Origin of the sequence: Chryseobacterium sp. SC28, from assembly GCF_003932955.1 — a bacterium.
Classification (GTDB): Bacteria; Bacteroidota; Bacteroidia; order Flavobacteriales; family Weeksellaceae; genus Epilithonimonas.
Map to the genome: position 1 here is coordinate 1 of NZ_QOVY01000012.1, position 88,349 is coordinate 88,349.

Sequence of the window (88,349 nt, forward strand, 5' to 3'; positions counted from 1 at the left end):
TTTTGAGTAAGATTGTTCATTTATTTAATTATTTGATAATCAATTAAATATACGGATTTCTATCCAATTGAACAATCTCTTTTTTATTTAATTCCTAAATGCACAACAGGTAAAATAAATCTATTCTATTCTGAAATCTACCACAGCATCCAATTTTGGAAACTTCGTCGTCGAAATGAATTTTTTGTTGCTACAATCGATTTCCTTCCAACCTTTTTTATGGCTAAGATCACCAACTTCAGCCACATACGGCTGATAAGTCAGATTTTTGTTTTTATCTACTATTTCCTTGTATTGTACCGCAATATCCAAAATGGACTCGAACGCTGTATTGAGTTTTACATTTCTATAAATCAGATCAAAGTGAGTTTCCTTATTTTGTGGAATATCAAAATAAATTTCGTAGTTGCACGTGTCACCTTTTAGCAAAGCCATTGCTTTTAAAGCCAAATACAGCGCTTGTGTGTAATATTGCCTCGTTATTTTTCTGTCTAAGTCGTTCTCATAAAACCCGCCCTCAAATAATACGGATGGTATCCCGGCTTTCATAAAATTGTCGCCGCAGGATGTTGGATAGAATTCGTCGGTATAGGTTGCAATTCTATTGGGCAAGATTTGTCTCATTTGGGTATAAATTGCTGCAATTACGGCCATGCTTTTTTTTCGGTTCTCCGTAATATCTCGTTCCGCATTTTCTGAAGGAGCCAAAAAAGATAAAGTAGCCGGATGGACACCGTCTGTTGAAAAGATGCTTCTTTGATCGTGAAGATTCAGTAAATAAGAATAATTTCCATTAAGCACCACAGATTTCAGGACCCGCATCTCTATGCTCGAGTCTCTGATAAAATCTCTGTTGATGTCGATATCGTAAGCATTTCGTCTGGTCCAATTCTCCGAGCCATCCGGGTTCAGCATAAAAATAAAATCAAGCTGAATCAGTTCCCAAAGATCCTCACGCAGTCCCGGATGTTTTTCAAAAATCGTCAGCAAATCCAAAATCGCCAAGGTGGCCGTAGACTCGTTACCGTGCATCTGAGACCAGCCGGCTACTTTTGTCTCGCCATTTCCTAAGGTCATCATATAAATCGGTTTTCCCAAACTCGATTGTCCGACCTCTTTGACACAATCGCTGTAATCCTTTTGTAAATAAGAAAACAATTTTTCGGGCAAAATATAGCGTTCCGGAAAATTTTGATTTGCGCAATAAGGAAACGTATCGATCATTGTGGCTGCTTTTTAATCTTTCACAAAATTAAGATTTTAATATAATAATAGATGTTTACATTTGTAACATTATTAAACATATTAGAATGTCACTTTGTCGGTTGATTATTTTGTGAATTGCAAAGTTCTTAAAATAATTATTCAAATATTTATATATCAGTTAATTATAAATTTTATTTAAAGTTTAATTTTGATGTTACTTTAAGTGATGAATGAAGGCTCTATGAGCAATTGTTTGTTCGATGATTAAACATTTTCTTGATGTTTTAAAGACGGTATTTTACAATTGTATAATTCTTTTTATTCTAATAATTTGCTTATTTTTGTCGTAATAATTTACCGATGAGCAACGAGATTTTTTACCTTTCAGGATTCCTAATATTTATTTTTACACTCCTTCTACTCGATTTAGGCGTATTCAATAAAAAAGATGCAGCCGTATCTTTGCAGCAAGCGGGATTAATGAGCGTCCTGGTTATACTGATATCTCTTGGATTTTATATTTTAATAACTTATTTTGGTCATCACATCCATGGGATCGACAGTATGGAGCGCCTGCAGGAGATCGTAAAGAAGCATCAGCATCCTATTAAAATCATACCCGGTAATCTGGAGCACAGCATTATGCTCTACGATAAAAATCTGGGACTGGAGTACCTTACAGGATATGTTGTAGAATACGCCCTTTCCATCGATAATATTTTTGTAATTCTTTTGGTTTTCAGTGCGTTTGGCGTAGCACCGAGAAATTATCACCGTGTCTTGTTCTGGGGAATATTTGGAGCCATAGTGATGAGATTTTTGTTCATTTTTGTAGGCGCAGCTTTGATCCAGCGGTTTGAATGGATCATGTATATCTTCGGCGCATTCCTTGTCTATACAGGTATCAAAATGTATATCGACAGAAATAAACACGAAAAAATAGACCCACAAAACCATCCCGTGGTCAAATTTGCGCAGAAGCATTTCAACGTGCATAACCGCTTCGTGGGCAACAAATTTTTTGTAGTGAAAGATGGCGTAAGGAAAATGACGCCATTATTTTTGGTTCTTATCATCATAGAATTTACGGATTTGATCTTCGCAGTAGACAGTATTCCTGCCATATTCTCGATTACCAAAGACCCTTACATTGTTTTCTTTTCCAACATTTTTGCAATTATTGGCTTAAGATCGATGTTCTTCCTCTTGGCAGGAATTGTGGATAAATTTCGATTCCTCAAAGTTGGCTTGGCCGTACTCCTCACCTTTATAGGGCTCAAGATGATTTTCGAACATTATTTGGAAAATATCGGATTTGGAACCTCGCACTCGTTAATTGTTATTGTTTCAATTCTCTTGGTCAGTATGATTGCTTCACTTCTGTTCCCTGATAAGAAAGTGGCGCGAAAGCGTAAAAATCTTAACGATGGACTAAACTAACGATCCATTTTCGTAAGCTTTTCAAATAGTTCCTAGCACTAAAAGACTGTTGACAAAAGTAAACTTTAAAAGATTACAATTGTAGTTCATAATTTAGTTCTAATGTATTACATTTGTAAAATGGAATTTAGTGAGAGGATTAAAAAAATAATCGAACATTCGAAATTGTCGCCGGCAGAATTTGCCGAAGAGATTGGCGTGCAGCGTTCGAGCATCTCCCATATTATCTCCGGGCGCAACAAGCCTTCCTTAGATTTTATCACCAAAATAAAAACAGCGTTTCCGCAATTCCATTGGGATTGGCTCATTACAGGGGAAGGCGCCATGCTGAATACCGATGATCCACCCGAGGTGAATAATGATAAAACGCAAATTTCCGAAAAGAAGAAAGCTTCGTTGCCCAGTCTTTTCTCCTTGATAGATGATGAAAATTTCGGAAAAGAACCAGACACATCGGCATCGGCAAGAACTGATAATCCTCCAGAATCCAATAATGCTGACACTAATGGGGAAAATAAAATTTTATCCGATTCTCAGCCATCAGAAAACTACGCGGACAAATCCCATTCTAAAGTTATTAAAAGAATTGTGTTCTTTTATGGCGATGGCACTTTTGAGACTTACGAAAATTGACTAATTTTGCATCTTTGATATTTTGGTCTCATAGTTCAACGGATAGAATAGAAGTTTCCTAAACTTTTGATCCAAGTTCGATTCTTGGTGAGACCACCAACTACCGCAATCGTACGACTAAAAAATCCTGAAAATTTCTTTTCAGGATTTTGATATTGTAAGGATAAATTGTTTATTCGCAAAGGATAATTCCATTGTTTCTGCTAAATTCTAAAACCCCATTTTTGATCTCGTAGGAATAAGCGTTTTTGGTTTCTGTTTCCTTGGTAAGATATTTTTCGAAAGCCGCATTTACCTTGTCTGTATAGATTTTCACTTTTCCGCCCACCAAAGAAGAGACGATTGCCGCGTGGTTTTTAAATATCTGAAATTGCCCGCTTTTGCCAGGGACAAGAATCGAATCTACTTCGCCTTCGAAGATCACGAATTCCGGGGTTAAAATTTTTATATTCATTTTTATGAAATTATAAATTGTAGATTTTTAATTATAAATTATTGAAATTCAGTATAAAATCTAAATTTAAGATTTAAAATTTCTTAAGCGTTTTCAGCCAACAATTTTTCTCCTGCTTCTATCGCTTCTTCGATGGTTCCTTTTAAGTTGAAAGCCGATTCCGGATACTTATCCAGTTCGCCGTCGATAATCATGTTAAAGCCTTTGATGGTATCTTTGATATCCACCAAGGATCCTTTGATACCCGTAAACTGCTCTGCCACGTGGAAAGGCTGCGACAAGAATCTTTGAACTTTTCTGGCTCTGTAAACGACCAATTTATCTTCCTCAGAAAGTTCTTCCATACCGAGGATCGCGATGATATCCTGCAACGCTTTGTAGCGCTGGAGAATTTCTTTTACTCTTTGAGCACAATCGTAATGTTCGTTTCCAATGATTTCCGGCGCCAATATTCTGGAAGTAGATGCCAACGGATCTACCGCAGGATAAATACCCAATGAAGCAATCTTTCTGTCCAAAACAGTCGTCGCATCCAAGTGAGCAAAGGTTGTCGCCGGCGCGGGATCCGTTAAATCATCTGCTGGCACGTAAACGGCTTGCACTGAAGTGATGGAACCGTTTTTTGTAGAAGTGATCCGCTCCTGCATCGCACCCATCTCGGAGGCCAATGTCGGCTGATAACCTACCGCAGAAGGCATACGGCCGAGAAGTGCAGACACCTCGGAACCGGCCTGTGTAAAACGGAAGATGTTATCTACGAAGAAAAGTACATCTCTACCTTGTCCGCTTTCGCCACCATCTCTATAATATTCTGCCAAAGTAAGACCAGAAAGTGCGACCCTCGCTCTTGCGCCAGGCGGCTCATTCATCTGTCCGAAAACGAATGCAGCTTTCGAATCTTTCATTTCTTCCATATCTACTTTGGAAAGATCCCAGCCTCCATTTTCCATAGAGTGCATAAACTCGGCGCCGTATTTGATAATGCCAGATTCCAGCATCTCTCTCAAAAGGTCGTTTCCCTCTCTCGTTCTCTCGCCTACACCCGCAAATACCGATAGTCCGCCGTGGCCTTTAGCGATATTGTTGATTAATTCTTGGATCAAAACGGTTTTTCCAACACCTGCTCCTCCAAACAACCCGATTTTTCCGCCTTTTGCATAAGGCTCGATAAGGTCGATAACTTTGATGCCTGTAAAAAGTACTTCTGCCGAGGTCGTCAATTGGTCAAATTTTGGTGCATCTCTGTGAATGGGCAAACCGCCTTCTTTGGATAAGTTCTTAAGACCGTCTATCGCATCACCCACCACATTGAACAGACGCCCGTTGATGCCTTCTCCAATCGGCATTGTGATTTGCTCTCCTGTTCCAAGAACTTCCTGTCCTCTTTGGAGACCGTCGGTAGCATCCATTGCAATACATCTTACCACATCTTCGCCGATGTGCTGCTCCACCTCCAAAATCACTTTCTCTCCGTTGGATTTAGTGATTTCCAAAGCTTCATAGATGTTTGGTAATTGTTCAACTTCATCAAAGACTACATCGATAACCGGTCCAATAATTTGTGAAATTTTTCCTTTAATTTGGATTGCCATTACTAAATTTTTACTTGTGCGCAAAGATAATAAAAGTTTGTGTATCTGCATTGCCAGAAAAAAGATTTTTATCATATTTGCATTACCCTTAGCAACCTCAATTTCGGTATATTTTTGCCCGAAATATCAAAAAAATTCAGCCATTGAAAATCATCAGCGATTTTAATAATTATCACGCAAATACGCCTTTGGCATTATCCTTAGGAATGTTCGACGGCGTACATCTCGGGCATCGATCGATCATCAATACTTTAAACGAGATTGCAGAGAAAGAAAATCTGGAATCTGCGATACTCAGTTTCTGGCCGCATCCGAGAAAATTCCTCAATCCCGATGACGATGTCAAAATGCTGACGACCTTAGACGAAAAAATAGAGTTGCTGGCGAAAAGCGGGATCCGAAATCTCTTCCTCAAAACCTTTGATGAAGAGTTCAGAAACCTGACCGGGATTGAATTTTGCAAACAAATATTGGCGGACAAACTTCATGTGAAGCACCTCATTATTGGCTACGACCATACTTTTGGAAAGAATAAAAGTGGAAATTATGAGTTGCTGCAATCGTTATCTTCCGAGTTGGGTTTTAAAGTGAATCAATTAGAAGCTGTGGAATTCGACAATCTGAACATCAGTTCGACAAAAATTCGGCACGCACTTTGGGAAGGGCGGATCGCCGATGCAAATAAAATGTTGGGTTACCACTATCCCTTAACGGGAAAAGTCGTCCACGGCAGGAATCTTGGAAAAAAAATAGGCTATCCGACGGCCAATCTCGATGTGCCGGCGGATAAACTGCTTCCAAAAAGTGGCGCCTACATCGTAGAAGTTTGGATCGAAAACACATTCTACAAAGGAATGCTGAGCATCGGGACCAATCCCACGATTGATAATTCAAATAAAACGTTAAGCACCGAAGTTTATATTCTGGATTTCGATGAGGATATTTACGACCAAGCCATCACAGCGAAATTTCGAGAATTCCTTCACGACGAAATCAAATTTGAAAGCGTGGAAAAACTGATCCAAAGACTAGATCAAGATAAAAAATTGACTGGAGAATTTCAATTTTAAGCATTATTAATGTCTTCCCGCATCTTCTTGGTCAAAGATTTGAATACCAAATCATAAGAATGATCGATTAATTTAAAGATCAAATCCGGTTTCAGTCCTTCGCAAGTGACTGAATTCCAATGCATTTTATTCAAATGAAAAGCGCCTTCTATTTGCGGATATTTTTCCCGCAGTTCTTCGCTCCATTCAGGATTGGCCTTTGCAGAAAAGTTCACAGGCTGTTTTTCTAAAGAAATCAAAAGAAACATCTTTCCGCCCACTTTGAAAACCAAGGTTTCCAGATCAAAAGGAAAATCCTCCGTCACCGCTTTTTTTTCTAAGCAATATGTCCGGATCTCTTCGATTTCCATTACCAATTTAGAATTTAAAGGTGTTCTTCGGTAATTCTTTATTAATTTCTATCTTGCTGATAGTCATTACATAATCACTATCTTTCTTCGGCGAAGACGATTCGATTCTGAAAGACATTAGCAGATTTCCAACCTTTCTGTAATCGGAATAAGTCAATATCTCGTCTTTTTTGATTTCCCTAAACAGCATATAATTCTTGGTGTCAAAATAATAAATCGTTTTGTTCACATTCTTTGTGAGCTCCACTTTGAAATAATACTGCTCTCCTATTTTTTCGCGGCCTAAAAATTTGGCCTCAAAACCCTTATTTTCCCAATCGATAAAGTCGTTATCGAAACTTTCGGGAACATAATCGTTGTATTTCTGCAGTTTATTTTGAGCATAGTTCATTCCGTAGCCGTTTTTACCATCGTAGCCTTCCACCGGCATTTCTTTTCCACCGACGATCATTGCGGTTTTGCTGAGATTCGGCCGTTGCTGATAGATTCTTATCGCATATTCGTCGTTGATTCCCAGCGTTACCCTGCCTTGGATCTGAACGGTATTGAGAAGCTTCCAATTGGTAAGGCCACCAGAATTTTCGATGTTTTTGTCGATGATTTCTTTGGCGGTTTGGGCGCTTAGGAAATGAGAAAGTAAAACCGCAAAAAGGATGATAACATTTTTCATTCAAAAATATTGGGATTTCAAAGATAAGTTTTTTCTGCTCTTATCAAATTTTTGAAACTGATAAATTCCGAAAAATATTTACATATTAGATCAATCGTTTCGCCCGCTCCAGATCTTCGGGCGTATCGATCCCAACGCCAACGAAATCCGTTTCTACAAGCTTGATCTTCATCCCGTTTTCCAAATATCGGATGCATTCTATTCGCTCCGAAATTTCTAAAGGCGACATTTCCATGGAAGCGAATCTCAGCAAAGCCTCCTTGCGGAACGCATACACACCGACATGCTTGTAGTACTGCACATCATCGGCCAGATCCCGATGAAATGGGATGACCGAACGGCTAAAATACAAAGCAAAACCACTTTTGTCTGTAATAACTTTGACGTTATTCGGATTCTGAATTTCGGCCAAATCATTCAACTTGATTTTCAAAGACGCCAAAGAAATTTGCTGCGCATGATCCTCCGAAAAAACCTCAATAAGCTGCCTCAATGGTTCTTTTTTGAGGAAAGGCTCGTCACCCTGAACGTTGATGACGATATCACAATCGATATCTTTCACCGCTTCGGCAATTCGGTCGCTTCCGGTCTCGTGCTGACCTGTCATTACAGCTTTTCCGCCATTCTTCGAGATTTCATCAAAAATAATTTCGGAATCCGTGGCAACAAAAACTTCATCAAACAAACCTGTTTCCACCACGTTTTGATAAGTCGTAGAAATTACCGTTTTATTGCCCAAAACCTCCATCAGTTTTCCGGGAAATCTTGTAGAATTATAGCGTGCAGGGATTACCGCAATGACTTTCATAATTATTTATATTCCTTAATGATTTCCTCTAATCTTTGATCCGGGATAAAGTTCAGAACCTCAATTAATTTCACTTTTTTAAAATCCTTATGATAAGTGTTGATCACCATATTATAGTTCTCCGGAACCACTGCAGACGGCACTTTCAAACCAAGATGAATGCCCTCGTCAAACCAAATGTTTCCTATCGCTTGGCATTCCTTGTAGCTACGGAAATCCCTCCAGTCCGATGGCAATTGGAGGGTTTCTACTGTCGTATGAGAAAAATTGTTTGGTAGTTTGATGACCATAATTCTGAAATCAAAATTAAATCCAAAACCTTTGCGGTACGCCATCGTTTCCAGATAGGCCAGCGAAATACTTTCTGCGGCGTAGATTACTTTTTTGCCTTCCGAGTTCCATCGGCCTTCCAATCCGCTTGCAAACAGCGAATTCGAATATTTTTTGTGTACAATTCTATAAACCAGCATCAGACGGGATAGCCTTGTGCCAATTTTTCTAGCTCTGCAGAGACAAGATCGACACCTCCCGACGTTCTAATCAAATCAATCGGTTTTTCTTCGGAATTCCAAAAAGGACGATTCATCCATAAATTAAAATCTTCCAAAGACCCCAAAACTTCTTTGCCTAAACTGTAAAGATTGATTAGCTTCAAAAGATGCTCGCTGTAATTTGGATCTAGGTATTTTTCTTGATCGCGGTAATTGCTAATCGTCCTAGGGGAAAGATTAATGAGAGAAGCCAGCAATTTCTCGGGCATTTTGATGGCATCGGCTAAGGAGTAAAAAACCTCTGTCCTTACGCCTTCTCTCGCTTTTTTGATGAGAGAATATTCGTCTTTGATGGCAAGGTTTCCAAATATCTTTTGCGTTCCGTAAAGTGCTTGTGGTTCGGCAACTTTATTGCTTTCTTGGTTTTTTTTGTTTCTATATGGAGCCATTTTACTTTCTTTTCCCCAAAGGTAGTATTTTTTCCATTACAAAAACGAATTTTTTCAAATTTTTAAAACAATTTTTTCAACGAGGCCTCCAGATTGGGTAGGCAATCTTTGATATCGCCTAACGAACAGCCGCCAACAGAAGCCCGAAACCAAGGCACCGACTTGCCATTCCCGAATGCCGAAAAAGGAACCAGCGCCACTCCAGCATCATTAATAAGATAAAAAACAAGATCGGTAGAATTTTCTAAAACCTTCCCCTCCGGCGTTCTTTTACCCAGATAATCGATCTTGATTGTCAAATAAAGCGCGCCCATCGGCGAAATACTCTCCACAGCAAAACCTTTGGCTTTCAAATTCTGAATTCCCAAATGAAGTTCTTTTAAACTCGTATTCAATTTTCCTTTATAATCCTGCAGGAACGTATCCACCGCCGAATCGTTCGCCAAAAACTCGGCAACCGCTTCCTGTTCCGGCTTCGGAGCCCAAGCGCCCACGTGTGTCAGCAGCGCTTTCATTTTCTCCACGACCAGACTCGGCCCAAATCCCCAACCTACTCTCACGCCCGTTGCAGCAAAACATTTAGAGGTTCCGTCTACAAAGATTGTATAATCTTGCATTTTAGGGAATAGGCTTACAGGATTGTAATGTTCCGACCCGAAAGTTAGCATGGCGTAAATCTGATCGTACATCAAGTAAAGCGGTTTTTCATCCTCGCCTCTTCTGCTATTTTCTTCTAAAACCAATTCACAAATGTCCGACAATTGTTCTTTGGTGAACATCGTTCCGGTAGGATTTAGCGGAGAGCAAAGGCAAAGCAGAACTGCGCCATCCAAATGTGGTCGCAAATCATCTGCAGTGGGTAAGAAATTATTGGACTCTTGCGTCTGCACTTCCACAGCATTTGCGTTGGTCAAATAAGCATAATGATTGTTGTTCCACGAAGGAATTGGATAGATTACTTTATCGCCCGCGTCAACAATTGTTTTAAAAATCGCATAAATCAATGGTCTGGAACCGGCTGTTATCAGAATATCATCTGCAGAATAATTCAAATCCCAACGCTTCTTAAGATCGTGGCTCACCGAAGTTCTCAAAGATTGCAAACCGTTTGCCGGAGGGTAATTCGTAAGATTATTGTTGTAGGCTTTGCGGATTCCTTCTTTCAAATCTCCGGGAATTGGATAAATATTAGAATTAAGATCGCCGATGGTGAGATTCGAGATTTGTGCGCCCTTCGCCTTGAGATCATTCACTTCATTTCCTATTTTGATGATCTCCGAACCAATAAGGTTGGATGCGAGCTTTGATACTTTCACTATTTACTTTTTTTGATTTTTTTAAACCTGGATTTGTATTTCTTGTTTTGATATAATTTACAAAAGTCTTAAATGTAACCCATTAATTCAAAATTTATGACAAAAAAATTCTCAAAACTAAAAATGTTTAAAGGATTGAGAATTTTAAATTAAAAATATTTGGCTTTATCGGTCTATCAAATAAAATTTTCCATTACAAGTTCAGATCTTTCTCTACAACCTGAATCTTGTCTTTCAATTGAGGTAGTTTCGCAACAAAATCCTGCTCTGAAGAGATTGAATCTTTGACAGAAACATAAAATTTAATCTTCGGTTCAGTTCCCGAAGGCCGCACGCAAACCTTGGTTCCGTCTTGAGTGTAATAGATTAATACATTGGACTTTGGAATGTCATCCATTACTTTTTTCTCATTTTGGGAAACCACAAAACAAGTTTGCTCTTTGAAATCTTTTATTTCTTCAACTGGAGATCCCGCGATTTCTTTCGGAGGATTTTCACGGAAGTTTTTCATCATTTCCTCGATTTCTTCGGCGCCAGTTCTTCCCTTTTTCACCACATTGATCAAGCCTTCATAATACAGTCCCACTTCCTTATAAATGTCGATCAGATATTGATACATTGTTGTTCCGTTGGCTTTGCACCACGCGGCGATCTCGCAAGCCGTCAAGATAGAGCCGCAAGAATCCTTGTCGCGCACGAAGTCTCCGGTCATAAATCCGAAACTTTCTTCGCCGCCGCAAATGAATTTTTCGCGGCCTTCAAAATCGCGAATCATCTTCCCAATCCATTTGAAACCCGTCAGGCCAACTTTGCAATCCACACCGAATTTCTTCGCAATATCAAAGAAAATATCAGACGTCACGATCGTAGAACCGATGAATTCCTTTCCGGTGATTTTCCCCGCTTTTTTCCATTGGTCTAAAATATAATAAGTCAAAATCGTATTGCATTGATTTCCATTCAATAGCTGAATGTCACCATCAAGATTTCTCACTGCTATTCCCAGCCGGTCGCCGTCGGGATCTGTTCCGATTACGATGTCTGCATTCGTAATTCGAGCTAAATCAGTCGCCATTTCCAATGCTGCCGGCTCTTCCGGATTTGGCGATTTTACCGTTGGGAAATTCCCGCTCGGGATCATTTGCTCGCGAACCAAATCCAGCTTGGTGAAACCTGCTTTTTTCAAGGCTTTGGGAACAGTGGTATAAGTTGTTCCGTGGATGGAGGTGAAAACGATGTTGAGATTGTCTCTGCCAACATTCTGATAAAGAGAGTTTTCCATACAAGCATCGATGTAAACATCATCTTGTTCTTCGCCAATCCATTCTATCAGGTCATCATTGCCGTTGAATTTGACATCCTCAAATTTGGTTTGATAAACTTCTCTGATGATGTTTTCGTCATTGGGTGGCACTATTTGTGCGCCGTCGTCCCAATAAACCTTGTAACCATTATATTCTGGCGGATTGTGAGAAGCCGTCAAAACGATACCGGCATTGCATTTTTTGTTGCGAACAGTGAAGGACAATTCGGGCGTAGGCCGGTGGTCTTTGAACAGCAGAACTTTGATGCCGTTGGCCGTCAAAACATCGGCAACAATTTTTCCGAATTCCTTAGAATTATGCCTTACATCATAAGCAATAGCCACTTTGATTTCTTGATTGGGGAACTGCTGATGAAGATAATTGGCAAGTCCTTGCGTCGCTTGCCCCAAAGTATATTTATTAAGACGATTGGTCCCCACGCCCATTACACCGCGCATTCCGCCGGTTCCGAACTCTAATTCTCTATAAAAAGAATCTTCCAAGTCTGGCGAATTGGAGTCGATTAAAGTTTGAACAGCATTTCTTGTTTCTTCGTCAAATGTTTCGGAAAGCCAAAGTTTTGCTTTTTCTAAGGTTGATATTGTATCTGACATTGCGATTGATTTTTGTTTTATTAATTAAGGTCTTTCTTCACGATGCTTGCCTTTTCTGTGATTTTCAGTTTTTTCGAAGGATTTCCGTAATAAATCAGTTTTGCAGTATTTCCAATTTTACCTTTGATTTCTTCATCCACATTCAGTTCTGCATAATTGCCGTTCTCGGAATCGATTTCCAAATCTTTGATGTACCAATAAGGCGAGATAATGCTTGCGGTATCTCTGATGCTCAGCTTGGCCAAAGTCGTTTTCCCGCGCAGATTAGCGCGGCTTTTGTTCAGCATTTCAATCGTCGAATTTTCAGAAATCACCGATCCTATAAATTTAGCATTATCTTTCAAATGGAGTGAGAAATTTTGCATATTCATTTGGCTTGAGATATTAAGTTCCACAGAATCAGATAGTTTAATATCATCAAAAGCATTTTTTGCGTAGATGGTAATATTATAAAAATCGACTTTTTCTGTGGGGCTTTTTTCAGAGATTGAAAGGGTTTTATTGACGACTTGGATTATCAGATTGTCAAAAATATTTGGATATGTTTCCACATTTACAAAATTGTGAGGGCTTTGCACATAAAATACTCGGAATTTCCCTTTCAAATCAAGTTTTGAAAACTCGGCCAGCTCGACATCTTTCGATTGGATTTCGCCTTTCGGCGCCACTTTGCTGCAGGAAACAGCTGTGAGAATAAGAATTAAATAAAATAGATTTTTCATTAGATTATAATTTACCAAATTACCACATTTAAATCAATTCCTCGATATGATAATTCTTCTGTTCGCGATTGGTTCGGATGATGAGTTCGCCCAAAAAGCCGCCAACAAAGAGTAAGCTGCCAAGAATCATCATCGTCAAAGCTATAAAAAACCAAGGATTATTGGCAAGCAGATTTCCATAAATTTTGTATGCGTACACATCGATCAACTTCGAAATCCCCAACCAAAGTGCCGATAAAAATCCGATGACGAACATCAAAGTGCCTGCTGCACCAAAAAAATGCATCGGTCTGCCGCCAAACCGGCTGACAAACCAAAGCGTTATCAAATCCAAAAATCCGCGAATAAATCTTTCGGTTCCGAACTTCGACGTTCCGTAAGGTCTTGCCTGATGCTGAACCGGCTTTTCCGTGATATTCCTGAAACCAGCATTAGCCGCCAAAACCGGAATGTAGCGGTGCATATCGCCGTAAACATCGATGGATTTTACGACTTGCTTCTTGTAAGCTTTCAGCCCGCAATTAAAATCGTGGAGCGAAACGCCGGAAACTTTTCGGGCAGCCAAATTGAATAATTTGGAAGGTATATTCTTGGTCATCACGTTGTCGAACCGCTTCTTTTTCCAGCCCGAAACGATGTCGTAATTTCCTACTTTTACCATTTCGTAAAGCTCGGGAATTTCTTCCGGAAAATCCTGTAGATCTGCATCCATTGTGATGATCACATCGCCGTTTGCTTTCTCAAAAGCCGCATGAAGTGCCTGCGATTTGCCATAGTTTTTGGAAAATCTTATGCCGTGGATCTGCGGATTTTGAAGCTTAAGATTCTCGATGATGGACCAAGAAAGATCGGTACTTCCGTCATCCACAAACCAAACTTCGTACGACAGTTTGCTGGCTTTGCAGACCGCTGCAATCCTATTGAAGAGCTCTTCCAGAGAGTCCTGCTCGTTGAGTAATGGGATGATGATGGAGAGATTCATTGATTATGGTTTAAAATTTTGAATTAATGATTTCGAAGCTTTATTAAGCTATTCGTAGCGCTTTTTGTTTTTCAAAAATCCGGCGATGACAATCGATAAAAGTAAATAAAAAAGCAAAAAACCGCCAAAAATTCCGGACATATATCTAAAAGAAAAATAATTCCGATCTTCCTTCATTGCTGTTTCTCTTGCCAGTTTTGCACCTTTGTAGTTGTCTTCCAGTTCTCTGACCTTGCTTTGGTCTTTTTGATTCAATGCCTCACCTCTCAACTTCGCGTACGATTGATCCAGATTATCGAGTTCGGTCTGGATGTATTGGTGGTTTAGCAAATCTCTGGCATCTGTATCGGCATAATTCAGAAAAGCAAAAATCGAAAGCACGGATAATAATCCGCCTGTGAAAAGTGTTATAAAACATTGTTTAAATGCCTGAGGATAAGTAATATATTTTCCCCGTCTTAACCAATAAGTTGAAGCAAATCCAGCGACCGCGTACAAGAAGGTCATCCCAAATGCGTTGACTTGCATTGTGGTGCTCCAATAGTTGGCATTGGCAAAGAAATAATAGACGATGAAGAAAGCCAGCATCGTTGCTAAATACAAACCAAAGCCCCAAGCAAGCGGATTTTTTGTCATAAATAATATTTTACTAGTTCAGAGTTTAGAGTTTTTTACGAAGATTTTGAAACTTTTCATAATAGCACTCAGTGGTTTAAAGCCGTTTAATAAGCTGTAAATCTTTTTTCTTTTCTCTTTTCCCTTAATTTTTTTATCTTTGCACCGGCAAGTCCTAAACAACCAGCTCCTGAAAATCCTCCAGGGTGGGAACGCAGCAAAGGTAATCGGTTGTAGCGGTGTGATTTAGGTAGCTTGCCATTTTTTATTTTTTTAAGTTAAGAGATTAAGCGATATTCAAATTTTTGAAATTACTTAATCTCTTAATTTTTTTGTTTAAAATTCAAATTCCTGTCCCAATTCCGGTAACGTGAATTCGATATTCTTGTCAGCAAAATGCTTCTTGGCTTCGTCGTGATCGATTTTAATTGCCGGAAATGTATCGAAATGGCAACCAATCACTTTCGGCGTTTTCAATAATTCTGATGCAGCAAACGCGGCTTTGCGAGGGCACATCGTATAGTTTTTCCCAACGGGAAGGATCGACCAATCTAAATTCCCAAAAACCTGTGGAAACAAACTCATTTCGGCAGTCACGCCCGTATCTCCCGCCAAATAAAGGTTGCGCCCGTCTGCAAATCTGAAAATATAGCCGGATGCCAATCCGCCGTAAGAACCGTCCGGAAAGGAGCTGGTGTGCAATGCGGGAACGATAGAAATCTTTAAATTTTCAATCTTCACAGAACCGCCGAAATTGAGATCCATACTATTTGGATGTTTGAAATAGCCGCAGATCTCCGGCTGAGCAATGACGGCGGCATCAGGATGATTTTCCAGGACTTCTTTCACGTCGGCAGTATGATCGAAATGGGCGTGGGTAATGAGCACGTAATCGATTTTTTGCGCGCTAATGTCGAATCCTGATTTGTCTTTCTGAAAATTATAAAAAGGATCAGAAAGGATAGTTTTTCCGTTGTACGTGAACAAAAAACAGTTTTGTCCCAAAAATTTTATTTTCATTTTATGATTGATTTTTTGTTAAAAAAAATATTATACATTTGTTATATGAAATTTTTTGAAAAATATCCTTCTCTTAATCAGAAAGAAACGCTTATGAGCTTATTGGAAAAAAACCTGTACGCGACGATGATATTGGAAAACCAAAAAGTTTCAAGAGCAAAAATAAAAAAAATTGTTGCGGATATTTTAGATAAAAAATCAAAAAGCAACAAGGTTTTCTTCAATTAATTCATATAATTCGTGGAAATTTCCTTCGTCTGCATTTTGTAAAGCGCTAATGTAGATTTTTCTACTGTCACCTGCTCTGTGATAAAGCTCGATGGGTCTGAAACCGAATTTCATTGATACTATATTTAATATTAATCTCGCCATTCTGCCGTTTCCGTTATTAAATGGATGGATTTTCACAAATTCATAATGGGCAAATATTAAGCAATCAATAATATCTTTCTTATTTGCCGCTGAAGCAATTAAACCATCTAAATTATCAAAAAATTGATACATAATATTAGGAAATTTTTTGAAAGAGGGCGGTTGAAGCTTGCCTACAGCAACATCTATTTTTCTCCATTTGCCTGCCCAATCATAAAGTTCGCCAAACGCAATTTTGTGCAGTTTTAAAATTAATTCGGAATCAATTTTATCATCAATATCTAATTGATAAATTTCCAATTCTGCCAATCCCACACCTTTTGCTTCATATTCATTAAGCAAGTCTTTATCTGTGATTCCCAGTAAATTTTCATCCGGAAAAGGCGTCCAATTGGTATTACTATCCATACAAAAAACAGTTTTGTCCCAAAAATTTTAGTTTCATTTTTTTCTTTTTTTTTAAAATTTAAAATCGCAAAAAAAGTTTATTTTTAATTAAAATAGTTCAATCCAAAAGCCACCAAAATACTCATTACCAATGTAATGATTCCCACTTGTTTCAGAAAAGGATCGAGTTCTTTTGGTTCTTTTACTTCCATCATTTTTCTGCGCAAAGACATCAGCGGAAATACCATAACAAAAAATATAAATGCATAATAGTTTCCTTGTTTTTGCAAACCATTGATCATCATATAAATTAAAACCAAAATAGGCGGAAGCATCAAAATAATCATTTCATAGACCATTGCATTTTTGAAACCCAATCTTATTGCCAAAGTTTTTTTCCCAGATTTCGCATCACTTTCTATATCTCGCATATTGTTGAGATTAAGGACTGCTGCGCTCAAAAAACCTACTGCCGTTGCGGGCAAAAATATGTCCCAATCCAATGTTTTTGTAAACAGAAAATAACTGCCGCAAACCGAAACCAATCCGAAAAAGATGAACACAAAAATATCGCCCAAACCTAGATAACCGTAAGGTTTTTTCCCGACGGTGTATCCAATGGATGCCAAAATAGACGCAATTCCCAATCCGATGAAGATCCAAAATTCTTTGGCATAATCGGGATAAAATGCGAGATACAACAATGCCACTGTTGCCAAAAAAGATAGGATTGAAAATAAAATAACGGCGTTTCGCATTTGTTTTTCAGAAATTTTGCCAGACGCTACGGCTCTTTGCTCGGCTTCTCCTATTCTATTATGGTCGGTCCCCTTGATGCCATCGCCGTAATCATTGGCAAAGTTGGAAAGGATTTGATAGAGCAAAGTCACAAGAAGTGCCAAAGCAAAAATCCGCCAATCCCAAAAACCGCCATCTTGAGAAATCCGCCATCTGGCGATAAAAGAACCCATAATAATTCCGCTGATTGAGAGCGGTAAAGTTCGCAGTCGAGCTGCTTTTATCCAATCGATCATTTTAGTTGTTGGTTGCTGGTTGCGGGTGATTGGTCAATACTTTCAGAAAACTGACAACTATCAACCAAAAACCTTCAAAAAAATTAAGAAATCCACTGATTTTCCCCGAAATTTGGTTTTCGTTTTTCCAAAAAGGCATTTCTACCCTCTTTTGCTTCCTCCGTCATATATGCCAATCGTGTGGCTTCGCCGGCAAAAATCTGTTGCCCCACCATTCCGTCGTCTGTTAGATTCATAGCGAATTTCAGCATTCTGATGGAAGTTGGAGATTTTGCAAGGATTTCTTGCGCCCATTCGTAGGCAGTGTCTTCCAATTCTGCGTGCGGAACTACGGCGTTTACCATTCCCATTTCTGCGGCTTCTTTTGCAGAATAATTTTTACCCAATAAGAAAATTTCTCTTGCTTTTTTCTGCCCCACCATTTTGGCTAAATAAGCAGAACCGTAGCCCCCGTCGAAGCTCGTCACATCGGCATCGGTTTGTTTGAAAATGGCGTGTTCTGAGCTTGCCAAAGTCAAATCGCAAACCACGTGCAGCGAATGTCCTCCGCCTACTGCCCATCCGTTTACCACGGCAATTACCACTTTGGGCATAAATCTGATGAGACGCTGCACTTCTAAAATATTCAGCCGATGCCTGCCATCTTCGCCCACGTAACCTTGGTGTCCACGCGCTTTTTGGTCACCTCCACTGCAGAAAGCGTGTCCGCCATCTTTGGGACTTGGGCCTTCGCCGGTGAGTAGTACAACGCCGATGGAAGCATCTTCGTAAGCGTCATAAAAAGCATCGTAAAGTTCTGAGGTAGTTTTTGGTCGGAAAGCGTTGCGAACTTCCGGTCTGTTGATCGCGATTCTGGCGACGCCATTAGATTTTTTGTAGGTAATATCTTCGTATTCTTTCACGGTTTTCCAGTCTGCCATTTTTTGAAAATTTAGATTGTAAATATACACACAATTGATGGTGTTTCAAAGAAATTCTGCCGATGGAGTGAGGTTGAAATATGACCTCAATTATAGTCTTCTTTTTTTATAGAATCTACGAGCGGGTATTTTTTTTCAAACGCAATGATATTTTCGTAATTTCGAGAACGGATTTATGAAGACAAAATTTACAATAATATCCATCAAAATGTCTTTCTAAGGCATAAATCACAACTTCAAAAAATTATCATATGAAAATTAAACTTTTATCTCTAATTTTTGCAACTTCACTAATCCAGTTTTCTTGTATAAAATCAAAAGCAAGTAGCGCCGGGGGGATGTTTCCGAATCTGATTTCAGAAGGCGGAAAGGGCGAAGTAATCGAGAAATCTTATCTTATGAACTTTGATGAGCTGAAAATTTCGACTGCTTTGAAGGCAGAAGTTTTCAAAGCTGATGAGGAAAAAATTGTGGTTTATGCGCCTTCGGACTTGATGAAATATGTAGTGGTGAAACAAAATGGGCAAGCGGTACAAATCAAAATTGACAATACAAATTTTAAAAATATTTCTACAGACCGAATCAAAATTAAGGTTTATGCTAAAGATTTTGATCATTTGGCAGCAAATTCCGGCGCAAGTATTGATTTGAAAGATAATTTTTATTTTTCCAATCTGGACGTTCATATTTCCAGTTCAGGAACAATCAAAGGACATATCTATGGCGCAAATATTAATATGGAAGCATCCAGCAGCGGAGAATATGATGGGGAAGTCCTTGCCAAGAATCTTCATTTGATGTGTTCGTCTTCCGCCGGCATCGATATCAAAGGGAAATCCGACAGTATCGATGTAGAAGCGTCATCTTCCGGCGACGTGAATGCTGAAAATTTCACTGCAGAAAGTGCGGTTCTTGCAACGTCATCTTCGGCGGATATTACCATCGGCGTTAGCAAAAGCGTATCAGCAAGCGCCTCGTCAAGCGGCGATATCAAAATAATCAAACGTGGAAACCTTGCGGAAATCACAAAAAATGAAAGCAGTTCGGGGTCTGTATCGATTCTGTAAATTTTCCTAAAATCCGATGAATTGCTGCGGCGTGTTTTAGGAAATAACGGCTAATTTCTTTCCTATCTTTTCGAACGCGGCAATCGCTTGATCTAAGTTTTCCTTAGAATGGGCTGCAGAAAGTTGAACTCTGATTCTGGCCTTGTCCTTCGGAACCACAGGATAGAAGAATCCGATCACGTAGATGCCTTCGGACAGAAGCTCGTCTGCCATTTTCTGCGCCAACTTTGCATCATACAACATTACCGGAACGATGGCCGCATCGCCATCGGGAACGTCGAAGCCTTTGGCCTTCATTTCTTTCCGGAAATATTCTGCGTTCTCCATTACTTTGTCTCTCAACGAAGTATCTTCGGTAATCATATCCAAAACTTTGGAAGCGGCACCCACAATTCCCGGGGCTAAGGAATTTGAAAATAAATAAGGACGCGAACGCTGTCTCAGCATATCGATAATTTCTTTTTTTCCGGAAGTGAAGCCGCCTAAAGCGCCACCCAAAGCTTTGCCCAAAGTCGAAGTAATGATATCGACTCTGCCCATCACATCATTGGCCTCGTGCGTGCCACGTCCGGTTTTTCCGATGAAACCGGTGGCGTGAGAATCATCCACCATTACCAAAGCATCATATTTTTCTGCCAAATCACAAATACCTTGGAGGTTGGCCACGATGCCGTCCATAGAGAAAACGCCGTCTGTCACGATGATTTTGAAACGGTGATTTTTTTCGGAAGCTGCCATCAATTGTGCTTCCAAATCTTCCATATTATTATTTTTATAACGGTATCTTGCAGATTTGCACAATCTTACACCGTCGATAATCGAGGCGTGATTCAGTTCATCGGAAATGATGGCATCTTCTTCGGAAAATAAAGGTTCGAAAACGCCGCCATTCGCGTCGAAGCACGCAGCGTACAAAATCGTATCTTCCATTCCTAAAAAGTTGGAGATTTTGGCTTCCAATTCTTTGTGAATATCCTGAGTGCCACAAATAAAACGAACCGAGGACATCCCATAACCACGCGCATCGATGGCATCTTTGGAAGCTTTCATCACTTCCGGATTATTGGATAAGCCGAGGTAATTATTGGCGCAAAAGTTCAATAATCGCTTTCCGCCTACTTCTATTTCTGCACCCTGGGGAGAAGTTATGATTCTTTCTTTTTTGTAAAGACCGTCATTTTCTATATTGCTCAGTTCATTTTGGAGGTTTTCCAGGAATTTTTGTGATATCATTTTTACTTGATTTTCTGTTTTAACAAAAGTAAAAAAAGCACTTCAAATGAGTGCTTTTTTGTGATGTTTTAACGTTTTGTAGATTCTTTTGCTTTCCGCTATTCTTTTATAATCTTGAAGGACTGATTATTACATTTCAAAACATAAGTTCCTTTCACCAAAGTTGAAATATTGATTTCGGCATCTTTGTCGGCTGTTCCTCTTTTGATTAATTTTCCTTCAACAGAATAGATCGCATAATCTGCCGATCTCTCCAAACCTGCAATTTTGATAAACGATTTTGCCGGATTTGGATACACATTGACTTTCTCGGTGTCCAAATCACTGACGGCCAAGTTATTATCTTTGGTAACTGTAGATCCTTTTGTAATGATTTGGTTTTCGTAATTGAATGTCACATTTGTCACATCGAAATCCACATCCTGCGTAAAATATTGGTTGTTGGAAGTATGATTCAGTACCAAGTAGGCTGTCTGCCCGCTCGATCCTTTAACTCGTATTGGAAGCGGCATCTCGAAGAAACTCACCGCGGCGCTGCTTCTGCTTTGAGACACGCGAAAAGTCAGTTTTTTCGATGTGGGATTCTGCGTCCATCTGATTTGGTACGTTGGATAACCTTCTCCATAAATCCAGTCGTTGAAAAACTCTGTAAAATCCTTGCCGGTATAAGAATTCAGGAAATTTCGGAAATCAGTTGTTTTTACATAATTATATTCGAATGCGGGGTTGCTTTGGTACGCTTTCAGCGCAGCATAAAACTGCTCATCTCCCAGAATCCATTTTATCATCCTGAGAACGTAACCACCTTTGCTATAAGACAATCTGCCATCAAAAATCCTATAAAAATTAAGGTCACTGTCCGGAATATAGACGCTTCCGCCGGGAGCGCTGGTAATATAATTCATCTCGCTCACCAGATAGCTTTGGAACTGGGAAGCGCTCATCAATAATTTCTCATTGATGACATGTTCGCCCATTGTGGCAAAACCCTCATTGAGCCAAATATCGTTCCACGAACCACACGTCAGTTTGTCCCCGAACCATTGGTGCGCCAGCTCGTGAGCGATCAAATCCCGACTGAAATTAACGAGCGAAGTCATCGTGGCATGTTCCATGCCGCCTCCCCAATTGAATTGCATGTGACCATATTTTTCGTTTCGGTAAGGATACAAGCCAAAACTATCTTCAAAAGTTTGCATACAGCTGGTGGTCCAGTTTAGATTGGACTGCGTCGTCGAATTAGCGTAGGAAGGATAGACATAATTGATAAAAGGAAAAGAACTTCCTGCTGTTGTAATGGTAGAATTCAGTTTTGTATAATTTGAGATCCCCAATGCAAAGAGATAGGCTGGGATTGGATAATTGGTTTGCCAATAGGTCAGCTTTTTCCCGTTGCTAAGAATTGTCTCCGACATCAGCTTACCATTGGAACCCACGGTGTACTGCGCCGGCGTGGTCACTTTGATGTCCATTTTCTCGATTTTGTCGTTCAGACTCTGCTTGGTTGGCCACCATTCTTTGGCGCCAAAAGGTTCCGACAAAGTGGCCAAAACGGGATCGCCCGACGAAGTGTAACTGGCAGAAAAAGCATCTTCGGTCGCATCTGGAACGCCACTGTAAGTAATTGACAAAGAATCTGTTGCTTGAGCATTAAGGACTGCCGGAAAATTGATCTTGATCTCGTCTGTGCTGAGCTGTTGAAATGTAAGATTTTGCCCGTGATATTTCACAGAAGAAACGGAGAGATTATTGGCTAAATCAAAGTAAATATTGCTTGAATTTGCTAACATTTTGAAATGAGAAGTCATGGTTCCTGAGACGAATTGCTGCGTTGGATTGAGATCCAGGTCTAGCCGAACGTACTGTAAATCATAATTGAGCGTATTTGGATTGACATTCACATCCAATGCCGATCTGGCGGCAGCGCGCCTTTCGGAGTCTATCAATGCTTTTCTGTCAATGTTGTTAGATTGTCCGAAAAAAGAAGTGACGGATAGATAAAAAACCATTAAAGTGTAGAAACGTTTCATTTTTTGAAAAAATTTTAGGCCCAAATCTACAAAAAAACCCACAATATTTATAGTTTCGTTTATTTTAAAATAATCGTTTTTTTAAAGATCCAACGTCGGATCCAGAAGTTGCTCCATTCTCTGTTTCACTTGTGCGGTAGATCCAGCATAATTATTGATCAACAAAGAAAAAGCAAGTGTTTTGTTGCTTCTCGTTTTGATATATCCGGCGAGGCATTTTACCTGATTCAGGGTTCCCGTTTTTGCAAAAATCTGCCCGTTTGAATTGACCAGAAACATACGTTTCAATGTGCCGGTTTGCCCGGCGATTGGCAAAGAATTGAGGTATTCTTGATAGTATGGCAATTTTGTAATGGCGCCCAGAAACTTCACTTGCGAAATTGGTGTTACGGTATGCGCTTTAGAAAGTCCGCTTCCATCCATGTAATTAAGACCGGTCATATCGAAATTCGTGGCTTTCAAATGCTCGGTAACCACCTTTCTTCCAGATTCTGCCGTTTGATCGCCCAACTTCATAAAACCGTTAGCTTTTAGGAGTGCTTCCGCATAATTGTTATCGCTTCGCTGATTGGTGTAAGCCACGATCTCTGCCAAACTTGGCGATTTATAAGTACTAATAATTTCGCGTGGCTCGGGGTTGCCATCCACGATTTTGGGAACTACTTTTCCCACAGTGATTTTATTTTTAATCAAGCTTTCCCTCAACTTATTTGCTAAAAAAGCCGGCGGTTCCGCCACTTTAGTGGTTACCCACCCGCCTTCGTATTGGTCTGCATAAACCAATTTGTTGGCATAGGGCGATACGTAAAAATATCTTTTTTCCTGATTGAAGGGATTGTTGGATTGGCTGATGATCAGTTTCTCATTTCTCGGATTGATATCCTTCGTAGTTCCGGCGGGGAGAAAATAATTGGCTTGCTCCAGCCATACGATATTCTCGGGAAGTTCCGTTTTATTTTCTTTGAAAATGGCCGTTTGGATGATGATATCCCCTGTGATTTTTTTAATACCTTTCTCTTTGATGGATTCCAAATATTGCGTCACAATTTGTCCGTAACTGGCTGCTCCGCCACGGCTTCCGCCTAAAGTGGGATCGCCGCTTCCCACGATGTAAAGATTGCCCGTCAGCACGCCGTCAGGATCTATGCTTCCAGAGTATTCCAGTTGCGTGTTCCACCTGAATTGCGTTCCTAACAAAGAAAAAGCCGTCTCGGTGGTCAACAATTTGGTGGTTGAAGCCGGAATCAGTGGTGTAGTTTCGTTGTAAGAAGTGATGATCTTGTCTGCTTTTATGTCATAAACTACAAAACCCCAATTCGCATTTCTGAGAACGGGGTCCGTAAACATTTTATTGATATTGAATTCGATCTGATCTTTCGGAGAGAGCAACGCTTTCTCGGCCGTAATGTCTTTTACTAAGCTTTGTTGCTCGGCAATCTGAGGCAAAGCGGCGGCTGCGGTACCTTGTGAGAAGAGCAGTGAGGAAAAACAAAAAGCTAAAACCGAACAATAATTTTTAAACTGATTCATTCTCAAAAAAAATATATTTTTAGTGATTATTTTTACTGAAGATTTCTAATAGCATCCATCTCCTCTCAAAACAGCGTAAAATTAGAGAATATTGCGCTAAGAATTACGGCTTCCCGTAATAAAAGAATCAAAATTTTGTTAATTTCCGTTAAAAATCAACCAGAAAATCTCGCTTGATCGATTTGTATGCCGTGATCTCATCAAATTCTTCCAAAGATTTCATTAATAATTCTTTGTAAATGATGTAATTTCTGTTTTTGGGAAATTTAAGTAAAATCTGGTACTGATACAGATTGTTGATCCTTGCAATCGGAGATTTCTCCGGCCCGAGAATGCACTCTTCCGGGATATATTTTCGAAGAACCGATCCAAAAAATTGAGCAGCTCTGTTCAATTTGTCTTCTTTTCTGTGTTTTAGCTCAATCATTATTAATTTCACAAATGGCGGATAAAGAAATTTCTTTCGTTCCTCTAAAAAATAACGATAAATTTCCTTAACATTCTGATTTTTAATTAATTCGAAAACAGAGTGCGACGGATTGTAGGTCTGAATCAGTACTTTCCCATCGCCGGAAACCCGCCCGGCTCTTCCTGCGATTTGTGTTATTAATTGGTAAGCCCTTTCCTCTGCCCGAAAATCTTGCACATACAGCAACGAATCAGCTTTGGGAATCACCGCCAACTCGATATTATCGAAATCCAAACCTTTGGAAATCATCTGTGTTCCCACGAGAATATCAGTTTCGCCGTTTTCCAGCTTTTCGTAAAGTTTTTCGTAAGCAAATTTCTTTCGCATGGCATCCACATCCATCCGATCTACAACGGCTTCCGGAAACAAATTTTTTAGTTCCTCCTCGATCTGTTCTACGCCTATTCCTCTCGTATTCAGATTGTTACCGTGGCAGCTGGGGCAGAAAGCCGGCTTCGCAGCTCGGTGGCCGCAATAATGGCATTTCAGCTCGTTAGCCGCTTTGTGATAAGTCATCACGACATCGCAATTGCTGCAATAAGACACGTGGCCGCAAGTTTCACATTCGATCACATTGGCGTAGCCACGGCGGTTGTGAAGAACGATGGTTTGCTTTTTATTTTCCAGTTCAATCTTAATTTCGTCGATGATTCTTTGACTGAAATTCCCAATCATTTTCTTCTGATTTTGCGCCTCTTTGATGTCGATAATTTCAAACGTGGGAAGATCCACTTTTCCGAAACGTTCGATGAGCTGGACATAGCGGATCTTATCTTTCATCGCCAGATCGTAGCTTTCCAAAGAAGGCGTTGCCGAGCCGAGAATCAGTTTCGAATGATAAAATTCTGCCAGCATCATCGCCGCATCTTTCGCATTGAAAAAGAAGTTGGAATCTCGGGATTTGTAAGCCGAATCGTGCTCCTCGTCCACAATTATTAATCCCAAATTTTCGAATGGAAGGAACAAAGAATTCCTGGTTCCGATAAGGATTTGTAGTTCATTTTTCTTGATTTTTCGCCAGACTTCTACCCTTTCAAAATCCGTTAATTTTTGGTGATAAAAACCGAGTTTTTTGCCGTATTTTTTTTCTAATCGAATGGTGATTTGTTTTGTCAAGGCAATTTCCGGCAGAAGTAAAAGTACATTCTTTCCCGAATTCACGCAGTCTTCGATTTTTTCAAGATAAATGTGGGTTTTCCCGGAAGCCGTCGCGCCGTGAAGCAAAACGTTTTTGTTTTCTCCAAAAGCTTCATTGATTTCCGAAAACGCAACTTGCTGACTTGCAGATAATGGTTCAATATCTTCAATTTCGCCTTCGTAAGAATCTATTCTGTCTTTTTCGAGATAATATTCTGAAACCCAGCCCTTTTCTATTAACGATTTCAGTTGTTGATTTACAAAATTACCCTCATCAAAGACCAAAGATTTCCGGATTGGCGTTCTCGGTTCACCCATTTGTTTGGATAAAATATTCAGGAATAAATCTTTTTGCTTTTTGGCTTTATCCAATTTAAGAAGAATCGTGGCCAAGTTCTCCGAAACCAAAGCTTCGTCATTCACTTTCAGATAAGCGATCTCTTTGGCTTTGTATTTTTCGCTGATTTTTTCATCCACGGAAATGTATCGTTCATCAATCAGGGCATTGATGGTTTTGATGATTTCTTTTTTTGGAATGAAGGCTTCGATTTCTTGCAAATTCAACATTTGCCGCACTTCCAAAGCTTGCAAAAGATACGTTTCATTTGCATCCAGATTTTGCCAATCGATTGTTCTTTCTGATAATAAACGGACGTAAGTTTCGCTTTCCAATTTTAATGAAGATGGAAACGCAAATCGGTAGATTTCGCCGAGATTGCAGAGGTAATAGGAACTCATCCAATTCCAAAATTCCAATTGTTGTTTTGGAACAATTGGTTGATTGTCAAGCAAATTGATAATTTCTTTCGGAACAAAATTGTCTTCAAATTCATCGAATAATTCGGCAACAATTCCCGTGTAGATTTTCTTTCCGCGAAACGGAATCAGCACACGCATTCCGACCTCGATTTTATCCAAAAAGTCTTCCGGAACTTTGTACGTGAAAGTTCCTTTGAGATTGAGTGGAAGGATGATTTGGGCGAAGTTCAATTTTAGTTGATTGTTGTCGGTTGATTGTTGTTGGCAATTGGTTTCGAATTGATTCTATCAACTATCAACCAAAAACTGAAAACTTAAATAGTATAACTCCGGAACGCTTCTTCCAAACTTCCGAATTTCCCTTTAAACTCAGAAATTGGTGAATCCTGGATGATATTTCCTTGATGAATCAAAATCACGCGCGAGCAAAGCGCTTCCACTTCCTGCATAATGTGCGTGGAGAGAATCACGGTTTTTTCTTTCCCGATTTCTTTGATGACGTTTCGGATTTCGACAATTTGATTGGGGTCGAGGCCGTTAGTTGGTTCGTCGAGGATTAATAAATCTGGTTCGTGGAGAATCGCCTGAGCGAGTCCGACACGTTGTTTGTAACCTTTGGAAAGTTGTGAGATTTGCTTTGATTTTTCTGGCGTTATTCCGACCAATTCTATCACTTCCTCTACTCTTTCTTTTTTGATGTTGTGAAGGTTTGCGACGAATTGCAGATATTCTTTCACATACATCTCGTTGTAAAGCGGATTGTTCTCTGGCAGGAAACCGATTTTCTTTTTAGCTTCGATTTCGTTTTCTGTAATATTTTTACCATCAAACAAAATTTCGCCTTCGTCGATTTTCAGGACGCCGGTGATGGATTTCATCAAGGTGGATTTTCCGGCGCCGTTTGGGCCCAGAAGTCCGATGATTTCGTTATTTGAAATGCTTATATGGATATCGTTGAGCGCTATTTGCTCTCCGAATTTTTTGGTGAGTCCCGAAATTTTTAAAGACATCTATTATGTTTATAAATGATGAGTGGTAAATAATCATTGATTTACAAAATTATGAAAAATTACTTTGTTTATCTGAACGCAAAGCGCGTAAAGATTTTTTTAAATTTTTGAAAAAATTTTAGGTTCTCGAAGACGTTAAATAATGTCCAAACCCACATTTCCTTTTATAAAAAGCTTATGCATTTTCATAAGCTGAAAATTTTTGTAAATTTGCACATTTATGGGACAAATCCTGGCAATCGACTACGGAAAAGCAAGAACGGGAATTGCCGCGACAGACGATTTGCAAATCATCGCAAGCGGACTGCCGACGGTGGAAACGCCAAAGCTGATGGATTTTCTGAAAAAATATTTTTCCGAAAACCAAGTTGATGAGATTGTCATCGGACTTCCCACAGATTTAAAGGGAAATTTATCCGAAATAGAGACTGAAATTCAAAAATTCATTTCCAAATTCGAAAACGAATTTCCCGGCAAGAAAATAAGCCGATTCGATGAGCGTTTCACTTCCAAAATGGCTTCTTTTTTCATAAGCCAAAGCGGAAAAAGCAAGAAACAGAGACAGGAAAAAGGATTGATCGACAAAGTGAGTGCAACGATTATTTTGCAGAATTTTTTAGAACAAAAAATATGATTTTACCAATAAGAGCTTTTGGCGACCCTCTTTTGAGAAAAAAAGCCGTGGATATAGACCCCGATTATCCGGAACTAAAAACGCTGATAGACAATATGTTCGAGACTATGAACGCAGCCAACGGCATTGGATTGGCAGCACCGCAAGTTGGGTTGGGCATTCGGCTGTTTGTCATAGATATTTCGCCGCTTGCCGAGGATGAGGATTATAAGGATATTGCCGACGAAGTGAGGGTTTTCAAAAAAGTTTTCATTAATGCCAAAATTCTTGAGGAATCCGGAGAAGAATGGAAATTCAATGAAGGCTGCCTCAGCATCCCGGAAGTCCGAGAAGATGTGAAACGAAAATCGACCATCAAAATAGAATATTACGATGAAAACTTCGAGAAGCATACCGACACGTTTCAGGACATCCGAGCCAGAGTGATCCAGCACGAATATGACCACACCGAAGGGATTCTCTTTACAGACCGCCTAAGTCCATTGAAGAAAAAAATCGTCAAAGGAAAACTCCAAAAAATCGCGCACGGCGAGGTTGGCGTGACTTACAAAATGAGGTTTGCGAAGTAGAAAAAAAATGTAAAATTTATTTCATACAAAGGACTTTGTACATAGGATAGCCGACAATTATAAAAAATAGATTAAAGAAAACATACAAAAATGCAGTTAGAAAAAATTATTTCAATCTCCGGAAAACCGGGTCTTTTCAAATTGATTTCTCAGCTCAAGAATGGCTTTATCGTGGAAGATATCACGACCAAAAAGAAAACAAGCATCTCCAACTCCAGCCAAGTAAGCCTTCTGGACAATATTGCGATGTTCACTTTTGACAAAGAAGTTCCCTTGTTCGAGGTTTTTGAAAATATTGCAAAAAACTACGACTACCAACCTACCATCAGCCACAAATCTACCGCTCAGGAATTAAGAGATTTTATGTCAGAATCGCTTCCAAACTACGACGTAGAAAGGGTTTACGAATCCGATATCAAGAAGCTGGCGCAATGGTACAACCTTCTGCACAAAGCGGGCTACATCACGCCGGAAAGTTTCGCAAAAACTGAAGAACCTTCAGAAACTTTAGCTGAAGAAAAAACGGAGGAAACGGCCGAGAAAAAACCTGAAGCTAAAAAAACGCCTGCTAAGAAAACAGCCTCAAAATCCGAAGAAGCCACTGAAAAAAAACCGGCAGCGAAAAAAACTGCAGCGAAGAAAACAGTGGAGTAATTTGTTAAAGGTTAATTAGAAATTGGAAATTCTCTCTCAGAAATGTTTATTTTTGAGAGAGTTTTTTTATGAAAGTCATTTCACTTGTACCTTCGATCACGGAAACCTTGTTTGATCTTGGTTTGACTTCTGATGAAATCATCGGAAGGACAAAATTCTGCATTCATCCAACAGAATTAATAAATGATGTTGAGATTATTGGCGGAACGAAAAATCTAAATATTGAGAAAATTAGATCTTTAAAACCCGACCTCATCATTGCGAACAAAGAAGAAAACGTGAAAGAACAGGTTGAGGAATTGATGAAAGATTTCAAAGTTTTGGTAACGAATGTGGAGACTTTGGAAGACAATTACTATTTAATCAAAAAACTCGGACACCTTTTCGGGAAAGAAGAAAAGGCGCAGTTTTTCAATCTGAAAACTTATGAAGTTTTTGACATTCCAAAACCTGAAAATAAATTTAAAGTGGCGTATCTGATTTGGAAAGATCCTTATATGACGGTTGGCGGCGATACTTTTATTTCTAAAATTTTGGAAGAATTAGGATTTGAAAATCAATTTAAAAACAAGAAACGTTATCCTGAAATTCAGTTGGACGATTTGAAAGAAGCGGATTTCATTTTCCTATCGTCAGAGCCTTTTCCTTTCAAGGAAAAACATATTGCGGAAATCCAGAATATTTGTGTTGATCAAAAAATTATGATTGTGGATGGCGAGGCTTTTTCCTGGTATGGATCGCATTTGGCGAAGTGTGGAGAATATTATCGTCAACTTTTGGACGAAATCTTTACCGCAAAGTAAAATGATAAACAAAAATGATTTACCCTATTTTGATGTCGATTTAAAATCTACAAAACCTTTGCAACCTCCTCGCAAAGCCAGTTCAACATTTCCTCATCTTCTTTTGTGAAAGGATCTATGAAATGACTGTCAATATCGATTTGACCAATATTCTCTCCGTTCTTGAAAATAGGAACCACGATCTCCGCTTTTGTATCGATGGAACAAGAAAGATAATTATCCTGAGCGTGAACATCCGGAACTACGAAAGTCTCTCCAGAAACCGCTACCTGACCGCAAATCCCTTTGCCAAACGGAATAATCACGTGATCGGTCACCGCGCCAACATACGGTCCTAAGACCAACTCATCCTTGTCGCCATTTTTGAAGTAAAATCCCGTCCAATTGTAATAAGAGATTTCCTTATCCAAAAGTTGACAAACTTTCAGAAGTTTCGCATTCGTATCGTGATCCGGACTTTCCAAAATGAAAGAAAGTCGTTTTTTAAGTGCTACCATCGTTTCTAATTTAAACCCTCGAAGGTTAATTCTTTGTAGCCAAACATGCCGCGGTCTTTTATCATTTCTGCAACGCCATTAGGCAACTCGTCTTCCCATCCCAAATCGTGGGCCATAATTTTTTTCAGTATCTCTCTCGAGTAGATTTCGAGAAATTTTGGGTTGTAATTTTCGATATCTACGATTCTCTTGTTGAGTTTGAAATATTTGTACAATTCTTTCAGATTGTCGTGAACTTTCAGATTTTCCGAGGTCAGCAATTCGCCGGTCTCAGGATCTTTGTACGGATAGAGATAAACGCGCATATCTTTTTTGAAGAATTTACCGAAAGCCTCCAAAATGCCGCCCGAAAGATTTTTGTAATATTCCTCGTCGAAGACGTCCAGAAGATTGTTGACACCCATCGCCACTCCGATATGCTGATTGGTGAATGTCGAGAAATAATCTACCATTCGGTAATATTCGGAAAAATTGGAGATCATCACCGTGTAGCCCAAAGTTCCGAGAATATCGACCCGGTCGAGAAAATCCCTTTCATCAATATCACCAGCCGCTCTCAAGTTCGAAATCGTAATTTCAAAGAGAATCTGAGTATTTTCGCTGTCGCAAGCATTGTCTTGATTGAACATTTCCAGACCTTGCTCGAACATATCAATGTTGACACGCGTCACGGGGCGGAAACTTCCTCTTACGGCAAAAATGTTTTTCTTGTAAAGAATATCCGCCGGCAGCATATTATTGCCTTGCGAATTGAAGATCACGGCATCGGTCATTCCCAATTTTACCAGTTGGAGGCTCATCAAACGATTGTCCACATATTGGAAGGCCGGACCACTGAAATCTATCATGTCGATCTCCAAACGGTCCAAAGAAAGGTCATCATAAAGCGATTCTACAAGAACTCTGGGATTATCGATGTAGAAATAAGCACCATAAATCAGGTTGACACCCAAGCTTCCCAGCGTTTCCTGCTGCAAGGTGGGATTGGTTTCTTTGAATTTGACGTGAATGACGATTTCGTTATAGTCTTCGTTTTCAGCATTCTGATATCTGATGCCCACCCAGCCATGGCCTTTGGATGTCTTATCAAAATTGATGGTGGTTACCGTATTGGCATAAGTGAAGAACTTTTTTCCGGGATTTTTTTCCCTCGGGATTCTTTCTTCTATAAGAGCCATTTCGTAGCGCAACATTTTGCGGAGACGGTTCTGCGTCACGTATCGGTTTTTGGCTTCGGTTCCGTAGATGGCATCACTGAAGTCCTTATCGTAGGCCGACATCGCTTTTGCAATCGTCTGAGATGCGCCCCCGGCTCTAAAAAAGTGTCTTACAGTTTCTTGGCCCGCTCCTATCTCGGCAAACGTTCCGTAGATGGAGGTGTCTAGATTGACGGCTAATGCTTTTTGCTTGGGAGTAAGTTTGGTCGTTATCACGAAGAATTTAGATTTATTTTGTAAATTTACCAAAATAACAGCAAAAATAAAAATGCTTTTAAAATTTTTAGGAACCGGGACTTCGCAAGGCATTCCTGTTATCGGCAGCCATCATCCGGTCTGCCTTTCCAACAATCCTAAAGACAAACGTTTGCGCACTTCCGCCCTGGTAACTTCCGACTCCGGAAAAAAGATTTTGATAGATTGCGGGCCCGATTTTCGCCAACAAATGTTAGTGAATCGTGAGGAGCAGATTGATGCCGTTCTCGTGACACACGAACACAACGATCATATTATCGGGCTGGATGATCTTCGGCCGTTGATATTCAAAAATAAAAAGTCAATGCCCATCTACTGCAATTCTCGCGTTGCTAAAGAAATCACAGGTCGCTTCCCTTATGCTTTTATTGAACAGAAATATCCGGGAGCACCGAGTTTTGACCTTATAGAAATTGAACGCGATTTTACCTTATTCGATGAAGTGAAGGTACAGCCAATCGACGTAATACACGCTGAAATTAATATCTTTGGGTTTAAATTTAAGAATCTGGCGTACATTACCGATGCGAGTAACATCAGCGATGGTGAAAAAGAAAAACTCAAGAGTTTGGACTTCCTGATCGTCAACTGTCTCAGAAAAACCACGCCACATCATTCCCATTTCATCCTGCCGCAAGTCTTGGATTTGGTAGATGAGTTGAAGCCCAAAAAAACCTACCTCATCCACATCAGTCACGACCTGGGTTTCCACGACGAAGTAGAAATGGAGCTTCCGCAAAATATTCATCCGGCTTATGATGGCCTAGAAATAGAATTTTGAAAAAAATAGGCTTCTGATTTGCAATTCTTTCGCGAGTAAAATTCAAAAAAAATTAAAATCATTTTTATCTGCTCGAAAATAATATTATATTTGCAGACCAATTTGAAACGATGCCCAGTTGGCGGAATTGGTAGACGCGCTAGACTCAAACTCTAGTATCGAAAGATGTGCCGGTTCGATTCCGGCACTGGGTACAAAAAACCGGAAAAGCAGATTTCAAATCGCTAATCCGGTTTTTTTTATGTTAATTTTATGAAGAAAATTTAACGGCAAAAGCCGTTGTTTCATAATATCGCCGTTAAGCTTTCGCACCTCTTTCCACTCTTTTTCTTTCTTCTTCCGAAAGGATTTTCTTTCTCATACGGATGAAGTTTGGCGTCACCTCGATGGCTTCGTCGGCTTGGATATATTCCATACATTCTTCCAGAGAAAATAAGATTTTGGGCGCCACGCCGGTGTCTTTATCCTTTCCCGAGGCGCGCATATTGTTCAGCTGTTTTGCTTCCACAATATTCACCACCAGATCTCCCGGCTTATTTTGCTCGCCAACGATCATTCCCGCATAGATCTCCTCGCCCGGATCTACGAAAAACTTACCTCTATCTTGCAATTTAGAAATCGAATATTCTGTCGCCGGCCCTTGTGTTTTGCTGATCAATACGCCATTTCCTCTTCCGGGGATGGCACCTTTAAACGGTTTATATTCTGTAAAACGGTGCGCCATAATGGCCTCACCAGCCGTAGCCGTCAACATCTGAGAACGTAAGCCAATCAAACCTCTGGATGGGATTTCGAACTCCAGATGCTGCATCTCGCCTTTGGTTTCCATAATGTAAAGATCGCCTTTTCTCTGCGTCACCAAGTCGATCACGCGGGAAGCATATTCTTCCGGCACGTCCACAACCAAAGATTCGTATGGCTCACATTTTTCTCCGTCGATTTCTCTCAAGATTACTTGTGGCTGGCCGATGGTCATTTCGTAGCCTTCTCTTCTCATCGTTTCTATCAAAACGGACAAGTGCAGAATTCCTCTACCAAAAACCAAGAATGTGTTGGCATCGTCGGTTTGTTCCACCCGCAATGCCAGATTTTTCTCTAATTCTTTAGTCAATCTTTCTTTCAAGTGATTAGAGGTTACATATTTTCCATCTTTCCCGAAGAATGGCGAGTTGTTGATAGAGAAGGTCATATTGAGCGTCGGTTCATCGATAGATGTTCTCGGCAACGGTTCCGGATTTTCCAGATCTACGAAAGAATCTCCAATCTGAAACGCTTCGAAACCTACGACAGCGCAAATATCACCGGCTTTTACTTCGGACACTTTTTTCTTTCCGAGACCTTCAAAAACGTAAAGCTCTTTCACTTTGCCCTTCAAAATTTTTCCGTCGGACTGCGCCAAGCCAATCCATTGTGATTCTTTGATCTCTCCACGGATGACTTTTCCGATTGCAATTCTCCCTAAGAATGAAGAATAATCAAGCGAGACAATCTGCATTTGCAAATTTCCTTCCTCTACTTTCGGTTCGGGAACGTATTTCAAAATCCCGTCCAATAATGGGAAAATATTGTCTGTTGGTTCCAAAGAGGTGTTGAACCAGCCTTGCTTAGACGATCCATAGAAGGTTGGAAAATCTAATTGTTCTTCAGTGGCATCGAGGTTGAAGAAAAGATCAAAAACCTGATCGTGAACTTCTTCCGGGCGGCAGTTGGGCTTATCGACTTTGTTGATAACCACCAAGGGTCTCAATCCCAATTCCAAAGCTTTCTGAAGTACGAATCTGGTCTGTGGCATCGGGCCTTCGAAGGCATCTACCAGCAAAACCACACCGTCTGCCATTTTCAAAACACGTTCTACTTCTCCACCAAAATCCGCGTGACCCGGCGTATCGATGACGTTGATTTTAACATCTTTGTAGGTAACCGATATATTTTTTGACAAAATCGTAATACCTCGTTCTCTTTCGAGATCGTTGTTATCCATTATCAAATCGCCACTTTCCTGATTGTCTCGGAAGAGGTGTGTGGCGTGGATAATTTTGTCCACCAAAGTGGTTTTTCCGTGGTCAACGTGTGCGATAATCGCTATATTTCTAATATTTTGCATATCTATTTTTTACGCGTGCAAATGTAGTGAAATTTTGCGGTATGAGAAACGTCATTTAATTATTTTTAAAAATAAAGGGAAATAATTAACATCTTTTTAAAATTGTGTTAATCAACGACTTACTCAAGTGCTTCGCAGAATCTCTTTTCCATTGATGCTTTGCGTAAAAATCAAATATTGGTTTCCGCCGTCGTTCAGTTTGTATTTTTTCTTGATTTCGTCGGGTTTCAGCGGATAATTTTTGGAAATGATATTGTACTTCTCGCCTTTTTTCAAATCCTTTGCTTGTATTTTTTCGATTGATAAAACCCTTCCCGGAAAATCTTCAATTTTTTGCTCAGATGTATAAAAATGTGTGTTTCGATGCAATTTTTTCAATCCGAATTGTTGCGAAATGATATTAAAAGCGCCTGCTTTCAGGATGGAGTTATTGGGAATGTAAAGGAAATCCGAACTTCCCGAGTATTCTGATTTTGCATCTTTTTCGTCATTATGACTAAAAGAAAATTCGGCTTCATTGGATTCCAAATTCACACAAGTTATTTTGGTATGGTGCTTATTATTAATTTCTTGATTATCAACAACTAAGATTAATTCTTTCACCTCATTTCTGATCGCGATTATTTGGATTTCGGTAATGTTTTTCAAGGCGCCCAGCAGATAGGAAATATCAACCAATGGCGACAATTTGACCATAATCTTTGCTGCAATAGAACCGATTCTTTCCCAGATTTCAAAAAGATTGGGGGAAAGATCTTCGAGTAGAAATTTCTTTTTATTATTCACATCCCGCCGAGCCGGATCGAGATAAGCGACATCAAAACTAATTTTGCCTTCCAACTGAGACTGCAACTGACTTTCAAGAAATTCTTCGAGGTTTTGATTGATGAAGCTTGCTTTTCTGTTCAAAATTTTCCAGTTATGCGCTACGATTTGGATCAGTTCGGGATTTTGCTCCACGAGTGTTACATTTTCAAAATTCTGAGACAAAAAATAAGCGTCAATGCCGAAGCCACAAGTCAAATCGAGGAAAGATTGTCCTTTCACGCTTTTAGCTTTGTACGCCGCAGTCGATTGCGAAGAAGCTTGTTCCAGATTGAGATTTGGCGGAAAAACAATCTGATCTTTTAGCAGAAATGGGAACTTTCTCTGAGCCGTTTTTTTCCCTTTAATTTGCTGAACGATTTCCTGAATGGAAACGTCTGGAAATGGAGATTTTTTCAGTAATAATTGATGGAGATCGGTGCTTAAATTTTCATTAATAAATCTCTGGACTTCCGGTAAAAGCAAATTTGAAAATCCCATTTTAACCGTATATATTTTTGATTTTGGTAATGCTGGAATGGATCAATTTTCTTAGAATATCAAAATTAATATCTTCATTTTTTTTGATGTAGATGCAGGCTTTGGCCATTTTGAATTTTCCCAATTCTTGTAGTTTTTAAGCCGATTTCATATTTTCGCCGTCTCGGAAATCGAGTCTTCGGAAAACAAGTCCCGACAAAATAGTCAGAAAACCCATAATCAGAAATGTATAGCGGAAAGCATTGTGAACCTCATTTTTAATTAAAGCAGTGTCGCCTTCGAATAATTTCAGAACAATCAAGCCGAACGAAATCCCGAAGCCGACTGCAAACTGCTGATTGACGGCTACAAAGGAGTTTCCGCTGCTGTTTTGATATGGTCGCAAATCGGCGATGGAAATCGTATTCATAGACGTAAACTGAATCGAATTAAAAAACCCGAGAAGCAACAACACGGGAACAAACCAATAGATGGAAGTGTGGACGCCAGGAATTGCTAAACAACAGATTACCAAACCGATTACGAAAGTATTGAACATCAACGTTTTTCGGTAACCAAATCTTTTTAAAATAGAAATGACGGCAGATTTACCAAACATAGACGTAAGAGCCATCGGCGCCACAATCCAACCCGATGTGAGCGCAGATTGCCCGTAAGCAATCTGAATCATCAGCGGAACCAGAAGCGGAATGGAACTGATGCCCAGCCGGGTCACAAGATTTCCCAATATCCCAACCCGGAACGTGCGTACGTGAAAAAGGTTGAGCGGAAAAATAGGATTGTTGTCGGTTTTGGCGTGTTGGTAATAGAAATACAGCATCAAAAAACCCAATACGAAAACCAAGAGCACCGGCGTAATATTCTGTGCATTCCCCAGCAATTCCAAAGAAACCGACAGCAGCAAAGAGGCCATCGCAAAGATGAGAAATCCCTTCAAATCGAAATCGATAACGGGCGATTTGTAATTGGGCATATATTTTAAACTCAAAATAATCCCTAAAATCCCGATCGGAATATTGATGAGAAAAATCCAGTGCCACGTCAAATAATCGACAATATAACCCCCGACCACAGGCCCCAGCACCGGACCAATGAGAGCGGGAATCGTGGCAAAATTGAGCGCTTTCAACAATTCATTTTTATTAAATGTTTTGATGAGGGCCAATTTTCCCACCGGCGTCATCAGACTTCCGCCCACACCTTGCACCACTCTGGAAATCACCAACTGCGTCAAATCCTGCGACAATGCACAAAATAACGATCCCAGCGAGAATATCGCCAGTGCAATGATAAAAATTTTCTTCGTCCCGAATTTATCTGCCAAAAATCCGCTGACCGGCATAAAAAGAGCCAGCGTCAAGACGTAGCTGATGATCGCATTCTGCATATCCAGTGGCGACTCGTGCAAATCTCGGGCAATGGATGGCAACGATGTGTTTAGAATCGTAGAATCCAGCATCTGCATAAAGATTGCAGTGGCTAAGATGGATGGGAGATATTTTTTGAAAGACTCCGTATTTATGCCGTTTGTGGTTCTTGTTTCGCTCATTCTGTAGATTAATCTCTTATAAAAATCAGATTTTTTGGTAAATCGACTTCAAGCCAATGGCTCTTGCTGGCTGAGGCAATGGAAGCTGCCCAATCCCCAGATAATATCGGTAGAATCTATGCCCACCACTTCCCGATCTGGAAAACATTTCTGAATAATTTTGAGGGCAATCTCATCCTTTTTGCAATTGTAAATGGGGACAATCACAGATTTGTTGGCGATGTAGAAATTAGCATAAGATGCCGGCAATCTTTGTCCGTCGCAATAAACAGGATCTGGCATCGGAAGTTCAATAATATTTAGAGGTCTTCCGTCCAAAAGTTTCATTTCTTTTAGCTGGCGGAGATTATTTTGAAGAATTTCATAATTATCATCATCTTTATTATCTTCGATAACTGCCAGAACTGTGTCCACATTTACGAAACGAGCCGTATCGTCCACGTGTCCGTCGGTATCGTCGCCCGCGATGCCGTCATCTATCCAAAGGACTTGTTTTTGTCCGTAATATTTTTTTAGATATTCCTCAATTTCTTCTTGTGAAAGATACGGATTTCTGTTCTCGTTGAGCAGGCAAGATTTGGAAGTCAAGACCGTTCCGGCGCCGTTGAACTCTACGGAACCACCTTCCATAATGATTCCTGGATACAGAACAGGAAGTCCTTTTTCTTCAGCTATTTTGGTCGGAATCGCATCGTCTAATTCAAATGGCGGATATTTTCCTCCCCAAGCATTGAAACCCCAATCAATAATGATTTTCTTGGGTTCTTCTCCTTTTTTATTGATTAAGAAAGCTGGGCCGTGGTCTCTGCACCAGGCGTCGTTGGTTTCGTGGAAATAGAACTCGACCTTGGAAATATCTGCGCCGGCCTTGGCGATATGTTCCATTGCGAAGGCTTGCATTTCCTGATCTTTTACATTGATGCAGACAAATTCTCCTTTGGTCAACTCTGCGATAAATTTGGCGTAAGCAGGATAAATCCGATCGATTTTTCCCGGCCATGATTCTTCTTTATGAGGCCACGAGAGCCAGGTTGCCTCGTGTTCTTCCCATTCGGCTGGGAAAGTGTAGTCCGCGAGATTTATATTTTCAGGGATGTGATTATTGTTCATTTTGAATATTTCCAAAGTTTTTGAGTTCATTTTCTATATCTTCAATGCTTGGAAGAACACTTGGAGATGATCCGGAAGCTTTTCCACCAATTGGATTTCGCTGATGCCGATTGGTTTATGGATGTCCCTCAAAGCAAATTCGGCCTCGATATTATTTTTGTCTTTGCAAAGTGAAATTCCAATGCTTGGGTTTTCGGACTCTTCCTTTATCAAACTATCGACGGCTGACGAATAAAAATTCAGTTTTCCCGTGTATTCGGGTTTGAATTTTGTATTTTTCAGTTCTATTACGACATAGCATTTGAGTTTGATATGGTAAAAAAGCAAATCCAGATAATAACCCTGATTGGCAACCACGAGATGATATTGATTTCCCACAAAAGAAACGCCTTTTCCTAATTCTAGAAGAAATCTGGTAATGTGATGCGTTAGTTGTTTTTCGATGTCCTTTTCGTGGAATTCCTGATCTATGGTCAAAAAATCAAAGATATAAGGATCTTTCAATGTTTGATTAGCCAGATCCGAAAGTGGTTTGGGTAAAGTGTTTTCAAAGTTGTTGATGGATTTTCCTTGTCTTTCCTTCAGATTGCTTTTGATTTGCAAATCCAGAACGTCTCGGCTCCAGTTATTTTCGATGCATCTTTCTGCATACCAAAATCTTATTTTTTGGTCTTTTATTTTCTCAATTAGCAAAATATTATGACCCCACGGTAATTTTGCCACAAGCTGTGGCAAAATTGCTTCGTTTGGATATTCACGATAAAAAGCCAGCATTCTACCAAGGTTTCTTTCAGAATAACCTTTTGCATTTGGAAATTCATTTTTCAGATCTTTAGCCAATTGCGGAATCACGCCGGAGGACCAGCCTTTCTCACTTTGTTTTTGAGCAATAGAATTGCCAATTTGCCAATACAAAAAAATCATTTCTGAGTTCACAGACAAGGCAGCCTTTAGCTGGGCGCTCAGTATTCTTTGTTTTATGTCTGCAAAAAGGTTTTGGTAAATATCAAGTTCCATTAGTAGGCATCGAAAAAGTATGGGTTAATCTTCATCTATAAATCGTTTAGTAATCGGCAAATAACTATCAATCCTTCTGTCTCTCAAAAATGGCCAGTGTTTTCTCATATAATCGGTTTGAGCCAGATCTACTTCTGTCACTGCCACTTCTTCCTGATCGTGAGAAGCCAGATATAATAATTTTCCCTGAGCATTGGTCACGAAACTGCCACCCCAAAATTTCATGGCGCCATCCTGCTCGAAGCCTACTCTATTGACAGAAACTACGGGAAGCCCATTTGCAACCGAATGAGATCGCTGAATGGTCTGCCAGGCGTTGTATTGATCCTGATTGGTTTCGTCGTCCTGAGTGGTGTCCCAACCAATGGCTGTGGGATAAAACAAAATATCTGCACCCATCAAAGCAGTAATTCTGGATGCTTCGGGATACCACTGATCCCAGCAAATCAAAACACCAACTTTACCGAATTTTGTAGGGAAAACTTTATAACCCAAATCGCCCGGCGTGAAGTAGAATTTTTCATAAAATGCAGGATCATCGGGAATGTGCATTTTGCGGTACTTGCCAAGATAAGCTCCGTCTGCATCGATGACGGCGGTAGTGTTGTGATAAAGGCCCTGCGCTCTTTTCTCGAATAATGAAGCGATGATGACGACGCCCAATTCTTTTGCAACTCCAGACAACGCATCTGTTGAAGGTCCCGGAATTGGTTCTGCCAAATCGAAATTGTTGTAATCCTCTACATCGCAGAAATATAAAGAAGCGAAAAGCTCCTGCAGACATACGATCTGTGCTCCTTTTGCGGCGGCTTCCTTTATTTTTTCGATGGCTTTGTTCAGGTTTTGCTGCTTGTCTGCGGTGCAAGACATCTGAACAGTTCCTATTTTTACTTTAGACATTTTCTGAAAATTTTTACAAAAATACTAAGATTATAGGGAATCAAAATGCTGCCGGAAAAATCGGTGCGATATTATGCAAAAGTAATTTAGTAATAAGCATTTTCTATTTTCTTAAGCTCAAAATCCTGAGGGAATATTTACCTTTGTATTCTATTAAAACCTCAAATAACGACGATGAATTACCACACCAGAAAATGGATCAAACCGGAAGACCTCAATCCCAACCATTCGCTTTTCGGAGGAAGGCTGTTGCAATGGATTGACGAGGAAGCTGCGCTTTATGCGATTATTCAGTTAGAAAATTCCAGAACGGTTACCAAATATATTTCGGAAATTAACTTTGTAAGTTCTGCTAAGCAGGGCGATATCATAGAGATCGGAATCGAGGCGGTTGAGTTTGGAAGAACATCTCTCACATTACGCTGCGAAGTCCGGAACAAAATGACGCACCAAAAAATTATCACGATTGAAAGATTGGTTTTCGTCGCATTAGATGAAGACGGAAATCCCAAACCACACGGCAAAACCAAAATCGAATATGTGGAAGACCGGCTCTACATCAAAAATACTTCGGCTGATAACGAATAGAATACATCCCAAAAAAAATCAGCTATACATTTTTGAAGAGATTTAATATTAGAAAGTAGCATCATTCTAATTCTAAATTATAATAGTCCCGAGTTGTTCCGATTATTTTATTTAAATTCGTCACATTGATAAATTGACAAAATGACAAGAAAAATTCTAATCTCAGCCTTATTTTTATTCGCAGCAATGGCTTTTGGCCAGCAGTACGGCGGAATGTGGATTCCCACGGAACTTAATGAAAAAGAAATGAAAGATCTGGGAATGAAGATCTCTGCAAAAGACATCTTCGACCCAAACAAAGCCAGTATAAAAGACGCTGTAGTGCAATTTGACGGTGGCTGCACGGCAGAAGTCATTTCTCCAAAAGGACTTTTGCTGACCAATCATCATTGTGGCTACGACAATATCCAAGCGCACTCTACGGTTGAAAATGATCTGCTAACCAACGGATTTTGGGCAAAAGATATGAGCGGCGAATTGCCAAATCCTGGTGTTACAGTAGATTTCGTTACAGACATCAAAGAAGTAACGGCTCAAATCCTTCTGGGAACAGAAAACCTGGCAGGCCCTGATCTCACGAAGAAAATTAACGAGAATATCGAGACCTATAAAAAAACTCAAAAAACTGAAACTTATCAAACGATTTCTGTGAAGCCGATGTATTACGGCAACAAGTTTTATGCTTATGTGATCGAGACTTTCAAAGATATTCGTTTGGTGGGCGCACCGCCTTCTGCGATTGGAAAATATGGCTCGGACACCGATAATTGGGTTTGGCCAAGACATACGGGAGACTTCTCGATGTTCCGAATCTACGCCGATAAAAACAACAAACCGGCTGAATATTCCAAAGACAATATTCCCTACACACCGAAACATTTTCTCCCGATTTCTCTAAAAGATAAGAAAGAAAACGATTTCACTTTCGTATTCGGATTTCCCGGCAGAACAACGGAATATCTGCCTGCCATCGCCGTCGAAAAAATAATGACCGAGATCGATCCTGCAATGATCGCCGTGCGAGATGTTGCACTGAAAACTTTGGACGAAAAAATGCGTACCAACGCTGCAACCAAAATCCAATACGCTTCCAAATATGCGCGGGTTGCCAATTATTGGAAAAAATGGATCGGCGAGGTCGAAGGTCTTAAAAAATCCAACGCTGTGGAGAAAAAGAAACAATATGAACAAATGTTGATTTCGAAAAATCCGGCTATCAAAACAACCATCGATCAGCTGAATCAAAAATATAATGAACAGGCGCCCTACAACCTTCACCGCGCTTATTATTCAGAAATTTTAAGGAATTCTGAAACCTTTTTGCTGGCCAACATTTACAGTACTTACATCCAAAATTACGAAGCCGGCAAAGCAGATGCAAAATATCTTGAAACCTTGAAAACCCGATTATCCGAAATTTACAAAGATTACGATGCCGAACTGGATGCGAAAGTAACGGCGAAAATTCTTGCCCTTTATGCCAACAAAACTCCAACACAGTTTCTGCCGAAAGATTTTCAATTACTGAAAGATGTGAATAAAAATTTAGCAATGTTTGAAACCATCTCCAAAATGTCTTTGATCACCGGAAGAGGAAATATGAACGGAACCAAAGCCGCTGATCTCAATAAATTATTTTCGGATCAAAAAGCTTTGATAGAAAATCTGAAAAAAGATCCGTTTGTAGAGATGTTTACAACTTTCAAAAACTCATATTTAGCTACTACAGACGACAAAGTAACAGCTCTGCAGGCGGATATCGATGCTTTGCAAAAGAAATTTATGGCGCAGCAAATGGAAACGGATAAGGAGAGGAAATTCTTTCCGGATGCCAACTCTACCCTTCGCGTAACCTATGGCCAAGTGAAAGGTTCGGAGCCGAGAGATGCGGTGACCTACGGCTATCAAACGCATCTTTCGGGGGTGATGGAAAAATACGTTCCCGGAGATTATGAATTTGATTTGCCCAAAAAATTAATCACGCTATACAACACCAAAGATTTCGGCATTTACAAAGATAAAAGCGGCGATGTTCCTGTCAACTTCACGGCAACCAACCACACCACGGGCGGCAACTCCGGAAGTCCTGCTTTGGATGCATACGGAAACCTGATTGGGCTAAACTTCGACAGGCAGTGGGAAGGCACGATGAGCGACATCAATTATGACCCGAAATTATGCCGAAATATTATGGTGGACACCAAATATATCCTCTTCGTGATTGATAAATATGCCGATGCAAAATGGCTGCTGAATGAGATGAAAATCGTAAAATAAATTTTTATTTGTTGTTTTACCAAAATAAATCCAATGGTCTCTTTATATAGTTTGGATAGACAAGCAAAAAATTTCTCAATATTAGATCCTTTTACTGAACATAGAAGTTCCTTTATAAGAAAATCCCCCGAAAAATCGAGGGATTTGCTATGATTAATAATATTTTCTTAAACTTCGTTCAGAGGTTTGTGCTCGCCGGGTTGATCTCTTCCTTCCGGGTTCACCGCTCGTTCTGATCTCGGTTTTTGCTCCGGTCGTGGCGGTCGTGGCAAAAGGACCTTTCGGGAAAGTTTCATTTTCTTGCGATCGTCATAGCCCATAAATTTTACCTCCACTTCATCACCTTCTTTGTACGGCACTTTGTCCAGACGCGCCCATTCGATTTCTGAGATATGAAGAAGGCCTTCAGTTCCCTTCGCAATCGCTACGAAAGCACCGAAGTCCATTACCTTCACAACTTTACCCTGATAAACTTCGCCTACTACAGGAACAAAAGTGATTTCATTGATTTTGGCAATTGCCTCGTTGATTTTCTCTCTGCTGAGACCGGAAATTTCGATTCTTCCGATTTCGCCCACTTCTTCGATGGCGATGACAGTGTCTGTGTCTTTCTGCATTTGCTGAATGATTTTTCCGCCCGGTCCGATGACGGCGCCGATGAAATCTTTCGGAATTTCCAGCATTACCATTTTCGGAGCGTGTGGTTTCACGTCTTCTCTTGGTGCTGCGATGGTTTCTTTGAGTTTATCGAGAATGTGCAACCTTCCCTCCTTTGCTTGCAAAAGTGCCTTTTCCATAATATCCATCGACAATCCTTGAATTTTGATATCCATTTGGCAAGCGGTGATGCCGTCGGCAGTTCCTGTTACCTTAAAGTCCATATCGCCCAAGTGATCTTCGTCTCCCAAAATGTCGGAAAGAATTGTGAACTTCCCCGATTTTACATCGGTTACCAATCCCATCGCAATTCCCGAAACCGGTTTTTTGATTGGGACACCGGCGTCCATCAAAGCTAAGGTTCCTGCGCAAACAGTTGCCATAGAAGAAGAACCGTTGGATTCTAAAATATCGGAAACGATCCGGATGGTGTAAGGATTTTCTTCCGGGATCATATTGACCAAAGCTCGCTGAGCCAGGTTTCCGTGACCAACTTCTCTTCGGGAAGTGCCTCGCAAAGGCCGAGCCTCGCCGGTGGAGAATGGCGGGAAGTTGTAATGAAGGAAGAATCTCTCGTCATAGTTGATCATCACGTTGTCTACCATATTTGCATCGCGAATGGAGCCTAAGGTCACGGCCGTTAAAGACTGGGTTTCTCCGCGGGTGAAGATTGCGGAACCGTGTGCGCCGGGCAGATAATCTACTTCGCTCCAGATGGGGCGGATGGTTTGCGGATCGCGACCATCGAGGCGGATTTTGTCGTTCAAAATCATTTGTCGCATCGCTTCTTTCTCCACATCGTGGTAATACATTTTCGCGAAAGGCGTTACTCTTTCTAATTCTTCAGGATGCTCCACATACTGCGCTAAAAACTCGTCCAAAACAGCTCGGAATTTCTCGCTGCGTTCTTCTTTTCCCGAAGGCGATTTGGCGACTTCATAAACTTTGTCGTAGGTTTCTTTCCAGACTTTTTCGCGTATGGCTTCATCGTGAACCTCGTGGCTGTATTCTCTTTTTGGGTAAGATTTGCCTACTTTTTCGGCCAATCTTTCCTGAGCTTCTATTTGTTTTTGGATTTCGGCGTGTGCGTATTGGATGGCTTCCAGCATCTCTGCTTCGGAGATTTCCTTCATTTCGCCTTCTACCATTACGATAGAATCTTTCGTAGCACCCACCATAATATCCAGGTCAGCTATTTTAAGATCTTCGCGATTGGGGTTTACAGACAGTTTTCCGTCGATTCGTACGACTCTCACTTCGGACATGGGTCCGTTGAAAGGTATATCGGTAATGGCTATGGCTGCAGATGCTGCGAAGCCCGCCAAATCATCGGGGATGGACTTGCCGTCGTAGGAAATCAATGAAATCATGACTTGCACTTCTGCGTGGAAATCTTCGGGAAATAAGGGTCTCAAAACCCTGTCGACCAAACGCATCGTGAGGATTTCCTGATCCGAAGGTCTGGCCTCTCTTCTGAAAAAGTTTCCGGGAATCTTTCCGCCTGCGTAGAATTTTTCTCGGTAATCTACTGTCAATGGCAAGAAATCTACACCCTCTTTTGCTTCTTTGCTGGCGACCACTGTTGCTAAAAGCATGGTTCCGCCCATCTTCACGACTACAGCACCATCAGCCTGCTTGGCCAATTTTCCTGTTTCGATTGTGATCTCTCTGCCATCTGCAAGAGTGACCGTTTCTGTAATTGCTTGAGGTATACTCATAAAATGTTTTGTGTTGCACTCCGTATTGAATGCGTTAATTAATATGTTTCGTCTAAAAAATTTGGTGCAAATTTAAGGATTATTTGCATATAATTAATGACTCAAAACAAGTAATTAAGAACGGTCGCGATCATTTTATTTCCTCGAAATCCGTAAAAAAATAATAACAAGGAGCAATACCGAGAACAAAAAGCCCAATATTGCCGCCAAAGGGATGCCGACGAGGCTCGGTCCCGATTCTGAAACCAAAACGATGGCCGTAGCAATAATATTTGAAGCTAAAATAAGAGCTAAAATTAAATTCACGACGCCGGATTTGATGAGATTGTTGGTCTTTTCAATATTCTTTATCTCGCTCGAAATGGTAAATTTGTTATCATCTAATTTTTGCAAAACGGATCGAAGTTCTTTGGGTATCTCGTCCACATTATCGGCAAAAGTCATGAATTTTTCCATGCCGCCTTTCAGGAATTTTCTTGGATTAATTTTTTCAGACAGAATTTTCTTGGTGTATGGATGCAGGCTTTTTACCACATCAAGATCCGGATTAATGTTTCGGCCAACGCCTTCTATGAGACTGATACCTTTGAAAAGCAGATAAAAATAATCTGGCATATAGAGATGATTGTCTTTCAAAACATCTTTCATTTTATTGATGATCACCTGCGTATCAATATCTCGTAGCGAATTGCTGTGAACGAAATTGAGAACTTCCTCCACATCGTTTTCAAACCTCCTTTCATCGGGTATCTCGTAGCTGACGGCTATTTTCTTCAAATTTCGGACGATTTTGTGAGCGTTTTTGGCAACGAATGCGAGGATCATGCTCTCAATAATTTCTTTGTCATTCGGCTGAATCTTCCCGACGGCGCCGAAGTCGATGAAAACTACCCTGCTATCTTTTTTTACAATGATGTTTCCGGCGTGAGGATCGGCGTGGAAAAAACCATAATCCAAAATCTGCGAAACGAAAAGCCGCAGACCCACTTCCGAAATCCTCGCAGGATCGATATGGTGATTTATAAGCTCCGCTTTGTCCGTCACCTTGATCCCGTCAATAAATTCCATACAGAGCACATTATTGTTGGAAAATTCGTCGTAAACAATCGGAACATAGGTTTCATTATTGTTTTTGAAATTTAAGGCAAATTGCTTGATATTATTTCTTTCATTCACCAAAGAAACCTCCTCCAGCAAAGATTTCTCAAACGTCGCTATGGCTTGCTTCAAATTAAGTTTGGATCCGAAGTCGGAATAGGTAGAAATAAGCCGCACCAAATCCTTTATTAAAAGTAAATCGTCTTCTATAATACTTTGGACATTGGGTTTTTTGATTTTGAGAATGACCTCTTCCCCCGTCACTAAGGTGGCTCTGTAAACCTGCGCGATAGAAGCGGTGGCCAACGGTGGCACTATAATTTGCGAAAAGTATTGCTTGACCGAAATATCAAATTGGTTTTCGAGAATTTCCTCCACGTTCATATCGACCACTTCTACCCGATCCTGAAGTTTTTGCAATTCCTGAATCAACTCCGGTGGCAACAGATCGTCCCGATTGCTGAAGCTCTGCCCCAGTTTCACAAAGGTGGGTCCCAGCTCTTCCAAAGCCAATCGGATACGTTCGTAAACGGTTCCTTTGGACACAATTTCGTCAGATGGTGGCACACTTTCTTCCGGTTTTTTGCCCATTCTGGCAAGTAAATCTTTGAATCCATACTTGCTGAAAACAGAAATTAGCCGGGCGGAACGTTTAATTTTTCTTTGTTGTTTATCGAACATAATTTTATAAATAAAAGCGTTGCGCTGTAACTCCAAAAATTATTCCGATAAATAAGAGTCTTCTATAAAATGCTGACCAAAAAAAATTTTCCAGAGCACTGCAAATCTTGGAAAGCCGAAAATTCAGCCTTGTTACAACCGTTTCCTTTTCGGATCGAGAAAGGTGGGAAAGATGATGACTTGCTCGCCAAACTTCGCAAGGATTCTTTCCTGCAAGTTCGGCATTTCGGTTTGCATAAACCGGTCGCGCCGCTCATCATTGTCAAAAACCAAAAACAGATTGGTATTCTTGCCCTCGTCTATCAGCTCGGACTGGACTTCGGAAAGAACGTACTGCTCTACATCCAACAGATTTTCCACCATCTGGTGCAGATCATTTTCCAGATAGATGTCCCATTCTTCAATTTTATTTTCGACGGTATGAAAAGTGATACTGAGGATGCTCATTGGCGAGAATTTTTTATGATGAATGTTGATAAATTCCACTACAAAAATCGGTTTTTTTTTGTAAATTAGCCCGTTATAAAAAAAGAAAAACCAGAGGCTTCAGAATGATTTTTAATATTCTGACAGACAACACATTAAAAAATATATATGCATAAGGAAGGAGAAAGATTAATACCGATCAACATTGTTGACGAGATGAGAACCTCATACATCGACTACTCGATGTCAGTAATCGTATCACGCGCTTTGCCGGATGTAAGAGACGGCCTGAAACCCGTCCACAGAAGAGTGCTGTATGGGATGTATGGTCTCAACGTTTTTTCAAACCGAAAACATTTGAAATCTGCGAGAATTGTGGGAGATGTTCTGGGTAAATATCACCCGCACGGCGACAGTTCTGTGTATGATGCAATGGTGCGGATGGCGCAGCCCTGGAGTTTGCGCTACGAGCAGGTTGACGGCCAGGGAAACTTCGGTTCTATGGACGGCGATCCGCCGGCAGCCATGCGATATACCGAAGCTCGCCTTAAAAAAATATCGGACGAGATTTTAGCCGATCTCGATAAAGATACCGTTGATTTTCAAAATAACTTCGACGACAGTTTGACGGAACCAACCGTTCTCCCCACACGCATTCCCAATCTTTTGGTAAACGGTGCTTCGGGAATTGCTGTGGGAATGGCCACGAACATGGCGCCTCACAACTTGTCCGAAAGCATCGATGCCATCTGCGCTTATATTGATAATAAAGAAATCACCATCGATGAGCTGATGAAGCACATTATCGCACCCGATTTCCCAACGGGCGGCATCATCTATGGTTACGACGGTGTTCGTGATGCATTCCACACGGGAAGAGGGCGTATCGTCTTGCGGGCTAAAATAAATTTCGAGGAGATTGGAAATCGGACTGCAATCATCGTGACCGAAGTGCCTTATCAGGTCAATAAAGCGGAAATGATTGCCCGCACAGCCGACCTTGTAAAAGAAGATAAAATACCCGGGATCTACGAAATCCGAGATGAATCTGATAGAAACGGATTGCGCGTGGTGTATGAACTGAAAAACGATGCGATCCCAAATGTTGTATTAAACCTTTTGTACAAATACACTTCGCTACAGACTTCATTCTCAGTCAACAACATTGCATTAGTCCACGGAAGACCTTTGCAACTGAACATCAAAGATCTGATGATCCATTTTGTAGATCACCGGCACGAAGTGGTGGTAAGAAGAACTAAATATGAGCTAAAAAAAGCACAGGAAAGAGCACATATTTTGGAAGGTTTCATGAAAGTCATCGGTACGCAGGAATCTCTGGATCGGGCAATCGCGATCATCCGCCACAGCGTGAATCCGCAGGCTGCGAAAGAAGGTTTGATTGCAGAATTTGAACTATCCGAGATCCAAGCCCAGGCCATTCTGGATCTTCGTTTGGCCCGACTAACGGGAATGGAGCTGGACAAAATCCGTGCGGAGTATGAAGAAATCATGTCCTTAATAAAAGATTTGGAAGATATTTTGACCAATGAACCGAGACGTTATGAAATCATCAAAACCGAACTTCAGGAAATCAAAGAAAAATATGGCGACGAAAGGCGTTCGGAAATAGATTACACCGGAGGAGAATTCTCGATAGAAGATATGATCCCAGATGAAAAAGTAGTTTTGACCATCTCCCACGCCGGCTACATCAAAAGAACACCACTTTCCGAATACAAAGTACAGTCCAGAGGCGGCGTCGGAAATAGAGCAGCAACCACCAGAGACGAAGACTTCCTAGAATATATCGTGACAGCCACCAACCACGAGTATCTGCTATTCTTCACAGAAAAAGGAAAATGCTTCTGGCTGAGAGTTTTCGAAGTTCCAGAAGGTTCCAAAACTGCGAAAGGAAGAGCAATCCAGAACTTAATAAATATAGAACAGGACGATAAAATCAAAGCATACATCCGAACCAAAGATCTGAAGAATCAGGAATATATCAGGCAGATGTACGTCGTGATGATTACGAAAAACGGAACCATCAAGAAAACGTCTTTGGAAGCCTACTCCAGACCCAGAACCAATGGAGTCAATGCCATCGAAATCCGAGATAATGACCAACTACTCGGCGCCAAATTGACAGACGGAAATTCCGAAATTATGATAGCGACCAAAAATGGAAAATGCATCCGTTTCCCGGAGGAAAAAGCAAGAGCCGTGGGCAGAGGATCTATTGGGGTACGCGGCATCTCCCTGGATGATGATGACGAAGTGGTTGGTATGATCGTTGTAAATGATTTGGAAAATGATACGGTACTCGTCATTTCCGAAAAAGGTTATGGAAAAAGAACTGCAGTACAAGACTATCGGGTGACCAATCGCGGCGGAAAAGGTGTGATCACCCTTAATATCACCGAGAAAACGGGAAATCTGATTGCTATCCAGAACGTGACAGACGAGGATGGACTTATGATTATCAACAAATCGGGCGTGGCGATCCGCATGAATATGAACGAAATGCGGGTGATGGGCAGAAATACACAGGGCGTGAAAGTAATCAATTTGAAAGGAAATGATGAAATTGCGGCGATTGCAAAAGTGGAAATGGACAAAGAAGTAGCCGAAGAAGATGAAAATGAGGCGGCAGAAAATGACAGCAATAATCCGGAGTTCAAAACCAAGCCTCCAAAGCCGGAAAACAAAAGTACCGCAACTTCCGACGAAGATGAAAAATCTGAAGATGGTGACGATTCTCCTGAAAGCGCCGGAGAAGAAACCGAGGATCTCTAAAAAGTAAATTTAAATAAAGAGCACATCTCATGCAATAATATCTTACAAAAAATCATCATAATGAAAAGAATAATTTTAAGTTTCGCAGTATTAGCTGCCGTATTAATTAGCGGACAGAAAAAGGAAATCGCAAACGCCGTAAAAGCAGTTGACTCAGGAGACCTTGCCACTGCCAATTCAGAAATATCAAAGGCGGAAGCTATTTTCGGAGACAAAACCTACCTGTTAGAACCATCGGTATTGGAGCAGTATTATTATGCTAAAGGAATGGCGTTGCTAAAAGCCGGAAAAAATGTCGACGGCGCGGCCTATCTGGCCAAGATTACATCTTTGGGATCGGAGCCGATCTATACAGGGCGGGATGCTCAAAAGAATAAAGTGTATTTTGTCGGCAAAGAAGCAGCAGACAAAATGGGAGCCGGCCTAAACCTGAAACAAGATAAATATGTGCCTGTAATGGGTGACAAGGTGAGAGCATCAGTAGATCCGCTTCTTAAAAAAGCCAATGAAGCGGCCACGAGCAGCTACAATAGCAAAAATTACGATTTGGCGGGCGACAAGTTCGCTGAAACCTATTATCTTTTCAAAGCCGGAGGCCAAGACGACAAAACTTATCTTTACTATGCCGGAATTGCCTACGCACAATCTCCAAACAGCAAGGATAAAGCGATAGAAATCCTCACTTCCTTGATCAAAGCCGGCTATACAGGCATTGAAACCAACTATACCGCTAAAAATACAAAAACCGGTAATGTAGAAAAATTGGACAAAGCCGCTTTCGATCTGTACAAAAAAGCCCCGGGCGGTGCCGGCTATACCGATTTCAAAACAGAACAAACGCCGAGCAAACAAGAGGAACTGTACGAAGTCACCGCGTCTCTATTATTTGAACAAAAGAAATATGACGAAGCAGCAGCTCTGGCAGATGAAGGTCTGAAAAAATTTCCTAATAATCAAGCACTTTCCCAAGTGCAAAGCAATTCTTATTTCAAAGCCGGCAAAACAGACGAGTTTGTCAATAACTTGAGAGCAAAAATCGCCAAGAATCCGAATGATAAAGAAAGTCTCTATAATCTGGGTGTGATGCTTAGCAAAGATCCTTCGAAACAGGCAGAAGCCGAAGCGATTTACAAAAAGCTGGTAGAACTAGATCCGAAATATCCAAATGCTCTTAACAATTTGATATTTACCATCATTGGAGAAGACGACAGCAAAACTATCGAAGAGTATAGAACTCTGAGAAAAGCAGGAAAAATAGACGAGGCAAACAAAGTGCTGGAACTCCGAAGGGCAAGATTCCAAAAAGCCCTGCCATACGCTGAACAATTGTATCAGCAGGATCCCAACAACAAAGAAGTTGTAACGCTCCTGAAAGGAATGTATATGACAACCCAAAACACGGCAAAATACAACGAATTCAAAGCAAAAGAAACCGCGATGAAATAAGCAAAAGGAAGCCAACCGGCTTCTTTTTTTTGCCCTTTTTGCGAAGCGAACTAAAAATGTATATTTGCGAAGAATCTTATTAACAAATCATAACCCATGAAATTTTTCATCGATACCGCCAACCTTGCACAGATCCGAGAAGCACAAGATCTTGGAATCTTGGATGGCGTCACTACCAATCCTTCCTTGATGGCAAAAGAAGGCATCTCCGGAAAAGCCGCTATCAACAAGCATTATGTAGACATCTGCGCCATATCGGACGGCGCTGTTTCGGCAGAAGTGCTTTCTACGACTTACGAAGAAATGATCAAAGAAGGCGACGAGCTGGCCGCGTTGCACGAGAGAATCGTGGTGAAAATCCCCATGATCAAAGATGGCCTGAGAGCATTAAAATACTTTTCCGATAAAGGAATCAAAACCAATTGCACGCTTATTTTCTCCGCAGGACAAGCCCTTTTGGCCGCGAAGGCGGGAGCCACGTACGTTTCGCCATTCTTGGGAAGACTGGATGATATTTCTGCTGACGGCCTTCATCTCATCGACGAAATCCGCTTGATTTTCGACAACTATCACTTCGAGACCCAGATTCTGGCAGCTTCCATCAGAAGTCCGATGCATATCGTCAACTGCGCGAAGATGGGAGCAGATGTCATCACTTCTCCTTTGCCTTCGATTCTCAATTTGCTCAATCATCCACTTACGGACTCGGGATTGGCTCAGTTCGTAGCAGATTCTAAGAAGTTGGGATAATTTTGCCTGAATCAAAAAAACGTTTCTTTCAGTAGGTACAGATTCAGGCTAATGATGATAATGCTGATAAAGATGGCCAAAATCTTGAGCCACATTTTGTTGGCAAACTCTCCCATTTTGGATTTGCTGTTGGTAAACATTACCAGGGGAACTACCGCAAAGCTTAGCTGCATCGAAAGAATAACTTGACTAAAGACCAATAAATCTGCCGTTCCTCTTTCACCATACATGATGGAAATGATCAATGCAGGAATGATGGCAATCGTTCTGGTGATCAATCGGCGGATCCAAGGTTTTAATTTGATATCAAGGAAACCTTCCATCACAATTTGACCGGCAAGTGTGCCTGTCAACGTAGAATTCTGCCCCGCAGCGAGCAACGCAATTCCGAAAAAGATGCTGGCCAGAGTGGTTCCTAAAAGTGGTGTCAGAAGTTTATAGGCGTCATTGATATCGGCTACGTCTTTGTATCCCGTGGTGTGAAAAGTTGCCGCAGCAATAATGAGAATCGAAGCATTGATGAGAAAAGCCAACATCAAAGATAAACTGCTGTCTATGCTGGCAAACTTCAGCGCTTCCTTTTTACCCTCGATTGTTCGCGGATAATTTCTGGTTTGCACGATGCTGCTATGAAGATAAAGATTATGAGGCATCACCGTGGCTCCCAAAATGCCGACTGCAATGTACAACATCGAGGGGTTGGTAATGATTTCTTTATGGGGGATCAATCCTTCTAATAAGGGAAATATATCGGGACGGCTAAGGAGAATCTCATAAAAAAATGCCATGAAAATGACAAAAATCAATCCACCAACGATGCTTTCTATATAGCGAAATCCTCTGGACTGTAAGAATAAAATAATAAAAACATCAATAATTGTGATGACCACGCCGATGCTCAGCGGAATCCCGAATAACAGATTTAATGCAATGGCAGAGCCAATGACTTCTGCCAGATCGCAGGCGGCGATGGCTATTTCGCAGAATATCCAAAGTATAAAGTTGACCACAGGATGAAAATGATCTTTGCAAGCCTGTGCCAAATCACGCTCCGCAACTACACCTAATTTCACAGAAAGATGTTGCAAAATAATGGCAAAAATATTTGAGAGCAAAACAACCGAAAGCAGCGCGTAGCCAAACTGTGCCCCGCCGGCAATATCGGTTGCCCAATTGCCCGGATCCATATATCCAACGGCCACCAGCAAGCCGGGTCCCAGATAGGCCAATAATTTTTTATTGAAGTTCCCATCTTTCGGAATATGGATGCTTGCAAAAACCTCATTAAGAGAATTGGAACTCTTCTCTTTCCGCCATCCTTTGTTATGATTGAATTGAGTCAATATTTTAATTGTTAATTTTAATTGTTAGATTAGACTAACAAAAGTACAAATACTATACTAAACTCACAAGCTATGTATAAAAAAACTGCCGATTAATTCAGCAGTTTGATATAAACACGGTTTAGCGGCGATCGTAAGTTGTAATATTACTCCCACCCTCGAATTCATCCTTGTGAAAAATTCGACACTTCAGCAGAATTTTCCTTTATAGAAACCGTCGTTCCTGTATCGCACTGTTTCCAGAAAAACCATCCTAAAATCAACAGCAAAAGCAGCGGCAATAACCATTTCCAAATATTTCCTGTGCTACCACTCTTTTCGGGTACAATATCGTGCGTCGTTCCGCTTCTGGTGACCTCAATTACCGGTTTCTCAGCCTCAGTAATCTCTGGATTTTCTGTTTTTACGGGATTTTCCGTTGTCGGATTAATATTTCCAAGCGGTGTCTGCAAAGGTTCGGGAACCACATTGGCAGTTTCTACTTCTGAAGATCCCAACCAATTTCCCAAGCCTAAGGACGCGAAACTAAATCCCGGCGGGAGAGACGACGCTAAAAATCCTTTTTGATCATTTAAGAAGTTGCTAAATGAGGAAAGTTCCAGATGGTGGTCTGCCAAATATTTATTAATGGTCTCGGCCGTAGCTTCTGTCACAAGACTAAGGAGCGATTTTGCAGACTCCGCTTTTACACCTGCATAAGCGGAAACTTCGGTCGTAATCGCAGCAAGCAAGTCTCCCTCTCCGAAAAGTAAACTCAACATTTTAGAGTTTGCAGAATCGCTGTCGTTGAGCTTTTCCAGCAGTTCGGATAAAGGTTGAGAAAATTGGGTTTCTTTTACCGTAGCGAAAAGTTCCGAAGGCGTATTGCAATGTGTAAAAGCACCAACGACTATGGGAATAAACGCCGCAATGGCTTTGGAAACACCGGATTCACTCTCTCCCAACTGAATTGCAGCTTGAGAAACCGCTGAAGATCCCAACCGGTCTTTGACGAGGTTCGTAATATTAGTTGCCATAATTAGCTTATTTTATTTATTGTTTGATGTAATGAACTGTACCAAATATTAATCCACAATTAAAAATTTTTATAGGATTTTAATTAGTTCTTATCTTCAAATTACAATGAACCTCCACACTACTGCTACATGCCTGAGTAATCCCGAGAAAATCAATAAGCCTTTGCGAATACAACCCTCTGCGCGGAAGCTTTGCCGGAGATCAGAGAAACACCTGCTTCTTGCTTGTTATTCAGAGGGATACATCTTATTGTAGCTTTTGTTTCCTGTTTTATTTGCTCTTCCTCTTCTGCAGTTCCGTCCCAATGTGCCAGGATGAAACCACCTTTTTCTGCCAACACAGTTTTGAACTCTTCGTAGGAATCAACTTTTGTGATATGTTCTTCTTTGAATTTCAGGGCTTTGTTGTACATATCTTTTTGAATAATTTTAAGTAATTCTTCGATATAAACATCGAGGCCTCCCACGGGGACGGTTTCTTTTGTCAAATTATCTCTTCTTGCCAATTCTACCGTCTTGTTTTCAAGATCTCTCTGTCCGATGGCCAGTCGCAAAGGAACACCTTTCAACTCGTATTCCGCAAACTTCCAGCCGGGTTTGTTCTGCGTGTCGTCATCATATTTCACCGAAATCCCTTTTGCTCTTAACCTATTCTGAATTTCCGAGGCCATTTCACTTATGGCTGCCAACTGATCTTCGCCTTTGAAAATCGGGACAATCACGACCTGAATCGGAGCCAAACTTGGGGGCAAAACCAGTCCGAGGTCGTCAGAATGTGTCATGATAAGCGCGCCCATCAATCTGGTGGACGTCCCCCACGACGATGCCCATGGATATTCCAATTTTCCCTCTTTATTGGTAAATTTGACATCAAAAGCCTTCGGAAAACTTTGACCAAGAAAGTGTGATGTCCCTGCCTGGAGTGCTTTCCCATCCTGCATCAAAGCTTCAATACAATAAGTCTCTTCAGCTCCGGCAAATCTTTCGGAAGGTGATTTTATCCCTCGGAAAACCGGCATTGCCATAAATTCTTCTGCAAATGTGGCATAGACCTCCAGCATTCTTTCGGCTTCTTCAACGGCTTCTTCTCTGGTTGCGTGGGCGGTGTGACCTTCCTGCCAAAGGAATTCTGCTGTTCTTAGGAACAATCGGGTTCTCATTTCCCAGCGTACTACATTGGCCCACTGGTTAATTAAGATGGGGAGATCTCTGTAAGACTGGATCCAGTTTTTATAAGTGCTCCAGATGATGGCTTCCGAGGTGGGCCGCACTACTAATTCTTCTTCCAGTTTTGCATCTGGATCTACAATCAGTTTGCCGGGCTTTTCGGGATCGGTTTTCAATCGATAATGTGTCACAATGGCACATTCTTTAGCAAAGCCTTCAGCGTTTTTCTCTTCCGCTTCGAACATACTTTTGGGAACAAATAGCGGGAAATAAGCATTTTGGTGTCCGGTTTCTTTGAACTTTTTGTCCATTTCGTCTCGCATTTTTTCCCAAATGGCGTAGCCATACGGTTTGATAACCATACACCCTCTGACACTGGAATTTTCTGCCAGATCTGCTTTCACAACCAATTCGTTGTACCACTTACTATAATCCTCTGCTCTTGCGGTTAATTTTGCCATATTTTTCTAAACTGTTTTTTTAACTATTTTAACTTTTTGTAATCTAAATAAAAAGCCTAATTTTACGGTACTTTATAATTAATTAGTGGTACAAAATTTGGTTTCTTTTTTAAGAGTACAAATATAGCAAACTTTAATACTTCCCATAAAATGAAAAATTTCAACAATAGTTACCTTGCGCATCTGATAAAATCAAAAATTTTGATTTTAATGGTCGGCGCTTTCCTAATGAGTTCCTGCACGGTCTATACAGGTGGATACTCAGAAACAGATGGTGTGTATTATGATCCCAATAAAGATTCGTTGCCCGCAGGTACCTATCCGGGAAACTACGGTAATCGTATAGATGAATATTATAATTTTCAAGATAGCGCGCCAAGCATCTACGACAATAACCAACTAAATATACAAGAGCAGCAGAACCGATATCGGCTAAACACCGATTCGGATTGGGGATTTTATACCGGTACAGAAACCTATTACAATAGTTTCAATACTTGGGGCTATGGCGTTTGGGGCTACCCAGCTTATGGTTTCTACTACTGGAATAGTCCTTTCAACTCTTGGTCTTGGGGGCTTGGCTTCGGATGGGGCTATTCTTTTTATTCACCTTGGGTCTGGGGTCCCGGATTTTACAGTCCGTTCTGGGGATATGGTTACGGCTGGGGTGGCTACTACGGCGGATATTACCATCCAATATACTATAACAGATCTGGCACCAACGGCCGATTGAACGGGATGATTACTCCAAACAGAAGTGGCAGCAGAAACGGTACTCACTATGCAGGCATTAATTCCAGTGGATTCCGTGGCAGCAGAGATGTTAGAACCCAACTTGGAACTGCAAATAGTAGCATAAGAAGTTCTAACAATGCCAACGGTATCAGAATAAATAATAGCGGAATAAGAAATTATCCAAATGGTAATGTGAGAACTTACCCCAACAGTAGCGGGGTGAGATCGCAAAACTATCCCAACACGGGCGGCGTAAGAACAACGCCTAATTATGGCGGTGGCAGAAATGGCACATATACAAGTCCCTCAAGATCTGGGAATTTCGGCGGCTCTCCGAACTACGGCGGAGGTATGAGATCCGGCGGTTCATCAGGCGGTGGCGGAATGAGATCCGGCGGTGGCGGAAGAAGATAAAAACGTTATAATCATCATAATATAATAATAAAAATACTTTTCATTAAAATGTTAAAAAAAACTATATTACTGCTAAGTATTCCAATTTTAGCCGTGCATTTAGAAGCACAGGACATTTCTGTAATTACAAATACGATTAATGTATACTCCGAAAACCCTGTCAATGGAAGTGCCAGATATAATGCACTGGCTGGTTCCGTGGGTGCGCTGGGAGGTGATATTTCTACTGTCAATGTCAATCCTGCTGGAATTGGAGTTTTCATCGCAAACGATTTAAGTATGACGCTTGGCATTTACAACAATAAGAATACTGCCACGCTTGCCGGTAGATCAGTAGGATACACAATGGATAATACAGATTTAAGCAATGCAGGCGGTGTGCTGACTTTCAATCTTGGGGATAGGGGAACTAAATGGAAGTTTGTAAATATTGGTGTCAGCTACACCACCCGTTCCCTTGATAATTATGTAGAATCCGCGGCTAATCCCAATATCATCATTACTAGTTATCCCCTGTATGCGACGCCGGTAGATTATTCTTATCGAGGACACGCCTACAACAGATATGGCGACGTGTCGAAGGCAAATTTTACAGTGGGCGCCAACTATGATAACCGATGGTTCTTCGGAGCAGGATTGAATTTCCATGACTCTTTCTTAGGTCAGGACGACGCCGCTAATTTTCAAAATAAATTAACGAATGCTATTACCACTTTTAACAAACAATATACATCTTATGAGGAGCATTCCGACGGATTCTCGGCTAATATCGGGGTAATCGCCAAGCTCAGCAACGAATTCAGAGTGGGTCTTGCTATTGAAACACCTACTTGGTGGAATATCGATAGAATATACAGCCAATATTACAAAGATGACTCTTATTATGATGTTTTTGTCGAAGACAGAGAGTTGACCACGCCTATGAAAGCTACTCTCAGCGCGGCCTTCGTCCCCAATAAGAATTTTGCCCTAAATGTGGATTATATCCAAGGAATTACAAAACCTAAGTATGACGAATATGGCGCGGCAGAGCGGGAATTGAATGATTTCTTTAGCGACTCATATAAAAATTCTTCCGAATTCCGAGTGGGTGCAGAATATAGATTGGACGCGTTCAGATTAAGAGCCGGCTACGCCTACCAAAGCAATAGCTTCGATAATCTGTCACTATTGGCTTATAACGACGATGGGTCCAAGTCTAAGCAATCTTTTTCAGATCTTTTGGTGGGAGAACGAAATACGATTGGCGCAGGTATCGGATATGATTTTAAAGCATTTTATATCGATGCAAGCTATCAGAATATTTCGTCCAAGTACAAAAGTCCATCATTATTCGGCGTGGTAACAGATCCTAATTATTATACTACTTCCGGCTATTACAATCCTTCCGGAACCGAATTATTGAGCGATGCCTATGCAGTTTCGAAAGTGAAAAACAACAGAAACAACTTCTTTTTGACAGTAGGCTGGAGATTTTAGAATAGGGTCTATCCTGCATACTAAATCCTGTAAAAATCAATTTTGCAGGATTTTTTTTAAATGGTATTCATTTCATCTGCTTCTTCCATCAGTTTCAGATAGGTGATGTAGCGCGATTCTTCAATAGTTCCGGTTTTCACACCTTCCAGAACTGCACATTTCGGTTCGTTGATGTGCATACAGTTATGAAATTTGCAAAGCCTCCCAGCCTTAAATATCTCCGGAAAATAATGCTGGATTTCTTCCTTTTGCACATCAATCATCGCAAATTCCCGAACGCCGGGCGTATCGATTACCGATCCGCCAAAATCCCAAAAATGCATTTGGGCAAAAGTCGTGGTGTGTTTACCTTTGAGCACAGATTCTGAAATATCGCCCGTTTTGATATGCAGATTGGGTTGCAAAGCATTGACCAAGGTGGATTTTCCACAGCCGGAATGGCCGAAGAATACCGATGTCTGCTCTTTGATTTTATCTATCAAAAAATTAAAATTTAGCCTTGTGTAGGATGAAATTTTCAAGGTATCGTAGCCGATGTTTCGGTATATTGCTTCGATGTTTTCCACAATTTGTATTTCCGCTTCGTCCAAAGTATCTATTTTGTTGAATAAAATCAGAGTCGGAATATTGTAGGCCTCGCAGCAAGCAAGAAAGCGATCGAGAAAACCTAAAGAAGTTTCGGGGAATTTCAAAGTATAAATGAAGCAGGCAATATCGACGTTGGAAGCAATAATGTGCGCTTCTTTGGAAAGATTGACAGATTTCCGGATCAGATAATTCTTTCTTGGGAAGATCTTCGTAATCCACGCCACATCATCCTGCTCCAAAGAAAATTCCACCTCATCTCCCACTGCCAGCGGATTCGTGAGTCTCGTTTTTTCCAATTTGAATTTGCCCCGAATCCTGGCTTCATAGACTTTTTTGGATTCTCCTTCCAACACTTGATACCAGCTGCCTGTAGATTTGATGATGATTCCTTTCAAAAATTTGTTTTTATGCCTTGCAAAGTTAGAGTTTTTATCGTCTTGGGACTATAAAACAGTCCGTAGTTTTAATCCTTAAAACTCTTACACATTTACAATAAAATCTGAAAAAGCTGTATTTATTATGCTCTCTTTTACTTAGCTTTAAATTAAACAATGGTTTTATGCATTAATAAAGATTCACTAAAAATCGCTCTATCATTTCAATATTGCTTTTTTTGCAGTAATTTTGAATTTTAAATTTTCCTATTGAAAAAATTAGATCAATATATCGTTAAGACCTTTTTTGGTCCTTTTCTTTTTATTTTCAGTGTGCTGTTTTTCATCTTCATTGTCAATATTATCTGGACACAGATGTCTCAATTGACGGGCAAAGGGCTGACCTACTGGGAAATTGCGAAACTGCTGTTTTATCTTGGGATGAGCGTGGTGAGTATGGTATTGCCGCTTACGATTCTGCTGGCTTCTATTATGACGTTTGGAGATTTTGGCGAGCGCTACGAACTCGCAGCGATGAAGGCTGCCGGGATATCGCTGCTTCGCGTGATGATGCCCCTGCTCATCACGGTTACATTTCTTGCAGGCATTTTGTTTTTATTTTCGAACAACATCATTCCGGATTTTCAGCGCAAGGCGAAAAATATGTTGTACAATATTGTGTCTTCCAAACCGGCCATCAACTTTACGCCGGGCGTCTTTATCGATCAGATTTCCGGCTATTCGGTAAAATTTGATAAAATATACGGTAAAAAGGGCGAAAGACTCGAAGGCGTTTTTCTGCACAAGAATGCAAGTCCCTACGACGACCAGCAAACAATCATCGCAAAAAATGGAAAATTCGCAAATGCCGAAGACCGAAATTACCTGAAACTCATTCTTTATGACGGATATGTTTATGAAGACAACATCTCCGGAAAATCTTTTGAACAAAGAAAAAAGCAGCCGAACCAATCTGTAAAATTCGACAGTCTGGTTTATCATTTTGATATTAGCGAACTTATCAACAATGCGATAGAGCAGGAAAAAATAACGGACGATTACCGTTTTCAGAACTACGCAGAGGTGAATGAAACCCTTAAAAAAAACAGAGAAACCAACCTATCCACTTTGAATTCCGTAGCTTCGCCGGTGATCAATCAGACCAATAACTACGTTCAATATATTGATAAAATAAAACCGAAAGACCCGAAAATAGAAGAACCGTATAAAATAGACTCTTTGCAAAAAGACAAAAAGCTGGAAGTGCTGTGGGGCGCTTACAACAAAATTGAGGCTCTGAAAAGTACCGTGCAATCCAACCAAAAATTAATTGCAGACACCATAAAAAGCCATAACAAAATGGTGATGTATCAGCAGCGCATCGTCTCCTACTCTTTTACCTGTATCATTTTTTTCCTGATTGGCGCCAGTCTCGGATCGATAATCAGAAAAGGCGGAATGGGGCTTCCTGTCATCATTGCTATCGTGATCTTCATCATTTTCTACGTCCTGAATCTCACAGTCGAGAACCTCTCCTGGAAAGGAAAGGTGAATCCCTACCTCGCCGCTTGGATTCCTAATATGGTGCTGTTCCCATTCAGTTTGTGGATCACTTACAAAGCTTTGACGGATTCTCAAGTATTTGACATCGAAAAATATAAAGCGCTATTCAAGCCGCTTATAGAAAAATTTGTGAAGCCTAAGGAACATCAGCGCTACCAATAAAGAAGTATCAGAACGTAGATCCAAGGCTTCGGCAAAAATACGTTACTTTATCGACGATGTTCGGAAAGTTTTGGGAATAAAATAGTTAAATTTGTTTAATATAATTTCCGCTCATGGGATCCTCGATATTAACCATTACATTCAATCCTGCTGTCGATAAAAGCAGCACCGTCGACAAGATAATACCCGAACAAAAACTCCGTTGCACCACCCCGGTTTATGAACCAGGTGGCGGCGGCGTCAACATCTCTCGTGCTCTGAAAAGGCTGGGCGTAGACGCCGAAACCGTTTTCCTCTCGGGCGGCAGAACAGGCGCTTTGCTCGAAGAGCTTTTAACCCAAGAAAAGCTGACTATAAACGCATTTGCTGTGAAGGGCGAAACCCGAGAAAACTTCATCGTGGTAGATACTTCCAACCAGCAGCAATACCGTTTCGGAATGGATGGCGAGGCGGTTTCGGAAGAAGAGCAGACTTCTTTCTTTAAATTTTTGCAAAACATAGAGACTATACCAAACATCGCCGTCATCAGTGGAAGTCTGCCACCCAATGTGGCGCCCAATTATTTAAAAAAAATTATTGCCAATTTTAAAGAAAAAGGTTCCAAAGTCATCGTTGATACTTCTGGAGAAGCCTTGCAGGCGGCCGCGGAGGAATCGGTATTTTTGCTAAAACCAAATATCGGCGAACTCGCAGCGCTTACTGGTAAACAAGAACTGGACACGCAGTCTGCGCAGGCGGCGGCTTATGAACTCATCAAAGCTAAAAAAGCCGAGGTGGTCGTCGTTTCTCTGGGAGCGAAAGGTGCTTTTTTATGTTCGGAAAAAGAATTCATCTGGCTGCAAGCTCCGGTTATAAAAGTCCGAAGTACCGTAGGCGCGGGCGACAGTATGGTGGCTGGGATGGCGTCTGTACTATTGAAAAATGGAACTTACAAGGAGATGTTGCAAATGGGAATCGCCTGCGGATCTGCAACCACGATGGCTGCCGGCACCGGGCTTTTCAAAAAGGAAGATGTCGATTTTTTAAATCATCTCATATCAAATCAATAATCTATATTAAATCTCATACAAAATGATAGAAATAAAACAAAACAACAACGAGAAAAACGGCGAATTCGTTGCTATTTTTGACGGACAAAAAGCCGGAACGATGACCTACCAGCGAGATGGAGCGGATCTCATCACGATCGATCATACAGAAGTTGAGCAGGAGTTCAACGGCAAAGGTGTCGGTAAAGAATTGCTTTATAAAGCAGTAGAATTTGCAAGAGAAAACAATCTGAAAATAGTCCCGCTTTGTCCTTTTGCAAAAGTAATGTTCCAAAAGAATAAAGAAATCAGAGATGTTCTGGCGTAATGCACTCAAAAATATTCGATATTTTTTAAATTATATCCATAAAGAAATGAACGAAAAAAATCAGGCAATTGCCTGATTTTTAGTTTAATAATTTAATGAAAACTAATTTCTACTTCTAAATTTTTTATAAATTTTATGGCTTATAACCATCCTTCAAAGTCACGGTTCGGTTGAAAACCGGACATTCAGGAGTAGAATCTCTATCTTTGATATAATAACCGATTCTTTGAAACTGGAAATGATCTTCCAAGGTCGCGTCTTTCAAGCTCGGTTCGGCATAGCCATTCGTCACCCGCAGAGATTGCGGGTTTACAAAATTGACGAAATCTACATCTTTCTCCGCATCCGGCTGTTCCGTCGTAAACAGTTTTTCGTAGGTTCGGATCTCGATGGGCAAGGCGTGCTTCGCGGAAACCCAATGCAGCGTTCCTTTAACTTTTCTCAGGCTGGCCTCCGTTCCGCTGCCCGACTTTGAATCTTCGTCATAGGTGGCATAGATGGTTTTGATCTCACCATTGGCGTGCTTGTCCACGCGCACGGCCTTGATGATGTAGGCTGCTTTTAATCTGACTTCTCCATCCAGTCTGAGCCGGAAAAATTTCTTGTCAGCCTCTTCTTTGAAATCCTCTCGCTCGATGTAAATTTCTCGGGAAAAAGGTACTTTTCTCGTTCCTGCATTTTCATCTTCAGGATTATTTTCAGTCTCCAACCATTCTTCTTTGTCTTCGGGATAATTCTCGATGATAAGTTTCACCGGATTTACCACCGCCATCACGCGGGTTGCTATTTTGTTCAGATCCTCTCGCACGCAGAATTCCAATAGCTGAATATCGATCAGATTTTCGCGTTTGGCAACGCCTACCCTTTCTATAAAATTTCGGATTGCCGCCGGCGTGTAACCTTTGCGTCTAAGTCCCGAAATGGTGGGCATCCGGGGGTCGTCCCAGCCTTTGGTAATTTTCTCTTGTACCAATCTTTGAAGTTTTCTTTTGGATGTCACCATATAAGAAACATTCATCCGCGCAAATTCTCTCTGCTTCGGTATCACGCGGTTGCGGTCGGCGATTTGTTCCAGAAACCATTCGTACAGCGGCCGATGATTCTCAAACTCCAATGAGCAAAGCGAATGCGAAATCTGCTCGATGTAATCTGATTCGCCGTGCGCCCAGTCGTACATCGGATAGATTTTCCAATGGTCTCCCGTTCTGTGATGTGGTGTTTTAATGATTCTGTACATCACGGGATCCCGCATATTCATATTCGGAGACGCCATATCTATTTTTGCACGCAAACTCATCGCGCTTTCTTCAAATTCTCCGTTTTTCATTTTCTCAAAAAGCGAAAGACTTTCCTCGGCCGGGCGATTTCTGAAAGGGGAATCTACGCCGGGCTCAAAAGGATTTTTTCGCTGCGCAGTAATTTCTTCCGAGGATTGCTCATCTACATACGCTTTGCCTTGCTTGATAAGCTCGACAGCCCAGTCATAAAGTTGCTGAAAATAATCGGAGGTATATAATTCCTGATCGTACCGGAAACCAAGCCATTCGATGTCCGCTTTGATAGAATCTACAAATTCTTGTTCTTCCTTCGTAGGATTGGTGTCATCAAAACGAAGGTTGACAGGCGCATTGTACTTCTCGCCCAAGCCAAAGTTGATACATATCGCTTTTGTATGCCCGATGTGAAGATAACCGTTGGGTTCCGGCGGAAATCTGAAACGCAGCTTTGCCGGATCCAGACCATTTTCCAGATCATCTTCTATAATCTGTTCGATAAAATTGAGCACTTTTTTTTCTTCTTCTTCCATAATCTGAACATGAGGTGCAAATTTAACTTAAATTCCTTGAAAAATGAATATCCCGCCAGAAGTAAAAGAGGTAAGTTATTAATAAACTTTGGTACAAGCTATCGGTTTAGTTTTTAAATGTTAAATTTGTGTGAACTTTAAACATTTAGTGATATACAGTTCAAATTTTTTTAATTTTGACATAATAATAAATCGAAATGAATCGTAAAAAAATCCTATTAATTGATGATGAACAGGACATCTTGGAAATCATCTCTTATAATTTGGAAAAAGAAGGTTATGAAGTGTTCACAGCCAGCAACGGAAATGAGGGTATTTCAAAAGCGAAGGAGGTCTTGCCGGATTTAATTTTATTAGACGTCATGATGCCGGAAAAAGATGGCATCGAAACCTGCCAAGAGCTGCGACAGATCAAGGAGCTGCAAAAAACGCTCATCGTCTTTCTATCTGCCCGAAGCGAGGAATTTTCTCAATTAGCGGGCTATCAGGCCGGTGCCAACGATTACATCGTCAAACTGATTAAGCCAAAAGTTCTTATTTCCAAAGTGGCCGCCCTGCTGCAATTGGGCGCCAATTCCAATGAAAATTCCAATTACATCGAGATCGGCGATCTCATCATTGATAAAGACAACTTCAAAGTTACCAAGGCGAAAGAAGAATTTTTGCTTCCGAAGAAGGAATTTGATTTGCTTTATCTTTTGGCATCCAACACCGATAAGGTCTTCAAAAGAGAAGAAATCCTGGAAAGAGTTTGGGGCAACGACGTGATCGTCGGCGAAAGAACTATCGATGTCCATATCCGCCGGTTGCGGGAAAAACTGGGAATCAACACCATCCAAACGCTGAAAGGAATAGGATATAAATTAGTAGTTTAAGATTTTCTTTTTAGAAAATCTTTTTTTTCAGATGAAATTAAAGAATTCTTTAAAAATCAATTGGTTATCCATTGCCTCATCGTTTGTTTTGGTGGCTGTTTTTGGAGCCGTGGTTTTGATGTTCCAGTTTTACACCGATGATGCCTATTTCAAAACCAGAGATTTTAACTATTTTTTGATCTTTACGCTGGCGTTTTTATTTATTGTCAATTATTTTGTAATGGAATTTCTTTTCGGTTTCTACAGTCGGAATCAGATAAGAAGGATTACCAACATCCTCCCCGAAGACATCATCCACGACTACGACACCGATCTCGGCTTCAAAGAACTGGGCGAGAAAATGCACGAAATGAACCAGAAAAATGCCGAAATAGATCTGATGAAGGAAATGGAAGATTATAGGAAAGAATATATTGGGAATGTTTCCCACGAGCTGAAGACGCCTCTTTTTTCTATCCAAGGTTATATAGAAACCTTGCGCGATGGCGCGGTGGATAATCTCAACATCCGCGACAAATATCTGCAGAGAATAGACAATTCTGTCGAGAGATTGCTAAACATCGTGAAAGACCTGGATATGATCAACCGTTTCGAATCCGGGCAAATCAACTTGAAGTTTTCCATCTTTGACATCAATCATTTGATTCAGGAAATATTCGATCTGCTGGAGATGGAAGCTGAAAGACAATCGATGACCATGCAACTGCAGACCACGCAGTCCCAACTATTCGTGTATGCGGACAAGCAGAAGATCTCCCAAGTTTTGATCAATCTTGTTTCGAATGCCATTAAATATGCCAACCGCGAGGAGGCGCAGATCATCGTATCTACAAGAGAAGGCTTGCAGAATATCCATATCTCTGTGGAAGACAACGGAATGGGAATAAAACCTGAAAACTTACCGCGAATTTTTGAGCGTTTTTATAGAGTAGAATCCAGCAGAAACCGGAAAGAAGGCGGCTCCGGTCTTGGGCTTGCCATCGTGAAACACATTCTGGAAGCTCATAAACAGACCATTGTCGTAGAAAGCGTCTATCTGTCGGGTACCAAATTCAAATTCAAACTGGCAAAACCCTCTCTCGATAAAATCAGGTGAGCACGATCCTTTATGATCGGTGTAGCTACGTTTCCTAATGCGGACAATTTATAAAAATCTTTTTTGAAAAAAAATTTAAATGAAATTTTTGTGGAATTCCATTTGTTTTATATTTGCATCAGCAATCAAGCTAATAAGTTAAAGAAAAATCAACAATGGTTTATAAGATAAGAGTAATCCTAAACGCGAAGGAAACCATCTTCAGAGACATCGAGATCAAAGAGAAACAGACACTTTGGAATCTGCATCTGGGGATCAAAAGTGCGTTTAGCTTACCGGGCGATGAGTTGTCTTCTTTTTATTTTTCCGATGATGAATGGGCGGAAGGCCGCCCTGTTCCTTTGGAAGATATGAGTGAGGATGGTGATGGAGAAATCATGTCGGACGTTTATTTGAAAGAGGGCTTTCCGGAGGTTGGCGCAAAAATGCGATTTCAGTACGGCTTCATAGAACTTTGGGATTTCTTCTGTGAACTATTGCAGATTGCGCCCGAAAAACCGGCCGTAAATTACCCCATTACGGTTTACAGATTCGGCAACGTACCTTTGAAAGCGCCCAGTAAAAACGGCGCTGCCAACGGAAAAGACAAAGGCTCTGCGCTTGCTTTTTTAGATGACGATTTCGACGATTTCGACGATTTTAAAACCACGGGGTTTGACGACGACGATTACAACGATGAAGATGAGGATGATGACGATTACAACGATGTTTTCGATGAAGACGAAGACGATGAAGATTAAAATTTAATTCGAAAATACAATTCCCAAGCCCGAACAGTTCGGGTTTTTTTGTAAATTGATTCCAACTCCAATCGTTTAAAAAAGCTGTTTTACTTAACAAACTTTTAACAAAAATCATCATTTTTCATTACATTTGTTACTTTCATTAAAATCTAAAACTTTGATCAACTCACTTTTCAGAAGAAAACATTACACAGAAAACTCAGACAAAGGGCAACTCAACCGTGTTCTCGGAACTTGGGACATTGTCTTTTTCGGGATAGCCGCCATTATTGGTGCCGGCAGTTTCAGCAGTTTGGGCGAGGCCATTTTCCGCGGCGGACCCGGCGTGATTATTTTATATCTGATTTGTGGTTTTGCCTGTGCTTTTACGGCCTTGTGCTACGCAGAATTTGCAAGCCGCATTCCCACGGCAGGAAGCGCTTACACCTATGCTTATGCCAGTTTCGGAGAGTTGATTGCGTGGGTCATTGGCTGGGCTCTGATTATGGAATATTCTTTTGGGAACATCTATGTGGCCTTCTCGTGGTCCGATTATTTTACCAGTTTTATGGAAAGAATTGGGATTCACATTCCGGATTTCCTTACCTGCAGCTACACCGAAGCTAAGAAAGCATTTCTGAACCAATCTACCAATGCAGAACTCGTGAATGCCTGGACCTCGGCGCCCGTGGTGGGCGGATTGAAGATTATTCTTGATATTCCGGCCTTAATTATCAATGGATTAATAACTTGGCTGTGCTACCAAGGAATCAAAGAAAGTAAGAATTTCAACAATTTTTTTGTGATTCTGAAACTGTTTGTCATTTTGTTGGTAATTGCTGTCGGGATTGGATTTGTGAATACCGGCAATTGGTTTCCGAAAGCTCCGGGTAGCGATGTTGGCATGTTTATGCCCAACGGATTTGCCGGCGTAATGTCTGCTGTTTCCGGCGTTTTCTTCGCTTACATCGGTTTTGACGCCATCTCGGTGTTGTCGGAAGAAACCAAAAATCCGCAGCGCGACCTGCCACGGGGCATGCTCATTTCCCTTGCACTTTGCACCGTTATTTATATTGTTTTGACGCTCGTTTTGACCGGCGTGGTAGATTATAAAAAATTTGATGGGATTGGCGATCCGCTGTCTTTCATTTTTGATTCTTCTAATCTGAATATACCTTGGATGGAATTTATCGTTTCGCTCATTGCGATCGTAGCCATTACCACCGTTCTATTGGTCTTCCAGATGGGGCAGCCGAGAATCTGGATGGCGATGTCTCGCGATGGACTTTTGCCAAAGAAGTTTCAGGAAGTTCATAGCAAGAATAAGGTTCCCTCATTTGCAACCATCGTCACAGGATTCGTGGTGGGTGTTCCCATTTTATTTACCGACAAATCCTTTATTTTGGATTTTACGAGCATCGGGACCATCTTTGCGTTTGTGCTGGTTTGCGGCGGCGTTCTGCTGCTTCCCAACAAAGAAAAAATCAAAGGGAGATTTCATTTGCCGTATATCAACGGGAAATATTTTTTTCCTCTGATCTTCATCGGCGGACTGGTATTTTTCTATTTTTATCAGCCCGATTTTTTCCGCCAACTGACGAATATCAATGATCCAAAAGAGGGTGAGTTCCGCTTGGCCATCTTGGTTTATATCGCGGTCAATCTGGTTTTGTGTCTTCTTACTTTTATCAAAAATCTTTCTTTAATTCCATTAATTGGTTTGAGTTCCTGCTTGTACCTGCTCACGGGAATGAGCCACGAAAATTGGTTCTGGTTTGGTGTTTGGTTCGCGATCGGTTTGGTAATTTATTTTCTTTATGGCTATAGAAATAGCAAGCTAAATAGAGAATTTAAAAAAGTTAATCCTTAAGAAAATGGATCGAATTTGACAAAATAGGTTCACATAAAATTCTGATTGAAATGATTTCTATTTTCTACAAAACTGAACTTATTTTTCCTAAAAATCAGGGGAAGATTCCAAATAAAAAAAGGAAAAAGCACTTCTAAAATAGCCTCTTCCTTTGTTTGTGACCGCGGAGGGATTCGAACCCCCAACCCTCAGAGCCGAAATCTGATATTCTATCCAGTTGAACTACGCAGCCTTTTTAATAAATGATATTGATGAATTCTAAATGATTCGTAATCATTCATATCATCATATCAATTATTTTTAGAACGTAATCTGCACGCCGGCTAAAACCTGCGCGCCCAAAACTTTGTAACCCAAATAATTTTGGTACTTCGTATTCAGAAGATTATTTCCGAGTGCGAAAATACTGAAATTTTTGTGAAACTTGTACTCCGCAGACAAATTTAAATCTGCATAACCGCCAACTTTCTCATTTCTGTTTTCGGTAGAAGTGTAAACATTGGGGTTGAAGCTGTCTGCTTGAATATTAAAAGCATTTGACGTTCTGTCCGTTACAAAATATCCTTTGAAACCGAGATTTAGCTTTTTCTCGAGCATCGAATATTTTGCTCCCAAATTAAATTGTACCACAGGCTTGTAATAAACTTCGTCCAGATTGTCCAAGTCATATTTCATAATATGCAAACCTGCATCTAAAGTCAGATTTTCCATCGGGAAAGCTTGCAAATCTCCTTTAATTTCCATCAGATTTCCGTTGTCATAAACAGAACGGAAGGTATTCGCATAATCATAAGCTCTTCTTTCTGCAGCGATATTAGAATCAAACAATCCATCATTTACAAAAAACGGCGCGCCGTTCACTTTGCTGAAACCTGCATTCACATCATATTTGAACATCTGATTGATATCACCTTTCAAACCGAAATAGAAATGGTATTTATTTTCAGTCGGTTTCAAAAGCAGATCCGAGATCAAAAATGGGTTTTCTTCCAACAGATTTCCGTAGGTATTCAGCTGCAAACCGCCGTCTACGCCGCCATAAATTTTAAATTCGTCCGCTGCCGCCAACAAAACTTCCGCTCGTGGGAACCAGTAGAATTTGTTTCTGTTATTTTCGCCGGAAATATCGCTCAATTTAGAATTCAGAAAACTAAAATCCGAACCGATTAACAAATACGATTCGCCTTTATAAAAAGTGATTTTTGGTGATAAATTGAAATTCAGTTGGTCAGAATTATTATGATTTAGCAATTTAAACTTAGAATTTACGGTTTCCAAATCGATTCCCAAATCGCTGTTTGCCGTGATCTGGTCATTGATTGCAAAATCGTGCTTAGATAAATTAAATTCCACATTTGCGTAACTTTCTTTTGCATCAAAATGATCGCTTAAGAAATATGACCTCACTTTTATATTATTCAAAATCTCGTTGGAATAATGATCGTAAGTGGCATTCACACCGAATTTATTGACTTTCTGTTCCAGATCCGGATCAGAATTTTGTGGCGTCAAAGCGTAGATTCCGTAGTAATTATAATTCTTAAAACCATAATTGGCCTCCACATTATATTTCCCTTTTTCTGCATAGATATTTGCAAATGCGCTGATATTCGCCTGACTGCTTTTGGAATCCCAATCGTAATCTTTCTTCAGTCCGGTCGTTGACAAATAATGAACATCCGCTCCTACTTCTGCATTTTCCGTAATTTTTCCCGAGATATTCGCGTCTGCCAAGAACTTTCCATAATTCCCATAACCCAATCTGAAATAATTGGACTGATAATCATTATTGAATTTCGGAGAAATATCTTCGTTTTGAATTTCCGTCGTTTTGAAGTTAGAAACCGGCGGAACATTCACGATGTCATATTTGAGATTGAGAGAATCTTCCTTCTTTTTATTTTCCGGCGGATAATTTTTTTCTTGGATGACAGACGTTGTTTTCTTCTCGATCTTTTTCACTTCAGGTTCACGTTTTCTGTTTAGGATCAGTTGCTCTTCTTTGATCTGAGCTCCGATTTCCGAGATTCCGAAAGTTCCTAAAAATGCCAGAACGGCGATATATTTCAGTTTGTTCATTTTTAATTTTTGTTATCATATTTAATAGGATTTCATCCTATTCTGGGCTAAGTCGTCCCTTCAGGACTTTCATATTACTTCTTAATTTGCGATTTCACTTCCTTCGCCTCAGCAACAACTTCCGGAAAATCCTGATAATTTTTTATAACTTCATCAATCGTGTAACTCGCCTGGTAATTATCTTTCAAAGCCAAATAATTTTTCGCCATAATGACCAAAGCTTTTGCGCCCCAATATTCTTCGGAAGCATAATTGTTTGCCAATTTGAAAATCGTTTCGTTCGACGATTTGAAGGCTTTTCCTTTGTTTTGATAGAAGGCTTTTGCGTACAAAGCTTCCGCCGCAACTTCTGTATTGGAGGATTTTTCCAGAGCTGTGTAAGCTGATTGCGCATCTTTATCTTTCGATTGTTGCATCAGGCTTCTTGCTTTGATAACTTTCGCCTGTTCCAACGTTGCTGCAGAATTTTTCGAGTTTGAGATCACTGCATTGGCGAATTTCTCCGCTTCCGCAAAGTTCTTTTCGTCCGCATAGATTTTCATCAATTCTATCGAAGCAAAGTTTTTGATATTCACATTCGTGGAGTTGGCAACTTGCTCCAGATATTTTTTCGCATCCGCAATTTTGTCTTGCGAAATGTAGATCTGAGCCAATCGAACCTGCGCATCTTGCTGATAATCATTCTGGAAATCGGCAACATTTTGCAACGGCAACATCGCTTTGTCAATTTGTTTTAACTGATAATAACTTTCGCCCAACTCGTATTGAGATTTGAAAAGATTGTCCCCACTCGGACTTTGATCCAGATATTTTTCGTAATAAGCAACGGCTTTCGCATAATCTTTCTTAGCAAAACTTTCCTGCGCCAGATTGAAATTAATCTCATTGATCTCCGAACTATCAACTTTCACATTCAAAGTTTTAGCAAAATTTTCATAACCGGCAACGTCGCCTTTTTTCACGAAAGCAGGTTTGGAAGCCAGAACTATTTTCTCTGCAAAGGCTGTATTTTTATATTGATTTGCCAAAAGTTGAAATTCCGCAAACGCTTGATCGGCTTGATCTTGATCGATGTAATTTTGAGCTCTATAAATCTGGGAATTGGCAACTAAGTCTTTGTCCGGACTTGATTGGATGACTTTTTCGAAGTATGAATTTGAATTATCAAAATCGTCGTTTTGTGCATAAGCTGTTGCTATTTCATAATTCGCATCATCAACATATTCCGATTTGGGATATTTTGAAATTAAGCTTTTCAATTCCGAAATCTTAGCAACCGTATCGCCTTTGAAACCTAAAGCCAAAGATTTCTGATACAAAGTATAATCGCTGGCGTTTTCGGTTTTATTATAGATTTCTAAAGCTTCATTCAATTGATTGTTAGCATAATAAGTATCGGCCAAACGCAATTCTGCATCCGCCTTGAATTCCTGTTTCGGGAATCTCAAATATTCCTTAAAATATTCCTGAGCATGCACAAAATCCTTGAGTTTAAAATAGGCGTAACCTAAATCGTAATCCAATTGTTCACGTTCCGGAAATCCTTCAGCCGTTTCATTTTCGAGCTTGGTGTAAGTCGCAATCGCTGATTTGTAATCGCCTTTTTGATAATAAGTTTGACCCAGCCAATATTGCGCTTTGTTGTAAAAATCTTTATTGAGATTGTACTGGAGACTTTGCTTGAAATAATTTTCAGCCACGTCAAAATTCCCTTTATTGAATTCCTCAGAACCCAAAAGATAGGAAACCTCCTGCTCTATTTTCTTGGTCTCATTCGTTTTCTGGTCGAGTTTGCCGAGCGCTTCCAAAGTCGCTTTGTAATCTCCGGAATACAAATAGGATTTCACCAAAAGCGATTTCATTTCCTGAATTTTCTCACTCTTCGGATATTTGTCAATATACCTTTGGATTACTTTTGATGAATTCTCAAACGGATTTCCCAGTTCGTAACCCAATTTTGCATATTGTTCCAAAGCTAATTGTTGAACTTTCGGGTCATAATTCATTTGTGAAGCATTCCGATAAGCCGACAAAGCTTCCTGTTTTTTTCCGGTTTCCAAATATGCATTCCCGAGCTGGTAATAAGCGTTTTGAGCCAACGGAGAATTGCTGTTGATGAGTTGGTTGTAATAGCCGACGGCTTCCTCATTTTTCTGCAACTGAGCGGCCACAAATCCCATTTCGTAAAGATCAGATTCTGAGGGTGTTGGCTCTTGGTTCAAAAATAATTTAAGATGCGGATAAGCCGATTGATAATCGCCTTTCATAAAATAACTTTCGCCCACTATCTTATGGATTTCCGCATCGTAACTTGTTGATTTTCCATTATTTAGAAGATCATTTCCTTCTGAAATTGCAAGGTCATAATTCTTTTGATTGTAATACATCTGAACATAATACGGTTTCACAAGATGCGCATATTCCTCATTATTTTTAATCTGATCGAAATAGATAAAAGCTTTATCGTTCTGTTTGTCAGCATAATACAAATGTCCCAACATATAAGCAATTGCCGGTTTGCTGGCTTCATCTGCAGATTTGAAAGATTCTTCCAAAGCCTCGATCGCTCCAGCAGAATCGCCGGTCATAAATTTGGCATAGCCCAATTTCATAATATGCTGCGTGTTTTCCTCGCGGCTCAGCTGCGCCTGATTGACTTTTTGCAAAGTGGCCAACGCTTTTTCAAAATCTTTTTTGGACAAATAATAATTCGCCAAAGGGCCGTTTGCCTGCGCAAAATAAGCAGAATTCGGATATTCTTTCATAAAAGCGTTCAAGCCTTCTTCCGCATATTGTTGCTGCAGAATCACGCCAATCACGTTGCTGAAAAACGCCGAAGCCTCTTTTCGGGCATTGCTGAGATCCTTGTTGTAAAAATATTGTTTGGAAAATTCGTATTGCGAAGCGTTGTAGATTTTGGTCCGGTAGAGATCATCGGCCAAGGTAAAATGATAATCTTCGTTTTTTGTAAAATATTGAGATTGTTGCGCTTCGGTAATTCCATACAAAGAAATCATTGAAGCAAGTACTATTTTTTTTGAATTCATCCTTGATAGAATTTTCTAAATTTTGTCTTTAAGATTCTTGTGCAAGCGGGATCTTGACAAAATGCATTTCCTTTCCAACGAAAATAGGGAAAAGATATTATCCAAGGCTGATTAATTGGGGATATATTATAATTTGAAGAAAGTTGAACTGCAAAAATCCTCTTCGATAGACAGGGACTTAAAATTGGATAGAGTTTTCAACTTATCACATTTTAGCCGCATCTATCAATTTAAGGTATTCTGCTTTTACACTTTCCGGCGAGAGGATTTTCATTCTTCCCGTGTGTGCGAGAAGTTCTTGATAGAAATCGTAGGTCGGGAAAAGGGTGAGTTCTATTCGGTATTCGGAGTCATTATCGACCAAGACTTTTTGGGAATGATGAAGTGGCAGGGATTTCACGAATTTGCCTTGTTCATAATCGAAGGACAAAACAATGGTTTCAGGTTTCTGATCCAAAGTAGAAATGATTCCGAATGAGTTTTTAAACAGAGCATCGATGTCTGTGTCTAGTTTTTTAAAGGTCTTGGAATTGAGTTCTAAATCTGAAATCCTGTCGAGACCAAAGGTTTTGAGGAAGAAGTCTTTTCCATCCACTTCATTGGCCAGCAGGTACCAGCGGTTTTTGAACTCCTTCAGGGCGTAGGGCTCCACAACTTTTTTCTTGGGAATGCCCTCCCAATGTTTGGTGTAATTGAAAGTTATGGTTTTGGAATTCTTTATGGCTCTAATCAGTCCTTCTAAGTGGTGCAAACCGGAAGCTTGCCTTTTTTCGAAAAGCAGTATTTCGGAGTTGTTTTCGGCTTGTTTGTAGGCATTTATCAACAGAATATTGTCAAAGATCGTGTGCGAATTTTGGGAAAACTCTTCATTGACGATTTGATAAGTCATCGTGGATCGTTTGAATTTGATTTCGATTCCCAATTCCAAAAGTAGGTTCTTATCTCTATTGAAGGTTCTCTGGCTGGATGCCAAATCTTTTGAGAAACTTTCTTTGTGGTATAATTCCTCAAGGTGTTTCAAGATTTCTTTAAAGTTTGCGCCGTTGGGTTTACTTTTCAGAAAATTGGCGATGCTCATTAATGTGAAGTTTTTGTCCAGGATTGCCATTATTGTTTTTTTTAGAGTGTAAAGATAAAATGGTAAATGGACATATTATGGGCGTTTGCGTTTGTTTTTTTTAAGAAGAAATCCTCAGTTTTGGGGAGACTGAGGATACACCAGTGTCTGATAATGCTTCAGTAGTGCTTGCATTTCATTTTGATGCTGAATAATTCCACGTGAATTCCAAATTTCTTCCGGATATTCATAAAATGTCTGGAACATTACTAACCTTTTCAGACTGAAATTGTTATTTTGATATGTATCTTTTTTATACTCAGGATGATCTTTTCCTGCCGAAGAATTCTCAGAATTAGATATTAGACATAAATTTCCAAAACAGTTTATAATATTACCTTTATCTTGCTGTTCGGGTGTTATATCAATTTTATCAATATTATTTCGTGCAAAAAGATGTTCTACAGAATTCAACTGTCTAAATCTGAAAGTATGAAATAAATTTTGGTGGTCTTCTTTATTTTCTTCTTTATTTTCTTTTTTAACTATATTAGATATTCTTGTTTCTAATAAATTCTTAAGAAGATCTTTGTCTTTGGGATCTAATCCATCTTCGGCACGGGAGTGTTTTTCTTTCCAGTAGTCCCATAACATATATTCAAAATAGTAGAAAATTTTTGACGCAAAATTCTGATAATAAAGATCATCGACATTTAGATTCTGAATATAGGTTCTAAAATTTTCATATAAAATTGTATATAACTTATCAGCTTCCTTGGGTTTTTCTTTCAACAAATTTATCAACCATTCTTTTTTATTATCCGAAAGAGTAGAATAATAAAACATAGACTGCAGCATTTCCAATTTATCCTCATACTTACTATTTTCAAACGCTGTTTCCTTGAGATCAAATGATTTTTCCTTTAGCACATATGTTCTAATCCCCCAATTCTGATTCTTTTCCTCTGTATTAAGAACTTGTTTTATTATACACTTATCAAAATATATCCTATTTTTTAGAAGCTCTATAATGAAAGTTTCCGATTCTACATAGTCTTTAAAAATTTCCAATAATTTTTTATCATCATAATTTTTTCCATCAATTGACATCGTATTGTAATATGTGTAAATTAAAAATTCTGGAAAATGTAGTACAGAACGGAATTTTGAAGTTTTCTCCTGATGCTCCTGTGAAAACTTATCTGAAATTAAATGATGATCTATAATATCGTCTAATTTGAAAATTTCTTTTTCTTTTTGATTATTATCTACATCTGAATTTAAACCTAACTTATCTTCTTCAGTTTTCGCATTAAATTTTTCCAAAAATTTTTCAAAATTCCAATCAGTAAAGTTTTCAGAAAATATTCTTAATGAGAAATCTTTTTCCAAATTATTCCAAATGTAGTCTCCCATATCCGAACAAGCATCCCATATTTCTGAAAATAAGTCCTCTTTATTTTTGTTTTTCAAGACTTCCATCAGCTGAGCTTTAAGAATTTCGTGTTTTTCCAATTGTTCACCTCTATTATTCATTATTTCAAAATAATGATTCAGATCAGTGTTTTCTGGCAATTCTGTTCTGAAAAGATAAGTTTTTCGGAAGAATTTTTCTGCAAATTCATCTTCTTTAATTCCCTCCTCAATAAAAGCATTTTTTATAATATTAATTGCATCCAAAAGATTCTTCGATTTAAAATTTCTTTGTACATTATCCGTCCCGCTCGTAAGCTGTTCAAAAAATAATTTACATTCTTTTCTCGCTTGGAAATTGAGGTTATGAACTTCAAAACATTTTTTAAAAACATTATACACAGAATAATTGTCTCTTAATTTTTCTTTCAAATAATATTTTATAAGATTCAATGTCGTATGTCTTTGTTGCCCGTCAATCAATTCATATTGATCATCAGATTTTTTTGATGTAACCAAAGTTCCCAAGTAATAATTTTCCCCAAAATTATTGATATCAAGTATTAATTTAGAAATCTCTTCTTTTTCCCATTCAAAATTTCTTTGATAAATAGGAATTAAATATTGATTTTCAGAAAGTATTTTTTCTATACAAAATGCATATTGTATTTTATTCGACATTTTTATCTCCTTTTAAAAATTTATACATATCCTCTGTACCACTCACAAAATCCAAATTTGTCCAAGGTTTATTTGGAGAATAATTACAGAACAAATTAGAGTGAATTTCTTCGGGGGAATATGAATTAGAAATTAATTTGAAAAATTTTTGTCCTTTTTCGTAGTTTATTATGGTGTTATCATTAATCGCCTTTTTGTCCAATCTCAATTGATAGGCATTTTTGTAAAATTCCTCGAAATATATCTTATCAAAATTTTTTATTCCAAATCTATCGACAAATAATAAACATATATTTTCAAAAAGATTTCTCACCTTTACGTCACCTGTTCTCAAGCTTTTGCCATAGTTGAAATCCTTAATATAATATTCTTCATTAGTACTATTCCCCAAACACAACTGTTTGTAAAAAAGATTAAATCTGTTTTTTTCCAAATCATTGAATATTTTACCTTTCAACTCCAAATAATGAAATACATAATCAAAGAAGTTTTTACCGTTAATAATTGGCATCGTAATCTGAAATGGAAATTTGCTCGGAATATGAAAATTTCGCAGTAAATAATCATTTTTTGCATTTTGGCTATAACCTTCCAAAATTCTAAATGATAAATCATAGTTGTAAATTACTTCCGAACTCAGACTAATTCCCTTGAATTCATTAATTTGCAATTTCGAAAAAGTATACTGTTTTTCACCCTTTGTCCATTTTCTAATACGAAAAAGATGATTGCCTAAAATATTTATTAATTTCTTCTCATCAAGAATATAATCATCCCATTTGACAGAATACTTTTCTAAATCTTTTTCTGAATATCCGTCTTTTTCCATTTCACGCAGATGAAAAGCTTTAAGCAAATTTTCTACATAAAGTTCTTTTCCCCTAGAATTTTGTGAATCAAAAAGTTGAAAAGCTTCCTCCCGATGAAATACCGTCACCAATACAAATTGTAATCTGCTCGTTATTTTTGTGGCAAAGTACTGCAGATCTTTAACATTAAATGACTTTGAATTGAACCAATTTTTAATAATCTGGTAATTATATTTGATATTATTTTTTGATGTTGTATTTTTAAATTCAGCACCAAACAATAATTTCAAATCAGAATCTATATTCTTTTCTTTTTTAAGAAACTGAAAGATTAATGTCAATGTAACCAATCTTTGTTGACCGTCAACAATATTGAGATCGGCATTCTCTTTATGTATGATAATGCTTCCTGCTCTATATAAATTATTAGATTTTTGATAGATATTTTCATACAAATCATCCAGCAGCTGGATAACGTGTTCTTTTCTCCATTTATAAGGACGCTGATATTTTGGTATTTTCAAGTCTAAAGTTCTAATTTCTTCAAGAACTTTTTCTTCCAAGTAAGGTTTACAACACATATTTCAGTAATTTTTCTTTTAAAACATAAAATTAGTTCAACTCTTCTATTTCAAAAATTGATAAACTAGTCCCGTTAGTTGCAGTTTTATCGCCATATTTTTCGTTGATAGCTTCTACAACCTCTTTCTGATTTGGTTTCCTGCTTGCATTTTTGATAAGAATTTCTACATTCATCCCTTTTTTAATGTTGAAACTGTCTCTTTTCGCAGTTACTTTCCATAATTGATTTGCCATAATTTAAGTTTTATTTGGTTAATTTTTAATTCTCTAAATCTGAATAATTTTGTGGTCTTCTATCACCGAGATTACTCATCCCCAAAAACACTCCTAAATCCCAAATCATCTTCATCAAAATCTTCATCGTGCCGATTGGGGAACATCATATCCAGTTCTGCCTCCTCATCATAGAAATCAAATTCTCGTTTCATCTTTTGGATATCATTTTTCAATTTTTTCAAGGCATCAGATTCCTTGCGCTCACCTTGGAAATCGTAATCGTCCTGATAGGCATATTCATCTGTCAGTAAGTCTATTTTTTCTTCCAAATCCGCCACTTGCTCTTCCGCTTCGTAATTGTCGTTGGAGAGCTCTTCATAAATGTGGTGGAACAGTTCTCTTAATCCGTTGATTTCTTCCATAGTTCGTTAATTATCAAATGTATAAAAAAAGTAAATCCCTACATTACGGTTTCCCGTAAAACAAAATTAATTTTCATTAATCCACGGGAAAATCGCCTTCTGCACGGTTTTGCCAATCGTAAATTGCCAGTTCATAATCTCCAGTGGATATTTGAATTTATTCAAAAAGAAGCGCTTTTGCTCCGGCAATTCCTCCATTTTAATCCGCTCTATTATTTTTTTTTCCTGCAGAGAAAATAGAGAATCGGCGTGGTTCAGAACTTCCAACCGCGAGATTCCAAGCCTGTCGGCAATATCTTCAATCCTGCAAGTTCTGTAATCTACATTAAGACAGATAATCGTAAGCAGCAAGAGTGCTTCTGTATCACCGATTGCGAAGGTTTCGGAGAGCGCGCGGCATTCTTCTTGAAAGTCGGTTTTACATTGTTCCAAGCCTACGAAGGACATTTCGGAGTTTCCTAAGTAGAAATTGTTGACAGATTCGAAAATGTGGTACATCATTTATTTTTTTAAAGTTTAATAATCTGGTTTATAAATGTTTCGGTCAGTTCGCAAGTTTTATTTTGAGCATTAATTAAAGGAGTTTCTACAAACTGTGAATACTCCAAAGATTTATCCACATTCTCCAGCCACCGGACAAAGGAATAATCCCCATCCTTTATCTTTATCAAATCGAGATCTTCCAACTCGCGAAGTGCCTTGTTCATTTTCAGAAATTCTAATGACGTCAAACCAACCAGCGGTGCCAATTGCCCAATCGTGATGAAATAAGTATCAACCTCACTATTTGTTGTTGGCAAACGGCACAAAGGATGGTTTTGAAGGCAACATATAGTAATCATTTTCCCGTTGGTCTGCTTTGTTGTAAACCCGCACCAAATAAAATTCGGCGTTGCTGATCTGGATAAGGCTTTTGTCTTCCAATTCAAAAATGCTGTCGCGAAGTTGCAAGATCATTAAATTCTCGATATCCATATAAAAAAACCGTTCTATATCTGCAAAAGTGATGAAGTTTGTTTTCACACCTTTCGTATTTCAAATAGACATAGATGATAATTCCGAGTACCCGATACCGAGAATTGCTCCAAAATAGTAGAAGTCTCCTCACTCCACTCTCTTTCTAAATCTTCAAACCAATTTGTTTGCGTTGGTGCCAAATATTCCCCGAAATAAATTTTCTCCCTGCAAATACGGGAGTAAATCATGATTTTTTTGCTGCATTTTTTGCAGAAGCTCAAAAAATTCTATTTGTTTTTCTGTCATCATCTCTATTTTTTTGACAAAACTATGATACCAAACGGACAAAAGGTGTCCATCAAAAAAATATTTTTAAAATATTAGCATAATCAAATTCCTCGGGCTTTCTCATTTTTTATTACATTTACAAAATAGACTGCAAGATCCCGCAATAGCCAACGGAAAAGATTTTTCAAATGAACAATCTCCCGAAAGTGTTGCAGTAGGATCATAAAAAATTAAAGATATACAGATGAAAAAGCTGATTCTTCTGCCGGCAATCGCCGCTTTACTATTATCCTGCAATACCCTGAAACCCACTGAAAAAACATCTATGGAACACCCTCAAGACTGGAAAAAAACCACCAATATATACGAAGTCAACATTAGACAGTACACGCCCGAAGGTACTTTTGCCGCTTTCGAAAAAAATCTTCCGAGACTCAAAAAAATGGGCGTAAAAACGCTTTGGTTGATGCCAATTACACCCATTGCGCAACTCAACAAGAAGGGGAGCCTCGGCAGTCAGTACGCGGCAGCGGATTATACGTCGATCAATCCGGAGTTCGGAACCTTGGAAACCTTCAAACATCTGGTGGACGAGGCGCACCGAATGGGTTTCAAAGTCATTATCGACTGGGTGGCCAATCACACCGGCTGGGATCACGTCTGGACCAAGTCTCATCCGGAATATTACCTCAAAGATGCCGATGGAAGTTTCCACAAAGCCAGCGGAATGGATGACATCATAGAACTAGACTACTCCAACAAAGAAATGCGCCTCGCGATGATAGAAGCGATGAAATATTGGGTCAAAGAAACCAATATCGACGGCTTCCGGTGCGATCTTGCCAGCTGGGTGGAAGTCGATTTCTGGCAACAGGCACGGCCGGAAGTAGAAAAACTGAAACCCCTATTCTTCCTTGGCGAATTTGATGAGCTGGAGGCGCCCGAATATGGAAAAGTTTTCGATGCGAGCTACACTTGGAAGTGGATGCACCTCACTCAGGATTTTTATCAAAAGCATTTGCCGCTCTCTGAGCTCAAAAATCTTTTGGAGCAATATTCCAAATTGGGCGACAACTCGATGAGAGCGTGGTTTACCAGCAATCACGACGAAAACTCCTGGAACGGAACAGAATATGAAAAGTACGGCGATTTTGCGCCTGCATTAGCCGTTTTCTCGGCAACGTGGAACGGCGTTCCCTTGCTCTACAATGGCCAAGAGCTGCCGATGAAAAACAAACGGCTGGAGTTCTTCGAGAAAGACCCGATTCCTTGGACGGGGAAATATGAATTGGAAGATTTTTACCGAACGCTATTCGAATTGAAATCCGAAAATCCTGCGCTGCGAGGCGGCGATCCGGCCGTGACCACTTTTTGGGTCAATACCAATGCCAACGAAAAAATCTTGGCTTACCTCAGGAAAAATGGCGACCGAGAAGTTTTGGTTTTAATTAATACCACCAAAGATCCTGTTAATTTTAAATTGGACGATGACAATGTTGGCGGCAATTTCAAAAATGTATTTTCGAAATCTAAAAATGAGCTGCTCAAAGGTTCCGATGTCAGTCTGGATGCTTTTGGGTATTTGGTTTACGAGAAATAGATTTAATGAGAGTTGATTTATTTTATTAGGTAGTTCTTTAGACTTTCCAGATCATAGACTGATTGAGGATCGATCAATAACAAACAACCCTTTCAACATTAGAGACGTTGAAAGGGTTATTTTTACGAATTAAATTGCGAAAATAATTAAATGATGAACCCGATTTAATATCCTGCTGTAAAACGTTTTCTGATAAATCTATTTTGCTCCAGCTCATCCACCAAAGCAACGGCCACGTCTTCTACCGACAGAACGTTTCGTCCATTCTCGTCGAAGACCGGATTTTCCAATCCAATTCTGTAAGTGCCTCTTCGCACGCCCGCGGTCTCCTGATTCATCTCGATGGCCGGAGAGAAAAACGTCCAGTCCAGCACATCGTTCTTTTTGATGATTTCCAGATAATCTCTTGCGGATTGCGAAGCCGGTTTGATCTCTTCCGGCACGTGAGGCCCATCGACCACCTGTTGGCCATCAATGTAGAGACTGCCGGCACCGCCAACGGTGATGAATCGCTTAACGCCTGATTTCTCCACCGCTTTTTCGATATTTTGACTACCCTTCAGAAAATCTTCGTAGATATTCGGGTTATTCCATCCCGGATTGAAGGCGCTGATTACGGCGTCATTTCCTTCCAGAACTTTTGCTAATTCGTCCACCTGATTCACATCTGCGCTGATGGGATGCACGTTGTCTCTCGGTTCTATTTTGGAGACGTCTCTCGCGATGGCATTTACTTCATAGCCGCGGTTTGCAAGCTCGTTTACGATGTGTTGTCCTACGAAGCCTGTGGCTCCGATTACTGCTACTTTTTTGCTCATAATATTTACTTTAATTAATTGTAATATAACTTGTTACATTTTTTCACGAAAATTTTTACTCGAACTGATCGCTAAAATCGGATAGTTTTTTACTTTTCAAAAATTGGGACACCAAATCGTCGGTTTCCGAAAATAAGGCATCCAAGTTCTTATTAATGTCTTTTCCTATCGTGCAGATCGGATTGGGATGTTGATTTTTTTTACCAAGGATTTCTGAACTTTTTATCGCCTGATAAATTTCTGCAACACTGATTTCTTCTGCATTTTTGCCCATTCTGACGCCGCCGTCTTTTCCCAACCGACTCTCTACTAGGCCGGCTTTTTTCAAATTTATCAGCTCTTTGCGCACCATCGCCGGATTAATGTTGATGCTTGCTGCCAACCAGTCAGACGTGTGCCATCTCTGTGAATCTTTCGACAGAAGTATCATGATATGGATTGCGGTTGCGAATCTTGTGTTGCTCATCAGAAAACAAATTTAGTAAATATTTTTAATTGTAACAAAATTAATTACAGTTAAAAATTGTAAAAAAATAGTGCTGGAATTTAAACACCATGACTCAATTTTTGCAATGTTTTTAAATGAAAATCTTGCCAAAATATAAACTTTGACAAGATTTTTTTTATTATTAGATCCGTTTTAGTAGTGAAAATTTTGCTAATCTATTTTTTCGCAATCGCTCTGGAAATCACAATCTTTTGAATCTCGGACGTGCCTTCGTAGATTTGTGTGATTTTGGCATCGCGCATCATCCTTTCCACGTGATATTCTTTCACATAACCGTAACCGCCGTGGATTTGAACCGCTTCAATCGTTGTATCCATCGCTACTTGTGAGGCATAAAGTTTTGCCATTGCGCCACTTTCCGAGATGTCTTTGCCTTCATCTTTCTCGGCGGCGGCTTTGTAGATCAGCATTCTTGCGGCCATAATATTCACGTGCATATCAGCTAATTTGAAAGCAATTGCCTGATGATTGATGATTTCTGTCCCGAAAGATTTTCTCTCTTTAGCATATTTTAAAGATAATTCATAAGCGCCGGAAGCAATTCCCAAAGCCTGAGACGCAATCCCGATTCTGCCGCCGTTGAGTACGGCCATTGCAAATGTGAAACCAAACCCGTCCTCTCCTATTCTGTTTTCCTTGGGAACCTTCACGTCGGTAAACATTAACGAATGTGTATCACTTCCTCGGATTCCCAATTTATCCTCTTTCTTCCCTACTTGGAAACCTTCCCAACTTCGTTCCACGATGAATGCATTGATTCCCTTATGTTTTTTCTCGGGGTGCGTTTGCGCCATCACAACATAGTAAGTTGCGTTGCCACCATTGGTAATCCAGTTTTTGGTTCCGTTTAACAAATAATAATCGCCCTTATCTTCAGCGGTGGTGGCTTGAGATGTGGCATCTGACCCCGCTTCCGGCTCCGACAGGGCAAAGGCGCCAATCACTTCGCCACTGGCGAGCGGTTTCAGATATTTCATTTTTTGTTCTTCGTTGGCAAATTTTTCTATGCCTGCGCAGACCAAAGAATTGTTCACAGACATCACCACGGCCGCCGAAGCATCAATTTTGGCTATTTCTTCCAGAGCCAAAACATAAGAAATGCTGTCCAAGCCCGCACCCCCGTATTTCGGATCCACCATCATTCCCAAAAATCCCATTTCTCCCATTTTTTTGACGGCTTCGTGCGGGAACTTCTGTTCTGTATCCCTTTCTATTACGCCTTCCAAAAGCTCCGCATGCGCAAAGTCTCTTGCCGCTTGTTGAATCATTTTTTGCTCTTCCGTAAGATTGAAATCCATAAGTTTTTATTATAATTTTGATTGTAAATATAAGCTTTTTAAGAAAAAATAAAAGCAAATTGACGGGTTTTGTTGGTTGAGAAAAAAAAATTATATTTACGGCAATGTAAACTCAATTTTAATAACATATTAACAACAATTTTTTATGAACCCAAAAAGAATATTTGATTTTTCTACGCTGGTCCTAGAAAAATATCCCAAAGAAGATTGTCTGGCAACCAAAAAAAAAGGTAAATGGATCAAAACATCCACCATGGAATTTGTAAACCTGGGGAACAAAATTTCTCGCGGATTATTGAAATTGGGCATCAACCCGGGTGATAAGATCGGCCTTATTTCGACCAACAACAGAACAGAATGGGCAGTGATGGATCTGGGAATTTCTCAGATTGGCGTCATCACAGTGCCTGTCTATCCATCGATTTCCGAAGAAGATTATATTTATATCTTTAATGATTCCGAGATTAAATATTGTTTTGTTTCTGATAAGGAACTTTATAAAAAACTCATCAAAATAAAGGCACAAATCCCATCAGTTGTGGGGATTTTTACATTTGATGAGGTAGACGGAGCTCCCAATTGGAACGAAATTCTTGATCTAGGAGAAAACGACTTGACTCAAGATGAGGTAGATGATCTTGCAAAAGCCGTAAATCCGGATGATATCGTCACCATCATCTACACCTCAGGTACCACCGGAAGGCCAAAAGGCGTGCCGCTAACCCATCACAATCTTGTATCAAACGTGCTGGCAAGCACGCCGAGAATCCCAAAAGACAAAAGCATTGACTACAAGGAATTGAAGACTCTGAGTTTCCTTCCAATCTGTCACGTTTTCGAACGAATGCTGTACTATCTTTACTTTAGTAACGGTATTTCTATTTATTTTGCAGAAAGCATCGATAAAATCGGCGAAAATGTGAACGAGGTAAAGCCTCATTATATGACCGTTGTGCCGAGGGTAGTAGAAAAGGTTTATGATACTATTTATAACAAAGGTATTGCCTCCGGCGGATTGAAGGCAAAAATTTTCCTTTGGTCCATCGGGATCGCGGAGAAATATGAAATTGGCAAACCTAAATCCCTGATGCACATCATCGCCGACAAACTGGTTTTTAAAAAATGGAGAGAAGGTCTGGGTGGGAATTTCATCACCTTGGTTTCCGGCTCTGCACCGCTATCAAAGCGACTGAACATCATCTTCCATGCAGCGGGCATTCCTATTTTGGAAGGTTATGGCTTGACGGAAACATCCCCGGTAATTTCGGTTAACAGCCCCGGACATGTGAAACCCGGATCCGTAGGCACCCCGCTGGAAAATCTGCAAGTACGAATAGAATCGGACGGCGAAATTGTGGTGAAAGGACCATCGGTTTTTAAAGGTTATTATAAAGACGAAGAAAAAACCAAAGAAGCCTTCACAGACGACGGTTTTTTCCGTACCGGCGATATCGGCATGATTGATGAAGACAATTTCCTCTACATTACCGACAGGAAAAAAGAAATGTTCAAAACCTCGGGCGGAAAATTTGTAGCACCGCAGGTCATCGAAAACTTGGCCAAAGCTTCGAAATTCATTGAACAAATAATGGTTGTGGGAGAAGGCGAAAAAATGCCTTGCGCACTCATCCAACCGGACTTTGCCTACGCCAAAAGCTGGGCCGATCTTCACAAAGTCAAAGTAACAGAGTCTCCTAAAGAAATCGCCGCCAATCCTGCCATAAAATCTAGGATTGAAAAGGAAATTGAAAAAGTCAACCAGGGTCTCGGTAAATGGGAACAAATCAAAAAAATAGAACTGACGCCCAAAGCTTGGACTGTCGAAAACGGCTTGCTCACCCCAACGCTTAAACTGAAAAGGAAAGCGATAAAGGCCGAATTCCAAGATCTCTACGACAGATTATACCGCTAAAAGTTAAGAATCCGTCTCACAACAAAAAGTGAGTCGGATTTTTAATTTTTATCTATTCATATTCTTTAGTAAAAAAATAAAAAGTTGTCCTTCTCAGGCAACTTTCTTTCTTAAATTG

78 protein-coding genes, 3 tRNA genes and 1 other RNA gene are annotated in these 88,349 nt (G+C 40.0%); 28 read left to right on the top strand and 54 right to left on the bottom strand.

Annotated features, from left to right (window positions below):
- Positions 1-120 precede the first annotated feature (120 nt).
- A complete protein-coding gene (locus tag DTW91_RS08135) occupies positions 121-1,224 on the bottom strand; it encodes a M14 family zinc carboxypeptidase (RefSeq protein WP_125202897.1) in 1,104 nt (367 codons plus the stop codon).
- 342 nt (positions 1,225-1,566) lie between these two features.
- On the opposite strand from DTW91_RS08135, the gene DTW91_RS08140 reads away from it, so the two are divergent.
- The 3 genes from DTW91_RS08140 (at position 1,567) to DTW91_RS08150 (ending at position 3,378) form a co-directional block, all read left to right on the top strand.
- Positions 1,567-2,646, top strand: a complete 1,080-nt coding sequence (locus DTW91_RS08140) for a TerC/Alx family metal homeostasis membrane protein (RefSeq protein WP_125202898.1) — start codon at positions 1,567-1,569, stop codon at positions 2,644-2,646.
- A gap of 120 nt (positions 2,647-2,766) precedes the next feature.
- Positions 2,767-3,279 carry a helix-turn-helix domain-containing protein gene (locus DTW91_RS08145; RefSeq protein ID WP_125202899.1) on the top strand — a complete coding sequence of 171 codons (513 nt, stop codon included), beginning with the start codon at positions 2,767-2,769 and terminating at the stop codon, positions 3,277-3,279.
- A gap of 24 nt (positions 3,280-3,303) precedes the next feature.
- Positions 3,304-3,378 (top strand) — tRNA-Arg (locus DTW91_RS08150).
- Positions 3,379-3,451: 73 nt separating this feature from the next.
- On the opposite strand, the gene DTW91_RS08155 is transcribed toward DTW91_RS08150, so the two are convergent.
- Both DTW91_RS08155 and atpD read right to left on the bottom strand, forming a co-directional pair.
- The gene (locus tag DTW91_RS08155; RefSeq protein WP_125202900.1) at positions 3,452-3,733 is read right to left on the bottom strand and encodes a FoF1 ATP synthase subunit delta/epsilon; all 282 of its coding nucleotides are present in this window, start codon (positions 3,731-3,733) and stop codon (positions 3,452-3,454) included.
- Between the two features lie 83 nt (positions 3,734-3,816).
- Positions 3,817-5,325, bottom strand: a complete 1,509-nt coding sequence (gene atpD / locus DTW91_RS08160) for a F0F1 ATP synthase subunit beta (protein WP_125202901.1) — start codon at positions 5,323-5,325, stop codon at positions 3,817-3,819.
- Between the two features lie 143 nt (positions 5,326-5,468).
- Between atpD and DTW91_RS08165 the strand changes: the two genes are divergently transcribed.
- Positions 5,469-6,395, top strand: coding sequence for a bifunctional riboflavin kinase/FAD synthetase (locus tag DTW91_RS08165; RefSeq protein ID WP_125202902.1), 927 nt, complete (start codon positions 5,469-5,471; stop codon positions 6,393-6,395).
- Here DTW91_RS08165 and DTW91_RS08170 read toward each other — a convergent pair.
- The 10 genes from DTW91_RS08170 to DTW91_RS08215 all read right to left on the bottom strand — a co-directional run bounded on the left by DTW91_RS08170 (position 6,392) and on the right by DTW91_RS08215 (position 14,737).
- Positions 6,392-6,745 carry an MmcQ/YjbR family DNA-binding protein gene (locus DTW91_RS08170; RefSeq protein WP_125202903.1) on the bottom strand — a complete coding sequence of 118 codons (354 nt, stop codon included), beginning with the start codon at positions 6,743-6,745 and terminating at the stop codon, positions 6,392-6,394. The genes DTW91_RS08165 and DTW91_RS08170 overlap by 4 nt on opposite strands.
- A 7-nt stretch (positions 6,746-6,752) precedes the next feature.
- Positions 6,753-7,415 (bottom strand): histidine kinase, encoded by a 663-nt coding sequence (locus DTW91_RS08175; protein WP_125202904.1) that lies wholly within the window; start codon positions 7,413-7,415, stop codon positions 6,753-6,755.
- An 85-nt stretch (positions 7,416-7,500) separates the two neighbouring features.
- Positions 7,501-8,223: a 3-deoxy-manno-octulosonate cytidylyltransferase gene (gene kdsB, locus DTW91_RS08180; RefSeq protein ID WP_125202905.1), complete on the bottom strand. Its 723-nt coding sequence runs from the start codon at positions 8,221-8,223 to the stop codon at positions 7,501-7,503.
- A gap of 2 nt (positions 8,224-8,225) precedes the next feature.
- Positions 8,226-8,693 carry an RES family NAD+ phosphorylase gene (locus tag DTW91_RS08185; RefSeq protein ID WP_125202906.1) on the bottom strand — a complete coding sequence of 156 codons (468 nt, stop codon included), beginning with the start codon at positions 8,691-8,693 and terminating at the stop codon, positions 8,226-8,228.
- Positions 8,693-9,163: an antitoxin Xre-like helix-turn-helix domain-containing protein gene (locus tag DTW91_RS08190; protein WP_125202907.1), complete on the bottom strand. Its 471-nt coding sequence runs from the start codon at positions 9,161-9,163 to the stop codon at positions 8,693-8,695. The genes DTW91_RS08185 and DTW91_RS08190 overlap by 1 nt, the downstream gene beginning before the upstream one ends.
- Positions 9,164-9,225: 62 nt before the next feature.
- Positions 9,226-10,479: a pyridoxal phosphate-dependent aminotransferase gene (locus tag DTW91_RS08195; protein WP_125202908.1), complete on the bottom strand. Its 1,254-nt coding sequence runs from the start codon at positions 10,477-10,479 to the stop codon at positions 9,226-9,228.
- Between the two features lie 193 nt (positions 10,480-10,672).
- The gene (locus DTW91_RS08200; protein ID WP_125202968.1) at positions 10,673-12,385 is read right to left on the bottom strand and encodes a phospho-sugar mutase; all 1,713 of its coding nucleotides are present in this window, start codon (positions 12,383-12,385) and stop codon (positions 10,673-10,675) included.
- Positions 12,386-12,417: 32 nt separating this feature from the next.
- Positions 12,418-13,119 carry a GIN domain-containing protein gene (locus DTW91_RS08205; protein WP_125202909.1) on the bottom strand — a complete coding sequence of 234 codons (702 nt, stop codon included), beginning with the start codon at positions 13,117-13,119 and terminating at the stop codon, positions 12,418-12,420.
- A gap of 28 nt (positions 13,120-13,147) precedes the next feature.
- A complete protein-coding gene (locus DTW91_RS08210) occupies positions 13,148-14,101 on the bottom strand; it encodes a glycosyltransferase family 2 protein (RefSeq protein WP_125202910.1) in 954 nt (317 codons plus the stop codon).
- 48 nt (positions 14,102-14,149) lie between these two features.
- Positions 14,150-14,737, bottom strand: a complete 588-nt coding sequence (locus DTW91_RS08215) for a DUF4199 domain-containing protein (protein WP_125202911.1) — start codon at positions 14,735-14,737, stop codon at positions 14,150-14,152.
- A 145-nt stretch (positions 14,738-14,882) separates the two neighbouring features.
- Between DTW91_RS08215 and ffs the strand changes: the two genes are divergently transcribed.
- Positions 14,883-14,980: signal recognition particle sRNA small type (ffs, locus tag DTW91_RS08220), an RNA gene on the top strand.
- 72 nt (positions 14,981-15,052) lie between these two features.
- Here the strand turns inward: ffs and DTW91_RS08225 are convergent.
- The 4 genes from DTW91_RS08225 to DTW91_RS08240 all read right to left on the bottom strand — a co-directional run bounded on the left by DTW91_RS08225 (position 15,053) and on the right by DTW91_RS08240 (position 18,449).
- Positions 15,053-15,736 (bottom strand): metal-dependent hydrolase, encoded by a 684-nt coding sequence (locus tag DTW91_RS08225; protein ID WP_125202912.1) that lies wholly within the window; start codon positions 15,734-15,736, stop codon positions 15,053-15,055.
- Positions 15,737-15,934: 198 nt separating this feature from the next.
- Positions 15,935-16,516, bottom strand: a complete 582-nt coding sequence (locus DTW91_RS08230) for a Fic family protein (RefSeq protein ID WP_125202913.1) — start codon at positions 16,514-16,516, stop codon at positions 15,935-15,937.
- Positions 16,517-16,599: 83 nt separating this feature from the next.
- A complete protein-coding gene (menA, locus tag DTW91_RS08235; protein WP_125202914.1) occupies positions 16,600-17,529 on the bottom strand; it encodes a 1,4-dihydroxy-2-naphthoate octaprenyltransferase in 930 nt (309 codons plus the stop codon).
- A gap of 83 nt (positions 17,530-17,612) precedes the next feature.
- Positions 17,613-18,449, bottom strand: coding sequence for a 1,4-dihydroxy-2-naphthoyl-CoA synthase (locus DTW91_RS08240; protein ID WP_125202915.1), 837 nt, complete (start codon positions 18,447-18,449; stop codon positions 17,613-17,615).
- A gap of 251 nt (positions 18,450-18,700) precedes the next feature.
- On the opposite strand from DTW91_RS08240, the gene DTW91_RS08245 reads away from it, so the two are divergent.
- Positions 18,701-19,516, top strand: a complete 816-nt coding sequence (locus DTW91_RS08245; protein WP_125202916.1) for a GIN domain-containing protein — start codon at positions 18,701-18,703, stop codon at positions 19,514-19,516.
- Positions 19,517-19,552: 36 nt separating this feature from the next.
- Here DTW91_RS08245 and kbl read toward each other — a convergent pair whose 3' ends face one another.
- The 5 genes from kbl to DTW91_RS08270 form a co-directional block, all read right to left on the bottom strand.
- A complete protein-coding gene (kbl, locus tag DTW91_RS08250; protein ID WP_125202917.1) occupies positions 19,553-20,749 on the bottom strand; it encodes a glycine C-acetyltransferase in 1,197 nt (398 codons plus the stop codon).
- Between the two features lie 98 nt (positions 20,750-20,847).
- Positions 20,848-22,779, bottom strand: a complete 1,932-nt coding sequence (locus DTW91_RS08255) for a M1 family aminopeptidase (RefSeq protein WP_125202918.1) — start codon at positions 22,777-22,779, stop codon at positions 20,848-20,850.
- 81 nt (positions 22,780-22,860) lie between these two features.
- Positions 22,861-24,309, bottom strand: coding sequence for a D-alanyl-D-alanine carboxypeptidase/D-alanyl-D-alanine-endopeptidase (dacB, locus tag DTW91_RS08260; RefSeq protein ID WP_125202919.1), 1,449 nt, complete (start codon positions 24,307-24,309; stop codon positions 22,861-22,863).
- A 148-nt stretch (positions 24,310-24,457) separates the two neighbouring features.
- Complete coding sequence (priA, locus tag DTW91_RS08265) at positions 24,458-26,905, bottom strand: primosomal protein N' (RefSeq protein ID WP_125202920.1); 2,448 nt, start codon at positions 26,903-26,905, stop codon at positions 24,458-24,460.
- 83 nt (positions 26,906-26,988) lie between these two features.
- Positions 26,989-27,684: an ABC transporter ATP-binding protein gene (locus DTW91_RS08270; RefSeq protein ID WP_125202921.1), complete on the bottom strand. Its 696-nt coding sequence runs from the start codon at positions 27,682-27,684 to the stop codon at positions 26,989-26,991.
- 220 nt (positions 27,685-27,904) lie between these two features.
- Here DTW91_RS08270 and ruvX point away from each other — a divergent pair, with 220 nt between their 5' ends.
- The 4 genes from ruvX to DTW91_RS08290 all read left to right on the top strand — a co-directional run bounded on the left by ruvX (position 27,905) and on the right by DTW91_RS08290 (position 30,344).
- Positions 27,905-28,318, top strand: a complete 414-nt coding sequence (gene ruvX / locus DTW91_RS08275) for a Holliday junction resolvase RuvX (RefSeq protein WP_125202922.1) — start codon at positions 27,905-27,907, stop codon at positions 28,316-28,318.
- Entirely contained in the window at positions 28,315-28,887 is a 573-nt protein-coding gene (gene def / locus DTW91_RS08280; protein ID WP_125202923.1) for a peptide deformylase, read from the top strand. The genes ruvX and def overlap by 4 nt, the downstream gene beginning before the upstream one ends.
- A gap of 90 nt (positions 28,888-28,977) precedes the next feature.
- Complete coding sequence (locus DTW91_RS08285) at positions 28,978-29,541, top strand: DUF5606 domain-containing protein (protein WP_125202924.1); 564 nt, start codon at positions 28,978-28,980, stop codon at positions 29,539-29,541.
- 68 nt (positions 29,542-29,609) lie between these two features.
- Entirely contained in the window at positions 29,610-30,344 is a 735-nt protein-coding gene (locus DTW91_RS08290) for an ABC transporter substrate-binding protein (RefSeq protein WP_125202925.1), read from the top strand.
- A 47-nt stretch (positions 30,345-30,391) separates the two neighbouring features.
- Here the strand turns inward: DTW91_RS08290 and DTW91_RS08295 are convergent, their stop codons facing one another.
- Together DTW91_RS08295 and DTW91_RS08300 are read right to left on the bottom strand one after the other, a co-directional pair.
- Positions 30,392-30,841, bottom strand: coding sequence for a GAF domain-containing protein (locus DTW91_RS08295; RefSeq protein WP_125202926.1), 450 nt, complete (start codon positions 30,839-30,841; stop codon positions 30,392-30,394).
- 5 nt (positions 30,842-30,846) lie between these two features.
- Positions 30,847-32,271 (bottom strand): TonB-dependent receptor, encoded by a 1,425-nt coding sequence (locus DTW91_RS08300; RefSeq protein ID WP_125202969.1) that lies wholly within the window; start codon positions 32,269-32,271, stop codon positions 30,847-30,849.
- Positions 32,272-32,326: 55 nt separating this feature from the next.
- Between DTW91_RS08300 and DTW91_RS08305 the strand changes: the two genes are divergently transcribed.
- Positions 32,327-33,094 carry an MBL fold metallo-hydrolase gene (locus DTW91_RS08305; protein ID WP_125202927.1) on the top strand — a complete coding sequence of 256 codons (768 nt, stop codon included), beginning with the start codon at positions 32,327-32,329 and terminating at the stop codon, positions 33,092-33,094.
- Between the two features lie 112 nt (positions 33,095-33,206).
- Positions 33,207-33,288, top strand: a tRNA-Leu gene (locus DTW91_RS08310).
- 104 nt (positions 33,289-33,392) lie between these two features.
- On the opposite strand, the gene typA is transcribed toward DTW91_RS08310, so the two are convergent.
- The 7 genes from typA to DTW91_RS08340 form a co-directional block, all read right to left on the bottom strand.
- Positions 33,393-35,198, bottom strand: a complete 1,806-nt coding sequence (gene typA / locus DTW91_RS08315; protein ID WP_125202928.1) for a translational GTPase TypA — start codon at positions 35,196-35,198, stop codon at positions 33,393-33,395.
- Between the two features lie 123 nt (positions 35,199-35,321).
- The gene (locus DTW91_RS08320; RefSeq protein WP_125202929.1) at positions 35,322-36,503 is read right to left on the bottom strand and encodes a class I SAM-dependent methyltransferase; all 1,182 of its coding nucleotides are present in this window, start codon (positions 36,501-36,503) and stop codon (positions 35,322-35,324) included.
- Between the two features lies 1 nt (position 36,504).
- Positions 36,505-36,627 carry a DUF1801 domain-containing protein gene (locus DTW91_RS12855; protein WP_148096886.1) on the bottom strand — a complete coding sequence of 41 codons (123 nt, stop codon included), beginning with the start codon at positions 36,625-36,627 and terminating at the stop codon, positions 36,505-36,507.
- A gap of 12 nt (positions 36,628-36,639) precedes the next feature.
- Positions 36,640-38,052 (bottom strand): MFS transporter, encoded by a 1,413-nt coding sequence (locus DTW91_RS08325; RefSeq protein WP_125202930.1) that lies wholly within the window; start codon positions 38,050-38,052, stop codon positions 36,640-36,642.
- Positions 38,053-38,100: 48 nt separating this feature from the next.
- Positions 38,101-39,192 carry an agmatine/peptidylarginine deiminase gene (locus tag DTW91_RS08330; protein ID WP_228412687.1) on the bottom strand — a complete coding sequence of 364 codons (1,092 nt, stop codon included), beginning with the start codon at positions 39,190-39,192 and terminating at the stop codon, positions 38,101-38,103.
- Between the two features lie 3 nt (positions 39,193-39,195).
- On the bottom strand, positions 39,196-40,179 hold the full coding sequence (locus DTW91_RS08335) for a YhcG family protein (protein ID WP_228412688.1): 984 nt from the start codon (positions 40,177-40,179) through the stop codon (positions 39,196-39,198).
- Positions 40,180-40,203: 24 nt separating this feature from the next.
- On the bottom strand, positions 40,204-41,079 hold the full coding sequence (locus DTW91_RS08340) for a carbon-nitrogen hydrolase (protein WP_125202932.1): 876 nt from the start codon (positions 41,077-41,079) through the stop codon (positions 40,204-40,206).
- A 174-nt stretch (positions 41,080-41,253) separates the two neighbouring features.
- Here DTW91_RS08340 and DTW91_RS08345 point away from each other — a divergent pair, with 174 nt between their 5' ends.
- Both DTW91_RS08345 and DTW91_RS08350 read left to right on the top strand, forming a co-directional pair.
- Positions 41,254-41,667 carry an acyl-CoA thioesterase gene (locus DTW91_RS08345; RefSeq protein ID WP_125202933.1) on the top strand — a complete coding sequence of 138 codons (414 nt, stop codon included), beginning with the start codon at positions 41,254-41,256 and terminating at the stop codon, positions 41,665-41,667.
- Between the two features lie 141 nt (positions 41,668-41,808).
- Positions 41,809-43,944 carry a S46 family peptidase gene (locus DTW91_RS08350; RefSeq protein WP_125202934.1) on the top strand — a complete coding sequence of 712 codons (2,136 nt, stop codon included), beginning with the start codon at positions 41,809-41,811 and terminating at the stop codon, positions 43,942-43,944.
- A gap of 167 nt (positions 43,945-44,111) precedes the next feature.
- Here DTW91_RS08350 and DTW91_RS08355 read toward each other — a convergent pair whose 3' ends face one another.
- The 3 genes from DTW91_RS08355 to DTW91_RS08365 all read right to left on the bottom strand — a co-directional run bounded on the left by DTW91_RS08355 (position 44,112) and on the right by DTW91_RS08365 (position 48,545).
- Positions 44,112-46,319 carry a polyribonucleotide nucleotidyltransferase gene (locus DTW91_RS08355; protein WP_125202935.1) on the bottom strand — a complete coding sequence of 736 codons (2,208 nt, stop codon included), beginning with the start codon at positions 46,317-46,319 and terminating at the stop codon, positions 44,112-44,114.
- A gap of 135 nt (positions 46,320-46,454) precedes the next feature.
- On the bottom strand, positions 46,455-48,098 hold the full coding sequence (locus tag DTW91_RS08360) for an ABC1 kinase family protein (protein WP_125202936.1): 1,644 nt from the start codon (positions 48,096-48,098) through the stop codon (positions 46,455-46,457).
- 132 nt (positions 48,099-48,230) lie between these two features.
- Complete coding sequence (locus tag DTW91_RS08365) at positions 48,231-48,545, bottom strand: DUF4286 family protein (protein ID WP_125202937.1); 315 nt, start codon at positions 48,543-48,545, stop codon at positions 48,231-48,233.
- A 147-nt stretch (positions 48,546-48,692) separates the two neighbouring features.
- On the opposite strand from DTW91_RS08365, the gene gyrA reads away from it, so the two are divergent.
- The 3 genes from gyrA (at position 48,693) to fsa (ending at position 53,516) form a co-directional block, all read left to right on the top strand.
- Positions 48,693-51,320, top strand: a complete 2,628-nt coding sequence (gene gyrA / locus DTW91_RS08370; protein WP_125202938.1) for a DNA gyrase subunit A — start codon at positions 48,693-48,695, stop codon at positions 51,318-51,320.
- 60 nt (positions 51,321-51,380) lie between these two features.
- Complete coding sequence (locus tag DTW91_RS08375) at positions 51,381-52,766, top strand: tetratricopeptide repeat protein (RefSeq protein ID WP_125202939.1); 1,386 nt, start codon at positions 51,381-51,383, stop codon at positions 52,764-52,766.
- Positions 52,767-52,862: 96 nt separating this feature from the next.
- Positions 52,863-53,516 (top strand): fructose-6-phosphate aldolase, encoded by a 654-nt coding sequence (fsa, locus tag DTW91_RS08380; RefSeq protein WP_125202940.1) that lies wholly within the window; start codon positions 52,863-52,865, stop codon positions 53,514-53,516.
- A gap of 11 nt (positions 53,517-53,527) precedes the next feature.
- Here fsa and DTW91_RS08385 read toward each other — a convergent pair whose 3' ends face one another.
- From DTW91_RS08385 to proS, 3 genes are all read right to left on the bottom strand, one after another.
- Entirely contained in the window at positions 53,528-54,859 is a 1,332-nt protein-coding gene (locus DTW91_RS08385; protein WP_125202941.1) for an Nramp family divalent metal transporter, read from the bottom strand.
- A gap of 164 nt (positions 54,860-55,023) precedes the next feature.
- Positions 55,024-55,875 (bottom strand): DUF937 domain-containing protein, encoded by an 852-nt coding sequence (locus DTW91_RS08390; RefSeq protein ID WP_125202942.1) that lies wholly within the window; start codon positions 55,873-55,875, stop codon positions 55,024-55,026.
- 152 nt (positions 55,876-56,027) lie between these two features.
- Positions 56,028-57,503, bottom strand: coding sequence for a proline--tRNA ligase (gene proS / locus DTW91_RS08395; RefSeq protein WP_125202943.1), 1,476 nt, complete (start codon positions 57,501-57,503; stop codon positions 56,028-56,030).
- Between the two features lie 150 nt (positions 57,504-57,653).
- Between proS and DTW91_RS08400 the strand changes: the two genes are divergently transcribed.
- Positions 57,654-58,652: a prolyl-tRNA synthetase gene (locus DTW91_RS08400; protein ID WP_125202944.1), complete on the top strand. Its 999-nt coding sequence runs from the start codon at positions 57,654-57,656 to the stop codon at positions 58,650-58,652.
- Between the two features lie 48 nt (positions 58,653-58,700).
- Complete coding sequence (locus tag DTW91_RS08405; RefSeq protein WP_125202945.1) at positions 58,701-60,131, top strand: OmpP1/FadL family transporter; 1,431 nt, start codon at positions 58,701-58,703, stop codon at positions 60,129-60,131.
- A 56-nt stretch (positions 60,132-60,187) separates the two neighbouring features.
- Here DTW91_RS08405 and rsgA read toward each other — a convergent pair whose 3' ends face one another.
- The gene (rsgA, locus tag DTW91_RS08410; protein WP_125202946.1) at positions 60,188-61,114 is read right to left on the bottom strand and encodes a ribosome small subunit-dependent GTPase A; all 927 of its coding nucleotides are present in this window, start codon (positions 61,112-61,114) and stop codon (positions 60,188-60,190) included.
- 240 nt (positions 61,115-61,354) lie between these two features.
- Here rsgA and DTW91_RS08415 point away from each other — a divergent pair, with 240 nt between their 5' ends.
- The 3 genes from DTW91_RS08415 to DTW91_RS08425 all read left to right on the top strand — a co-directional run bounded on the left by DTW91_RS08415 (position 61,355) and on the right by DTW91_RS08425 (position 64,174).
- Positions 61,355-62,818: an LptF/LptG family permease gene (locus DTW91_RS08415; RefSeq protein ID WP_125202947.1), complete on the top strand. Its 1,464-nt coding sequence runs from the start codon at positions 61,355-61,357 to the stop codon at positions 62,816-62,818.
- Positions 62,819-62,931: 113 nt separating this feature from the next.
- Positions 62,932-63,867 (top strand): 1-phosphofructokinase family hexose kinase, encoded by a 936-nt coding sequence (locus DTW91_RS08420; protein WP_125202948.1) that lies wholly within the window; start codon positions 62,932-62,934, stop codon positions 63,865-63,867.
- Between the two features lie 25 nt (positions 63,868-63,892).
- Positions 63,893-64,174: a GNAT family N-acetyltransferase gene (locus DTW91_RS08425; protein WP_410493728.1), complete on the top strand. Its 282-nt coding sequence runs from the start codon at positions 63,893-63,895 to the stop codon at positions 64,172-64,174.
- Between the two features lie 133 nt (positions 64,175-64,307).
- On the opposite strand, the gene DTW91_RS08430 is transcribed toward DTW91_RS08425, so the two are convergent.
- Positions 64,308-65,981: a glutamine--tRNA ligase/YqeY domain fusion protein gene (locus DTW91_RS08430; protein ID WP_125202950.1), complete on the bottom strand. Its 1,674-nt coding sequence runs from the start codon at positions 65,979-65,981 to the stop codon at positions 64,308-64,310.
- A gap of 197 nt (positions 65,982-66,178) precedes the next feature.
- Here DTW91_RS08430 and DTW91_RS08435 point away from each other — a divergent pair, with 197 nt between their 5' ends.
- The 4 genes from DTW91_RS08435 to DTW91_RS08450 all read left to right on the top strand — a co-directional run bounded on the left by DTW91_RS08435 (position 66,179) and on the right by DTW91_RS08450 (position 70,544).
- Positions 66,179-66,856: a response regulator transcription factor gene (locus DTW91_RS08435; protein WP_125202951.1), complete on the top strand. Its 678-nt coding sequence runs from the start codon at positions 66,179-66,181 to the stop codon at positions 66,854-66,856.
- Between the two features lie 31 nt (positions 66,857-66,887).
- A complete protein-coding gene (locus tag DTW91_RS08440) occupies positions 66,888-67,952 on the top strand; it encodes a sensor histidine kinase (protein ID WP_125202952.1) in 1,065 nt (354 codons plus the stop codon).
- Between the two features lie 155 nt (positions 67,953-68,107).
- Positions 68,108-68,692 (top strand): IS1096 element passenger TnpR family protein, encoded by a 585-nt coding sequence (locus DTW91_RS08445; RefSeq protein WP_125202953.1) that lies wholly within the window; start codon positions 68,108-68,110, stop codon positions 68,690-68,692.
- A gap of 163 nt (positions 68,693-68,855) precedes the next feature.
- On the top strand, positions 68,856-70,544 hold the full coding sequence (locus DTW91_RS08450) for an APC family permease (protein ID WP_125202970.1): 1,689 nt from the start codon (positions 68,856-68,858) through the stop codon (positions 70,542-70,544).
- Positions 70,545-70,702: 158 nt separating this feature from the next.
- Here the strand turns inward: DTW91_RS08450 and DTW91_RS08455 are convergent.
- From DTW91_RS08455 to DTW91_RS12710, 12 genes are all read right to left on the bottom strand, one after another.
- Positions 70,703-70,776, bottom strand: a tRNA-Arg gene (locus tag DTW91_RS08455).
- A 68-nt stretch (positions 70,777-70,844) separates the two neighbouring features.
- The gene (locus DTW91_RS08460) at positions 70,845-72,623 is read right to left on the bottom strand and encodes a TonB-dependent receptor (protein ID WP_125202954.1); all 1,779 of its coding nucleotides are present in this window, start codon (positions 72,621-72,623) and stop codon (positions 70,845-70,847) included.
- Between the two features lie 74 nt (positions 72,624-72,697).
- Positions 72,698-75,670: a tetratricopeptide repeat protein gene (locus DTW91_RS08465; RefSeq protein ID WP_125202955.1), complete on the bottom strand. Its 2,973-nt coding sequence runs from the start codon at positions 75,668-75,670 to the stop codon at positions 72,698-72,700.
- Between the two features lie 205 nt (positions 75,671-75,875).
- Complete coding sequence (locus DTW91_RS08470) at positions 75,876-76,778, bottom strand: helix-turn-helix transcriptional regulator (RefSeq protein ID WP_228412689.1); 903 nt, start codon at positions 76,776-76,778, stop codon at positions 75,876-75,878.
- A gap of 84 nt (positions 76,779-76,862) precedes the next feature.
- Positions 76,863-78,821, bottom strand: coding sequence for a DUF262 domain-containing protein (locus DTW91_RS08475; protein ID WP_125202956.1), 1,959 nt, complete (start codon positions 78,819-78,821; stop codon positions 76,863-76,865).
- The gene (locus tag DTW91_RS08480; protein ID WP_228412690.1) at positions 78,811-80,193 is read right to left on the bottom strand and encodes a DUF262 domain-containing protein; all 1,383 of its coding nucleotides are present in this window, start codon (positions 80,191-80,193) and stop codon (positions 78,811-78,813) included. Before DTW91_RS08480 ends, DTW91_RS08475 begins: the two co-directional genes overlap by 11 nt.
- Positions 80,194-80,242: 49 nt before the next feature.
- Entirely contained in the window at positions 80,243-80,446 is a 204-nt protein-coding gene (locus DTW91_RS08485; RefSeq protein ID WP_125202958.1) for a peptidase, read from the bottom strand.
- Between the two features lie 71 nt (positions 80,447-80,517).
- Positions 80,518-80,850: a hypothetical protein gene (locus DTW91_RS08490; protein ID WP_125202959.1), complete on the bottom strand. Its 333-nt coding sequence runs from the start codon at positions 80,848-80,850 to the stop codon at positions 80,518-80,520.
- A 66-nt stretch (positions 80,851-80,916) separates the two neighbouring features.
- Positions 80,917-81,351: a hypothetical protein gene (locus tag DTW91_RS08495; protein WP_125202960.1), complete on the bottom strand. Its 435-nt coding sequence runs from the start codon at positions 81,349-81,351 to the stop codon at positions 80,917-80,919.
- An 8-nt stretch (positions 81,352-81,359) separates the two neighbouring features.
- A complete protein-coding gene (locus tag DTW91_RS08500; protein WP_125202961.1) occupies positions 81,360-81,650 on the bottom strand; it encodes a hypothetical protein in 291 nt (96 codons plus the stop codon).
- Positions 81,634-81,873 (bottom strand): hypothetical protein, encoded by a 240-nt coding sequence (locus DTW91_RS08505; RefSeq protein ID WP_125202962.1) that lies wholly within the window; start codon positions 81,871-81,873, stop codon positions 81,634-81,636. The genes DTW91_RS08500 and DTW91_RS08505 overlap by 17 nt, the downstream gene beginning before the upstream one ends.
- A 105-nt stretch (positions 81,874-81,978) precedes the next feature.
- Positions 81,979-82,116 carry a hypothetical protein gene (locus DTW91_RS12710; RefSeq protein WP_185144759.1) on the bottom strand — a complete coding sequence of 46 codons (138 nt, stop codon included), beginning with the start codon at positions 82,114-82,116 and terminating at the stop codon, positions 81,979-81,981.
- A gap of 223 nt (positions 82,117-82,339) precedes the next feature.
- On the opposite strand from DTW91_RS12710, the gene DTW91_RS08510 reads away from it, so the two are divergent.
- Positions 82,340-83,695: an alpha-amylase family glycosyl hydrolase gene (locus DTW91_RS08510; protein ID WP_125202963.1), complete on the top strand. Its 1,356-nt coding sequence runs from the start codon at positions 82,340-82,342 to the stop codon at positions 83,693-83,695.
- Positions 83,696-83,859: 164 nt separating this feature from the next.
- On the opposite strand, the gene DTW91_RS08515 is transcribed toward DTW91_RS08510, so the two are convergent.
- From DTW91_RS08515 to DTW91_RS08525, 3 genes are all read right to left on the bottom strand, one after another.
- Positions 83,860-84,513: an NAD(P)-dependent oxidoreductase gene (locus DTW91_RS08515; RefSeq protein ID WP_125202964.1), complete on the bottom strand. Its 654-nt coding sequence runs from the start codon at positions 84,511-84,513 to the stop codon at positions 83,860-83,862.
- 55 nt (positions 84,514-84,568) lie between these two features.
- The gene (locus DTW91_RS08520) at positions 84,569-84,979 is read right to left on the bottom strand and encodes an RrF2 family transcriptional regulator (RefSeq protein WP_125202965.1); all 411 of its coding nucleotides are present in this window, start codon (positions 84,977-84,979) and stop codon (positions 84,569-84,571) included.
- 197 nt (positions 84,980-85,176) lie between these two features.
- Positions 85,177-86,319 (bottom strand): acyl-CoA dehydrogenase family protein, encoded by a 1,143-nt coding sequence (locus DTW91_RS08525; protein ID WP_125202966.1) that lies wholly within the window; start codon positions 86,317-86,319, stop codon positions 85,177-85,179.
- Positions 86,320-86,464: 145 nt separating this feature from the next.
- Here DTW91_RS08525 and DTW91_RS08530 point away from each other — a divergent pair, with 145 nt between their 5' ends.
- On the top strand, positions 86,465-88,231 hold the full coding sequence (locus DTW91_RS08530) for an AMP-dependent synthetase/ligase (RefSeq protein ID WP_125202967.1): 1,767 nt from the start codon (positions 86,465-86,467) through the stop codon (positions 88,229-88,231).
- Positions 88,232-88,349: the final 118 nt, after the last annotated feature.

What these genes read in the sequence shown, in the direction of transcription:
- DTW91_RS08135 (WP_125202897.1), bottom strand. Translation starts at nt 1,224, where the DNA reads ATGATCGATACGTTTCCTTATTGCGCAAATCAAAATTTTCCGGAACGC.
- DTW91_RS08140 (WP_125202898.1), top strand. Translation starts at nt 1,567, where the DNA reads ATGAGCAACGAGATTTTTTACCTTTCAGGATTCCTAATATTTATTTTT.
- DTW91_RS08145 (WP_125202899.1), top strand. Translation starts at nt 2,767, where the DNA reads ATGGAATTTAGTGAGAGGATTAAAAAAATAATCGAACATTCGAAATTG.
- DTW91_RS08155 (WP_125202900.1), bottom strand. Translation starts at nt 3,733, where the DNA reads ATGAATATAAAAATTTTAACCCCGGAATTCGTGATCTTCGAAGGCGAA.
- atpD (WP_125202901.1), bottom strand. Translation starts at nt 5,325, where the DNA reads ATGGCAATCCAAATTAAAGGAAAAATTTCACAAATTATTGGACCGGTT.
- DTW91_RS08170 (WP_125202903.1), bottom strand. Translation starts at nt 6,745, where the DNA reads ATGGAAATCGAAGAGATCCGGACATATTGCTTAGAAAAAAAAGCGGTG.
- DTW91_RS08175 (WP_125202904.1), bottom strand. Translation starts at nt 7,415, where the DNA reads ATGAAAAATGTTATCATCCTTTTTGCGGTTTTACTTTCTCATTTCCTA.
- kdsB (WP_125202905.1), bottom strand. Translation starts at nt 8,223, where the DNA reads ATGAAAGTCATTGCGGTAATCCCTGCACGCTATAATTCTACAAGATTT.
- DTW91_RS08185 (WP_125202906.1), bottom strand. Translation starts at nt 8,693, where the DNA reads ATGCTGGTTTATAGAATTGTACACAAAAAATATTCGAATTCGCTGTTT.
- DTW91_RS08190 (WP_125202907.1), bottom strand. Translation starts at nt 9,163, where the DNA reads ATGGCTCCATATAGAAACAAAAAAAACCAAGAAAGCAATAAAGTTGCC.
- DTW91_RS08205 (WP_125202909.1), bottom strand. Translation starts at nt 13,119, where the DNA reads ATGAAAAATCTATTTTATTTAATTCTTATTCTCACAGCTGTTTCCTGC.
- DTW91_RS08210 (WP_125202910.1), bottom strand. Translation starts at nt 14,101, where the DNA reads ATGAATCTCTCCATCATCATCCCATTACTCAACGAGCAGGACTCTCTG.
- DTW91_RS08215 (WP_125202911.1), bottom strand. Translation starts at nt 14,737, where the DNA reads ATGACAAAAAATCCGCTTGCTTGGGGCTTTGGTTTGTATTTAGCAACG.
- DTW91_RS08225 (WP_125202912.1), bottom strand. Translation starts at nt 15,736, where the DNA reads ATGAAAATAAAATTTTTGGGACAAAACTGTTTTTTGTTCACGTACAAC.
- DTW91_RS08230 (WP_125202913.1), bottom strand. Translation starts at nt 16,516, where the DNA reads ATGGATAGTAATACCAATTGGACGCCTTTTCCGGATGAAAATTTACTG.
- menA (WP_125202914.1), bottom strand. Translation starts at nt 17,529, where the DNA reads ATGATCGATTGGATAAAAGCAGCTCGACTGCGAACTTTACCGCTCTCA.
- DTW91_RS08240 (WP_125202915.1), bottom strand. Translation starts at nt 18,449, where the DNA reads ATGGCAGACTGGAAAACCGTGAAAGAATACGAAGATATTACCTACAAA.
- DTW91_RS08245 (WP_125202916.1), top strand. Translation starts at nt 18,701, where the DNA reads ATGAAAATTAAACTTTTATCTCTAATTTTTGCAACTTCACTAATCCAG.
- kbl (WP_125202917.1), bottom strand. Translation starts at nt 20,749, where the DNA reads ATGATATCACAAAAATTCCTGGAAAACCTCCAAAATGAACTGAGCAAT.
- DTW91_RS08255 (WP_125202918.1), bottom strand. Translation starts at nt 22,779, where the DNA reads ATGAAACGTTTCTACACTTTAATGGTTTTTTATCTATCCGTCACTTCT.
- dacB (WP_125202919.1), bottom strand. Translation starts at nt 24,309, where the DNA reads ATGAATCAGTTTAAAAATTATTGTTCGGTTTTAGCTTTTTGTTTTTCC.
- DTW91_RS08270 (WP_125202921.1), bottom strand. Translation starts at nt 27,684, where the DNA reads ATGTCTTTAAAAATTTCGGGACTCACCAAAAAATTCGGAGAGCAAATA.
- ruvX (WP_125202922.1), top strand. Translation starts at nt 27,905, where the DNA reads ATGGGACAAATCCTGGCAATCGACTACGGAAAAGCAAGAACGGGAATT.
- def (WP_125202923.1), top strand. Translation starts at nt 28,315, where the DNA reads ATGATTTTACCAATAAGAGCTTTTGGCGACCCTCTTTTGAGAAAAAAA.
- DTW91_RS08285 (WP_125202924.1), top strand. Translation starts at nt 28,978, where the DNA reads ATGCAGTTAGAAAAAATTATTTCAATCTCCGGAAAACCGGGTCTTTTC.
- DTW91_RS08290 (WP_125202925.1), top strand. Translation starts at nt 29,610, where the DNA reads ATGAAAGTCATTTCACTTGTACCTTCGATCACGGAAACCTTGTTTGAT.
- DTW91_RS08295 (WP_125202926.1), bottom strand. Translation starts at nt 30,841, where the DNA reads ATGGTAGCACTTAAAAAACGACTTTCTTTCATTTTGGAAAGTCCGGAT.
- DTW91_RS08305 (WP_125202927.1), top strand. Translation starts at nt 32,327, where the DNA reads ATGCTTTTAAAATTTTTAGGAACCGGGACTTCGCAAGGCATTCCTGTT.
- typA (WP_125202928.1), bottom strand. Translation starts at nt 35,198, where the DNA reads ATGCAAAATATTAGAAATATAGCGATTATCGCACACGTTGACCACGGA.
- DTW91_RS08320 (WP_125202929.1), bottom strand. Translation starts at nt 36,503, where the DNA reads ATGGGATTTTCAAATTTGCTTTTACCGGAAGTCCAGAGATTTATTAAT.
- DTW91_RS08325 (WP_125202930.1), bottom strand. Translation starts at nt 38,052, where the DNA reads ATGAGCGAAACAAGAACCACAAACGGCATAAATACGGAGTCTTTCAAA.
- DTW91_RS08330 (WP_228412687.1), bottom strand. Translation starts at nt 39,192, where the DNA reads ATGAACTCAAAAACTTTGGAAATATTCAAAATGAACAATAATCACATC.
- DTW91_RS08335 (WP_228412688.1), bottom strand. Translation starts at nt 40,179, where the DNA reads ATGGAACTTGATATTTACCAAAACCTTTTTGCAGACATAAAACAAAGA.
- DTW91_RS08340 (WP_125202932.1), bottom strand. Translation starts at nt 41,079, where the DNA reads ATGTCTAAAGTAAAAATAGGAACTGTTCAGATGTCTTGCACCGCAGAC.
- DTW91_RS08345 (WP_125202933.1), top strand. Translation starts at nt 41,254, where the DNA reads ATGAATTACCACACCAGAAAATGGATCAAACCGGAAGACCTCAATCCC.
- DTW91_RS08350 (WP_125202934.1), top strand. Translation starts at nt 41,809, where the DNA reads ATGACAAGAAAAATTCTAATCTCAGCCTTATTTTTATTCGCAGCAATG.
- DTW91_RS08355 (WP_125202935.1), bottom strand. Translation starts at nt 46,319, where the DNA reads ATGAGTATACCTCAAGCAATTACAGAAACGGTCACTCTTGCAGATGGC.
- DTW91_RS08360 (WP_125202936.1), bottom strand. Translation starts at nt 48,098, where the DNA reads ATGTTCGATAAACAACAAAGAAAAATTAAACGTTCCGCCCGGCTAATT.
- DTW91_RS08365 (WP_125202937.1), bottom strand. Translation starts at nt 48,545, where the DNA reads ATGAGCATCCTCAGTATCACTTTTCATACCGTCGAAAATAAAATTGAA.
- gyrA (WP_125202938.1), top strand. Translation starts at nt 48,693, where the DNA reads ATGCATAAGGAAGGAGAAAGATTAATACCGATCAACATTGTTGACGAG.
- DTW91_RS08375 (WP_125202939.1), top strand. Translation starts at nt 51,381, where the DNA reads ATGAAAAGAATAATTTTAAGTTTCGCAGTATTAGCTGCCGTATTAATT.
- fsa (WP_125202940.1), top strand. Translation starts at nt 52,863, where the DNA reads ATGAAATTTTTCATCGATACCGCCAACCTTGCACAGATCCGAGAAGCA.
- DTW91_RS08390 (WP_125202942.1), bottom strand. Translation starts at nt 55,875, where the DNA reads ATGGCAACTAATATTACGAACCTCGTCAAAGACCGGTTGGGATCTTCA.
- proS (WP_125202943.1), bottom strand. Translation starts at nt 57,503, where the DNA reads ATGGCAAAATTAACCGCAAGAGCAGAGGATTATAGTAAGTGGTACAAC.
- DTW91_RS08400 (WP_125202944.1), top strand. Translation starts at nt 57,654, where the DNA reads ATGAAAAATTTCAACAATAGTTACCTTGCGCATCTGATAAAATCAAAA.
- DTW91_RS08405 (WP_125202945.1), top strand. Translation starts at nt 58,701, where the DNA reads ATGTTAAAAAAAACTATATTACTGCTAAGTATTCCAATTTTAGCCGTG.
- DTW91_RS08420 (WP_125202948.1), top strand. Translation starts at nt 62,932, where the DNA reads ATGGGATCCTCGATATTAACCATTACATTCAATCCTGCTGTCGATAAA.
- DTW91_RS08430 (WP_125202950.1), bottom strand. Translation starts at nt 65,981, where the DNA reads ATGGAAGAAGAAGAAAAAAAAGTGCTCAATTTTATCGAACAGATTATA.
- DTW91_RS08435 (WP_125202951.1), top strand. Translation starts at nt 66,179, where the DNA reads ATGAATCGTAAAAAAATCCTATTAATTGATGATGAACAGGACATCTTG.
- DTW91_RS08440 (WP_125202952.1), top strand. Translation starts at nt 66,888, where the DNA reads ATGAAATTAAAGAATTCTTTAAAAATCAATTGGTTATCCATTGCCTCA.
- DTW91_RS08445 (WP_125202953.1), top strand. Translation starts at nt 68,108, where the DNA reads ATGGTTTATAAGATAAGAGTAATCCTAAACGCGAAGGAAACCATCTTC.
- DTW91_RS08460 (WP_125202954.1), bottom strand. Translation starts at nt 72,623, where the DNA reads ATGAACAAACTGAAATATATCGCCGTTCTGGCATTTTTAGGAACTTTC.
- DTW91_RS08465 (WP_125202955.1), bottom strand. Translation starts at nt 75,670, where the DNA reads ATGAATTCAAAAAAAATAGTACTTGCTTCAATGATTTCTTTGTATGGA.
- DTW91_RS08470 (WP_228412689.1), bottom strand. Translation starts at nt 76,778, where the DNA reads ATGGCAATCCTGGACAAAAACTTCACATTAATGAGCATCGCCAATTTT.
- DTW91_RS08475 (WP_125202956.1), bottom strand. Translation starts at nt 78,821, where the DNA reads ATGTCGAATAAAATACAATATGCATTTTGTATAGAAAAAATACTTTCT.
- DTW91_RS08485 (WP_125202958.1), bottom strand. Translation starts at nt 80,446, where the DNA reads ATGGCAAATCAATTATGGAAAGTAACTGCGAAAAGAGACAGTTTCAAC.
- DTW91_RS08490 (WP_125202959.1), bottom strand. Translation starts at nt 80,850, where the DNA reads ATGGAAGAAATCAACGGATTAAGAGAACTGTTCCACCACATTTATGAA.
- DTW91_RS08495 (WP_125202960.1), bottom strand. Translation starts at nt 81,351, where the DNA reads ATGATGTACCACATTTTCGAATCTGTCAACAATTTCTACTTAGGAAAC.
- DTW91_RS12710 (WP_185144759.1), bottom strand. Translation starts at nt 82,116, where the DNA reads ATGATGACAGAAAAACAAATAGAATTTTTTGAGCTTCTGCAAAAAATG.
- DTW91_RS08510 (WP_125202963.1), top strand. Translation starts at nt 82,340, where the DNA reads ATGAAAAAGCTGATTCTTCTGCCGGCAATCGCCGCTTTACTATTATCC.
- DTW91_RS08515 (WP_125202964.1), bottom strand. Translation starts at nt 84,513, where the DNA reads ATGAGCAAAAAAGTAGCAGTAATCGGAGCCACAGGCTTCGTAGGACAA.
- DTW91_RS08520 (WP_125202965.1), bottom strand. Translation starts at nt 84,979, where the DNA reads ATGAGCAACACAAGATTCGCAACCGCAATCCATATCATGATACTTCTG.
- DTW91_RS08525 (WP_125202966.1), bottom strand. Translation starts at nt 86,319, where the DNA reads ATGGATTTCAATCTTACGGAAGAGCAAAAAATGATTCAACAAGCGGCA.
- DTW91_RS08530 (WP_125202967.1), top strand. Translation starts at nt 86,465, where the DNA reads ATGAACCCAAAAAGAATATTTGATTTTTCTACGCTGGTCCTAGAAAAA.